Source organism: Ralstonia sp. VS2407 (assembly GCF_052950655.1).
The window spans coordinates 1-110,774 of sequence record NZ_JBRFVG010000008.1; the positions used below are offsets into that span (position 1 = coordinate 1).

The following is a 110,774-nucleotide window of genomic DNA, read 5'->3' on the forward strand; positions in this document are numbered from 1 at the left end:
ACCTGCTCACTACGCGTGACATCTGCCTCGACGGCAAACGCCTGCTCACCGATGGCCTTCGCCACCGTACAGGCCCCAACGTAGTCGCGGTCAGCCACGACAACCCGCGCGCCTTCCTTGGCGAACAGCTCCGCCGTGGCCGCGCCGATACCTGCTCCAGCGCCTGTGATCAGCGCTACTTTTCCTTCCAGTCGCATTTTTTTCTCTTTCCTTCAAATATCGTTACGGAGGCGCCGAAGAATGGCGTCCTCAATGCTCAATGCAGCCAACCAAGATGTCCGGGGGTTATCCGGGAGCGGGTTGTTCTCGAGCCGGATGTGAAGACTTCCAAAGGCGCCGATCGCCTCGACCTCGTGCACGTTCTTGTTGACGCGCGGATCCGCCAGAAGCGTCACTGTTGTTGCATCGAATCCGACTCCGGCCAAAGCCACTGCGGCCGTAACATTGGCGTTTTTGGGATAGCGCGCCGCAGACTCAGCAGCCGTGCCTTCGAAGATCGTTGTCGGTTCTGAAATGGAGCTCAAGTCGAACTCACTTTCCGCCGGCGAACCAATCCACGCCTTCGGCGGCTTGCGACCTATGTAGCGAACGCTCTCTAGGCCCGCTGCACGTGCAGCGCTGATTGCATCAAGGCCCCCAATGGCGCCCGAGACAAGGGTCAGCTTTGACTTGCCAGCAATTTGCGCATCGTGCAGCTTCTCCCGAACGGCCGGATATGACATAGCGCCGAGCGACGCGACGATAGCGTCTACGCCATTGCGCAAGCATTCGGTGACCACGCACTCGACCGCGTCGTGCCCGGCGCATTCAACGACAACAGTCGGCTGCCACGCTAGCAATGACTTCGTATCGCGGAAGACGTCACTGTCGAGTTCGTAGTTGACCGACGCCATGTCAGCATGCGGATCCAAGCCGGCGATTGCTATGTTGGCGTAGGGACCTGAGCGAAGAGAGCTGATAACACGGCGGCCCATTGCACCCAGACCAATCAGCGCGATGCGCTCAGTCGGTGGTGTGTACAACGGCGGGTCTTCCGCTGCTGCAGGATCAAAAGGTGTTTTTGCTACGGTCTTGTTCATTTGAGCCCCAAAAACATACTGACGAGCTTGCAAAAGGACTCAGGTACGACCTGCGGAAAAAAATGACCGCCGGCGATGTCTACCAAAAGTGAGTCAGCGATTCGAGCCGCCAGGTCACGGCTGTGGTGGAACGGGACAATGAAGTCGTCTTTTGCACCCATCACCAGGGTTGGGGCATCGATTTGTCCCAAATCATCTGCGCGGTTGTACTCGAGAAGCATGTTTAGACGCTTCACGACAGTCGGTGTGTCGGCCGGTCCGCCATCCTTGAAATTAGGAGGAAGGGGGCCCGCCAAGTGGCTGCTGTACCACTCGCTGTCATAGCCGCCCAGCAGGGAAAGCGCTGCGTAAGCGCCTGGCCCCACCTTTTCTAGCAGGAAGCGCCGGAACGCAAATAGATCCCGGAAGCGAGCATCGGGTTGTGCCCAACCTCCACTTAAAACGAGTCGATTGACGCGAGATCTATAGTCAAGGGCCAGTGTCTGCCCAACGACGCTTCCAGTTGAGTGACCTACGATATGAGCCGAGCTGACGTGCAGCGTATCCAGCAACTCGATAACGGACGCTGCGATGTTGGGAATGGTCTGCACATCGCTCGGCGCACTCCGGCCCAAGCCTGGATGATCAAACGTGACGACACGAGCCGATGTAGCAAGCAGTGGGATGACAGGGGCCCAGAAGCTGCCGAGCCCCCCGAGTCCCGAGATCAGGACAATCGTGGGGCCGGCGCCGGCCACGTCATAATGAACGCGCGACATGGGAGTGTTCAGACTTGCTTCGATCCGCTTTGTGCGAAGACCGTGCGAGCCTCAATTTCCGCCACGTTTTCCGGCCGGTCGAAGGGCTCGGGAGCCTTTTCGCCAGGCGTACGTGGACGACCGATGTCTCGGAAAAAATCTTCCAGACCCGAGGGCATAAAGAACCATGCCCAGTGCAGATCAGTGTCGCCGTCGTTGATGAAGGTATGCGTGCGCAGCTTTCCAAGAAATAGCGTCGTGCCTCCTTCGAGGCGATACTCGACGCCATCGAGTAGTGCTTTCCCGCTGCCCGAGATGAAGTGCAGGACTTCCTCGTTCGCGTCGTGCGAGTGCTTACGCACGACGCCGCCCGGCGGCAGTGTCTGGGTGCCCATGGAGAACCGGATGTCCATCGGCACCAGGTGTGGTGCTACGTGCACCGAAGCGTGGCCGTTGGCTGGCTTCGGTTGCCAGTAGCTTTCCTCGCCACTGGGGCGCACGACCATATATTTCCCCCCTTGGCGGGCGGCTTCTTCCGCTTCGTTAGTTTGCTGTTGAGCTTGTTCCGTCATTTGTCGCTCCAAAAAGTCGGACCTTCATTTCAGAGAATGTTCCGACACTAGTAATCGTTTACATATGCTGAGGCAATGAGCTCAGCTGAGTCGAGTTGCTGTCCGTGTGGACAGGCATGAGGAAAGATTCTTTTGTGTAGGAAAGGATGGTAGTGAAGTTGTTTAGGAATGTAAAGGATTTCATTTTTCGAGGTTTGCCACTATGATCTGGATCAAGGGGCGGCAGGTCTTGCATGTAAACGAGCCTGTCCTGGCCCTAGGGTTCACCCGGATATGACCGTCCAATGCGCTTGCGGCGGCACATCTCGAGATTTCTGAAAAAAGCTGAAAAACTGAGCAATTGGGAGGAACGACATGCCTCAGGCGTTTGCCACTCGCGTAGAGCACGATCTGCTGGGAGACCTAGCTGTGCCCGCCGACGCTTACTACGGCGTCCATACCGTGCGTGCGATGAATAATTTCGCAATCAGCGAGACATCAATCTCGCGCTATCCGCAACTGATCCGGGCGCTGGCCGAGATTAAGGCGGCTGCCGCAATGGCAAATTCGGATTTGGGATTGCTCAGTAGGCAGAAGGCGGAGTGGATCTCGGCGGCGTGCAGACAACTGCAGGGCGGCGCGCTTCTCGACCAGTTCCCTCTTGACGTGATTCAAGGGGGGGCGGGTACCTCCACGAACATGAATGCGAATGAAGTGATCGCAAATCTTGCTCTTGAGATCGCCGGCCACGCGAAAGGTGAATATCGGTATCTGCATCCGAATGAGGATGTCAACATGAGCCAAAGCACCAATGATGTGTACCCGACGGCCATCAAGGTGGCGCTGCAGCGTCTGATTGAAGACTTGGTTGGCAGCATGGCTGACCTCCGGCGCGCATTCGACCGCAAGGCGACGGAGTTCGCCGATGTGTTGAAGATGGGGCGCACCCAGCTGCAAGATGCCGTGCCTATGACGCTGGGCCAGGAGTTTCGATCCTATGCAGTCATGCTGGCGGAGGACGAGGCCAGGCTGACGGAGGCAGGCGCCCTGTTGCGCGAAATCAATCTCGGCGCGACGGCAATCGGGACAGGTATCAATGCCCACCCCGATTACGCCGCGGCCGTGGTGCATCACCTGAATGACATCACCGGTCTGAACTTTGTCACAGCGTCTAACTTGATTGAGGCGACCCAAGACGTTGGGGCGTTCGTTCAACTGTCGGGCGTGCTTAAGCGCGTCGCAGTGAAGTTGTCCAAGGTCTGCAACGACCTGCGGTTGTTGTCATCGGGACCGCGTGCTGGCCTCGGCGAGATTAACCTACCGCCCATGCAGGCCGGATCCAGCATCATGCCGGGCAAAGTGAATCCGGTGATCCCCGAAGTGATGAATCAAATTGCGTTCGAAGTGATTGGGAACGACGTGACCATCACGTTCGCCGCTGAGGGGGGGCAGCTTCAACTGAATGCGTTTGAGCCGATCATTGCGCACAGTCTTTTCAAGAGCTTGCTGCATATGAGTGCTGGCTGTCGTGTCCTAACGGAAAAGTGTGTGGAGGGCATTACAGCAAACCGCGATCACCTTCTCGAGGGAGTGAAGCACTCGATTGGGATCGTGACTGCACTGAACCCTTACATCGGCTATGCGAACGCGACTGAGGTTGCGCGTGCCGCGCTGGAGTCTGGCCGGGGTGTAGCCGACATCGTCATAGAGCGGGGCCTGATGAGCGAGGCCGCCTTGCTGGAAGTGTTGCGACCCGAAGTTTTGACAGAGCCGTCTTCGCAACCCAGAACGTTAGGGCCAGTTTTCAAACAACAGTGAGTTATTTGAACTTCGTGACTAAGGCCGCCTGAAGGTCACCATGGCCCCAACATCATCGGCCCCGGATGAATGGCGCATTGCTCCAGCGCCGCTCCGAGGGCGCAGACCGTTACTGAGGGGCGGCCATATCTCTATTGTTTCGATGGCAACGGCAATTGCTTTTCACCTCTGCAGGAGCTTACGTGGCTAGCGGACCAGTGCCTGTGCGTTCTAATCCTCCTCCTCGAGATGGGTGGGTGACAATCGCTGAGACGCGTGAGGGCAAATTTGACGGCTATGTTTCGCTACCTGAGAGAGGATGGGGACCGGGCCTCATCCTGCTCCAAGAGATTTGGGGTGTGAACGACCATATCAAGGCAATTGCGGATGACTATGCTGCTGAGGGATACGTCGTGCTGGCGCCCGACATATATTGGCGGGACGGACTTCACACGGCGCTGTCTTACGATCCAGAGGGCACTGCAATCGCCCGGAAACAGCACGGACGATTGGACTTTGACAAAGCAAGCGATGACCTGGCTAAGTGCGCGAGCTTCCTAGTCGGCTCTTCCATAGTGATTGGCGGAATTGCTTCGCTAGGGTTCTGCCTAGGCGGCAGGCTTTCTTTTCTTGCTTCGCATGTTGATGGCATTTCTGCGTCCGTTTCGTATTACGGCAGTGGCTTGGGAGGCAATCCCGAGATGCTGCAGCGGTCGCGCGCCCCGATGTTGTTCCATTTCGCAGAAAACGACCACCTCATCCCACTAAGTGAGTTGGGTTCCTGGATCCCACAGCTTGCTCGCGGTGGTTCGATGGGCCTCTATATCTACAAGGGGCTTCGCCATGGCTTTAACTGTCCTTTCAGAGACAGCTATGCGGCCACGGAGGCTGGCTTAGCTAGAAGTCGGACGCTTACCTATCTTCGGCAGCATATCGGATAGGGTTGTCCACGATTATCACTAAAGCATCCATGAACGTCGGAATCTCGTGTAACGCGCTGGGCTACAGCGGTGGCAGCGAACGCTATGCTATGGACCTGGTGCGCGGTTTTCACGAGCGCGCCATCCGTCCTGTGTTCTTCGCCAAGATGGTGGACAAGGCGCTGCCGGAGTACGGGCAGGTCAAGGCCGTCGCACTGCCCACGCGCAAGCTGCCGGGCAAGTTCAATGACCATGCATTCGGTTGGCTCGTGCGCCATCTGGCCAAGCGCGAGCATGTCGATCTGATGATCGGCTGCAACAGAACCGGAGCGTCGGACATTGCCATCTGCGGCGGCACGCACATCGGCTATCTCAAGAGCTTTCCGAAAACGCCTGCCTTCTGGGATCGCCAGCAGATCGAACTGGAGCGCCGCGACTACGTGCGTTCGCACGTGATCGTTGCTCATTCGAAGCTGATGGCGCAGGAGGTGATCAACTACTACGACATCCCCGAGGCCAAGGTGAAGACTGTGTACCCGCCGGTCAGCGACACCAAATTCTCGCCAGTGGCTGAGGCTGAACGCCAGCGATTGCGCGACGAGCTCGGCTTCGCCAAGAATCGCATCACATTCGTCTTTCCTTCGTCGAGTCACAAGCGCAAGGGCTATCCGCTGCTAGAGGCGTTTTTCTCGAAGACGGATTTGCCTGTGCAGCTGGCGGTGATCGGGCGACCGGTGTCGTCGTCCTCGCCCAACATCCGCTACCTGGGATACCGCAAGGACATCGAGAACGTCTACCGCGCGGCGGATTACACGATTCTCGCCTCGCATTACGAAGCGTTTGGGTTGATTGGGGTGGAATCAGTATTGTGCGGGACGCCCGCCGTGCTGGCGAGCAACATCGCCTGCACCGAGGTCATTTCCGGCGACGGCGCGCCCACATTCGACGTGAACGATCCCGCCACGCTGGCTCAAACGATCCATGCCGCAGTGGCCCGTGCGCAAGCAGGTCATGGGCGTTTGTCGAACCCGAATGACCATCTGCGCTACGACCCTGGTATCGCAGCACACATTGATGCGTTGCTCGCACTCGCCCCTGGCGGGTGACTTCCAACGGGACCTAGAAATACAGCACGCGAGCGCTACAACGAAGCTCCGCCACACATCACGATCTGCTGACCGGTGATGGCGCCGCCGTATTCGCCCGCCAGGAACGTCGCCATGGCGGCTACTTCTTCGGGCGCGATGAACCGGCCAATGGGCGGCATGCGCGGCGGTGTGTGCGCGCGTGCAGGGTCGCGCAGGAACGGTGTATCCGTCGCGCCCGGTGCGATCACGTTGACGGTGATGCCGCGCGGTGCCAGCTCCGCTGCCCACGAGCGCGCCATGCCCACGAGCGCCGCCTTGGTGGCTGCGTACTGGCTGCGCGTCGGAGCACCGTTGGCCGTGCGGCTGCCGATCAAGAGAATGCGGCCGCCAGCTGGCATGCGCGGCACAAGTTTGTCTGCGAGGAAGGCCGCGGCATCAACATGCACGCGCCACATCGCTGCACCATCCGCGGCGGAAAGCTCGCCCAATGGCGCTGTGCGCATGAAGCCGGCGGCATGCACGAGTGCGTCGACCGCGCCCAAGCGGTCACATACCTTGCTTAACTGCTCGAAGTCGGTCACATCCACGTGTGCGATTTCCAAGCCCTCGACCGGCTCGGCAGGGGCCGTTCGACACAGGCCCGTCACGCGCCAGCCGTCGGCCAGCAGACGCACTGCGATGGCACGGCCAATGCCAGACGAGGCTCCCGTCACCAAAGCATGGCGGGCGGTAGTGGCTTGCGGTGCGGGGTGGGTTGGCATGCTTATTCCAGCGGGGCGATTTCCACGTCGACTTCATCGCGCTCGTGGAACGGTTCCAGTTGATCGGACGCGGCACCGTTGTCGGTGATAAGCGTCCAGGGTCGTTCGATGGGCGTCCAATGCTGCTGGCTGGCGCGACCGAGCTTGTCCGCCGTGGCCAGCACGAACACCTGCGCCGACTGGCGGAGCACGCATTCCTTCAGATACGCCTGATCGGCCGACGCTTCACACAGGCCGTTGGTGGCGACCACGCCATCGGCGCTCAGGAAGGCCTTGTCAACGCTCACGCGGCTGAGCGACAACTGCGCCAGCGGTCCGAGCGTGCTCATGCTCGAGGGGCGCACGTCCCCGCCGATGAGCGTGACGGGGATGCTGCTGGCCGCCAGCGAGGTCACCACCATGAGGTTGTTCGTGACCACGTGCACGCGCTTGCCGGACAGGTGCCGTGCCAGCGCGGCGGTGGTCGTGCCGCCATCGAGGAAGACGGCGTCGCCGTCGGTGATGTGCGCCTGCGCCAGCCGGGCAATCGCTTCCTTCTGCCTGCGTGCGCTGATGCGTCGCTCTTCCAGGGGGGCTTCAGGCTCGTGCGAGCCGACGGCCGCCGCACCGCCATACGTGCGGAGGATGCGGTGATCGGAAGCGAGCGCGCGCAGGTCGCGGCGTACGGTGGCTTCCGACATGCCGAAGTGCTCGCACAGCGTTGCGACGTCGTTCATGCCGCCCAGCACGGCCTTCAACATGGCCTCGCGGCGCTTCGTAACTTTCATGTCTGCAATATCCAACCAACCCGAGATGGGGGCTCACTGTAGCAAATCGCCCGCGCGCCCCTTGCGCGGGTCAGCCGCGTACCCAGGCTTCGTCCACCGTCACGTACTTGATGCGCTGGCGGAAGTAGGTGAAGGCGATATGCAGCGCGCCATCTGCGCCTTGCACGATGGAGGGGTACGAATACTCGCGGTTGCGTTGTTCGGCGGAGTTGTTGGTCATGCAGTAGCCGTCGCCAATCTCGAGGTTGCGGCGGCGGCGCCAGGTTTGCCCGCCGTCTTCCGAGATGGCCAGCGACAGCGGTGAGCGTGGCGCGCCCCAGAATGCAGTGCCCCGCGTGGATGCCTGCTGGTCGCGCAGCTCGCCGTGGTCTTCTGCGTCTTCAATGTCGTCGTACAGCGAGGTGCGGCGGCCGGTGCTGTGCGAGGCATCGCTCTCGTTGTAGACCAGCGCCAGGTGCCCGTTGCGCAGCGCCACGAACTGGATCGACGAATTGTTGTTCGGTAGCGTTGTCGGCTGCGGTGCGCTCCAGGTGCGTCCATCTTGCGAGCGGCTGGCGTAGACAAAGTCCGCCCAGCGGCTGCGGTAGAGCGCGAGCAGGCTGCCGTCGGCCAGCGTCTGCACGTTCATGTGCACGCAGCCGATGCTGTCGGGCACGTCGTAGCGGCTCCAGTTGCGGCCCTGGTCTGCGGAGACCATGACGGCGCTGATGTCGTCGTTGCCCACCCAGCGTTCGCCGGGCTGCGTGCGGCACAGGAACACGGGGCAGGCCCACGCGCCGTCGGGCAGCACGACGATCGGCTGGCGCACGAAGGTGCCGGCCTGATCGAACAGGGTTTCGATGGGGCCCCAGCTCTGGCCGCCATCTTTGGAGATGCGCCGGCGCACGATGGCCGTGTTCTGGTGGCCGGAAAGCTGGGCGGTGTAGATCAGCCAGAGGTCGCCCGTGGGCGTGGTGAACAGCACCGGGTTCTGCTCCGATCGTGTGGAGTCTTCCGATAGCTTGATCGCAGGCTGCCATTCGGTGGTGCCAGCGGCCAGTCGCGACAGATAGATCGACACATCGGGAATGCCCTCCTGTGTGCCGCCAAACCAGACGCACAGCAGGTCGCCGTTGGGCAGCGCATGCAGGTTGGCGGCGTGGTTCTGCACGCAGGGCGTGGGCATGAAGGCTTCGCGGCGCTCGGCGTCGGTGTAGGCGGCGCGCACGCTGGCGTCGAAGGCGGCGTAGGCCGGAAGGGTTGCAGTCATGTCGTGTCTCAATTCAATGCTCGGTGTCTGGGGGATCAATGCGCCGCGTTATGGGGCTTAATGCTGGCGACCGGTGCGCTCGCTTGCGCGGGCGCCGTGGTGCGAAAGAACAGCTTCTCCAACACCAGCACCACGGCCGGCGTGGCGAGCGCGATGTACATGTTGTCGATGCCGAACGGGTTACCCAGCAGGTACCAGATGGTGGTCGTGACAGCGGCCAGGATCAGGCCCAGGACCACGCCACGGCGGCTATTGAAGAACGGCAGGTAGATGCCGATGAGCGCCACGACCGAAACAGACAGCCGCAGGGCCCGGGTGAAGAACGAGAGTGCCAGGATCTGCGGCACGAACAGCACGAACACCAGCGGCAGTACACCCACCGCCAGCGAAATCCAGCGCGTGGCGCGCAGTTCCTGCTCGGGCGTGGGGCGATAGCGCGGCACATAGAAGTCGGCCACGATGAGCGAGGCAATCGCCAGCGCCACCGTGCAAACACTCACGAAGATCGATGCCACCAGCGACGTCGTTACCACACCGGCCAGCAGGGGGTGCATGTGCTGCAGGAACACCGGCAGCGCGTAAAGGCTCTTGATGCCCGGGAACAGGTACTTGGCAGCCACCCCGATGAAGCCCAGCGCAATCGAGATCGGCACGCACAGCACCGCGGCCATCACCGAAGCCGAACGCGCGGATTCCGGGCTCTTGGTGGACGAGATGGCCTGCACGATGAACTGCGTGGAGAAGATCGCCCCGGCCGAGCCGATGATCCACGCGCCGATGGTGCCACCTGAGAGCGCGCCCTTCCACGTGAAGTAGTGCTCGGGCATGGTCTGCACCATGGGCGCGATGCCGCCCGAGAGCTTCCACGCCACGGCGACGATGATGCCGATGCCCACCACCTTGACCGCGCTGTGCACGATGGTCAGGTAGGCCACGCTCTTGAGCCCGCCCCACACGAAGTAGATCGTGCTGATGATTGCCGTGATGAGCGCCGCCGTCGGCAGGTTGATGTGCATGACGGTGGAGATGGCCGCTGCGCCGCTCACGTAGTTGCCCACGTTCACCAGCAGCAGCGAGTAGATCATGATGGCCGACACCACCAGCTTGGCCGCGTTGCCGTATTTCTTGGCAATGAAGCCCGAGATGGTGAACTGGCCCGATGCGTACAGCCGCTTGGCCATGAACAGGCCGAAGAACAGGAAGCCGATCGACGCGGAGATCACCGACCACGATGCGGCAATGCCCACGCTGAACGCTTCTTGCGACGTGCCCACCGTCGACTTCGCACCGATGTACTCCGACATCAGCAGCACCGCCACCACCACGGCCGGCATCGAGCGCCCGGCCACCATGAACTGTTCGGAATTGCGGCTGCGCAGCCGGATACTGGCCACGCTGGTCACCACGATATAGACCACGACCATGGCGATGATCATGGTGGTGTCCCAAGTCGAAAACGAAGTCATCTTTGTCTCCTGATTTTGAGCGGATGGCTCTGGCCAGCCCAGCGTGTCTCCGTCGGGTCTGGCCGTGCGCGGGGGCGCGCTACATCGATTCTTGCTGCGTGAGTACGGCGGCGTCAGGCCGCGCGCACGGCTTGCGGGTCGTCGTGCCGGGTGGCGAGTTCGCAGGCCTGGCGGAAGGCTTCGAGCATGCTGCGTTCATCGGCGATGCCCTTGCCGGCAATGTCAAAGGCCGTGCCGTGGTCAACCGAGGTGCGGATCACCGGCAGGCCCACGGTGACGTTCACACCGGCCTCCAGCCCCATCACCTTGACCGGACCGTGGCCCTGATCGTGGTACATCGCCACCACCACATCGAAGTCGCCACGGCCGGCGCGGAAGAACAGCGTATCGGCCGGCAACGGACCTTCCACGCGCCAACCGCGCGCCTGCAGCAGCTGCACGGCCGGGATGATCTTTTCCTCTTCCTCGCCTTGGCCGAACAGGCCGTTCTCACCCGCATGCGGGTTGATGCCGCATACGCCGATGCGCGGGTTGTCGATGCCGGCGCGCACCAGCGTGGCGTGCGCACGTTCAATGGTGCGCTGAACCAGGCCCGGCTCGATGCGGCGGATGGCATCGAGCAGGCCGATATGCGTCGTCACGTGGATCACGCGCAGGTTGGGTGCCACCAGCATCATCGAGACCTCGTCGATGCCGGTCAGGTGCGCCAGCATTTCGGTGTGGCCCGGGAAGATGTGGCCGCCGGCGTGCAGCGCCTCCTTGTTCAACGGCGCGGTGCAGATGGCGTCCAGCTCACCGGCGGAAGTCAGTTCGACGGTCCGGGCGATGTATTGATACGCCGCATCGCCGGCAATGGGCGAGAGCTTGCCGTAGGGCAGGTCGGCGGGGATCAGGCCGAGGTCGATGCAGTCCACCACGCCGTAGCGGAAGGCGGCATCGGCGGGGCGTTCAATCGAGCGCACTTCCAGCGAGACACCTGCGCGTCGGGCGGCATCGCGCAGGCGAGCGGTGTCACCGATCACCAGTGGCCGGCATTGCTCATACACCGCGCGGTGCGTGAGCGCCTTCATGATGATCTCGGGGCCGACACCGGCGGCATCGCCCATGGTGATGCCGATGACAGGACGATAGGTCATTGCGTGAGTTCCTTTGGGTGGGGTGCCGGCTGCGGTTTCGATCAACCGTCGCCAGGCGGCATGCAGGGAGCTGGGTGTGCCGAAGCCACCCGCCTTGGTGACGACCGGCAGCACGCGGCCGACGCCAGTGAGTCGGGCATGCAGCAGCGGCATGCCGGATTCGATCTCATCGCTCAGGTGCAGCGCATCGATGCCGGCGGTCGACAGCACGGCGCGCGCGGTCTCGCCGCCGGTGGCGATGAGGCCGCCGGCATGCGGCAGCGCGGGCGCCAGCAACGTGGCGAGGCGGCGGCAGAAGTGCAGGCCGTCGGCGCTGTTGCCGCGTTTGGTCTGGCTGAGCGTGACCAGCACGTCGCGGCCTTCGCACAGCGCATCGATGACGGTCTGGGTGATGTCCGCCTGCGGTGTGTCGAGCGTTTCCACGGGCAGCTCCAGCGACAGCAGGCGGGCACCGGCAGCGGCCTTCAATTCCGACGCCTGTGCGTGGGACACGCTGGACATGCTGCCCACCACCGTCAGCACCGGCCCGGCGATTGCGGTTGCCGCATCGCCTTCGACAGCGGCGTTGGCGCTGCCGAGCCCCGCCGCGCGAATCAGCGCGGGCGCCAGACCGGCGGAGCCGACCCAGAACACATGCGCCAGCCGTACGGAGGCCTCGGCGATGTGCGCGAGGTCGTCATCGGTCTGGGCATCGCACACCACGGCTTGCACGCCGTCTGCTTGCAGTGCGGCCAGGCGACCGGCCAGCGCGGCGGCACCGGCGCGGATGTCGCCAAGCGTCAGCACAGCGGTCTGCAGGCCCTGGCGCATCAGCATGTCTCGCAGATCGGCACGGCCGCCGATGCTTTCGTTGCGCCACACCTCGGTGTCTTCCACAGGCACGCCGTGCAGCCACTGGCGGCCGTCGCGGGTGGTGCGTCCGGCCGCAGGAAACGCGGGCGCGACGATGGCCAGACCTGCCAGCGGTGCGAGTGCGGCCACCTCGGCGGCGACGTTGCCGCGCAGTGTCGAGTCGATCTTCTTGTAGAGCCGCGTGGCGGGGCCGGCCAGCGCGTGCCATGCCGCCACCTGCCTGGCCGCCGCGTCGAGGGCGTTGGCGCGCCGCGTGTCGGTGTCCAGTGCCAGGACGTCGGCGCCGGTCGGTTGCCTGACATCGGCGCGCAGCATGACCGCGCTGCGCAGTCCGGCGCGTACGCCGGCTACCGCGCAGTCGGCGGCACCCGACAGATCGTCAGCCAGGATCAGCAGCTTCGGCGCGGATTTGGCGGTGGTATTCACGGCAGCAGGCGCTGGTAGATGGCCTTGATGTCCGCATGGCTCAGCGGCTTGGGGTTGTTGCCCAGCAGGCGCTTGACCTTGGACGCGGCTTCGGCCAGCGCGTCCAGGTGCGATTCGGACACCCCGAACTGGCGCAGGTCTTGCGGGATCTGCACGACTTCAGTCCACTCGGTCAGGCGTTCGATGAGGGCATCGGCGGCAGTCTCGTCGTCAACATCATGGCGGCTGATGTCAAGTGCGCGCGCCACGTTGGCCAGGCGCGCGACGATGGCGTCCTTGTTGAAGGCCATCACGTGCGGCAGCAGCATCGCGTTGGCCACGCCGTGCGTCACGCCGAACATGCCACCCAGCGGGTAAGCCAGCGCATGCACGGCTGCAGTGCCGGCAGCAGTGAGTGCCAGGCCGCCGTACATCGAGCCCAGCATCATCGCCTCGCGCGCCTTGACCGATCGGCCGTTCTGATACGCCTCGACAATGTTCGCGCCGATGAGCCGCATCGACTCCATCGCAAACATGTCGCTCACCGGATTGGCCTTGGTCGAGATATACGACTCCAGCGAATGCACGAACGCGTCGATGCCCGTGGCGGCGGTGATCGGCTTGGGCAGGTCGAAGGTCAGCTCCGCATCCAGAATCACCACTTGCGGCAGCAGGTGCCGACTGACGATGCCCACCTTCAGCTCTTCATCCGGCAGCGTGACGATGGCATTGGGTGTGACTTCCGAGCCGGTGCCTGCGGTGGTCGGCACCAGCACGAGCGGGATGCCCGGGCGCTTGATCAAGTCAATGCCGAGCCATTCGCGCAGCGGCTGGTCGTTGGTCAGGCGCACGGCAAACAGCTTGGCTGCATCGAGCACGCTGCCGCCACCGATCGACAGGATGGCGTCGGGTGCGAACGGCGCGATCTGCTCGCGGAAGACGGTCTCGACGTTTTCAATGGTCGGCTCGGGCTCGACGCCGCGCACAATGCGCGCTTCCACATCACGTGCGGCGAGCGCTTCCACCACGCGGCCGATCACACCGTTCTGCTCCATCACCGGTTGCGTGATGAGCGCGATGCGTTTGACGGGGACGTCCAGCAGCGCGAGCTTCTCGGGCAGCAGCGCCAGGCTGCCGGCGCCGTGGACGATGTGCTTGACGGTCTGGAAGTGATAGGTCTGGGACATGATGTTTGGTGGTGGGGGCGCGGGCAACGAGGCTCAGGCAACGTTCAGCGCAGCGCGGTAGATGGTGAGGGCTTCGGCCAGGCGTTCACGGGTCTTGGCGTCGAGCGGCTTGGCTGGGGAACGCGCCGGGCCGGCGGGCATGCCGAGCATCTCGGCGGCGGTCTTGAGCACGACGGGCATGGTGCCGAGCGCAAAGGCATCACGCAGCGCACGCAGTGATTCCTGTGCGGCGCGCGCGGCCGGAACGTTGCCGGCCTGGAATTGATTCCAGATCGACATCACCACGTGCGGCACGGCGTTGGTGGTAGCGGCCACGGCGCCGTCGCCGCCGGCAATCAGCGTCCACAGGATCATCGAATCGGTGCCCGTGAACACGGCAAAGTCGTCGCGGCGCAGGTTGATCAGCTGCAGCAGGCGGTCGAAATCGCCGCCGCTGTCCTTGATGGCCCGGATGTTCGGGATGTCCGCCAGCCGGCGCACGGTGTCGATGGTCAGGGTCACGCCAGCTTTGGCCGGAATCGTGTACAGCAGGATCGGCAGCGACGTAGCGCGCGCGATCTGCTCGTAATGTGCAATCAGTTCTGGCTGCGTGGCGCCGTTGAAGTACGGCGTGATGACGGATACGGCATCCACACCCACGTCTTGCATCTTGTGATTGAGCGCGACCACGTCACGCGTGGCATAGGCGCCCGTGCCGGCTACCACGGGCACGCGACCGCGCGCCTGATCGACGGTAATGCGGGCAATGCGCAGCTTCTCTTCTTCGCTGAGTGCGATGAACTCGCCATTGGTGCCAAGCACGAAGAGCCCGTGGACGCCTGCATCGATCAGCCGGTCGACCAGCACGCGCAGTCCGTTTTCATCCACGTCTTCGGTCGGGGTCATCGGGGTGATCAGGGCGGGGATGATCCCTTTGAACGACGCGGTCATGTTGCACATCCTTGTGTGGTGGGCCGATGGCCCGTGGGTCAGCATCCTGGATGACCGAGGCGCGCATGTGTGGCGGCTGCATCGATCGGTTCAGTCATTGTAATTTATAAAATGATCGAATCGATCAATGTTTACCCTGGTGTTATCCGATCGATCGAGGGTTGCGCGCAATGGCGATACGAAGCAATTCTGTGCCGAATGGCTGTTGATAGGGGTATGTCAATTGAAAGTGATTTTTAAACCACTCTGATAGAGAGGCTTCGCTTTTTGATCGATTCGATCCAAAGTCGCGTTGGAATGTATCTTAAGCGCGGGGCAAAATGGCCGGCAGATACGGGCGGCTGACGTTCGGTCAGGCTTTGCCGATGCACTGGCGCTCTAGTTTGGCTTCTCGCAGTGGGATGGCGTGTCCGCCTCATCGCCGGCTTGACGTTACGCAGTTCCCCTACAGCCGTGGGCACGAGTATCCCTGTGCTCATGCTGCGGTGCGGCAAAGTTCGGCATAGCGGCGCCAAGCTATGCACTTGGTGATTGTTGATTAATTTCGGATACACCCCGCCCAGCAAGGCTTTCCGGACAATTGCCACAGCCCATATCCCAAACTAATCGAACGCTGTATCCGGAACTAATCGACCGCTTCAGCCCGGCGCTTCCGGCCGGCACAACTTGTCCACAGTAGCGCGCACACTGCTTGCAGAACCCATCGCAAGCGCTTGACGCACAAGGGTTTGTTGCACGATGTAACAGCCCCTGTCGATGTGGATAACTTGCGCTGCACGCACACGTTTTACGTGATCTGCACGTTTGCACAAACCCGTCAAGCCCTTTTGTGACTTGGGTCTTCGCCGTTTGGGCAGGTTATGCACAGAACATGTGGATAAGTCTGTGGGAAACATCATCCGACCCGCGTGGTGACGGGTTTTGATCGGCGCTGCTCGCGAATGTGGCAAGGGCTTGTCGGAAGACGCCGGTCTGCACATTGCAACGATTGATTACAACTTGAAACAGCATATTGAGCGCCCGTTGGCCAGACTTCCGATACGCGATGGCTTGATCGCGACCGACGCATTCAAGGAGAAGAACATGGTTCGGGTACTGACGATTCTGCTGGCCGGTGCCACGCTGCTGACTGCAACCGGCTGTGCCGACATGACGGCACGTCAACGCAATACCGCCATTGGCGCGGGTGTGGGCGGGTTGGCCGGCGCTGCGCTGATTGGCGGCCCCGGTGCTACGCTGGGCGGCGCCGCGCTGGGCGGCCTGGTGGGCAACGTATCGACGCGTTGATTTCGGTTCGACCCGGGCGTCGACCTGAAAAGAAACGGACCCGAGGCTAAACCTTTGGTCCGTTTTTTTATGCCTGCGCGCGGCTTCGGGTGCGCAGCAACTCTTCCAGTGCAGACACTTCAAGGGGCCGCCCAAACAGGAAGCCCTGCACCTCGTCGCATGCATGCGCGGACAAGAACGCCGATTGCTCGGGGGTTTCCACACCTTCGGCCGTGACCGTCATGTTCAGCGCGCGGGCCATTGCGATGATGGTCTTGGTGAGTGCCACGCAGTCGGCCACCCCAGGTACGCCGCTGATGAACGATCGATCGATCTTGATGTTGTGGATCGGCAAGCTGCGCAGATACGACAGCGACGAGAACCCGATGCCGAAATCATCGAGCGAGATGCGCACGCCCCGCGCGGCCAGGCTCATCAGCAGACGCTGTGTCGATTGCCTGTCGGCCAGCAGCACGCTTTCGGTCAATTCAAGCTCCAGCCGGCCCGGCGCCATGCCCGAGGCCTTGAGTGCCTCGTCTACGTCGCGCTCGATCACGCCGGCATCGCACTGCCGTGCGGACACGTTGACCGCCATGCGACCCGTGAAGCCGAACTTTCGCGCCCATGCCTCGCCTTGCGCGCAGGCCTGCATGAGCGCCCAGCGGCCGAGCTCGAGGATGTAGCCCGACTCCTCCGCCACGTCGATGAACTCGCTGGGTGACACCGCGCCCAACTCGGGGTCCGACCACCGCATCAGCGCCTCAACCGCCACCAGTTCACCCGAGTCGAGTGCGTACTTGGGTTGATACACCAGCCGCACCTGACCACGCCCCAGGGCACGCCGCATGCGCTCGTTGAGCGTGAAGCGGCGCAGCATCTGGGTTTCCAGCGTGCGCGAATACCGGGTGATGCGGTTACGGCCGTTTTCCTTGGCGCGGTACATGGCGGCTTCAGCGTGACTGACCAGCGTGGCCGCGTCACCGCCGTCTTCGGGGTAGGCCGCCACGCCAATGCTGGCGGACAGATGCACCTCGCGCTCGCCGCCGGTGAAGGGGCGGGCCAGCGCGTCGAGCACCTGTTGGGCGAGTGTGTCGGCGGCCTTCGGGTCATCGATGGCCACGCAGAACTGATCGCCCCCCAATCGTGCCAGCAACGCGCGTTGGCCCGCCTGACTGCGGATGCGCTGCGCCGCCATGTTGAGCACCTGGTTGCCCACGTGGTGCCCCATCGCCTCGTTCACGGTCTTGAAGTGGTCCAGCCCGATATACAGCAGTGCGGATTCCCCGGTCGACGGCAGTGCCAGCCGCGCATCGAGCCGCTCGATGAATGCCGCGCGATTGGGCAGGCCGGTAAGCGAATCCTTGGTCTCCAGCAGGCGCAACTGCTCGTAGGCGGAACGCTCGGCCGTGATGTCGGTAAAGATGAGCAGCACCGCGTGCGGTGACGCGCTGTCCGGCGAGAACATCGGCAGCACCGACTCACGCAGCCACACGATCTGCCCATTGCCGGCCGGCACACCCACGACGACGTTGCTGATCGCGCGTCCCGTGCGGGCCGCCAGTGTGGACGGCCATGCCGCGCGGGGCAGGATGGCGCCGTCTTCGCCCAGCATCATGTCGTTCAGTGCCACACGCGGGCGGCCTTTCCATGACGCGCCCGACATGCGAAGGATCTCGGCCGCGCTGCGGTTGTACGACAGCACGCGGCCATCGGTGGACAGCGTCAGCACGCCCTCGCTCAGATGGTTGACGACCAGCCGGTACTGGTCGCGCAACTCGCGGGACTGGCGATATTCATTCTCCAGGCGCAGCAGCTTGACCAACGCGGCGATGTAGCGGCCGCACACTGCGCGCAACGTTGCGTCGTCGGTCGGGTTGGCCGTGGGGAAGAAGAGGCAGAGCAGATCATCGGCGACGGCCATGCCGCCATGCTGGGCCGGGATGCGGCATAGCCATGTCGGCTGCGCGGTCTCCAGCACGCGCACGAGCGCATCGCGCACAGCCGTGGGCGCATTGGTTTCGCGAATCAGCTCGATGGGCGCCAGCTCATTGAGCAGCGGCGCGATGCGGGCGAGTTCGATATCGAATTCACCGTGCGCTGTGGGAGGCTGGTGCGCTGCACGATCGTCGCGCAACGCCAGCTTCGCACGCGCGCGCTGCGTGCCATAGAGCCGTGCGCGCCCGGAGACGACACGCACCACTACGCACAGCGTCGAGGGCAACGCTGCCTCCAGCGCCCGCAACGCAGCATGCAGCCGCTCGCCCAGCGACGCGGAGGACGGCAGCGTGGAAAGCAGATGATCGAGATGCTCGTGCGGCAGCGCTGCGCCAATCGCTTCGGCGCTGAGCACGCGTTCGCCGGCCTTGCCGGGCAGTTGCGCATCGAGCGGCAGCGGCAATCCGTGCACCACCACCTGCTGTGCCGGCAGCCCGTCAAAGCGGGTTGGCGTGACCGTCAGTCGAACGCTGACCACCTCGTTGGAGTCGCCTGCGCAAAGGGCGGAGACAAGTTGCGCTGCCGACGTGGCCCCAGCATCGGGCGGGCTTGCATCGGTGTCGCCTCCGGCATGGGTCTCGAGCCACGCAGGCACGTCCTGGAAGAAGCGCGAAAAGGGCTCGCCGAGCAGTTGGTCGGACGAAAGCGCCCGCACCATGCAAACGCCGGCTGCATTGGCAAAGACGATGCGGCCTTCGAGCACCACATAGAGCGGAACCGGAAGGCTTTGCGCCGACAACGGGTAGGAAATTTCGTCTGGCATCCCACGCTCCAACCTGAGGTATTGCCCAATATCTCACTCAGCATGGACCTCGGGCGACGCTGGCCACGAGAACGCCGGCTACTGGAAGCCGGGGGCAATGCTCTTCATCATGCGCAAAAGTCGTGCGCGGCGCAAAGTCTAGTTTGTGGTCGATACAACACATTCTGAGCGCGCTTTGTCGACCTCGCTGTGGCTCTTTTGGGTTACGGGTTTCAAAACGGTTTGCTGCGGCTCGGTCGGGGGTGCCGGTTCTATTTCGGTATCCGCGCCATTCCCATGTTCTGGCGCGGCGAAATGCTGATCGATCCAGCGATGCGTCAGTGCTCCCCCGATTGCACACATCAAAACGGATGTTCCCATTGTCAGGATGAAGTAAGCGCTGATTCGTTCGGCTGAACGTTCGGGAAAGAAAAACGTCGCGGCGACAAACAGGGAGCCGACCAGCGCGCCAAAGACCAAAAGCAGATAGTAAAAACGACGTGGCAAGAGCGAATTCATCGTTGTCTCATCCAACTGCAACCTGGAAGGTGGTGCTTTGAATCGTTTTACGGCCACGCCAAATGGGCATGCCTTGGCGAGCGCCATCGCGGTGCAATGGCACACCTGGACGGCGACTTGCATATGAATTGATATTGCGTTTGCTGTACTGCTGCGATGCTGCGGATTGCCGCTTGCGGCAAAAGCCGGAATTGCGGGACCCGGCGGCGCTTGCTATGGTGGTGGCACTGAAATGCAGCGCGATACCAGTTTGTGGCCTTGCATGATCGCGTACGCTAATCCGATACGTCAATCCGACTTTCCGGTTGAAACTGAGCATCCGGTGTGTCGCGAGTTGATTCCCGGCTTAGCGGCGCGGTTTGAAGGGGCAGGATCAAAAACGTTGAAATTTGATTTCAGTTATGAATACAATTGATCTAATATCTGATCCACACCAGACTTCACACCAGAATTTATTGGGAGCGCATATGGCGACATACAAGGAATTGATTGCACAAAAGGCCAAACTGGAAGAGCAGATCGAAACTGCGCGTGCCAAGGAGCTGGAAGCGGTGATCCAGCAAGTGCGCCAGACGGTTGCCGAATATGGCCTGACGGCTGAAGACCTGGGCCTGGCTCAGCGTCGCGGCCGCCGTGCCGGTGCGAAGGCGCCGGTGCCGGCCAAGTATCGTGACCCGAAGACGGGCGCAACGTGGTCCGGCCGCGGCCGTGCTCCGGCCTGGATCGGCAAGAACCGCGATAAATTCCTGATCGCCTGATCTGCCAGGCCCTGCCTGGCGCGCACGCAAGCGCGCAATGCAAATGGCCCACCTGTCCGGTGGGCCATTTGCATTGCTGCGCCCGATGATCGTTCCTGTATAACGACGGCATGACGCCACGCCTGCCCAAATACCTCGAACTGGCCGACCGCATTCGGCTCGACATCCTGCACGGAACGCTGCCGGCGGGCAGCATCGCGCCCAGCGAGAACGAAGTCGCCCAGCGCTATGGCGTCTCGCGCTTGACGGCGCGCCGCACGCTGAATGAGCTGGCGGCTCGAGGGCTGCTCAGGCGCTCGCGGGGGCAGCGCAGCGTGGTGCTCGATCGAGTGGGGCCGCATCGGCCGGTGCTGTATGCGCCGGGCCAGTCAGATGCGGCGCTCGAATACGTGCCGGGCGCGGTCTATACGGTCAGTGCTTTTCGACTGGAGGCGGCCGACGAGATCGTGGCCGCCGCGCTCGACCTGGCGGCGGGCGCGCAGGTGGCGTTTGTCGAGCGGCGCGCCCAGGTAGACGGGCAGCCCATCATGCTGCTGCGCACGTGGCTGACGACGCGGCTGGCGGCGATGCTGGAGGCGCGCGACTTTGAAGATCGCCTGTTCGTGCAGGTCTTCCAGCGCGCCAACCTGACTATCGCGCGCTCGCGCGAGGCGCCGCTTGCCTGTGTGGCCGATGCACACCAGGCCGCCCAGCTCGGCGTGCAAGCGGGTGTGCCGCTCGTGCGCGTGCGCCGCATCGGCTACAGCGTGGCCGACGTGCCGATCTCCCTCACGTACTGCGATTTTTCCCCCGAGCGCTACACACGCGAAGTCGACATCCGCGTGCTCCAAAACGACTGAAAGCGCACTGCGCCAGACCGGTGCAGAAACGGCGCCACACACCCCGCGATGGGGACTTGTCCGCCTAAAGTATTCAAGCTAGTCTGCGCCCCTTCCCCAGAAAACGTATTTATTTGTGAAGCGACGCTTTGCCGACAACGTATTGGCACGGCAGTTGCATTCACGGCCCCATCTCAGCGGCGGCGGGTTGAGCCACCCGCCGCCTCAACGCTGATTCAGTCGATTCAACACACCGGAACCACAAGAGGGAGAAATCAACAATGCAACTCAAGCGACGTTTTTCGCTGGCCGCACTGGCAGCCGCGGCGGCCCTGACTGCAGGCGCGGCGCAGGCCCAATCGTCTGTGACGCTGTATGGCCAGGTGGATGCCTGGGCGGGCGCCACCAAGAACCTGGGCCAGGACCGCGCCTGGGGTGTCAACTCGGGCGGCATGTCGACGTCGTACTGGGGCATGAAGGGCAGCGAAGACCTGGGCAACGGCCTGAAGGCCATCTTCACGCTGGAAGCGTTCTTCCGCCCCGACACGGGCAAGTCCGGCCGCTTTGATGGCGACCACTTCTTCGCACGTAATTCGTTTGTCGGTCTGCAGTCGAACAGCTGGGGCTCGATCAAGCTCGGCCGTAACACCCCGCCGTACTTCGTTTCGACGATCCTGTTTAACCCGTTCATCGATTCGTACACGTTCTCGCCGATGGTGTTCCACACCTACCTCGGCAACGGCCGTACGGGCGCCGCAGGTATCTCGGGCCTGGTGGGCGATTCGGGCTGGGACAACTCGATCATGTACTCCACGCCGGACATGGGCGGCCTGACAGCCAACCTGATCTACGGCGCGGGCGAGCAAGCCGGCCACAACGGTCAGAACAAGTGGGGCGGCAGCCTGCTGTACTTCCGTGGCAACTTTGCAGCCACGGCGGCGTTCCAGCAGGTGCGCTACGACGGCGCGCCTGGCGACCTGAACAGCCTGGTGGCTGGCTTTGCGCGCCAGACGGCGGGGCAGTTGGGTGCCACGTACGACTTTGGCGTGGTCAAACTGTACGGCCAATACCAATACATCAAGAACACGATCAGTACCGGCGACGCCAAGAGCAACGGCGGTCAGCTGGGCGTGTCGATTCCGGTGGGCCCGGGCGCCGTGCTGGCATCGTATGCCTACACGAAGACCTCGGGTGCGGCTGACGTGAAGCGCAACACGTGGGCGGTGGGCTACGACTATTCGCTGTCCAAGCGCACCGATGTGTATGCGGCTTACTTCCGCGACAAGGTGTCGGATCTCTCGACGGCTGACACCTTCGGTGTAGGCATCCGCGCAAAGTTCTAAGCCTTCGCGTTCTGCTTTTCCTTGTCACCGCCCGCGTCTCGACAGCGTGGGCGGGCATTTTCAACGGCGTCCGGATTCCGGGCGCCGTTTTTTGTTATGCGCAAAAGCCGAAATGGCGGCGGTGTCAGCCGGTGCGCGCCAGGCGCAACGGCGGCGATAGCGGCGCCGGGGCCTCGGCTCCAATGTTCGGCTGATTCAGCAGCATGGCGCCGCGCTGCGTGGCCACGAACACAGCCTCGGTACGGCTGCGCACTTCCAGCCGGCGATACAGCGCGTTGATATGCGCCTTGGTTGTCGCCTCGGAAATACTCAGCATGCGGCTGATGGTTTTGACCGGATGCCCGCGCGAGAGCAAGACGAGAATTTCATATTGACGCTGCGTCAGGCCGAGTAACGCGCCATCGTCATTACCGTTGGCCGAACCTGACCCAATCGCTTCAGGCCGTGTCAGCACGATCGACGCCGGCACATAACGGCCGCCCGCGAGCACCAATTCCAATGCCGCTGCAATCAATTTGCCGGAATAGCTTTTCAGCAGATAGGCCGACACATTCAATTGCATCAGCGTGCGCACGTGCGCAGCGGAATCGGTTTCGCCCAGTACGGCGACATGTCGGGGATGCGGCTGTTGCAGCAGCCGGGAGAGCGCTGGCAGATCGTCGATGCCAGGCAAGGGCAGGCCGATCAGGGCCAGTTCGGCGTCCGCATGCGCCGCGAGGTTTTCAAAGAGAGCTTCGTCCGGCTCGACGCTGACCACTTCGGTGATGGCCGGCAAGGATTGCAACACATGGGTCGCGCCGGCACGCACCAAAGGGTGTGCCTCCACTACGATTGATTTCACTGCGCCGCCTGTCTGGTTATGGTTTGTTTGCCCATTTCCGGAATCAGCTCGTTGCCGCGTCTATTTGGACCAGCCGGTCGAAAATCAACACGGGCGTGCGTGTGGAAATGCTTCTGACGTGCGGTCTCGGTATATTTCCCCGTTCAACCGGCAGTCACCGCAGTGCGGTGCCACCGGGCCGAAACCTTGGCACGCCATTCAGGCGCAAATCCTTCCGGTTTTTCTTGTTTATGTCGCCAGGCGCGGAGGATTAACCCCGCCAAAATCGCAGAATAAATCCCCAGCATGCTTGTTGCACCCATCAATGGGATGTAAACCTTTTTGTTTACCCCGATCGGTGGTGTGCTAGACCCCTCTATACATAGCAGGATCAGGCAGCAGCAGCTAGCCCCACTTCACGCCCATTGACGTAAGCGTAAAGCGGGGCTTTTGTACCCAAAAAACGTGTTGTGGTGGCTTATTGCGCGACGACCGAGAAGCGTGGCATCGACAGCGGTTGTTTGCCGTCGCGGCCGTAGGGTGTACCGCCGCCGTTGTTGGCAGCATGCAGGACAGACAGCGCGTTCTGCGTGGCACGCAGGCGCAGGTCGATCAGGGTGCCGTTGTCGATGTTGCGCTGGCGCAGCAGGCGGGCCAGGGCCAGGTTCTCGTCGAACAGGCGGCTGGCAGTCTCATCGGTGCGCAGGTATTTGACCAGCCCGTACGGATCGGCGCCGCCGTGCTGGGCCCACCAAAGGCGGCGGTCCCGGTCGGCTTCGCCCAGCGCGGCGAGCTGTTTCTGCTTGGTCTGGGTGATGCGCTCGAGTTCGACCATGTCGCCATCGCGCAACGCCTGCGCTTCGGCATCCAGGGTGAGGGTGGCTGCGCGCAGCAGTTCCTGCTCGTCGGCAAGGGTGCGGATCAGCAGTGTGTTGTCCATGGTGACTACCTCAGGCTCAGGCTTGGAAGCTTGGGCAGCCGCCGGCTGGCACACCGCCCCGCCGCGATCGGTCGAGAGTCGGAAACCCTCGGACCGGCGGCGTCAGAAAATACAGGGGACGGACGACGGGAAACCCCCGTCAGACCTTCTTGGAGCGCGTGGAGAGCAGCGATTGCGCGTCGGAAAGCGCCGCATCGGCGATCTTGCCGGCGTCCATCTTGAGCGTGCCGTTCTGGATGGCACTGCGGATCTGCTCGACGCGTGCGGCGTCGAAGTCGCCGCTGCCCACTTGGCGCGAGACTTGTTGGACCGACAGCGACGGTGCATCGCCGGTGTGGCGCGTGGTGCCCGAAGCCGTCGTAGCGGCCGGGGACGAACCGGTCGCGCGCGTCGACCCGGACGCAGCGTCCTTGGTCGGCGCAACGGCCGGCGTGTTGTTCACGATATGGTTGATTTTCACGGGTGTCTCCGAAGAGCGCGTTCATCCTATCACCCATATCGGCCAACCCCGGCCCAAACTTTAGCGGCAGGTATCGATCAAGCATCACAGTCGAAAAGTGATCTGCCGTTATCAATCTGATCTTAGAACTGGATTGCCACGACGCCGGCAGACTGCGCGATGCCGGAGACGACATTGCCGTTGGCCGTGCGCACCTGCGCCACCTGCCCCACGGCGGCCTGGTTCAAGGCTCGGCCGTCGCTGCTGACCTGGAAGCCGCCGCCCTCGGCGATGAGCTTGACGGTCTGGCCGGCTTGCACGGCAATTGGCAGGCGCAGGCTTTCGGCGCGCAGCGGCTGATTGGTGGCCACGCTCGTGAGCAGTACACGCCCCACCACATCGGCCGGCTGTTGCACGACCGAGGCCGGCAGCATCGACAGGTCGCCCGTGCGGGCTTCCAGATCGCCCATATCGAGCGTCTTGCCCGGCGAGAGCTGGTGCGAGGCGACGTAATACGTCCCCGTAATCTGAATCGTGGCCGGTACCCAAGCCGCCCAGGCGTGCGGCGAGCGGCAGCGCACGCCCACTTGTATACGGCCGCGCAGGCGGTTGGCCGCCGGCAGCATCAGGTCGATCTGGTCGCAGGGCTGGTTGGCCACGCGGGCATCTACCGGGCCGACCTCGACCGACGCACGTGGCGCTCCCGTCTCATTTGTGCCGCCCAGGATGTCCAGTTGCGACTGCAGTTGCTGCTGAATCTGCATCTGAATGGCGTTCGGCCCCTGGATGGTGGTGGGCTGCATGGGCTGCTGTACGGCTTGGGCCGGCGGATACCCGACGCGCACCATGCCCTGTGCGTGCGCCAGGATCGGGTGCACGACGCTGGCCAGCAGGCCCAGCGCCAGGATCAACAGCAGCTTGCGCTGGCGCCCAGCCAGCGGCGTGGCCGTGGCGGCAGGTTGGGTCGGGTGGTGCGCGCTGCGTGCAAACCGCGTGGACATGGAGAGCCCCTTCATCAAAAGTCCGGTGAAGTTTAGCCACGCGTGCGCGAGCGCCAAATGCGGAAATGTCGGCCAATCCCCCCCTTATTCGGACGAATGGTCTTGCACACCCGCCCCTAGACTTTGCAACGTGGTGAAGTCCCTGGCGTTGTGCGGTTCCTGGCCGTACAGCCTGCCCCGGGGGAGGGTTTCCCGGCCAATCTCTGGATTCGCAGACAGGTCTTTTCCACTGAGGTTGCATGACGGCAACTCAGCATGACAAGCGGTTCAGCGGTTTTGGAGACGGCATCGGCGGTTTTGAAGGGGCCGCTGATGCCGAGTTCTCCAGCCGAAGGGAACGCGCAACACACAAACGCAAGACAGAACGCAACCCCGGCGGGTGGCAGCAATCACCAGGACGCCACACGCAAGGAATGACAGACATGGTCGACAAGCTGGATCAGTTGTTCGGTTTTCAGGAGCAGGCGCTGCACTTGCGCTCGCAGCGTCACCAGATCCTGGCCTCGAACATCGCCAACGCCGATACGCCCAACTACAAGGCGCGCGACTTCGATTTTCAGTCGGCGCTGCAGAAGGCGGTCGGCCAGCAAAGCGGAAACAGCCTGCCGATGACGGCAACGGCTTCAGGCCACCTGACGGTGGATGGCGCACCGGCCGGCGATGTGTCGCTGATGCAGGCGTCGCTGTCGCAGCAAACCAAGGCGCTGCAGGGTGAAGTGCAGTACCGCACGTCGCAGCAGCCGTCCATCGACGGCAACACGGTGGACATGGATGGCGAGCGCATGCGCTTTGCCGATAACACTGTGCGCTACGAGGCCGATCTGAGCATCGTGACGCAGAAGATCAAGTCGATGCTGGCGGCCATTCAGAACAGCTAGCGCGCGATGTAGCAACAGCAGCAAGAGCATCAAGAGCAGCAGACAGGCATTAAGACGACCGCGCAGCAGTCACGCGCGGCGAAAGAGGGGCGGGAACTGTGTGGCGCTCCGGGCCGGCAAAGATTGGTCCGGAGCAAGCCGCCATACAGAACAACCGGATCGGTCCGGCAGCCATGCCGGCAACAGTATTTGAAGACATCGGAATCAACATGTCGCTATTCAAGGTGATGGATGTAGCTGGCAGCGCGCTCACCGCGCAGTCCAAGCGCATGAACGTGGTCGCCTCCAACCTGGCCAACGCCGAAAGCGTGACGGGCCCGGACGGCAAGGCGTACCGCGCCAAGCAGGTGGTGTTCTCGCCCGTGCAGGAGTCTGACGACTACGCCACGGGCGTGTCGGTCGACCGCGTGGTCGAAGACACCGTCACCCCCATGAAGCGCATGCACCAGCCGGGCAACCCGCTGGCCGATGCCGACGGCTACGTGACCATGCCGAACGTCGATGTGGTGGACGAAATGGTCAACATGATTTCTGCGTCGCGCTCGTACCAGGCCAACGTGGAAGTCGCCAACACCACCAAGACGATGGCCTCCAAGGCTCTGACCCTGGGCCAGTAAGCGGCACATTCCTAGCGAGACACGAACATGACCGTCAGCTCAACCAGCAGCACCACCGGCACATCGAGCACGACCTCCGGCAACCAGCTTGCCATCACCAGCGGCACCGATCTGCAGAACACGTTCATGCAGTTGCTGGTCGCGCAGTTGCAGAACCAGGATCCGCTCAACCCGATGGACAACTCGCAGATGACCTCGCAGCTTGCGCAGATCAACACTGTGAACGGTATCCAGCAACTGAACACCACCATGTCGAGCATGGCGACGCAGAGCGCGGCCACGCAGGCTTCGTCACTGATCGGCCGTACCGTGCAGGTGCCGTCGTCCAACCTGACGCTGGCTTCCGGCACGGCCAACTTCGGCATCTCGGTACCCAACGGCGCCGACGATGTGGTCGTGACCATCAAGGATGCCAACGGCAACACCGTGCGTTCGGTCGATCTGGGCCAGATGTCCGCCGGCAGCGGCAACTACACCTGGAACGGCAAGAACGACAGCGGCACCACGGTGGCCGACGGCTCTTACTCCATCTCGGTTTCTGCCACGCTTGGCGGCAAGATCACAACGGCCAACGCCACCGGCGCCGACAAGGTAACGGGCGTGACCATCACCAACGGAACGACGCAGCTGCAACTGGCCTCGGGCAACACGGCCAAGCTGTCGGACGTCACCACCATTCAGTAACGGGTCGAACCCGCTTTTTTATCTACGGGAGAACATTATGGGATTCCAGCAAGGCCTCAGCGGTCTCGACGCCGCCTCTGCAAACCTAGACGTGATCGGCAGCAACGTGGCAAACGCCAACACTGTCGGCTACAAGAAATCGACCGCCGAGTTTGGCGACGTGTACGCACGCTCGCTGGTGGGTGCGTCCGACAACCAGATCGGCCAGGGCGTGAGCGTGACCAAGGTGTCGCAGTCGTTCACGCAGGGCAACGTGACCAACACCGGCAACCCGCTGGACATCGCCATCAACGGCACGGGCTTCTACCGCATGGTCGACCCGTCCAGCGGCCAGGTGTCGTACACGCGTAACGGCCAGTTCCAGACCGACAAGAACGGCTTCATCATCTCGGCCACCGGCCAGAACCTGACCGGCTACGGCGTGGATTCCACCGGCAAGGTCAACACCGCCGTGCTGACCAACCTGAAGATTCCCGTCAACGACCTGGCGCCGCTGGCCACCACCAACACGGCGTTCGGCGTGAACCTGGACGCCGCCGCCACGGCGCCGACCACCACGCCGTTCTCGCCCACCAACTCGGCCACGTTCAACCACTCCGTTTCGGAACAGGTGTACGACGGCACGGGCACGGCCCACATGCTGACCAATTACTACGTGCGCACCGCTTCGGGCTGGGATGTGTACTCGCAAGTTGACGGCAACAACCCGACCGGCGGCAACCCGGTGACGTCGCTCACGTTCAACAGCAGCGGCCAGCTCACCTCGACGCCAAGCAAGATCGCCACGGCCTTCCCCGGGATGAGCATCGCGAGCATGGATTTCACGGGCACCACGCAGTACGGCGGCGGCTACAACGACACCGCTCCGGGCGTGACCCAAGACGGTTACGCCACCGGCCGCCTGGCCAGCTACTCGGTCGGTACCGATGGCACTGTCACCGCGCGCTACTCCAACGGCCGCACGGCAACGCTGGGCCAGGTCGCCATGGCCAATTTCAAGGCACCGGAAGGCCTGCAGAACATCGGTGGCAACCAGTGGGTGGAAACGTCCAACTCGGGCGCCCCCAACCTGGGTACGCCGGGCATGGGTTCGTTCGGCCTGCTGCAGTCGTCGGCGGTGGAGCAATCCAACGTGGACCTGTCTGCCGAGCTGGTCAACATGATCATTGCCCAGCGCTCGTATCAGGCCAACGCGCAGACCATCAAGACGCAGGACACCATCCTGCAGACCCTGGTGACGATGTAATCGTCGTTGCCCGAAGCTGACTGACCGCACACCAAGGACACTCGCATGGACCGCTCGATCTACGTGTCGATGACTGGCGTAAAGCACCTGTTCGACCAACAGGCTGCCAGCGCCAACAACCTCGCCAACGCCAGCACTACCGGCTTCAAGGCGCAGATCGATGCGTTCCATACGGTGGGTGTGCAAGGCGATGGCTCGCCCACGCGCAGCTACGTGATGGCCTCGGCCATCGGGACGGACCTCGCGCCCGGCCCGATCGAGACCACCGGCCGCAGCCTGGACGTGGCCATCGACGGGCAAGGCTTCTTTGCCGTGCAGACGCCTGATGGCAGCGAGGCTTACACCCGCGCCGGTACGTTCCAGCTCGGTCCTGACGGCACGATCCAGACGCTCTCCGGCCAGCCCGTGCTGGGTGATGGCGGCCCGATCACGCTGCCGCCCGATACCACGGTGCAGTTTGCCAAGGACGGTACGGTCAACGCGATCAGCGCCGACAGCCGTACGCCGCCCGTGTCGCTGGGCCGCCTGAAGCTGGTGAGCATCGACCCGTCGAACATCGACCGCGGCGCCGACGGCTTGTTCCGCCAGCGCGACGGCCAGGACGCCGACGTGGATGAAAAAGTTCGTGTGACCGGCGGGGCGCTGGAAGGCAGCAACGTCAACCTGACCGACTCGCTGGTCAACATGATCGAAATCTCGCGCCAACTGGAAATGCAGATGAAGTCGCTGCACACGAGCGACACGAACGCCCAGTCGGCCAATGAACTGCTGCGCCACGCCTGAACGGCCGGCGCATTGAATTGAATCAACCAAGGACTCGAACATGATTCGCTCCCTGTGGATTTCCAAGACCGGGATGGACGCCCAGCAATCGCAGCTGGATGTCATCTCGAACAACCTGGCGAACGTCAACACGACGGGCTTCAAGCGCTCGCGCGCCGTGTTCGAAGACTTGCTGTACCAGAACGTGCGCGAGCCGGGTGCGCAGTCGTCGCAACAGACCACGCTGCCTTCGGGCATGCAGATCGGTACCGGTACGCGCATCGTCGCCACCGAGCGTCTGCACACGCAGGGCAACCTGCAGCAGACCGGCAACTCGACCGACGTGGCCATCAACGGCAACGGCTTCTTCCAGGTGCAGATGCCCGACGGCACGCTGGCCTACACGCGTGACGGCAGCTTCCAGATCAACGCGCAGGGCCAGCTTGTGACCTCGAGCGGTTACCCGGTCCAGCCGGCCGTGACGGTGCCGCAGAACGCCACCAGCCTGACCATCGGCAAGGACGGCGTCGTGACGGTCACCACGCCGGGCACGGTCAACAACACGCAGGTGGGCACGTTCCAACTGGCCAACTTCATCAACCCGGCCGGCCTGCGCAGCATGGGCGAAAACCTGTACGCCGAAACCGAAGCGTCGGGCACGGCCAACCTGGCCAACCCGGGCTCGAACGGCGTGGGCGCGCTCAATCAGAACTACGTTGAAACGTCCAACGTGAACGTGGTGGAAGAAATGGTCAACATGATCCAGACGCAGCGTGCGTACGAGATCAACAGCAAGTCGGTCCAGACGTCGGACCAGATGCTGGAGAAGCTGTCTCAGCTTTGAGCTGACGGCGCAGTTTTTGAGGATGTAGTGCGATGCATACCCCCCCGGTTTACTCGCTCCAGAATGGCAAGCACAGCGGCCGCGCTGTGCCGGCTGCTCGAGTCGTTCGATTGGCCGTGCTTGGCACGGCCGCCTTGCTCGCTACGGCGTGCGGCATGCTGCCGCCGCCGGCCCCGATCGTGCAGGGTCCGACAACCGCGCGCCCACCGATGCCGGTGATGGCGCCGCGCCAGAACGGGGCGATCTACCAGGAAGTGGCATCGGGCAGCGGTGGTTTCCGCGGCATGTTCGAAGACCGCCGCGCACACATGGTGGGTGACACGATCACCATCGTGATCACCGAGAACACGGCGGCCAGCAAGCAGACCTCCGGCAGCGTCAACCGCACGGGCAGCATGAGCGCTTCGGTGCCGACCTTCGCCGGCATGAACGCGGGCGTGCTCTCTCTGCTGGGTGTGTCGGCCAGCGACGCCAACAAGTTCGACAGCAAGGGCGCCAACGGTGCACAGAACAACTTCACGGCCACGATTACGGTGACGGTGGTGGAAGTGCTGGGCAACGGCAACCTGGTGGTGAGCGGCGAGAAGCAGATGGCCGTGGGCCAGGGCACCGAGTCGATCAAGTTCTCCGGCGTGGTCAACCCGACCACCGTCAACAATCAAAACACCGTGTTGTCCACCCAGGTGGCGGACGCACGCATGGAATACCGCGGCACGGGCTACGTGGCCGAGTCGCAGCAGATGGGCTGGCTGTCGCGGTTCTTCCTGACCGTGTCACCGTTCTGAGGGATCTGCCATGACTTTGCATCGCATCATCGGCGCGGCCCTGGTGGCACTGAGCGCAATTTCGGCGGTTGTTCCGAGCACGGCACACGCTGACCGCATCAAGGATCTGACCACCGTTGCCGGCGTGCGCGACAACGCGCTGATCGGCTACGGCCTGGTCGTGGGCCTGGACGGTAGCGGCGACCAGACCACGCAAACCCCGTTCACGGTCCAGAGCTTCAACAACATGCTCACGCAGTTCGGCATCAATGTGCCGGCCGGCGCGAGCATCCAGCTCAAGAACACCGCCGCCGTGGTGGTGACGGCCACGCTGCCCGCCTTTGTGCGGCCGGGCCAGACCATCGACGTGACGGTATCGTCCATCGGTAACGCCAAGAGCCTGCGTGGCGGCACGCTGCTGCTCACGCCCCTCAAGGGCGTGGACGGCCAGCTCTACGCATTGGCACAGGGCAACGTGGTGATTGGCGGCGCAGGCGCATCGGCCAACGGCAGCAAGGTGCAGATCAACCAGCTTGGCGCCGGCCGCATCGCCAATGGCGCCACGGTGGAGCGCGCCGTGCAGGCCACGGTGGGCGAGGCCGGCAGCATCCAGCTCGATACCGGCACGACGGATTTCGGCACCGTGCAGAACATCGTTACCGCCATCAACAAGCAGTTCGGCACGGATACGGCGCAAGCCGCGGACGGCCGCACGATCAACGTGCGGGCACCGGCCCTGGCGTCGGACCGCGTCGGCTTCCTGGCCAAGCTGCAGAACATTGACGTGACGCCGGCGTTGGCCGCCGCGCGTGTGGTGATCAACGCCCGTACGGGCTCGGTGGTGATGAACCAGCTCGTCAAGCTCGAGCCCTGCGCGGTGGCGCATGGCAGCCTGTCGGTCACCATCAGCACCGACCCGGTCGTGAGCCAGCCGGCGCCGTTCTCGCAAGGGCAGACGGTGGCGGCGGCGCGCTCGAGCATCGAGGTCAAGCAGCAAGGGGGCAGCCTCATCAGCGTGAAGGGCGGTACCAACCTTGCGGACGTGGTTAAGGCCATCAACGCGATCGGTGCCAACCCGCAAGACCTGATCTCGATCCTGCAGGCGATGAAGGCGGCCAACGCGCTGCGCGCCGATCTGGAAATCATCTGACGCTGGGGAGGCCACGATGAACCAAACCGACCTCACCAGCCGCCTGGCGCTCGATTCCAAGGGTTTCGAGTCGCTCAAGCAAACGGCGCGTACCGATCCGACCGGCGCCGCCAAGACCGTCGCCAAGCAGTTCGACGCGATCTTCGTGAACATGATGCTCAAGCAGATGCGCGATGCATCGCCGCAGAACGGGCCGCTCGATTCGTCGTCGACCAAGATGTACACGTCGATGCTCGATCAGCAGCTTTCGCAGACCATGGCCTCGCGCGGCGTGGGCGTTGCAGACCAGCTTCTGAAGCAGATGCTGCGTCAGGCCACGCATGTGAACCCGGATGCAGGCGGCAAGGTGAACACCGCCCTGTCGAACACAACGGCCACCAATACCGCGCTGCCGGGTGCTGCTGGTGCCGCCGGTGCCACGAGCGATGCCGCCAAGGCCATCGCGCGTTCGTCGCTCAACAGCATGGCGGCCGCCGTGGCGCCGGGCACGGAAGACGACGGCTCGGGCATCAGCACCGTGCCGCGCCCCGGCCTGGAAGAACGCGTGCAACGTGCACTGGCCGCCCTGCGCAAGCAGGCAGATGCGCAGGCACAGACCCCGAGCGCACCGCCCGAGGTTGACCTGTCGACGGTGGCGTCCGAGCCGCGCGGCGAGCGCATGACCAGCTTCTATAACAAGCTGATCGGCCACGCATCGCAGGCCGCGCAGGAAACCGGCATTCCGGCCAACTTCATGATCGGGCATGCGGCGCTGGAGTCCGGCTGGGGCCGTCGCGAGATCAAGGCACGCGACGGCACGAATACGCACAACCTGTTCGGCATCAAGGCCGGCAGCTCGTGGGCCGGCAAGACTGCCACGGTGACCACCACCGAATACATCGGCGGCGTCGCCCACAAGGTGCAGGAGAAGTTCCGCGCGTACAGCTCGTACGCCGAGGCCTTCAAGGACTACGCCAACCTGCTGGCCAACAACCCGCGCTACAGCAACGTCGTGGCAGCCGGCAACGGCAACGATGCGGCGTCGTTCGCCAAGGGGCTGCAGCGCGCCGGCTACGCCACCGACCCGAACTACGCCCACAAGATCATGGCGGTGCTCAAGCAGATCGTTTGAGTGATTTAAAAAGCATATTTTGGCGACGACGGCCGGCTCAAGTTTCCGCTTGTCCGGCCGATGTTGTTTCTAGAGCTTATTTCGGCGGCTTCGTGCTGCCCGCACCGAGACAACTATGAGCAGCTCCCTTCTGAATATTGGCGCGTCGGGCCTGCGGGTGGCCGATATCAACCTGCAGGTGACCGGCAACAACATCGCCAACGCCAGCACGCCCGGTTATTCGCGCCAGGAAGCCGTGCAGACGGAAAACATTCCGCTGTACGCCGGCGTGGGCTATCTCGGCCAGGGCGCCAACGTCACGACCGTCAAGCGCATCTATGACCAGTTTCTGACCGCGCAGGTGCAAAGCGGCCAGGCCTCGACCAGTGCGGCCGACCAGCTCAACAGCCTGGTGTCGGGCCTGAGCAAGTACATGTCGGACAGCAACAGCGGCCTGACTTCGTCGCTCACCAGCTTCTTCAATGCCGCCGATGGCCTGGCCTCCAAGCCGTCGGACACCACCGCGCGCCAGGTTTTCCTGAACGCTGCGGCCGGCCTGCAAAGCCGCTTCAATTCGATTGCCGGCCAGCTGAGTTCGCTCAACAGCCAGGTCAATACGCAGGTGCAGACGCAGATCAGCTCCGTCAATGGCACCGCGCAGCAGATCGCCTCGTTGAATGACCAGATTTCCAAGGCCGAAGCGTCGACCGGCCAGCCGGCCAATGATTTGCGTGATCAGCGCGACCAGCTTGTCCAGACGCTCAATCAGTCGATCAAGGCCAGCGTGGTGCAGACCGGCGACGGCCAGTTCAACATCTACGTGGGCAACGGCCAGGCGCTGGTGCAGGGCAACCAGAGCTACCAGCTGACGGCGGTGCCGTCGCAGTACGACCCGACGCAACTGTCGGTGGGCTACAAGAGCCCCGGCGGTACGGTCAACATCGACGACAGCCAGCTCGGCGGCGGTGCGCTGGGCGGCCTGATGGACTTCCGCAACAACACGCTCATTCCGGCGCAGAACAGCCTGGGCCGCCTGGCCACGGCCGTGACGGCCGACGTGAATGCGCAGAACAAGCTGGGCATGGACGCCAACGGCAAAATGGGCACGGACCTCTTCTCCGTGGCCAGCCCCAGCGTCGCGCCCAGCACGAACAACACCGGCAGCGGCACGCTCACGGCCAGCATCACCAACGCCAATGCGGGGCAGGGCTACGACTACCAGGTCAAGTATCAGGGCGGCGCCTACACCGTTTCGCACTATCCGGACGGCTCCGGGTCCGTGACGGTGTCGAGCTGGCCGACCACGATCGACGGCGTCACGCTGAACCTGTCGGGCACGATGAACAGCGGTGACTCCTTCCTGGTGCGCCCGACCGCCAACGCGGCCGCCACCATGCAGACGCTCACCACCGACTACCACAACGTGGCGGCGGCCTCGCCCGTGGTGCTCAACCAGGGCAGCAACAACACGGGCAGCGCCGCGGTGTCGTCGTTGGGCGTGGACAGCACGTATGCCGGCTCGCCGCTCACGTCGCCGATCAACCTGACGTACAGCTCGGCCGTCGGCGGCTCGCTGTCGGGGTTCCCGGGCAGTGTCACTGTCACGGTGGGTGGTACGTCGACCACGTACACGGGCGGTACGGCGCCGTACACGCAGGGCGCGACGTACGCTTTCAACGGCGTGCAGATGACGCTTTCGGGCTCGCCCGGCAACGGCGACACGTTCACCATTTCGGCCAACACCGCCAACAGCACCGACAACGGCAACGCCAGCGCGCTGGCCAAGCTGCGCAACAGCAACCTGCTGGACGGCGGCACGACGTCGATCGGCTCGGCGTGGAACAACCTCGTCACTCAGGTGGGTGTGCAGGCCAACCGCGCCAGCACCAACCTGACCTCGCAGAAGGCGCTGCTGGCCAGCTCCACGCAACAGCAGCAGTCGGTGTCGGGGGTGAATCTCGATGACGAGGCGATGAACCTGATGAAGTACCAGCAGGCCTACCAGGCCTCCGCCAAGGTGATGCAGACGGCCAATTCGCTGTTCGACAGCCTCCTGTCGATTGCCGGCGGCTGATCGGGGCAACTGAAGAAAACGCCCCGCCTGCCGATAACGTCCTAAAGCCCTTCGTCCGGACCGATCATGCGAGTCAGTACCGCCCAATTCTTTGCAGCGTCTTCCGCTTCGATGCAGAACACGCAATCGAACCTGCTCACGCTGCAGCAGCAGATTGCGAGCGGCATCGCGCTCAACAGCGCGGGCGACAACCCCAGCGCGTTCGGCCAGATGGCGCAACTGCAGCAAACGCAGGACGCCAACGATCAGTACCAAGCCAATCGCGACACCACCGACGCGCGTCTGACCAGCGTGTCTTCGGCGCTCACCAACCTGGTGACCACGCTGCAGCAAGGCAAACAGACATTGGTGGGGGCCAACACCTCGCTGATGACGGATTCGCAGCGCATTGGCGTGCTGGCGCAGGTCAAGCAGCAGTACCAGCAGCTGCTGTCGACGGCCAACCAGCGCGATGCGTCAGGCGTGGCCCTGTTTGGCGGTGCCAACGGCACGGCTGATCCTTTCACCAGCACCAGCGGTTCCGTGCAGTACGTTGGCAGTGGTCAGCCGCCCACGGTGCAGGTATCCCAGAACATCTCGATGCCGAATTCGGTGTCGGGCGATTCGGTGTTCGTGCGCATCCCCAACTCGGATACGTCCAACCCGAACACCAACCAGAGCATCTTCAAGACGTACGAGAACCTGATCACGGCGCTGTCGACCCCGATCAACGCCGCCACCCAGGCCACCGACGTCGCGAACCTGCAAAAGGCCGTGCAGACGGCGCAGGGCAATCTGGACAACGCTTATCAGGTCGCCCTGCAAGCGCAGGTGACGGTGGGCACGCAGCAAGCGCAGATCACAACGCTCAACAGCAGCGGCTCGAACTACGGCGAGCAGTTGAAGGAGCAGATCTCGAAGCTGCAATCGGTGGATTACACCACCGCCATCTCGCAGTTCTCTCAGCAGCAGGTGTCGCTGCAGGCCGCGCAGAAGACGTTCACGGCCATGCAGGGCATGTCGCTGTTCCAGTACATCAATCCTTGATGCGGCGCGGGCAGACGGTGGGGTGGCGCGGCGTATCATGTCGGCTCACCTACCGTCAGGACTGGTCATGCCCATCCAGTATCTTCGCCGCCTGACCAGCCCGGAACGCTCAGAGGACGCCAATCGGCGCCTCGGTCAGTCGCTGGCCTTCGTGGCGGGCGCCGCCAACGCAGGCGGATTCCTCGCCGTCAAGCAATACACCTCGCACATGTCTGGCATCGTCTCGACGATGGCCGACGCGCTCGTGCTGGGCGATATCGTCCTCGTGCTCGCCGGATTCGCTTCGCTGCTGGCATTCCTTTGTGGTGCCGCCTGCACGGCGGTGCTCGTCAACTGGGGCCGCCGGCGCAGCACGCAGAGCGAATTCGCGTTGCCGCTCATGCTCGAAGCCGCGCTGCTGTTGCTGTTCGGCTTGATGGGCACATCGCTGGGGCAATACCGGGTCGTGTTCGTGCCGGCCACCGTGGCGCTGCTGTGCTTCCTGATGGGGCTGCAGAACGCCATCATCACCAAGATTTCGAAAGCCGAGATCCGTACCACGCACGTGACCGGCCTGGCCACCGACATCGGCATCGAAGTCGGCAAGGCGCTCTACTGGAACCACGGGCACCGCAACCTGCCGGCCGTCGTGGCCAATCGGCCCAAGCTGCGACTGCTGGCGTCGTTGCTGGGGATGTTCTTCGTGGGCGGCGTGGCAGGCGCGTTGGGCTTCAAGTATCTGGGTTATGCCGCCACGATTCCGCTGGCGTCCATCCTGATGCTGCTGGCCGTTGTGCCGGTGGTGGATGATTTGTTGGCGCGCAGGCGGTAAGCGGGCCAGGGCTGCATCGGCCCGCGCGCGGCGCCTCCGTCAGGTCATTTCCCGCCGGCATACCTCGTGCAGCGTATTCAGACGCCGCTCTGGATTGACCACAAACGGATTCGTTTCGTCCCAGGCGTAGCCCGCCAGGATGGCGCTGATCATGCGGCGGATGCCCGGCGAATGGCGCGGGTGGAAAATGATGTCCTGTAACTCGCCCGAGTACCACCGATCAACGAAAGCGCGGAACGTATCGACGCCTTTGCGCAGCGGCTTGTCGTAATCGGCAAGCCAATCGACGGTTTCGCCGTTGAGTTGGCGTACGAGGACGCGCGTCGCCAGGTCCGCCGAGCGCAATGCAATCGTTACGCCTGACGAGAACACCGGGTCCAGGAACTCGCCAGCATTGCCCAGCAACGCATAGCCCGGCCCGTAGAGACGCTCCACGTTGGCGGCGTAGCCCCCAATCTGGCGCACGGGCATGAGAAACGGCGCATCGCCGATCAGCGCTGCGATATTGGGTTCGGCCCGGATCAGTTTGCGCAAGGTCGCTTCGCGCTCTGCCTCCGGCACATCGAGGAAGCTCGCTTCGGCTACGCAGCCGACTGAAGAGCGACCGTTGGCCAGCGGAATCATCCAATACCAGACATCGCGCCGCTCCGGGTGAACGGCGATGCAGATCTTGTCGCGATCGGTGCTGCCGGCAGGCAAGGCGTCACGCACGTGCGTGAAGAGCGCTGCACGCGTTGGCATGCGGGTCGGCGCTTCAAGATTCAGCAGGCGTGGTAACACGCGGCCAAAGCCGCTTGCGTCCAGTACGAAGCGGGCATGAACGGCGTAAGCGACCCCGGCTTCGTCTTCCACTTCCAGCACAGGTGCGTCGCCAGGATGCATGGAGCGTACGGTGTGGCCAAAGCGAACCTCCGCGCCCTGCTCGGCCGCACACCGGATCAGCGTCTGGTCAAACACCGCGCGTTCGACCTGATACGTCGTGCCCCAGCCCGCTGAATGCTTGTCTCGGAAATCGAAGGAGGCGTGCTTGTCCTGATGTACGAAATACGCCCCGTTCTTGTACTGGAATCCTGCTTCCACAACGGCCTGCAGCATGCCTGCCGCTTCAAGGTAGGCCATGCTTTGAGGCAGCAAGCTTTCTCCAATGGAGAAGCGCGGGAATTGCTGGCGTTCGAGCACCAGCACGTTGTGGCCCGCCTTTCGCAGCAAGGCCGCAGCAACAGCACCGGAGGGGCCGGCGCCGATGATGGCGACGTCGACGTGTGTTGCTTCAGCGGTCATCAGATCATGCCTCCGTTTACGCCGATCACTTGTCGCGTCACATACGACGCTGCATCCGACATCAGGAAGGCGACCACGGAAGCCACCTCTGCGGGTTGGCCGACACGTTGCATCGGCACGGCTTGCAGGGCTTGGTCGATGTGTTCCATGTGGGCCAGCATGTCGGTTTCAATCAGGCCTGGTGCCACACAGTTGACGGTGATCTTGCGCGACGCCAGTTCGACGGCCAGCGCCTTGGTTGCGCCGATCAGCCCGGCCTTGGCAGCGCTGTAGTTCACCTGCCCGCGATTGCCCATCACCCCAGAGACAGATGCGATGGTGACGATGCGCCCTCCCTTGCGTGCACGCACCATCGGCATGGTGAGCGGATGGACGACGTTGTAGAAGCCATCCAGGCCGGTCTCGAGAACGATGTCCCAGTCTTCGTCGGTCAGGGCAGGGAAGGCGGCGTCGCGGGTGACGCCGGCACACAGGACGATGCCGTAGTAGGCGCCGTGGGCTTCCACGTCGGCGTCAAGCTCGGTGCGGCATGCGGCGCGGTCGCGCACGTCGAATTGCAACACGCGAGCGCTGCCGTTTTTGGCTTGGATGTCGGCAACGATGGCTTCGGCCTCGGCACGGCCGCTGCGGCAATGCACGGACACGTCAAACCCGTCGGAGGCCAATTGGTAGGCGATGGCGCGGCCAATGCCGCGGCTGGCACCCGTCACAAGAACGCGGCGGCTCATGTGGTGAGACTCCCTTGAAGATCGGTCGGCGGAATACCGCGATCATCGCACGCGCGGCAGGTATTGCTGCTGGCGCGCGGTGCCTATCGAGGCAGCGTACTGAACTCGCTGAACGCCCGCCCACCCAAGTCCAGCGCATCCATCACAGACCGCTCCACCACCGGCGCCAGCGACGTCATCATCACCATGACGAGCATCAGCCCCACCACCAGCGTGGCGGCGATGCCGACCGCAAACGGGTTGAGCGCCTGTGCCGTGCGCGAGAGCACGGCAAAGCCAAGGTTGACGATCATCATGATCGCGATGATGGGCAGGGCGATGCGCAGGGCCAGCGCAAAGACGATCGTGCCGCCGCCGGCCAGCGTTTGCCAGCCCGGGTTGCCCAGCGGCGCCGCCGAGACGGGCAGGGCGGTAAAGCTGTCGAACAGGGCGTGCAGCAGTACGAGATGGCCGTCGCCGGCAATGAACGCCGTGACGGCCGTGAGGCTGAGGAAGCGGCCAAGCAGCATGCTGCTCTCGGTTTGCGTCGGGTCGAGCAGGGACGCAAAGCCCAGGCCCATCTGCACCGACATCACCTCGCCGGCACCGCTGATGGCCGAGAATACGAGCTGCACGCAAAAGCCCAGCGCCAGCCCGATCAACACCTGCACCAGCGTGATCCACAGCCCTTCGTACGAGCCCACCGACACGCCTGCGGGCACCGGCAGCATGGGCGCCAGCGCCACCGTGATGACCACGCCGAATGCCACCTTGATCGACGTCGGGATCTCGGTATTGGCAAACGGGGGCGCAATGGCGATGAACGCGAGCACGCGCACCAGCGGCCACCAGTACATGGCGATCCAGCCGTTGAGCTGCGTGGCGGTGAATTGGATCATCGGTGTCGGTGCCCTGCGCGCTACGTCGCGTTAGTTGACGTAGTTGGGGATATTGGTCAGCACGCCGCGCGTGTAGTCGACGATCACGGCGACGATCCACGGGCCAGCGAGCACCATCGTGGCAGCCACGGCCAGCAGCTTGGGGATGAACGACAGCGTCTGCTCGTTGAGCTGCGTGGCGGCCTGGAACACGGCCACCAGCAGACCGACGACGAGCGACACCAGCAACATCGGCGCGCCCACCATCATGGCGACCTGCATGGCCTGACGGGCCATGTCCAGAACGTATTCGGGTGTCATGTCGGTTTCCTATCGGCGCTTATTGCACAAAGCTCTGCGCCAGCGAGCCCAGCAGCAGGTGCCAGCCATCCACCAGCACGAACAGCATGATCTTGAACGGAAGCGAGAAGATCGACGGCGTGACCATCATCATCCCCATCGACATCAGCACGGCCGCCACCACGATGTCGATTACCAGGAACGGAATGAAGATGGCAAACCCGATCTGGAACGCGCTTTTCAGCTCGCTCGTGACGAAGGCCGGGATGAGCGCACGCATGGGCGTTTGCTCGGGCGAGGCAATGGCCGGCATGTTGCCCATCTTGACGAACAGGGCGAGGTCCGGCTCGCGCGTCTGCTTGAGCATGAACTGGCGCAGCGGCGTGGCGGCGGTGTCCATGGCCTGCTCGACGGTGATCTTGTTGTCACGCAGCGGCACGTAGGCGTCGGTGTAGACCTTGTCGAGCACCGGCGACATGACGAAGAACGTGAGGAACAGCGCCAGCCCGATCAGCACCTGGTTGGGCGGCGTGGTTTGTGTGCCTAGCGCATGGCGCAGCAGCGACAGCACGATGATGATGCGCGTGAAGCTGCTCATCATCAGGATGATGGCCGGCAGAAACCCGAGCGACGTCAGGAAGACCAGCGTCTGGACGGGCAGCGAATAGCTTTGGCCGCCGGCGGTGCCCGTGAGCAGCGGCAGACCGGGTTGCGACTGGGCGAACACGGCGGGCGCGGCGCCCAGCAGCGCCAGGGCAATCAGGCAGCGGAAGAAGGTGCGCGCGTTCATTCCGACTTTCCCGTCAGGTGACGCTTGAGCTGGATGGACAGCGCGTCGGCAAAGCGGGGCGGCTTGCCGGAGCCGGAAGTGCCGTCGCCGGACGGGTCGTCCGGCGTGGAAGCGACTTCGGCAGGGCGCGGCAGCGTGTGGAGCGTCTGCACGTGCTGCTGCGTGACGCCCAGCACGAGCCATGTGCCTTCCACATCGACGACGACGACCTTCTCGCGGGCGCCCAGCATTTGCTGTGCGACCACGGTGATCACCTGACTGCGGCGCCGGCCTAAACCGCCGGGGCCCATGCCCGCGCGCTGCTGCAGACGGCGCAGCAGCCAGCCGGCCGCCACGATCATCGCCAACACTACAAACAGCCCGCCTAGGGTGCGGGCCCAATCAACTGCATGGTTCATTTCAACACCTTGCCCGGGGGGAGCACTGGTTGCTGTCAGGGTGCCGATGGACGGCGCGCGTGTATGGCTTATCGGTTCAACTTACGGATCCGCTCCGACGGCGTAATGATGTCGGTGAGGCGGATACCGAACTTCTCGTTGACCACCACCACTTCACCTTGGGCGATCAAGTAGCCGTTGACAAGTACATCCATCGGTTCACCGGCCAGTGCGTCGAGTTCCACCACTGAACCTTGCGCAAGCTGCAGCAGGTTCTTGATGGGCACCTTGGTGCGGCCCAGCTCCACCGTCAACTGCACGGGGATGTCCAGGATCATGTCGATGTCATTGCGCTGGGCACCGCCCAGGCCGTCGGCCGTCAGGGGCTTGAACACCGGGCTGGATTCGGCGGCGGCGGGCGCGGCGGCTGGCGGGTTTGCCGCAGCACGCTGCGCGGCTTCCAGGGCCATGGCCTCTTCCATCGTCATCTCGACATCGATGTCGTCGGCGTTGGCTTCGGGGTTCATGGTCGGTTCAGTTGTCATCGTCAGACTCCGTGGCAGCGTCGCTGCCGCTCATATTCAGCATGCGGTTGACCCGCAGCGCGTATTGGCCGTTGAACGTGCCGTAGTTGCATTCCATGACGGGCACGCCGTCTACCTTGGCGGTCACGCTGTCATCCAGCTCCAGCGGAATGACGTCGCCCACCTTCATGTTCAGGATGTCGGATACCTGCACCTTGGCCGTGGCGAGGTCGGCAATCAGCTCCACCTCGGCGGTCTGCACCTGTTGCGACAGCAGCCGCAGCCAGCGCTTGTCCACTTCCAGCGCTTCGCCCTGGATGGCCGATGTGAGCCGGTCGCGGATCGGCTCGATCATCGTGTAGGGCATGCAGATGTGCACGTCGCCGCCGTTGTTGCCCAGCTCGATGCTGAAGCTGGTGGTGACCACCACTTCATTGGGCGTGGCCACGTTGGCGAACTCGGTGTGCATTTCCATGCGCAGGAATTCGAAATCGATCGGGTAGACCGGCTGCCACGCCTTGGCGTAGTGCTCGAACACGAGCTGCAGCATGCGCTGGATGATGCGCTGCTCCACATCGGTAAAGTCCCGGCCTTCCACGCGCATGTGGAAGCGGCCGTCGCCACCGAACAGGTTGTCGACCACCAGGAAGATCAGGTTGGGGTCGAATACGAACAGCGCCGTGCCGCGCAGCGGCTTGACGTGCACAAGGTTGAGCGAGGTCGGCACCACCAGGTTGCGGATGAACTCGCTGTACTTCTGCACCTTCACCGGCCCGACGGAGATTTCCGCGTTGCGCCGCATGAAGTTGAACAGCCCGATGCGCCAGTTGCGCGCGAACCGCTCGTTGATGATTTCCAGCGTGGGCATGCGCCCACGGACGATGCGCTCCTGCGAGCCCAGGTTGTACGAGCGTATGCCCGAGGGATCGGCGGCTTCGACGGGGTCGTCGTCCGCGTCATCGGACACGCCTTTCAGGAGCGCGTCGATTTCCTCCTGGGAAAGAAACTCTTCCTTGAGCATGTCACTGAATCACAAAGTTGGTGAACAAGACGTCTGCCACGGGCGATTCCTTGCCGACAGCCTTGAAGACGTGTTCGCATAGTTCAACGATTTCCTTGGCCAGCTTGACCTTGCCGTCCGCCGGATACAGCTCGGTAGGGGTCTTGCTGGCCAGGAGCATCAGGACCTTGCTGCGCAGCTCGGGCGTATAGGTCTTGATCTCTTCTTCGGCATGCTTGTCGAAGCTCTTGAACGTGATGCCGATCTGCAGGTAACGGTCGTTGCCTTCTTCGGGCTGCAGGTTGACGGTCAGGGTTTCCATGGCCACGAACACCGGCTCTTTGGGCTTGGGCGGTGCGGCGGGGCCGGATGCGGCGTGATTGCCGCCTCCGAGGAAGAACCAGGCGGCACCGCCGCCCATGCCGACGAGCAAGAGCACGATCAGGATGATCAGCAGCAGCTTGGTGGAGCCGCCCTTTGCTGGGGCGGGGGCGGTAGTGGCGGCAGCGGCTTCGGCCATGGGGATCACTCGGGGACTAAGGGGGGGTGGGCTTTCCCGGCTCGCGTCGCGCAACACACCGTAAAAAACAACGCACGGCACAGAGTCGGGTTCTCGGATGGCATTCTTCCCCACCTCTGTCCAGCTCATTCCAGCAAGAAACGCGGTCAATCCTGCTTATCTCGGGCGTTTGCGACGTGCGGTGCAAAGCCGTACGATTTTATAAGTGACTCAGAGTGCACTTTATGTGGGGGGTTACGTTGCCCCGGGCGCCTGACCGGTACCCCTGTTCGCCTCTTGCACCGCAAAAGTGACGTTGGTCCGAAAGATTTGCCCGCGCTTGCCGTTGTAAGGAAAGAACAGGCCGGCATGGTCCGGCCCTGCATACCTGCATTGTTTTGCCGGAAGCCGCCTTGAATTCCTTGCCCTTTTCCACCCGTATTGACCTGGCGCTTGTCGATGCCGATGGCTTGCCGGCCGACTGTCCTGCGCGCGGCGAGCCGCCGGGCTTCTGCCCGAAGCTGGATCTGCTGTCGATGGTCAACGCGCTGACAGAGGGCATCCTCGTGTGTGGGTCGGACCGCCGCGTCACCTACGCCAATCCGAGCGCCGCGCGGCTGCTGGGTTTGCCGGTGGAGGCCCTGGTGGGGCGTTTGCTGCCCACGGTCGTCAATGCCGCGGTGGACGAGTTTGACGCGTCCATCCACGAGGCCGACTGGCCCGATCAAGAGGTGATCGCCGAAGGGCAGCCGCAGCTGAACCAGATTTTCGGGATGCACTGCGTGGATGGCCGCACGGTGTGGGTTTCGAGCAACTGGACGCCGCTGTATGCCGATGGCGGTCATTCGATGACGGCCTCTCCGCGGGCTTCGGAGGTCGGTGCAACGCCATATTCGGTGCTGGTGTCGCTGGTCGACATCACGCAGATCCGCGAAGCGCAGCAGCGCATCCGGCATCTGGCCACGCACGACACGCTGACGGGGTTGCTGAACCGCTCCGCGCTGGAAGATCGCCTGGAGCACGCTTTGGCGATTGCCCGCCGTAACCGCTCGCGCGTCTCGGTCATGTTCCTCGACCTCGATCGTTTCAAGAACGTCAACGACACGCTGGGCCACCAGTTTGGCGACATGCTGTTGCGCGAAGTGGCGGCCCGCCTGCAGGCCTGCGCGCGCGAAGCCGACACCGTGGCGCGCCTGGGCGGTGACGAATTTGTCGTCATGCTTGAAGCGCTTGATGGCCTGGGCACGCGGCGCGTGGCCGAACGCATTCTCTCGGCCATCAGCGCGCCGTTCCATATCGAGGGGCAGGAGCTGTACCTGGGTGTGTCGATCGGGATTGCCGTGGCGCCGCACGACGGCGACGACCCAAACACGCTGCTGCGCAAGGCCGATGCCGCCATGTACCTGGCAAAGGAGCGCGGCCGCAACAACTTCCAAACCTTTACGAGCGACCTGGACGATCGCGTCTCGCGCCGCTTCCGCATTGAATCGGGCCTGCGGCGTGCGAGCGACCGCAACGAGTTCTACGCCGACTACCAGCCGCGCGTGGATGTGCGCAGCGGCCGCATCGTCGGCGTGGAAGCGCTCATCCGCTGGAATTCGGCCGATTTCGGCCGCATGATGCCCGGCCAGTTCATTCAGGACGCCGAAGAAACCGGCCTGATTGTCGAGATCGACCGCTGGATTCTGCGCGCCGCCTGCGATCAGCTTGCACGCTGGCGCCGCATCGGGCTGCCGGACTTGCGCATGTCGATCAACCTCTCGGGCCAGGCATTCAGCTCGGGGCAGTTGAGTGCGATGGTGCGTGGTGCGCTATCGACCAGCGGCTTGCCTGGTAACGCGGTGGAACTGGAGATGACCGAAGGCATTCTGATTCGCGACGATCCGTCATTGCATGCGCTGCTGACCGAGCTGCGCGCGATGGGCGTATCGCTGGCGCTGGACGATTTCGGTACCGGATATTCATCGCTGTCGTACCTGCACCGCTTCCCGATCGATACGTTGAAGATCGACCGTTCGTTCGTGCAAGACCTGCCGCACGTGGCCGAACGCGCGGCCATCACGCGGGCCATCATCATGATGGCGCAGGCCATGGGCATGAAGACCGTGGCCGAAGGCGTGGAGACCACCGGCCAGCTTGAATTCCTGCGGGAAGTCGGCTGCGACGAGTTCCAGGGCTATCTGCTCACGCGGCCACTGGAGCCGACGGCGGTGCAGGATCTCGTGCGCGAGAACGCGCGCCGCTACGGCGAGCGTGTTCCCCGGTTTCTATAAATATCGAGTCCATTCAGCGTGCCCCGGAAGGCGTAGCGAGCGCCCCGAGGTTGGCGTGAGAAGCGCAGCCGTACACGTGTACGGCGAGCATCGCAAGGCCAAGATCGGGGTGCGCAGTAGCTTTACGGGGCACCCTAGAGTTGGAGGCCGTTGCTGACTACGTACATGGTCAGCTCGGCGTTGTTGCGCAGCTTCATTTTCGAGAGCACGCGCCCCCGGTACACGCTGACCGTCTTGACGCTGATCTGCAGTGCCTCGGCAATCTCGCCCAGCGTGCGGCCGGAGCCCAGCATGCGCAGGGTCTGGAATTCGCGGTCGGAGAGGATGTCGTGGCGGGGCTTGTCCCAGTCGACGTTCAGGTTGTCCGCCAGGACTTCCACAAGGTCCGACGGCAGGTATTTTTTGCCCTTCGAGATGGCGTTGACGGCCGCCAGCAACTGCGGCTGGCTGGCGTCCATCGGCAGATAGCCGGCGGCGCCCGCCTTGAGCGCCCGCACGGCAAGCAGCGCTTCGGGGTGGCGGCCCAGTGCCAGCACGGCCAAGCGAGCATGCTGCTGGCGCACGGTCTTGATGGTCTGGAATTCGTCCCCGGTGGCCGATTCCACCGAGAAAAGCATGACGTCCCACTCGCGCTGGGCGAGCAGGTCGTTATTGGCATCGCGCAGGTCCGGCACAGCCTCGATCTGCCGGGCCAGGCGCGAATCCTTGAGGATCTGGCGCAGGCCGACACGGGCGATATCGTGCGGTTCGACGATCAGGACATTGAGCATGGTGGGTGTTGCGGGTCAAACGCGGGCTCGCTTCGAGCTCTTCTTTCCACCGGCAGGCTGTTGGGCCGAACTGGCGGGCTTGCAACTCCCCATCTGTGCACTGTGTGGCGCTCTATATAGAGAAGGATGCTGGCGCCTATGGACTGGTCGATCGAGTATAGCCGAGGGCCTGCAGGCCAAGAAGCAGGCTCACCGCCTCTTTTGGAGGGGTGCCTAAAGTCAGGCGCCCGCAAGCCCAAACCGCCGCCGACGCACAAATTTGTCAAGGCGACCCTAAACTTTCCTCAGAGGCCACCGATAACCTGAGTACAACGCAGACCTGATCCCCTTCAAGTTGCAGGTCACGTTGCCCGGCCTAGCCGGAATTAGCAAACACGGGCAACAAACCATCGGGAAACTTAGGAGCCGTCATGTCCCTCAGCCTCAATACCAACATCTCGTCCCTGCAAACGCAGCAAGCTCTGTCGCAATCGCAGTCCGCTCTGCAAACGTCGCTGCAACGTCTGTCGACCGGCCTGCGCGTGAACAGCGCCAAGGACGATGCCGCCGCTTACGCTGTGTCGTCGAGCCTGACCACCACGCTGAACTCGCAAACCCAAGGTATCCAGAACGCCAACAACGCTCAGTCGTACCTGCAAACGGCTGACTCGTACCTGGGCCAGGTTGAAAACAACCTGCAGCGTATGCGCCAACTGGCTGTGGAAGCCAACAACGGCGGTCTGTCGACCACCGACCAGGCCAACCTGGACAAGGAATACCAACAGCTGGCCACCGCCAACAAGAACATCGAAACGAACGCCAACTACAACGGCGCCAAGCTGTTCGATGGTTCGGTGACTTCGACCACGTTCCAGTACGGCCAAAGCGCATCGACCGACGTCGCCACCGTCACCAACGCCAACCTGGCCAGCTTCGGTACGCTGTCGAGCACGAGCGTGACCTCGACTGCCAACGCAACGGCAGCTCAGGCGGCCATCGATACCGATCTGGCCAACCTGAAGTCGGCACGTGCCAGCCTGGGTGCACAGCAAAGCGGTCTGAGCTCGACCATCAACACGCTGACCTCGTCGAACACCGCCCTGTCGGCTGCCAAGTCGGCCATGATCGATACCGACTATGCGTCGGAAACGTCGAACATGACCCGCCAGAACATCCTGCAGCAAGCGGGTACGGCGATGCTGGCGCAAGCCAACTCGGCACCGAACAGCATCCTGAGCCTGCTGAAGGGTTAATCAGTAAGTTGGATGCAGCCTCGCCGCCTCGCGGTTGGGCCAAGGGCCGGCGCTCCTCGGGGCGCCGGCCTTTTTTCTTTTGTCGGATACCCCACTTTTTCGTGGGTGGCGCCTGCATAACCTGCCCTAAAGAAGCTGCGGCCAGTGCCGTTGTGTAGAGAGACTTCCGCCGGCGCAGATGCTTATCGGACCCGATCATGGCGACTACCACTACCACCTCCTCAACCAGCAGCTACGTTCCGCCGATCTCCATTCCCGGTATCGGGACGAGCATCGATGTCAATTCGCTGGTGTCCAGCCTCATGAAGGTGGAAAGCCAGCCGCTGACGCAACTGCAGACACAGCAAAGCTCGTACCAGACGCAGCTGTCGGCCGTTGGTTCGCTCAAGAGTGCGCTATCGACCTTCCAGACCGCGTTGTCAAACCTGACGAGCGCGTCGAACTACAGCGCGATGAAGGCCAGCGGCTACGACACGTCGATGCTGAGTGCGTCGGTGACGGGCTCGGCGCCTGCAGGTTCCTACGCGGTCAATGTCACGCAGCTTGCGCAATCGCAGGTGCTCGCGGCGCAGGGGCAGACCTCCACCACGACGGCCATCGGCAGCGGCGCATCGACCACGATTTCGTTCTCGTTCGGCTCGGTGTCGGGCGGTTCGTTTTCCGGTGGCAAGTACACCGGTTCGACGTTCACGCAGAACGGCAATCTGGCGGGTGGCTCGATCACGATCGATTCTTCCAACAACACGCTGGCGGGCATCCGTGACGCGATCAACTCGGCCAACCTGGGTGTGTCGGCCAGCATCGTGAACGACGGCAGCGGCAGCCCGTACCGTCTGGTGCTGACGTCGACTGCGGGCGGCTCCAGCTCGGAGATGAAGATTTCGGTGTCGGGCGACTCGACGCTGCAATCGCTGCTCTCGCAAGACCCAGCTGGCACGCAGAACATGACCGAGGTGACCACGGGCCAGAACGCCCTGGCCACCATCAACGGCATTGCCGTGCAGAGCCCGACCAACACGTTGTCGAACGTGGTGGACGGTACGTCCTTCACGCTCTCCAAGACGGGCAGCACCAACGTGACGGTGGGCAACGACCCGACCGCCACCACCACCGCCGTCACCAACTTCGTGAACGGCTACAACGCGCTGCGCACGCAACTGAATTCGCTCACCAAGATCGACACCGCCAACAGCGCCAACAACGGCCCGCTGGCGGGCGATGTGAGCACCAAGACGCTCATCAACCAGATTACCGACGTGCTGGGCCAGGCGGTCGGCAACGGCAATTACCAGTCGCTGGGCAGCGTGGGTGTGACGATGAATTCCGACGGCACGCTGTCGGTTGACAACACCAAGCTGTCGGCAGCGGTTGCAAAGTCGCCCAGCCAGGTGGCGGGCTTGTTTGCCGGTACCGGCACGGCCACCGATTCGCTCGTCAGCGTGCCGACGTTTTCGGATTCCACGCAGGCCGGCACCTACGCCGTCAACGTGACGCAGTTGGCCACGCAGGGCACGCTCACGGGTTCTGCCGCCGCCAACACGACCATCACGGCGGGTGTGAATGACACGCTCGCGTTCAACATCAGCGGCATGTCCGTCAACGTGACGTTGGCGGCCGGCAGCTACACCGCAGCGACCCTGGCTGCGCAGATCCAGAGCCAGATCAACGCATCGACCACGCTGCAGAGCGCCAAGGTCACTGCGTCGGTGTCGGCTGACGCCAGCGGCGTGCTGAGCGTGACCGATAGCCAGTTCGGCTCGGTGTCGGCGGTGTCGGTATCAGGCGCGGGGGCTTCATCGCTCTTCGGCGCGAGCCCGACGGCCACCAACGGTCTGGATGTGCAGGGCACCATCAACGGCGTTGCTGCCACCAGTTCGGGGCAGAACCTGTATGGGGTCAGCGGTTCGGCCACCGACGGCTTGACGGTGCAGGTGGCCGGCGGCCCGCTGGGCGCCCGTGGCACGGTCACGGTGCAGCGCGGTTACGCCGCCCAGCTCAATACGGTGATGACGAGCCTGCTGTCGTCCAGCGGCATGGTGCAGAACGAGACGGACGCGATCAACAGTTCGCTCACTTCGCTTGCCAGCCAGATCACCGCCATGCAGACGCGGCTGGATAACAAGCAGGCGCTGTACTACACGCAGTTCAACGCGTTGTCGGCAGCGGTGGCGAGCATGACGAACACCAGTAATTACCTGACGACGCAGCTCGCGGCCATTGCGAAGCAAACTTCGAGCAGCAACTAAGCCAGGTTCAGGTTTAGAGCACAACCCAAAACAAAACAGACTACAGCGAGGACCTTTTCCATGTACGCTGCACGCCGTGCCATCGGTGCCTATGCGCAAGTCGGCATCGAGACGTCCGTGGTAGACGCCAATCCGCACCGCCTCATCGCCATGCTGTTCGAAGGCGCGCGCGCCGCCATCAACCTGGCCGGCGCCGCCATCCAGCGCGGCGACGTGCTGGCCAAGGTGCGGGCGTTCGACAAGGCCATCTCGATCATCGGCCAGGGCCTGCAGGCCAGCCTCGATCACCAGCGCGGCGGCGACATCGCTGTGCAACTGAACACGCTGTACGACTACATGCTGCGCCGCCTGCTGGTGGCCAACGGCAACAACGATCTGACAATCCTCGCAGAGGTGGACGCCTTGCTGGTCCCGCTGCAGGATGCGTGGCTCGCCATCGGCCAGACCGGCCAACCGGCTGCCGCCGCGGCGAACAGCCATCTGAGCGTTGTGAGCTGATTGCCGGTCGTTTGTAGGAACGCGACCTTTGACTGAATTCGGCCCAACTGGAGCCAATATGCACCGCAACATCCCGATCAAGGACAGCGAAAGTCTGTTCACCTGCTACGAAGCCATCGCACGCCTGACCGCCGAAATGGTCAGCGCGGCCGAAGTGGGTAACTGGGAAGTCGTCAGTACGCTGGAACGCGAGAGCGCCGCCTATGTGGATGCGCTGCGCCGTTCCGAGCCGCATCCGCAGCTCTCGCGTGCAGACGTGGAGCGCAAGCGCACGCTGCTCGTGCGCATTCTGGAAGATGACGCCCGCGTGCGCGCCATGGTGTATCCGCGCCTGGACCGCCTGCAAAAGCGCATCGACACGGCGCGCCGCGCCACCACCGCAAGCAACGCTTACGGCAGCATGGCGCGTTATTGAGACGAAGCGTTCTGCAGCTGTTTTGACAGCGTCAGATAGTGCTCGGACTTGCGTGCGAGCGCGTGACTCTGCATCTGGTACACGATCGCCAGTTGCTGGGCAGCGAGGAAGCTGCCCCGGCCGACGACGCTGCCGTCCATCTCCGGTTGATCGCCGATCTCAAGGCAACGGTTGAAGACCTGCTCTGCCAACGGTAGCCACCGGGCGCCTGCCTCATCAGGCTGCTTGGCCGCCGCATCCAGCAACACCAATCCCAGCGCAAAGCACAGATCAGGAAAGTCCGGCCACGTCTGGATGGCGACATCGCCTTGCGCGAGCGCCTCTTCAACGCGGTCGGCCTTGCCGAGGCTGTACACATAGCGCAGCGCGAGGTTGCGGCGGTAGGGCGCGTCAGGCGGCGCCAGGCTGAAGGCGCGTGCGTAGTACGTTGCGGCCTTTGCGTAGTCTTCATGGTGCAGCTCGGTTTCCTTGCCGAGCTGATACAGCACGTATGGGTCGTCCGGCCGGTGCGCGAGTTCATCGAGCAGCAGTTGCGTATTGCGCTCGCCTTTCTTCTGCATCTTGGCTGCGGTATAGCCGTCGTGGCGGACCACGATCGGCACGCGCGCCGCTGGCAATGACGACACCGGCTGCTCGTGAATGCGCCCCGTATAGTGCACGCCACGCGGCAGCACGCGCGGGATCCACGCAATCAGTTGGCTGGCGGCTTCGGCCGCATCCGTATCGTTCTTGACGCACACCACGCCCACGGACGGCTCTCGGCCGCTGAGTGTGCGCAGGTGCTCGCCGCCACTCTCCAGCCATTCGTCAGCGTCGAGGACGAGATTCCAGTCGGCATTGGCAGCCTGCAGAGCGGTGTTGCGCGCGGCCGAGAAATCGTTCGTCCAGGCCATGTGGCTGACGAGCGCGCCGCACGACTGGGCAATGGCTACGGTGTCGTCGGTCGAGCCCGTATCCAGCACCACCATGCGATCGACAAACGGCTTGGCGCTGAGCAGGCAGCGCGCAATGCTGGCGGCTTCATTGCGGGCGATGACAACCAGCGCCACATCGGCGGAAGCGGACGGTGCGCTCATTCGCGGTCGTCCGCCGTAGCCAGTGCGTCGAGCAGCTTGCGCAGCACGTTGCGCGTGGCGCCAATCTCGTCCAATTCCAGCGGAATCTTGCAAACCAGCGCTTCGGGCACTTTGGCCGCCCGCTCGCGCAGTGCGCGGCCGGCGTCGGTCAATTCGATGACGACGCGGCGCTGATCCTCGGGATCGCGCGTGCGGGTGACGAGGCCTTGTTCTTCCAGGCGCTTGAGCAACGGGGTCAGCGTGCCCGTATCGAGGTACAGCGTGCGGCCGAGGTCACCTACGGCGCACGGCGCCTGCTGCCAGCACGCCAGCATCACGAGGTATTGCGGATAGGTCAGGCCCAGCTCATCCAGCAGCGGCCGGTAGAGGCGCGTCAGCAGATGGCCGGCGGCATACAAAGGAAAGCAGAGCTGCTGATCGAGCGCCAGCACGTCGTTCACGGAAAACTCCCGGGGGGACGGTCTGGCGCCCGAGCGGCGAGTGCCGCATCGGCCCTGAAAAGGCTAAGCGAGGCTCAGCGCGTGACCGTGTTCAATTGGACGTCAATATTGCCACGGACGGCATGCGAATAGGGGCATACACCATGTGCGGCAGCCACAAGCGCCTCCGCCGTCGCCTGGTCAACGCCGCTCAGGGTGGCCGCCAGCGACACCGTCAACGCAAACCCGCCGTCTTCGCGCGGGCCGATGCCGACCGTGGCCGTGACCGATGTCGACGCCAGCTTGATCTGCTTGGCACGTGCAACATGCAGCACTGCGTTTTCAAAGCAGGCGGCATAACCGGCGGCAAACAGTTGCTCAGGGTTGGTGGCGGCACCGCCGGCGCCGCCGAGTTCGCGCGGCAGCGACAGGGGCAGGTCAAGCGTGCCGTCGGCGCTGCGAACATGGCCGGCACGGCCGCCTTCAGCGGTGACTTGCGTCTGGTAAAGCGTCTTCATGGTCGGGTCCTCTTGCTGGGAAACCCGGTCGGCGACATGTCGGCCGGGAGATCGATGTCAGAAATCGATGATGCAATTATATTGTGTGCAATATAAATCGCAAGGGCGACCGCAAACCCTTTTCCCGAACGTGGAAAAAGGGGGAGGGGAGAGTGATCTTAGATCGACATGCTCATGATGCTTTGATAGGCCGAGACCAGCTTGTTGCGCACCTGTACGGCCGTCTGCATGTCGATGTTGGCCTTCTGCAGCGAGAGCATCACGTCGTGCAGGTCGACGTCGTTGTTGCCCATTTCAAAGCTGCGGGAAATGGATTCGGCCTTCTGCTGTGAAGCGTCGACGCGGTCCAGCGACGACTTCAGCACGGAGCCGAAGTCGACGCTGGGTTTGCCGGTTTCGCCGCTGGCTGTGCTGCCGCCGACAGTGGACGGCGCCAGCACGCTGTTCATCAGCGAGACCACGGAATGGGCGTTGGAGAGATCCATGTGGGTGTGACCAGTGACTCAGGGGAATTTGGCGAGCGTTTCGAGTTCCGACACGAAACGGACTTCGCGGCCGGCAGGCACCGCAATGTCCATCGGGATCGGCGTGACGACGATGGTGTGATGCGGAATGGCGTCATCGTCGTCGAGCACCAGGAACTCCGTGTCGGCAAAGCCGTGCGCGTGGTGGAAGACCTGCAGCGGCGCGCGGCGCAGCGTGGCGTACTTGGGCGGCTCGGGCTTGAACGGGTCGAGCTTGGTCACGTATTCGAACGCCGCGTTGACACGGTACAGGTCATACGGTGCGGGCAGATCGGACACTTCACCCAGCGCGCGGACGCGGTTCGCGATGTAGTAGTTGTCGATCCAGTTGCCGCCTTCATGCGTGCGCAGGCGCAGCGCAACCTTCATGCGTGCCAGCACGAACTGGTTGATGGCGTTCAGCCATTCGGGGCGCTCGGCGGCCGGCAGCGTGTGCGAGAACTTGCCGAACAGATATTCGAGACCACCGCGATAGCGGTCCCACGCGTGTTTCACTTCTTCGTTGCCGGCCTGGGCGCGGGTCTCGTCGGCAAAGTAGCGCGAGACCGAACGATAGAACGGCGTCTTGCTGAAGTACACCGCGCTGGAGCCGAGCATTTCGGCCGCGTGCACGAAGGCGTAGAACGCAGGTTCCGGCGCGCTGAAGTAGATGCGGTCCATCACCTCGCGGCGCGCCAGGTAGATCTCCGGAAAGAGGTGGTGCGACAACACCAGTGCCAGCAGCTTGGCGTAGTCGTGCTGCTCGATCAGGTAGTTGTCGTCCTGGCGATAGAACGCGGTGACGTCCTGCCGCGTCGGCAAGTCGTGAATGAACCACGGCGCAAAGATGACATCCACGCCCGGGTTGCGCTCGAAGATGTCGATGTTGTTGTTGATTTCGGCCAGGATCGGGAGGTCGTCATCGGCGTGGTAGAGCACGTACTTGCCCTGCGCGCTGCGATAGAGCTGGTTCAGGTTTTCTGCCGAGCCGAGGTTCGACGGGCGGCGGAAATACCGGATGTTCAGCTTGTCCTGGTAGCGGCCCACGACCTCTTCGGTGGCGTCGGTCGAGCAGTTGTCGCCGATCAGCAATTCGTAGCTGAACTTCAGCTCGCCGATCTGCGAGACGAGTTCTGCAAGCAGATTCTCGAGATAGCGGGCGCGGTTGTAGGTCGGGATGCAGACGCTCAGCGCAACCTGCTGGATGACCGCGTCGTGCTTCACGGGCGCGATGTCCTGCAGCGCTTCGGTTTGGATTGCTTCGATCTCACTCATTGGATGAACTCGCGCCAGTTGAGGGTCTGAGGGCACATGTACTGCTTGCCGGCCGGGCCGTGGTTGGCAATCAGGTCCAGGCTGCTGACAAAGGGGGTGAATGCGCCATGCAACTGCGGATACGGCCGCATGGCGTAGTTCATGTATTCGACGGTGACGCCTTGCTGCTCGAACTCGGCGTGGGCCAGGTAGTTCCTGGCGCCGTGTCCGGTGATGTAGGTGTCGCCTTGCAGCTTCTTCACGATGGCGAGTACGCGGTCGCTGTTGCGGCCGGGAATGTCCAGCTCAGGCGAATCGACAAACTTGCTGTCCAGGTCGATGCCCAGGTAGCGGCACACCGCGCGCATGGACGCCAGTGCCAGCGCGCCCATGTTGGCGTAGTCGGCCTCGTACACGGAGCGGACGAGCGCCAACATCTCGCTTGCATGCGGCGCGGCCTCGTAGGCCTGCTCCAGCATGCGCAAATGCTGCGCACGCCAGTCGACATTGGCAGCGGGTTTGACTTCATCAATGCGCGCACCGAGGTGGAACTTCTCCAGCGGCACCGTCATCCATCGCGTACCGGCCGGCTCCTTGATCTGCACCCGGTTGGTGAAGCTGCCCTTGGAGAACTGCACGTCGGCGTAATTGACGAGCACGTCGGCCAGCATGATCTGCTCGAGCAGACCCACCCAAGGGAACAGCATCGGTTGTGTGATGACGACCTTCATGACGACAGCATCCGTTCCATCAGGACAACGTCATGCCAACGGTTGTCTTGCAGGTAGTGGCCGGCCAACGTGCCGATGGTGCGGAAGTCGAGCTTCTCGTACAGCGCGATGGCGCGTGTGTTTTCAGCCAGCACTTCCAGCGTGATCTTGCGCAGGCACAGCGTTTCGCTGGCGTAGGCAAACGCGGCTTCGCACGCGGCACGCCCATGGCCCTTGCCTTGCGCAGACGACGCCAGGCAGATGCCCAGCGAAGCGTGTCGGTTGACCGCATCGATGTGGTTCAACTGCAGGTAGCCCAGGACGCTGTCATCCGCCTGGCTGGCAATGACAAAGAGCACCAGGTCGCTCTGCTTCGATTTCGCGATCAGCCAGTCGCGCACGCTCGCGGCGGAGTTGGGTCGCGGGCGCGTCATGAGCTGCAACTGCGTCGGCACATCGTTGCGCAGCGGCAGCAGTTGGGCGATGTCGCTCTCGCGCCATTCCCGAAGAACGAGTGAACCGCGCGCGATCATGGCTGGAAGCGGAAATAGCGGAAGCGGTTCGGATACGCGGCTTCCACGGTGTGCCGCACTTCATCGGCAATGACCGGGTTCACGGCCAGGTACACCACTTCAACTTCGTCAGGAATGCTGTCGAGCGCCACCACCGGCTTGCCGGCCAGGGACGACCCTTGCAGGTACGGGTTCTGATCGACAAACGCGCGCAGGGCATGCGGCTGTTGCAGATTGCTGGCGGTGTAGGCGCCGTAGAAACCCGCGCCGTAAATGACGGCGGGCGCGCTGCCATGCTGCGTTTCAAAGTCCGTCAGGTGGCTGGAGGCTTGCTGCCAGAAGTTGGCCAGCTTGTTGGCTGCGCTCTGCGTGTCGGCCAATGCTTGTGCGTCCAGCACCGGCGCGACTTTGCTGTCGCCAGGCCGGCGCGCGGCGGTCACGACGAACGCGCCACGGTGGCTGTGCGCATCGGCCTCGAGCAGATCAAACCCGTGGTTGGCAAGCAGCGTCTGCAGCGACGTGTGCGTGAAATGGTTGACGTGATCCGCCACCAGAAAGTCCACCGAGTTGGTGAACGTGTTTGGCACGATGGCGTACAGGCGGCCGCCGTCGCGCAGCAGGCTGTGAATGTTGCGCAGCGCGGTCGTCAGGTCGGGGATGTGTTCGAGCGAGAAGAACGAGCTGACGACATCGAACGAACGCTGCCATGCCGGCGGGATCGTGTACGTGGCCCATTGTTCGGGGCTCAGGAATTTTTCCCAGAAACCGACGTAGCGGTCGCTGATATCGAACAGGTGGACGTTTACGTCGGGGCGCTGCTGTTTCAGCAGGCGCATGGTGGCGCTTTTTGCGCAGCCGAAGTCGACCACCCGAGCGCCTTCCGGCAGGGCCAGCTTGCGTTGGAACGTGGCGACCTGGTGGTCGGCACGGAAGATCTTCTGGCCGTTCTCAACCGCGTAGATCTGGTCTTCTTCCTCGCTGCCCACGAGGATGTCGTACTCGGTGTCGTAGAAGCTGCCGTTGTCACACAGCTCGGCGGTCTGGATATGGCCGCACGCGGCACAGCAGAAGACTTCCAGCGTGCCGTCCATGGCACGGCGCAGCGAAGACAGCGAGCTTTGCGGCGCAGCGCGGTAAATCGGTTCGGCCAGCGGTTGCTGGCAGACATTGCAGGGCAGTGCACCTTGGGTCATGGTCAGGCTTCCACGGAGAGTTCTGGGTGGACGGTACGGAAGTCGACGCCGTTGGCGTACGAGCCCTTCCAGCCGTGCGAGCGCCCGGTCGGCTCGCAGAAATTGAAGTAGCGGAACTGCATCGACCAGCGCGATCGCTGGCTCGTGTTGTGGCCCGAGGCATGCAGCACCAGGAAGTCGACCATCACCAGATCGCCGGGCTTGGTGAGCGGCTGCACGTGCGGATAGCGCGCGAGATAGCTCGCCTCGTCCTTGATCAGCAATGCGTAGGCGCCTTGCTTGCCAGCGTTGTCCGGGTCGGCGCTGAAGACGGGCAGCGGTCCTTCGACGTGCGAGCCCGGGCAGAACTCCACGGGCCCGATCTCGGGCGTGATTTCGACGAGCGGGCTCCAGAACACCACGCCGTCCAGGCTGCGCAACTGGGCCGGATACTCCTGATGCCAGTTGGCGCGAAATTTCTCTTCGCGCGGGTTGTCGATGCGGATGCCGGAGCCGGCGTGCGCAATGCCCGGCAGCGCGCCGGGGCGCACGCTCCGTACGAGCTGCTCATGGCGCTCGTCGCCCAGCAGGCGGACAAACGCGGGGATCTGCTTCACGGCGTCGTACACCTCGGCGCCGTATTTGCGATTGGCCTTGATGACGGCCTGATAACCGTCGTCGAACCGCTCCGGCGCAAACGGCGCGCGCTCGATGTCGAGACTGTATTTGTCGATCACCAGACCGATGATGTCGTAGATGGCGCGCTGAATCGGCTCCACCTGCGACGGCGCGTAGAAGTCGCGCAGGATCAGCAGGCCGTCGCGCTGGAAGGTCTCGACCTGATCGGGGCTCAGGATGCCAGGCATGTCAGCGTCTCCTGATGGGCCTTCACGAGATCGAGCACCACGTTGCATACCGTCTCGATGTTCTCGCTCGACATATCGTGATACGAGGGCAGGTTGATGGCGCGCTCGGCAATCGCGTAGCTGTGGGGTGCGTTGTGGCGCCCGGTGGCCTCGGAGGTGCCGAACAGCTCCGTCTGGCTTAGCGGATAGAAGAACACGCGGGCATCGATGCCGCAGCGCGAGAACGCGGCCAGCAGCCCGTCGCGCGTAATGCCCAGCGCTTCGTCAAACACGACGGTGGGCATCCAGTAGCTGTTGAGCGTGCCGGGTGCCTCGGGGTTGAGCGCCAAGCCGGCAACGCCGCCAAGGTGCGCCTGATATTCGGCAAAGATCTCGCGCTTGCGCGCAACCAGCGCGTCGATACGCTCAAGCTGTGCGCAGCCGATGGCGGCCTGCACGTTGGAAATGCGGTACTTGAAGCCGATGAAGTCGGACCAGAACTGCTTGCCGCCCGGCACGCGGCCATGGTTGTTCAGCGTCATCACGCGGTCGTACAGCGCACGGTCGTTGGTGACGAACATGCCGCCTTCGCCCGTCGTCATGGTCTTGGTGCCATGGAACGAGAACGTGCCGAAGATGCCTTGCGCACCCGTTGCATGCCCGTGCCAGCGCGAGCCCACAGCCTCGGCGGCGTCTTCGATGACGGGTATGCCGTGGCGCTTGCCGATGTCGAGCAGGCGGTCCATCTCGCACAGGTTGCCATAGAGGTGCGTGGCGATGATCGCCTTCGTGCGCGGCGTGATGGCCGCTTCCACGAGCGCCGGGTCCAGGCACCACGTGTCCGGCAGGATGTCGACAAACACGGGCGTTGCGCCCACGTAGGTGATGGGCGACGCCGTGGCGATCCAGTTCGTGTCGGCCAGGATCACCTCATCGCCGGCACCGATGCCGAGCGCGGCCAGGCCCATGTGCATGGCACCGGTGCAGCTTGAGGTCGCAATGGCGTACTGCGTGCCGACAAACTCGGCAAACTGCTTTTCGAAGCGGTTGATGTAGGCGTAGCACTGGTCGCCCCAGCCGTTGCGTGCGGCGTCGGTGGCGTATTCGACTTCCAGCTCGGTGATCGACGGCTTGGAGTACAGAATTTTCTGGGTCATGGCTGTTCCTGCAGTTCAGGATTCTGGGCACGCAACGTGATGCCCGCAAACGCGTCGGTCAGCGGCGGATGGTTGCGGTCCCGGTCGGAGCATTCGGTAATGTCGAGCGGCCAGTCAATGCCCAGGCGGCTGTCGGTCGGGTTAAGGCCGTCTTCAGCGGCTTGCGCGTACGGCGTCGAGGTCAGATACAGCAGCTCGCAATCGTCTTCCAGCGCCTGGAAGCCGTGGGCAAAGCCGCGCGGCACCAGCAGGCTGTTGTGGCGTTCGGCGGATAACTCCACCGCATGCCATTGCAGGAACGTTGGTGAGCCAGCACGCAGGTCAACGGCCACGTCGAACACGCGACCGCGCACGCAACTCACCAGCTTGATCTCGGCATGTGGCGGGTATTGAAAATGCAGCCCACGCACGGTGCCGCGCTTGGCGGAATACGAGTGATTGATTTGCGCGATCGGGCTGTCAAAGCCGGCGGCGGCAAGTTCATCTGCGCAGAAGAAGCGCGTGAAGTAACCGCGATGGTCACCGATGACCTTGCGGCTGATTTCAACCACGCCGTCCAGCGGTGTCGGTTGGATGCTGAAGCGGCTCATGCGGCGCTCCTGGGTGTGGCAGCAGATGCGGCAGCGGTGAAGCGGTCGATCTGTTGGTCGCACAGCGCGCGCGCATCCGCGGTTTTTTCATGCAGATGCCGGTACCACGCGGCGGTTTGTTCCAGCGCGGTCTCGAACGGCCACGCCGTCTGCCAGCCTAGTTGCTGGCGTGCCCGGCTGGCGTCGAGATGCAGCATGCCGGCCTCGTGCTTGCCGGTGGCGGCATTGGCGTCCAGTTGCCAGATCAGTGCGGGCCAATGTTGCTGCAAGCCTTGCAAGACCTGTTCGACCGTGCGCGTGGCGGCGCTGTCTGGGCCGAAGTTCCAGGCGGTTGCGCACGCGGCGTCGCCGGCCAACAGCCGTTGCGCGAGCACCAGGTACCCATGCAGGCAATCCAGAACGTGCTGCCACGGCCGCGTGGCGTGCGGTGAGCGGATCACCAGCGGCGTACCGGCACGCATCGCGCGCTCGGCGTCGGGGATGAGCCGGTCTTCCGACCAGTCGCCGCCGCCGATGACATTGCCAGCGCGGCCGGTGGCCAGCAACGGGCCGTTGGCGAAGAAGGCGCGCCGGTAGCTTGCGGCCACGAGTTCGGCGCAGGCCTTGGATGCGCTGTACGGATCATGGCCGCCGAGTGCATCTGTCTCGCGGTAGCCCCAGGCCCACTCGCGGTTGTCGTAGCACTTGTCGGTGGTGGCGACCACGATGGCGGACAGGTTCGTGCAGCCGCGCGCGGCCTCCAGCACGTTCACGGTGCCCATTACGTTGGTGGCGTAGGTGCCGACTGGGTCGTTGTACGACGCGCGCACCAGCGGTTGCGCGGCCAGGTGAAAGACGACGTCGGGTCGCGCCGCGGTCATGGCGGCACGCAAGGCATCCGCGTCACGGATATCGCCGAGCGTATGGCCGGCCAAGGCGGATTCCACCTCGGCCAGCGTAAAGAGATTCGGGTGCGTTTCGGGCGCCAGGCTGTAGCCGGTCACATCGGCGCCAAGCTGGCGCAGCCACAGTGCCAGCCAGCTACCCTTGAAGCCGGTGTGCCCGGTCAGGAAGACGCGCTTGCCGGCCCACGCACGCGGGTCGAGCGTCACCACTTTTTCCACGGTGCACTCCCCGTTTGCCAAAGGGCTTCCAGACTGTTCTTGTCGCGCAGCGTGTCCATCGGCTGCCAGAAACCGTGGTGCTCGAACGTGTTCAGTTCGCCCATTTCGGCCAGGCGTGCCATTGGCGCGCCTTCCCACGGGGTGTCTTCGCTCGCGATGTATTCAATGACGGACGGATTGAGCACGAAGAAGCCGCCGTTGATCCAACTGCCGCCGTCGCCGGGCGGCTTTTCGGTAAAGCCGGTCACGCGGGCGCCGTCGCGCTGGAGCATGCCGTAGCGGCCCGGCGGCTGCACGGCCGTCACGGTCGCCATCTTGCCGTGTTCGCGGTGGAAGGCGATCTTGCTCGTGATGTCGATGTCGGACACGCCGTCGCCGTAGGTGAAGCAGAACGGCTCGTTCGGGTCCAGGTAGGCGGCCACGCGCTTGAGGCGCCCGCCGGTCTGCGATTGCTCGCCCGTGTCGACCAGCGTGACGCGCCAGGGCTCGGCATGGCGCTCGTGCACGGTCACTTCGTTCTTCGACATATCGAACGTCACGTCCGACATGTGCAGGAAGTAGTTGGCGAAGTACTCCTTGATGACGTAGCCCTTGTAGCCGAGGCAGATGATGAAGTCGTTGATGCCGTGGGCGGCATAGATCTTCATGATGTGCCACAGGATCGGGCGGCCACCAATTTCGATCATCGGCTTGGGCCGCAGGTGCGATTCCTCGCTGATGCGTGTGCCGAGGCCCCCGGCCAGGATCACTGTCTTCATGATTGCGTACTCATGCGGCGGCGACTGCGCTGCGTTCCTGCATCTGCCGCGCGAGGTCGGAATATTGGTTCGACTTGATGGCCAGTGTGTCGGCCAGGGCGCGGTAGGTCAGCGCCAGGTACTTTGCGGCGGCAAAGCTGCCGCGCCCGAACACGGCAGCGTCCAGCTTGGGCTGCTCGCCAATCTCCAGGCACTTCAGGAAGGCGTTCTCCGCCATCGGCAGCCATTGCTTTTCGGCCTCGGCGGGGTGCTTGGCGGCGGCTTCAAACATCAGGTGGCCGAGCAGGTAGAAGTAGTCGGGCGAGCCCGACCATTCGTCCATCCACTCGCCGGCCAGGGTGATGGCCTCGTCGAGTTGTCCGGTCTGGCTCAGGCACGCCAGCAGGCAGATACACAGGTCGTGCCGATAGGGCGACTGCTTGGGTGCCGTCGCCACGGCGCGGCGGTAATACTCGGCGGCCTGGGCTGCATCGCCCTGGTTGATCTGGAAATCCTTGCCGAGCTGGTAAAGCACGTACGGATCGTCCGGACGCGCGGCCAGCTCCAGCTGCAGCAGGGTGTGGTTGCGCCCGCGCTTCTTGTCGAGCTTGACGTCTAGGTAGCCGTCGTGGCCAATCACCAGCGGCAGGCGAACCCGTTGCAGGTCGGCATCGGGTTGCTCGTGGATGCGGCCCTTGTAGCGCACGCCGCGCGGCAGCAGGCGCGCAATCCAGCTGTTGGATTGCTCCACCTTGCCCGAGACTTCAAACCCGCTGCGGATGCACACCACGCCCAGCAACGGGCCGAAGGTGCAGGCGTCGCGCAGCTCGTCCGTGCCGGCCTCGATCCATTCGTCGGCGTCCAGCACGAGGTTCCAGTCCGCATTGGCGGCGGCCAGCGCGGCGTTGCGGGCGGCGGAAAAGTCATCCACCCACGTGAAATGGTGCACCTGCGCGCCGCACGCCTTGGCAATCGCCACGGTGTCGTCGGTCGAGCCGGTGTCCAGCACGATCATGCGGTCGACGTGCGGCTTGGCGCTCATCAGGCAGCGCTCGATGCACGCGGCCTCGTCGCGGGCGATGACAACCAGCGCAAGAGTGCTCTTGGCGAGCTTGGCGCGGTGTTTGGCGTGTTTGGACATGCGGCGCGAAAAAAGAAAGCGTGAAAAGTGACGTCAGATCGACATGCTCATGATGCTCTGGTACGCCGAGACAAACTTGTTGCGCACCTGCACCGCGGTCTGCATGTCGATGTTGGCCTTTTGCAGCGAGAGCATCACGTCGTGCAGGTCGACGTCGTTGTTGCCCATTTCGAAGCTGCGCGAGATGGATTCGGCCTTCTGCTGCGATGCATCGACCCGGTCCAGCGACGACTTGAGCACCGCGCCGAAGTCGACGCTGACCTTGGCGTCATCGCCCGAACCGACGCCCGCCCCAATGCCACCCACCGTCTTCGACGGCGCCAGCACGCTGTTCATCAGCGAAACCACTGAATTGGCGTTCGTAATATCCATGTGAAGACAACTCCTCTTTGCTTGTATTGCTTGCGGCGCCGCCGTTTAGCTGCCTGGGCCGGCTTTCTGGGGTGTTTCCCGTCCCGGCCGGTTGGTCGCTATGGCGCCACGGTGATGCAAAGGTAGCCGCCAGGCCGCCGTTCCCAAGCGCCCAAAAGAACGGGAAAAGGCCCTCTTCTTGCCGATTTGCTTGCGCGCCCACTGCCGATAATGGCAACCACGGAGCCATGCCCAGACATTGGGTGAGCGCTCAAGCAACGTAGTCAGTCAGGAGATTTGGGATGCCAACGACAGCCGATTCGGTTGCTGTCGCCGACACGCTCGGTACGGTGGATATGCCGGCGGTGGGCCAGGGCGCGATGACGCGCCAGAAAGCGGGAGGTGCAGGTGCGCTGGGCGCCCTGGGCCCGCTCGGCCGTCTGTCGCCGCGCCTGCTGATGATGATCGGCGGTGCCGCTCTGGTGGCCGTCATTGCCGCCGCGATGCTGTGGAGCCGCGCTCCGGACTATCGCGTCCTGTACAGCAATGTGTCCGACAGCGATGGCGGGGCGATCATCGCTGCGCTGCAACAAATGAACGTGCCGTACCGCTTTGCCGAAGGCGGCACCGCCATCATGGTGCCCGAGGCGAGCGTGCATGAAGCCCGTCTGAAGCTTGCTTCGCAAGGCCTGCCCAAGGGCGGCCAGGCCGGCTTCGAGCTGATGGAGAACCAGAAATTCGGCACCAGCCAGTTTGCCGAACAAGTCAATTACCAGCGCGCCCTGGAAGGCGAGCTGGCCCGCACCATCCAGGCCATGCAGGAGGTGCAATCCGCCCGCGTGCATCTGGCCATGACCAAGCCGTCGGTGTTCGTGCGCGAACAGGCCAAGCCCAGCGCCTCGGTGCTGCTCAAGCTGTATCCGGGCCGCATGATCGACCGCTCGCAGGTGCAGGCGATTGGCCACCTGGTGTCGAGCAGCGTGCCGAACCTGCCGCTGGCCAATGTGACGGTGGTCGACCAGTCCGGCCGCCTGCTGTCGTCGTCGTTCCAGGACACCGCCTCGGGCCTCGACCCGACGCAGCTGAGCTACGTGCGCGATGTCGAGCAGGGCTATATCAAGCGCATCGAAGCCATCCTTGGCCCCGTGGTGGGCGAAGACAACGTGCGCGCGCAGGTGACGGCCGACGTCGATCTGGACAACACCGAGCAGATGGCCGAGACCTACCGTCCCAACCAGGACCCGGCCAACGCCGCCGTGCGCAGCACGCACACCGCAGAAGCCACGCAGAACAAGGCCGACGCCCAGGGTGGCGTGCCCGGCGCGCTGTCCAACCAACCGCCGACCGCGCCGCGCATGCTGCCGACCGCACCGGCGCCGGCCTCGGCGTCGCAACCGGCTGCAACGGGCCCGAACGGCCAACCGCAACAAGCAGCGGCTGCCAACACGAGCGGCACCGCAACCAGCGGCAATTCGTCGAGCACCCGCGATACGACGACCAACTACGAAGTCGACAAGACCGTGCGCCGCACCCGCGCCGCAGTGGGCACCGTGCGCCGCCTGTCGGTGGCCGTGGTCGTCAACTACCGTGGCGACGGCAAGACCTGGAAGCCGTTGTCGGAAGCCGAGATGGCCAACCTCAACGCGCTGGTCAAGGATGCCGTGGGCTTTGACGCCAAGCGCGGCGACTCCGTGAACGTGGTCAACAGCCAGTTCTCGGGCACGCTGCCGATGGCCAAGGACGACCTGCCGCTGTGGAAGCAGCCGGAGATGATCCAGTACGCCATCCAGGCCGCCAAGTATCTGGCGCTGGCGATCGGCTTCCTCATCCTGGTGTTTGCGGTGATCCGTCCGGCGATCCGCTCGATGGGCAAGAAGGACGACGCGGCCACGCCCACCTTCGTCGGCCGCGAAGGCGAAGATCCGAACGCGCCGATCATCACCGGTGCCGCGGCTTCGGCCGGGCCGGAGCTGGAAGGCCCCGGGGCTGCCGGCGCCAATTCCGAAGAGCTGCCGGACGCGCTGCCGCAACTCAAGAACAACGACTTCGAGAAGAAGCTCGAGACCATGCGCCGCGTGGCGCAGAGCAACCCGCGCGCCGTCGCGGCCGTCATCAAACAATGGGTGAGTAACGAATGAGCGCCGAAGGACTCCAACGCAGCGCCATCCTCATGATGTCGCTGGGCGAAAGCGAAGCCGCCGAAGTGCTCAAGCACCTGGGCCCGCGCGAAGTGCAGAAGCTGGGCGCGACCATGGCCGCGCTGAAGAACGTCTCGCGCGAGCGTGTGCTCGACGCCTTTGACGCGTTCTTTGTGGAAGCCGAAGACCTGCCGCTGGACGTGGATTCGAACGAGTACATCCGCACCGTCTTCCGCAAGGCACTGGGCGATGACCGCGCCGCCAACATCATCGACCGCATCCTGTCGGGCGGTGACACCAGCGGCATCGAAGGCCTGAAGTGGATGGATGCATCGTCGGTGGCGGAACTGATCCGCAACGAGCACCCGCAGATCATCGCCACGATCCTGGTCCACCTGGACCGCGATCAGGCTTCGGAGATCCTGACCTATTTCACCGAGCGCCTGCGCAACGACACCATCCTGCGTATCGCCACGCTCGACGGCATTCAGCCCAGCGCCCTGCGCGAGCTGAACGACGTGCTGACCAAGCTGCTGCAAGGCAACGACCACCGCAAGAAGAACGCGATGGGCGGCGTGCTCACGGCAGCGGAAATCCTCAACCTGGTGCCGAGCGCCGTGGAAAGCTCCGTCATCGAAGGCGTGCGCTCGCGCGATCCGGAACTGGCCGACGCCATCGTCGAGAAGATGTTCGTGTTCGACAACCTGATCGATCTGGATGGCCGTGCGCTGCAGACGCTGCTGCGCGAGATCAGCCAGGACGTTCTGGTGGTGGCCCTCAAGGGCGCCAAGCAGGAGTTTCGCGACAAGGTGTTCGCCAACATGTCGCAGCGTGCCGGCACGATGCTCAAGGAAGAGCTGGAAGTGCTGGGGCCCGTCAAGGTGTCGGAAGTCGAAGCGCAGCAGAAGGAAATCCTGGTCGTTGCGCGCCGCCTGGCCGACGAAGGCGAGATCACCATCGGCCGCAAGGCGGAGGACGCCTATGTCTGACCGCGCTGGCCGCTTTGCTTTGATGGGGCGCTGAGATGCCGCGTCCGCCGATCATCCCGCGCGACACGCTGCTCGAATACCAGGCGTGGGAGCCGACCGACTTCCGGCGTCAGGCCGCAGAGGCTGCTGCTGCAGCCGCGCCGCCGCCTCCGCCGCCTGAGCCCGAAGAGCCGCCCATTTCCGAAGAGGAATGGCAGGCCGCGCTGGACGCCGAGCTTGCCACCGCCCGCGACGAAGGCCGCCGCGATGGTTTCGCGCAAGGCTTTCAGGATGGCTTTGAGCAAGGCCGCCGCCAGGGCGAGGAAGATTCCAAGCACATCGCCACGCTCATGCAGTCCGTGCGCGAGGCGATCGACCAACTGAACGGCAGTGTTGCCGAAGAGCTGGTGGATCTGGCGCTGCAACTGGCGCAGCAGTTTCTGCGCGGCGCGCTGCATGCGCAGCCCGAACGCATCCTGCCGATGATTCGCGAAGTACTGGGCGATGCGCCGACCGCACCGGCACCGGCCATGCTGCGCGTGCACGCCGATGATGCCGAATTGATCCGTCAGACGCTGGGCACCGAGCTGGCCGCGGCCGGCTGGACGCTCATCGTCGATGCCGCCATCGAGCGCGGCGGCTGCCGTGTGCAGACCCGCTTTGGCGAAACCGATGCCACGCTGCAAACCCGCTGGGCCGAACTGACCCGCGCGCTGGGCCGCGATACCGCATGGCTTGCCAGCGAACGCTCTGAAGCCGAACGCGTGGCGGGAGGAGCACTCCATGTCGCCTGAGACCGTGCAGCCCGCCGCCAACAACCCGAACGTGCGCGTTTGGCAAACCCACCTGCAGCAGACCGCGCAGCGCGCGCGTCTGGCGCGGCCGGTGGTGACGTGCGGCAAGCTCACGCGCGTGGCCGGCTTGGTCATGGAAGCCGTTGGCCTGAAGCTGCCGGTGGGCAGCGCCTGCCGCGTAGAACTCCCGCACGGCCGCCACGTGCTGGCCGAAGTGGTGGGCTTTGCCGAAGAGCGTGCCTTCCTGATGCCGCAAACGGATCTGGTGGGCGTGGTGCCCGGCGCGCGCGTGTTCCCGCTGGAGCCGCAACGCCTGCCGGTGTCGAGCGAAGACGGCGCCGACCCGACGATTTCGCACAGCAAGTTCTTGCCCGTGGGCCCGCGCCTGCTGGGCCGTGTGGTGGACGCCAACGGCGAGCCGCTCGATGGCAAGGGGCCGCTGGGCGCGCACGAAGACCTGGCCTGGGGCACGTTGAACCCCGCACCCCTGAACCCGCTCAAGCGCAAGCCGATCGAGCATGTGCTGGACGTGGGCGTGCGTGCCATCAATGGTCTGCTGACTGTTGGCCAAGGCCAGCGTCTGGGCCTGTTTGCCGGCTCCGGCGTGGGCAAGAGCGTGCTGCTGGGCATGATGGCCCGCTACACGCAGGCCGACGTGGTGGTGGTGGGCCTGATCGGCGAGCGCGGCCGCGAAGTAAAGGAATTCATCGACGAGATTCTTGGCGACGAAGGCTTGGCACGTTCGGCCGTGGTGGCTGCGCCTGCCGACACCTCGCCGCTGATGCGCCTGCAGGGTGCCGCTTACGCCCACACCATTGCCGAATACTTCCGCGACCGCGGCTGCAACGTGCTGCTGATCGTCGATTCGCTCACGCGTTATGCGATGGCGCAGCGCGAGATCGCCCTGGCCATCGGCGAGCCGCCGGCCACCAAGGGCTATCCGCCCTCGGCGTTTGCCAAGCTGCCCGCGCTGGTTGAGCGTGCCGGCAACGGCATGGTGGATGCCAACGGCCGCGGCGGCTCCATCACCGCGTTCTACACGGTGCTGGCCGAAGGCGATGACCAGCAGGACCCGATTGCCGATGCGGCGCGCGCCATTCTGGACGGCCACTTCGTGCTCTCGCGCAAGCTGGCGGAGCAGGGCCACTACCCGGCCATCGATATCGAACAGTCGATCAGCCGCGTGATGTCGGCCATCGTGCCGCGCGAGCAGCTCGACACGGCGCGCCGCTTCAAGCAGCTCTACGCCCGCTATCAGCGCAACCGCGACCTGATTGCCGTAGGCGCCTACGCACGTGGCAGCGACCCGGTGACCGACCAGGCCATCGCGCGCTACCCCGACATGGAAGCATTCCTGCAGCAAGGCATGTTCGAGAACGAAAGCCGCGAGCACACGCTGCAGAAGATGCAGGGAGTGCTGGCGTGATGTGCCCGCTTGACACTGTGAAGCCGCAAGCGTTGCGCAAACCGGAGGCTAAAGCTGCCGGGTTTGCGTCCGATGGGTTGATGTAACGGGAAGCTGGAGGGTCGACCGATGACCACCATGAACAAGCCGTTCCGCCTCGAAACCGTGCTGGAACTGGCCCAGAAGGACACCGAGAAAGCCACGCAGGAAGTCGGCCGCCTGATGAACACGCGCGAGGCTGCCACGCAAAAGCTGGCGCTGCTGTCCGACTACCGCAACAACTACCACCAGCAGATGCTGAGCAGCGCCGAAGGCGGCATGGACGTGACGCGCCTGCGCAACTACGCGGCTTTTATCGACCGCCTGGGCAATGCCGTGCACCAGCAGAAGGGCACCATCAATGCGCTGGAGCAGCAGCTCGCAATGAGCCGTGCCAACTGGCTGGAAAAGCAGCGCCGCGAACAGTCGTTCGACATCCTGCGCCAGCGCCACATTGAAGAGCAGCGCCTGGACGAAGAACGCCGAGCCCAGCGCGACAACGACGAACACGCCGCCAAGGTGATCCGCATGCGTGCGGCGCAGGGCGGCAATTGAAGACGAACGCGAACACGCAGTCGCAAGATGGAGTCAACGTGGGCTTGAGTGCCACCCCCAATACCGCCGCCAAGGACCTGGGCGCCATGCTGTCGGCCGGCAATACTGCCGCCGCTGACAAGACGCAGGCCTCCTCGTCGGGCACTGATACCTTCGGCAACCTGTTGTCCGACCGCCTGGCTCAGGACGCCGCGCGCCGTCGCGCCGATGCGCAATCCGCCGCTGACGATGCCAGCCGCCGTGCCGATATCGCCCGCAAGGATGTCGCACGCACCGGCGCCGCGCGCAACGATCAGGATGCGAAACCGGCCGATGCCAATACGCCGGCGCAGGCCATCACCACGCCGGCCAGCAGCACCGCCGATACGGCCAACGCCAAGCCGGCGCAGCCTGCCAACGCCAAGGATCTCGATACCGCTGCGCAACAGGCGGTGGTCGATCCGGCTGCACAACTGGCTGCGCAGATCGAGGCCGCTCGCCAGGCTGCGCAGCAGGCCGCTGCCGCGCAACAGCCGCTTGCCCAGCCCGCAGGCCAATCGAATACCAGCGCCGATGCCGACGCGACGACGCAGGTTGCTGGCAAATCGTCCACAAATGACGCCGCCGCACTGGCCGCCGCAACTGCGGCTGCCAACGGGGCGCAGGGCGCCGCAGATCCGGCCGCGACGGCACAGGTCGGCCAAGCCGGACTGCCTGCCGCCAAGGACGCCAAAGCCAACGCCGCAAACACGCCGACGCCGCCTGCCACCGCACTGCCTGACAGCGGCACGCTGGCCCAGGCCATGGCCCGCACGCGCGCCGTTGCCGACAACACGCCGGCCACCGTGCGCCAACTCGGCAGCACGTCGCCTGCAAAAGGCGCCGATGTCGACCGGGGCCTGCCGCGTCGCAGCGATTTGAGCGCACACAACGCCATCGCGCAAACGCCTGCCGCCGCCGTGACCGATGCCACCAGCCACGCCAGCAATGGCGGTAACACGGGCAATTCGGATAACGCCGGCACGCAAGCCAATGCGCAGGGCAACGGTGCGCAGGTCCAGGGCGTGCTGTCGCGCGCCAATGGCGACGCGGGCATGGCCGCACCGACCTTTGCGGTGGGCGGCGCCAACGCAGGCGCGGCGGCAGGGGCATCGATCACGCCACAGCAAGTGCACACGCTGCCCACCTTTGGCGATGCCGCATGGCCGCAAAGCATGGCCAGCCAGCTTGCCTTCATGCAGGTACATCGCCAATCGTCAGCCGAGCTGCAGTTGAACCCGGCCGAGCTGGGGGGCATGCACGTCAAGCTGGAGGTGGACAACGGCGCCGTCAACGCGAGCTTTGTCTGCCAGCACCAAGCCGTGGCCGAACTCGTGCAGGACGCCATGCCGCGCCTGCGCGACGCCATGCAGCAAGGCGGGATGCAGCTTGCGCAAACGTCTGTCAGCACGGGCGACTTCAGCCAGCAGCAGAGTGCATCGCAAGGCTCGTCCGCGCAAAACCAAGGTGGCGGTTCAGGCAACGGTGGCAGCGGCAGCCGGTATGGCAGCAGCGGCTCGCAAGACCGCGCCGATACGCTGCCGGTGGCGCCGCGCCGGGTTTCCAGCCACGAAGGCGTGATCGATACATTCGCCTGACGATTGCGGACGGCGCCTAAAGTTTGAGGTCAGCCGGCCGTTAGTACGCACGAGTGCCATGCAAAAATGGCCAGCCGCAAGGCAACGAAAGAAGGACGGGAAATAACAATGCGAGCACGCCGCGCACAGGTTTGGCGCGGCAGCGTTGCAAATGAATAACAAGGGGGTCAAGTCCGACTGGCGAAGAAGGGATCAAACGGGGATCATTTCGCCACATCCGTCTTCGGGCGGATGCACACGGACCGATGCGGGGTGTCCGAGCCGGGGGGCTGGCGCACCGCATGTTTGCCGTACTTACGGGAGAGCGCACCGCGAGGTGCGCTTTTTGTTTTTGTGCGCCAGCGGGAAAGCCTCAGGCGCCCGCTTCCGCCGTTGCCAATGTGGCGGGCGTGACCGACACCACGTGCTCCACACCATAGCCGCGCGCCACCCATGCATCGATCCCGCCATGCAGCGGACGCACGCGCTTGAAGCCGCGCCCCATCAGCGTGCGCGCCAGCATCACGGCAGACGCCTCGTTGGGGCAGGCGCAGTAGATGATGATCTCGCGGTCGGGGCCATCGATCTCGATCGCGCGGTGGCTGGCGGACATGTCGTACAGCATTGCCCCCGGAATGCGCTGCGGCTGCTGCATGCGCGAGCTGTCGGCGCGCACGTCGATGATGACGGGTGCAGCGCCCGATTCGATCAGTGCGTGCAGCTCATCGGGCGAGATGCGCGCCATCTCCAGCATCTTGCGAAAGCGCCAACGCTGCAGCCAACGTGCAGCCACATACACCGCCGCCAGCAACGCGATCAGCAGTATGGCGCGCGTGCCGAGCTGGTCGAGCTGGCGCAGCGCCTGGTCGATGCTGTCATGCGCCACGCGGCCCAGCATCAGCCAGAGCGTTGCCCAAACTGCCGAGCCCACCAGGTTGTACAGCGCAAACGTGCTGAACGGCGTGCGCATCGTTCCCAGTAGCGCAGAGGACACGGTCGACAAACCCGGAACGAATTTCGCAATGAGCAGCATCGGCGCGCCCCAGCGCTCGAACTGTGTGCGCGTGCGCCGCACGCACGAATCGGGCGACAGGGACACACGGCACAGCAGTGCCATGACGTGCCGGCCATAGCGCTTGCCTGCGAAGTACCACAGGCCGTCGCCCAGCAGCGCGCCGGACACGGCGGCGGGCGCCAGCTCCATCAGGTAGAGCGGTCCATGGAACGTAAGCGCACCGGCCACCAGCAGCGTTGGCACGGCCGGCAGCGGCGCACCGGCTTGCGTCAGCAGCACATTGAGGAATACGGCAAACGCGCCGTATTCGGCGATCAGGGGAAACAGGTCATGCATGGCAGGAAGGGCGCGGCGGGCGGGGGCGAAAGCGTCTGCCAAGTTACCGCATTCCGGCGCCGCCCGATAGCCATGTCACCAGAATGCGCTCGGCGATCTGCGGTTCGGGTGAAATTGGCGTGACAATGAGCACTTCATACCGCTTCTGAATCCTGCCGCCATGTCTTCTGCAATGCCCATCGACGCTGCCGCTTCCGAGCACGAATCTGGTGCCATCGCTATTCGCGCAGCTACCGTAGCGGATTTGCCGACCATCGTCGGCATCTACGCACATCATGTGCGTACTGGCACCGCCAGCTTTGAGATCGACGCTCCCGATCTGGCCGAGATGACGCGCCGCTTTCACGCATTGCAGGATGCCGGCATGCCCTACGTTGTGGCCGAAGCGGGTGGCGCGTTGCTCGGCTACGCGTATGCCGGCCCGCATCGTGCGCGGCCTGCGTATCGCCATACGGTGGAAGATTCCATCTACCTTGACACCGCCGCGCAGGGGCGTGGCGTGGGGACATTGCTGCTGGAGGCGCTGATACGCGAATGCCAGGCGCGGGGTTTCAAGCAGATGGTGGCCGTGGTGGGCGGCGGCCGTGAGAACCCGGGGTCAGCCAAGTTGCACGCGCGCTGCGGGTTTCGCGAGGTGGGCGTGCTGGAGGCGGTGGGCTACAAGTTTGGACGCTGGCTGGATTGTCTGCTGATGCAGCGGGCCCTGTGAGGTGAGAGCGACAGTTGAACCAATCAAAGAGGTTTAGCGGATAGCCAGAGCAGTCGAGGAGACCAGCGTGGCCTCCCCCGAAACGCATCACAGTTCTGATGTCAATTCAGAGGCTATTGGTCATTGCGCTCAATCGATGATGTCGGCGCAGGCGTCGGTGGGCGCGGCCGCCACATGCCCCACCAACGGCACCATCTTCAGGCCCGCCGATGCCACGCGGCATGGCGCGGCCACCACGCCGCAGCCCGAAAGGAGTGCAGCACCAAGCAGGGACACTGCGAGCAGAAGGCGTTTCATCGTCGGTGGGTTTGAAAGAGAATGCCGCGCAGTGTGACACAGAGTCATTCGCCAACCTGTGCGCGTTTTTTGTATCGGGAAATGACAATCTGTGCGGGTCTCGAAACCATGATGCGATGCGTCAGAGCGCAACAATAAAACCCGTTCGAGAGTCGCACAACGCTGGCTTTTGACGGAAAAGTCACATTCTGTATTTGCGCAAATTATCCCGCCAGCCTTTGGTACAGGCCGCAAAACCACTGTTGATGCGGGTTTTCCCGTAATTTCACATATCGCAACAATAAATTGTCTGTCGCGACATTTATTGTCTGAACAGGCTCGCCTACGATGACTCCATCGAATGCGGCGCCGCAGCGAAAAAGAAGATCCAGGAAATGCCCGGATCACCTGCCCGACGCGCTGCGCCCATCTGGAGAAGACATCATGAAAGCCCAACGTACCCTGATTGCTGCCCTGATCGCCCTGGCAAGTGTGCCGGCCCTGGCAGCAGCCAAGTTTGACGTGTACACGCAAGGTGCCACGCAAGTCAGCCAACGTTTCGACGTGTATTCGGATGGCGCCAAGGCTAGCGACAAGTTCGATCCGTACACGCAAGGCGCAAAGGCCGGTAGCAAGTTTGATCCGTACACCGAAGGCGCACTGGCTCGTGACGGCAAGTTCGATACGTACACCGAGGGTGCCAAGGCCGGTAGCAAGTTCGATCCGTACACCGAAGGCGCACTGGCTCGTGCCGGCAAGTTTGATACGTACACCGAAGGAGCCAAGGCTGGCAGCAAGTTCGACCCGTACACCGAAGGTGCACTGGCCCGTACCGGCAAGTTCGATACCTACACCGAAGGTGCCAAGGCCGGTAGCAAGTTCGAGCCGTACACCGAAGGCGCCGTGGCCTGAGCCTGGTTCGTCCCGCAAAAGCGCCCGTACACAGCGGGCGTTTTTGTTTGCGTCACCGGGAAGCGCGATGATTGCGAACCGAGTTGCCATTGCGGCGTCTTACTCTCATCGCAACCAGGAAGCCATGATGATTCGTTTCCGTCGTCCGACCCGCTCCCTCCTGTGCCCTACGCTGGCCGCGGCTGCCATGCTGGCTGGCTGTGCGACCGTCACGCCGGGCCCATTCCAGATCACCGTGCGTGATGCCGATGACACGGTGCTGGAGCAATTCCAGTTCCAGGCCGGCTCGCAGGGGTCGCTTGAGACCGCCATGATCGGCATGTGCCGCGTGTATCCGGAAGCCACCGTCATCGCAGAGCAGCTCTCAACGCACGAGCGCCTGCAGGAGCGCTGCAAGCGCTCGTTTGCTTCAATGCTCTCTCTGTCCTGATGCTGCGCTGAAGCGGCTACCATGTCGCCTCATCGGCTGGCGGTGCCGGCCTTGTGTGAACACCCCCATCACGCACCTGAGGCGCACGTGAACCCGCAAGACAAGTCCTCCGAGATCTCCCAGGTTTCCCGCTTTGCAGCGACACGGCCGCGGCTGCTGTCGGCGTTTGCGCTGGGCGCTGTAGCGGTCGCTGTTGTGCCAGCGCATGGGTGGCTTGCGCGTCTGCTGCTCGGCTGGGACATCGCCGTGTGGGTGTACCTCATCCTGATCACGTTGATGATGCTGGGCGCAGATCCACGCCGCATCCGCGCCGTCGCCCGCCGCGAAGACGAGCGTGCCTCGGCCGTGCTGGCAGTGGTCTGCTTGGGCGTGGTGGCCAGCATGGTGGCCATTGCGTTTGAACTCGCGACGGCCAAGTCGGCGGGGCATGCGCAGTCGTCGCACTACCTGTTCACCGGTATCACGGTGCTGGGCGCGTGGCTCATGGTGCCGATGATGTTCACGGTGCACTACGCGCATCTGTATTACCGTGCGCCACACGAGCCGCCATTGCGGTTTCCCGACGACCAGATCGAGCCCGATTACTGGGATTTCCTCTACTTCTCCTTTACGATCGCGGTCGCCAGCCAGACGGCCGATATCAGCATTCGTTCGCGTGCGATGCGGCGGGCGGTGCTGGGGCAATCGCTGCTGTCGTTCTTTTTCAACACGAGCATCCTCGCGCTCTCCATCAACATTGCCGCCGGCCTGTTTTCATGACGATGCTGCCTCCCGAGCTTCCCTCCAGCGCACCCGCTCGCTCCATCAACGCTGTCAGCTACGTGCTGGTGGCGGCGATGATTGCTGCCGTGCTGTGGCTGCACCTCTTGCCGGCCGCCATTGCCGGCTTTCTTGTCTATGCATTGGCGCGCAAGCTGGAGGCGCGCTTGCGCGAGCGCAGCAGGCTGTCCCAGCGCGCGAAGTCGATTGCCGTGATCTGCGTGTCCGTCATTGCCGCCCTTATTCTGGCTGGCCTCGGCACCGGGATCGGCCGCCTGGTCGAGCACGGGCATGGGTTGGAAGGGATGCTCACGCACATTGCCGACGTGCTCGACAACGTTCGGGAATCGTTGCCGGCAGCGGTGGTCAATTACGTTCCGCAATCGGTGACCGAGCTGCGTGTGCAGCTTGTGCAGATGATCAAGGAGCATGGCCATCAGGTGTCGACTCTCGGTATCGACGGGTTGCGTGCCAGCGCATTGATGCTGGTCGGGCTGATCCTGGGGGCGATGGTGGCGTGGTCGGATACGCTTGACCCCGAGCACCACAAGCCGCTGGCCGCAGCACTGGTGAACCGGCTGAGCCGGTTGACCGATGCGTTCGAAGCCGTGGTGTTTGCCCAGGTGAAAATCTCCGCGCTCAACACGGCGCTCGCCGCCATCTACCTGTTGGGTGCGCTGCCGCTGTTCGGCCAGCACGTGCCGTATTCCAAATCGCTGATCCTGCTGACCTTCGTGGCGGGCCTGATTCCGGTGGCGGGCAATCTCATCTCCAACACGGCCATCGTGGTGATGAGTGTGACCGCATCGTTGGAGCTGGCGGTGGCATCGCTCATCTTTCTGGTGGTGGTGCACAAGCTGGAATACTTCGTGAACGCGCGCATCATCGGCAGCCGCATCGATGCGCGCGCGTGGGAGCTGATCCTCGCGCTGATCGTGATGGAGGCGTTGTTTGGTTTGGGTGGCGTGATTGCCGCGCCGGTGGTGTACGCCTATATGAAGCGCGAGCTGACGGACGCCGAGCTGATCGGCTGAGGCATCTGTCTCTTGGGTTGAGGTGCGGGGTGACCCGCCAGCGCCCCCGCGCTGACGGCATCGGCAGAAAAGAGCGCGCCCTACGGGACGAGGGGCGCGCAATAACTCGCTGACCGAGAGACGTCAGCGAGCCGAGGGTCGGTACGCGGGAACGAAGCGGGCGGCGGGCGCGTGGCGTTGCCGGTGACATCCACGGCTTCGGACGTGACGAAGCAGCAGACGACCCGGTCGTCGAGCAGGGCCTGATAGAAAAGGTCTCCCATCGCGCGGCATAGCGTTCCCGTTAGCAGGATCATCATGGCTCCCCTCCCATGTTGGCCGATGTGCGGCATCTCGATGCTGGTCATCGGTTCGGTTTGCGGATCGTTGTGCGTGTGAAATTGCTTACGCAGCGGGTTCCGTCAGGCTGTCGGCACTGGCGCCTTGCGCTTGCTTCTGGCGTCGTTCTGCAGTCCATGCTGGCGAGTATAGAAAGCGTCTCCTGAGCGGCCATGCTCCGAACGGAGTAGCCCCGGGCGAGAAAACGGCTAACACGTTAGCTACCTGCCAGGGCAAGCTGGGCAAGGGTTTGCGGGAAGGTGCCCCATGTTTTGGTGAAACCGGCGCCGCGCGGGCTGACGCTTCTGCCCCGACAGTAATTTGTCCGGTTTGCGTTAAGCGTTGTCGAATTTGCGGTAACACGCCTGCACCGTTTAGGCGCAAGATTGAGCGCTTCCTTGCCTCATCCTCGTGACCTCAAACCATCATGCAAACCACCGCAAACGGCACGGCCGCTGCATCGGCAGCCCCCGCCGCGCAGGCCGACAAGACCGGCTTTGGCGTGATCGGCGCCATCAGCTTCGCGCACTTCCTCAACGACATGATGCAGTCGTTGATCCTGGCGATCTATCCGCTGCTCAAGGGCAACTTCCACCTCGATTTTTCGCAGATCGGGCTGATCACGCTCACGTACCAGATCACGGCGTCGCTCCTGCAGCCGATGGTCGGGCTGTATACCGACAAGCATCCGAAGCCGTATTCGCTGTCGGTGGGCATGGGCTTTACGCTGGTGGGGCTGGTGCTGCTGTCGGTGGCGCCCAACTTTGGCACGGTGCTGCTGGCGGCGGCGCTGGTGGGCACCGGCTCGTCGATCTTCCATCCGGAATCGTCGCGCGTGGCGCGTATGGCCTCGGGTGGCCGTCATGGGCTGGCGCAATCGCTGTTCCAGGTGGGCGGCAATGTGGGCAGCGCGATGGGGCCGCTGCTCGCGGCAATCATCATCATGCCGTATGGGCAGCACAGCCTGGCATGGTTTTCGATTGCTGCGCTGATCGCTATCTTCGTGCTTTACCACGTAGGCGGCTGGTACAAGCGTGAACGTGCCGCGGGCCATGGTCGCAAGGCGGGTGGCCGGGCGCATGCCGCGGTCAAGCTGTCGGGCAAGCAGGTGGCGTTTGCGATGACGCTGCTGGTTGTGCTGCTGTTCTCCAAGTACTTCTACCTGGCGAGCCTGAACAGCTATTACACGTTTTTCCTGATCACCAAGTTCCACCTGTCGGCGCAGACGTCGCAGCTGTTCCTGTTCCTCTTCCTGTTCTCGGTGGCGGTGGGCACGATCGTGGGCGGGCCGATTGGTGACCGGGTGGGCCGCAAGGTCGTGATCTGGGTGTCGATCCTTGGCGTGGCGCCCTTTACGCTGCTGCTGCCGTACGCCAACCTGTTCTGGACCGCCGTGCTGACGGTGATCATCGGGCTGGTGCTGGCCTCGGCGTTCTCGGCCATCCTCGTGTATGCGCAGGAGCTGATTCCCGGCAAGGTCGGGATGGTGTCGGGCCTGTTCTTCGGGTTTGCGTTCGGCCTGGGTGGCATTGGCGCCGCGGTGCTCGGCAAGCTGGCCGATGCGACCGACATCTACAACGTCTACCACCTCTGTTCGTTCCTGCCGCTTATCGGCTTGTTGACGGTGTTCCTGCCGGATATCGAGCGCAAGCGCCAGCAGGCGGCGTAACGCGACCCACACCGCATACAGATGCAGCGCGGCGGACGTCCCCTCCCGGAAGGTCCGCCGCTTTGCTTTCTGCCTTTGGGCGTTACTTCTCGACGGCGTGGGTCGGGCCCGGCCACACGCCCGTCATCTCGATCTCGCGCCGGCCGGTCAGCCACTGGCCGAGCGGGCTGGGCCAGCGGAACGAATAGTTGTCGCTGTTCACGACGCCCTGGAACTTCACGTCGACCTGGATATCGGTGGCGTTGAGCGGGATGTTCGCGACCGTCTTGGAGATACCGCCGCTGAGCGAGAACTCATCGCTGCGCGGGCCCTGCGGCGTGTTGTAGCGCAGCTTGATATGCGTGACGTAGGTGCAGCCCGGCTTGTTGTTGAAGTAGATCTCGAAGCCGCCCAGGCGCGTGATCCAGTTCGGGATCAGCAGGTTGCCGTCGAACGACGCAAGCGTGTAGGCGACCGGAATGGGCGCCGGCGCCTGCTTGCCCGGCTCGAAAGGCCACAGGTGCTGGTCGACGCTCTTGGTCTGGTTGACCGACACGAACGATCCCTTACCCGTCGCGCTACCGAGCATGTCATGCACGGCACCCGCCGAGCCCGTGATCGAGAACGACGAGTTGTTGTCTTGCGACCCCACGTTCAGCCCGCTGTTGGCCAGGATCACGCTGGTTACCACACCGAAGCCCTGCGCAATGTTGCCGCCCGAGCCCATGCTCACGGACTGCGCCTGCTCGGCCAGCCACTTGATCGTGTCGGGCCGCGTGAGCTGCGTGAGGTCGTTGATGTACGACTCCGAGGCAATGCCGAACTCCGAGGCAATCGACCCGACGGACGAGAACTCCCATTTCACTTCGACGCCCGCGTTGATCTTTGTGCCGCTCTCAGGATCGGTGGCCGAGCCATCGAGTTTGACGTTGGTCTCGGTGCGGTGGACGTTGTTGGTCGACAGCTTCCATTGATTCGGTACGGTGCGCGTGTTGATGGCCACGCCCGGGGTTTCCGGCTTGACGGGCGTGAAGTCGCCGGTGTCGGGCGACACAAAACCCACGGCGCCGGGTTTGATGGTGGGCGCGAGCGTCCAGTTGCCCCAGTAAGCTGCGCGGCCGTTGCGGATGAGGTCGGTGAAGGCGCGATTCCATTGCATGGTTGCACTCCAGGTGTGAGGTTGTGCTGCGAGTCAGGTTTGCGCGGTGGCCTTCATCGCCGCGTGGCGACGGGCAGGGCGCGAGGGCACTGTCTCAAACGGGCTGGCGCCTGTTAATGCAGCAGAAGACCTGGGACGGACGGCATGGGTGCAGGCATGGGCGGGCCGCCGTGCATGACATCACGCAAGCCGCGCGAGCCCCAGTGCCAATCCCAACCCGATCAGGATCACGCCAATCACACGGTCCACGATGCGCTGCCGTGCCAGCAGCGAACGTCGCAACGCACCTGACGCAAACACCATTGCCACCAATGCAAACCACGCCGCATGCGCTGCTGACATGAACACGCCGTAGCCGAACTGCGCGACCAGCGGTGTGCCCGCGTGAACGACCTGCGTGTACGTGCTGACCACGAACAGCGTTGTTTTTGGGTTGAGCGCATTGGTAAGAAAGCCCATGCGCAGTGCGGCGAGGGTCGATAGCGTCGGCGTGCCGACGCCGTGGGCGCTTGCCTCACCGCTGGGCAACGCCTTGGCCGACAGCGTCCTCCAGCCAATCCACACCAGGTACGCCGCGCCCACCAGCTTGATGCCCTGCAGAAGCGCTGGCGCATGCGCAATGAGCAGCCCCACGCCGAACATCGTGTAGAACACGTGCACCTGCACGCCCAGCGCAATGCCCAGTGCGCATAGCACGCCTGCGCGCCGTCCATGCAGCAGGCTGTTGCGCGTGACCATGGCAAAGTCCGCGCCCGGACTGATGACGGCCAGGATGGTGATGACGGCAACAGCAAGGAGTTCGGTCATGTCGGGCGCAATCGCAAAGTGAGGATGCGCCGATTCTGGAGGGCTCCGCCATCGCTGAAAATCGATTTATGATGCCGTTTTTCAGTGAGAAAAACTGACAGATGGCGCTGCCTCCGCTGAATACCCTGCGTGTATTTGAAGCCGCCGCCAGACATGGCAGCTTCGTGCGCGCGGCGCAGGAATTGCACGTGACACATGGGGCTGTCAGCCGCCAGATACGGCAGTTGGAAGCATCTTTGGGGGTGGAGCTGTTCGAGCGGCGCAACCGGGCAGTCTTTTTGACGCCGTCGGGCGAACAGTTGCGGCTGGCTGCTACCGATGCGTTCTCTATTCTCACGGATAGCATCGACCGGATTGCCCGTCGGGCCACGTCTTCAGCGCTGGTCGTGTCGTGCGAGCCGACGCTTGCGATGCGTTGGCTGATCCCGCGGCTGTCGCGTTTTCAGGCGCGGCATCCGGCAATCCAGGTGCATCTGTTTGCCGCAGGCGGCCCAATCGATTTCGTTCGCACCGGAGTGGACGTGGCAGTGCGCCGCGATGACTTTGCATGGCCCGCACACGTGCATGCGGCGGCCATTTGCGATGAGTGGATCGGTCCGGTGCACGCTCGCCAAGCGGATCCCGCCGCGCGCCGACGGCTGCTACACACGGCCACGCGCCCCGATGCTTGGCAGGCGTGGTGGAGGGCCAGCAGCACGGCGCGACCGCGCGGCCGATTGCCCGAGGCGCGCTACGAACATTTCTATCTGAGCTTGCAGGCGGCCCTGGCGGGGCAGGGCACCGCCATCGCATCAAAGCTGATGGCCATTGATGATCTGAAAGATGGGCGGCTGATTGCGCCCGAAGGGTTCCGGCGTGATGGCTCGCGCTATTACCTGCTGGCCGATGCGCCTATTGCGGCCGATAGCGCGGCCGGCGCGTGGCTGGCCTGGTTGCGCGAAGAAACGGCTGCCACGCTTGCTGATTAACGCACGCCAGCCTTACGCCGCCGCGTGCCCGCCGCCCAGGATGCTCCGAATGGTAGCCAGATAGGCCTCGCCAACGGCCCGGTTGAGCGGTCGCGCACGCGGTGTCGCCCGCTTGCGCGGCGGCGGCGTCAGGCCCAGGGTACGGCAGACTTCCGACGCATACGGCCGCCCGCGAACATCCATGCGCAACACGACTTCGTTCAGTGCCTGTTCACCCAGGCGCTCGCGCAGCCAGAGCACCGTCTGGCGGTCGTACTCGTTTTCGATGCGGATCAGGTCGTCCATGGTGAATGCTGTATAAATTTACAGTTACTGTAAATATATACAGGTACACACAGATTTCAAGGACGATGTTGCGGCCGCGCCGCACTAGCGTGACAGGCGGCTCAGCCGATGCGGTAAGCGCCCCATTGTCAGACCGTCATGCCGCCATCGACGACGATGCACTCGCCGTTGGTGTAGCTCGCTGCATCTGACACGAGGTAAAGCACCGTGCCGGCCATCTCGCGCGGCTCGGCGTGGCGGCGCAGCGGGATCTCGCTGATCCAGCGGTCGTACGTAGCCTTGTCTTCGAACAGGGCGCCCGCGAACTTGGTCTTGGTCAGCCCCGGCAGCAGCGCGTTCACGCGAATGCCGAAGGGCCCGCATTCCTTGGCGAACGCGCGCGTCATGTGGGCCACGGCGGCCTTGGTGATGGAGTAGATGCCCTGCTTGTCGCCCGGGTGCAGCGCGTTGACCGACGCCGTATTGACGATCGCGCCGCCGCCCTGCGCCTTCATCATCTTGCCGGCTTCGACCGACATGAAGAAGTAGCCGCGGATGTTCACCTCCACGGTCTTCTCGTAGGCCGCCAGATCCGTGTCGAGGATGTGGCCGAAGTGCGGGTTTGCCGCCGCGTTGTTGATGAGAATGTCTAGCCGGCCGTGCGTGCGGCGGATGGTGTCGAACGCCGCCGCAATGTCTTCCATGCGGCCAACGTGGCAGGCGAGGGCTTCAGCTTTGCCGCCGGCTTCGCGGATGCGTTCGGCCACGACCTCGCAGTCGCCCAGCTTGCGGCTCGACACGATCACGTGCGCGCCTTGTTCTGCCAGCAGCTTGGCAATCTCTTCGCCAATGCCGCGGCTGGCGCCGGTGACCAGGGCGATCTTTTCGGTCAGGTCGAACAGGTTCGTGCTCATGGTGTGCTCCTCCAATGGTTTTGTGTTTTGGTCGGCCGCCAGGGCGATCAACCGTATGTCTGGAAAGCGCGTCGCGCCGGATCGTCCAGATGCGGGATGCCGTTGAAGGTGGCGAGCTGAAACGATTCGGCGTTGAAGAAATATTGCGAGACGCTGCTGTTGCGGATCTGCAGGTTCAGCGCAATGGCGCTGGTGGGCGGTGCGGCTAGCACCTGCTGTGCGGTCACGGCGATGGGGCCGCCAGAACTGATCGCCAGCACACGCTGCCCGCCGCCGGCCTGGATCGCAGCGCGTGCCTCGGCCACGCGCTGCTGGAAGGCGGCCCACGTCTCGGGCAGCGGTCCGCGGATCTTGTCGTCCGACCACAGGTGCAGCACCTGCTTGAGCGCCCGGTAGTGATCGCGCATCGAGCCCGAAGCCAGTTGCGTCAGCTCTGGAAAATCTTCGCCGAGCGCGGCAAACAGCCCCTGGAAGTCGTATTCGTTCAGCCCGGCATGCTGCTCAACCGCCATGCCCGAAGTGCCCATGCCGCGCAGGATGCCGTCGACGGTCTGCTCATGTCGGCGCAAGGTGCCACAGATGACGCGATCAAAAACGATGTCATGTCGCGCGAAATATTCACCAAGCCAGAGGCTCTGCTGCTCGCCGCGTTCGGAGAGCCGGTCGTAATCTGCCGCGCCAAACGAGGCTTGTCCGTGCCGTACGAGATAAAGCTCCGCCATCGTCTGCTCGCCAAATCAAAGAGGATCAGATTAGCGGCGCACGCATTATTTGTGAAATTTATTCTTTGAATGACCGGTAATGCATGCGATGAATAGTCCGGGCCGCATGCCCCAGGTCATTCCTTCGCTGCTGATGCCAAGCCCGAGCCCCCAAGCTGTTGTCCGGGGGGGGCACCAACGTCCGCGTTGCTTTGCTGCCTGTGCGGGCGCTACGAAGGCAACGGCGAAAGCATGCCAAGCCACGCCACAAGCGCCAGGATCAGCGTGGCAAGACAGGTTTCCGCCAGCAGGCTGGTGCGCAGCGTCTTGATAGCGCCCGTGTAGTCGCCCGTGCGGATGGCGGCTGCAAGCCGGGGGCTCAGTCGATAGCGATTGCCTGCAGCCAGCGCGAGCATCAACGCAAACAGCGTGAGCTTGCCAAGCAGCAACCATCCATACGGCATGGTGAAGAGTGGATCGAACGTTGGGCCGGCGACAAACACGTAGTTGACGACGCCCGTGGCGACCAACATCCCAACGATGCACGAACCGATGGTCGCGAAGCCGCTTGCGGCACGGCCGAGTGTTTGCACCGAATCTGACGTGCTGGCCTTCGCGGCCGACGACAGCAACACGAAAGCGACCAGCGCACCCACCCACATGCCAGCCGCCAGCAGATGTGCGATGTCGGCAGCGAGATGGAACATGCCGCGCGCGCCGTCGTCCATGGCGCCGTGCCCGGCCCAGGCAAGCGTGGCGAGTGCGATGGCGCCCGAAGCAGCAAACCCCGCTCGTTGGCGGCGGGTATTTCCGCGCCATGCGATTCCCACGACCAGACCGGCGGCAAGCACCACCACGCGCACCAGCCATGCCGCGCCGACTGCCGTGCCGGTCAGGATCATGTCGAAGACATGGCGGGTCAGCTCGCTGTAGCGCGTGGCTCCGGTCATCGCTTCGGCCATGGCCACCACATCCCAGATCGACAGCACGATGCCGGCCAACACCGATGCTTCGGTCACCCTGCCGTACAACCGCGAGATGGCCGACGGCCGATCGGTTGGGTGCAGCGCGTAAAGGCTGAAGAGCGATACGCCAAAGAGCACCATCAAATCCAGATACAGCGCAAAGCGCAGGGTGACGGCCAGCCAGTCCTCCGGCATCGCGTTACTTCACCTGGAACGTGAGGTTGCCGGCCACGCGGTGGGTGTCTGCGGCCACGACATGCCAGTCGACGCGGTAGGCCCCTGGCGCCAGGGGCTGCGTGGGGGATACGGTCAGCGTGCGCCCGTCGCTGCCGGTGGCAACCTTGGTGGCCACAGTTGTGGGGCCGGATGCTGCCGTCATGACCAGTGTTGCGTCGCAGAACTGCGCGACCAGTTTTTCCGAGAAATGGAGCGCAATCTGGGCCGGCGCAGGTCCCGTCGATTTGTCGGCAGGATTGGCCGAGAGCAGCTTCGGATGGGCCAGCGCCAGCGTGGTGACGAGGGCGGCACCCACGGCCACGCACGCTTGGGCAAGTCGGGAAGTTCTGGGCATAGACATGCGGGTTTCCTGCGAAGTTGTGAGATGGCGGTTAGCGTAACGCATTGTTTTCCGCTGGGGTTGCCCGCCTGCCCATGTGCGCGTGGGAGCGCAAGGTCAAAGTAGATGTAAACGACCACATCCTGCGCCCCGCATTGCCAGGCCGATGTGCTATCGTCGCCGCCACGAAAAATTCACACATTCCGGGTATGCACGACGTCGTTATCAGCGGCACGGGCCTGTGGGTCGCGCCCGAGGTCATCACCAACGAGGAGCTGGTCGCCTCCTACAACGCATACGCACAGCTCTACAACGCGCAGCACGCCGCAGCGATTGCTGCGGGCGAGCTGGCGCCGCTGGCGGAATCGTCGGCGGAGTTCATCGAGAAGGCGTCGGGTATTCGGCAGCGCTACGTGATCGACAAGGCCGGCGTGCTGGACCCGACGCGCATGCGCCCGCATCTGACGCCGCGCCCGGACGATGCGCTGTCGCTGCAAGCCGAGATTGGCGTGGCGGCTGCGCGCGATGCATTGGCTGCTGCCGGCCGCGATGCCGCAGACGTCGACATGCTGCTGTGCGCGACGTCCAACTTCCAGCGGCCATATCCGGCACTGGGCGTGGAGATTCAGAACGGCATTGGCGCGGGCGGTTATGCGTTCGACATGAACGTCGCGTGCTCGTCGGCCACCTTCGGGCTGGAGCAGGCCATCAATGCCGTGCGCAGCGGCACGGCGCGCGCCGCGTTGGTGGTGAGCCCGGAAATCACCTCTGGCCACCTCGATTGGAAAGACCGCGATTGCCACTTCATCTTCGGTGACGTGTGCACGGCCGTGCTGGTCGAGCGCGCCGAAGACACGCGCTCCACCGACGCCTGGCGCGTGCTCGGCACCAAATGCGCGACGAGCTTTTCCAACAATATCCGCAACAACGCCGGCTACCTCTCGCGCAGCGAAGACCGCAACCCGGACGACCGCGATCAGCTTTTCCGCCAGGAAGGCCGCAAGGTCTTCAAGGAAGTCTGCCCGATGGCCGCCGAACACATTGCCGGCCATCTGCAGCAACTGGGCCACGCCCCGGCCGACGTGCGCCGCTTCTGGTTGCATCAGGCCAACCTGGCGATGAACCAGCTGATCGGCAAGCGCCTGCTTGGGCACGATGCATCGGCCGACGAGGCGCCAGTCATTCTGGATGAGTTCGCCAACACCGCATCAGCAGGTTCCATCATTGCGTTCCACCGTCATCGTGCCGACCTGAAGTCGGGCGACCTGGGCATGATCTGCTCGTTTGGCGCGGGCTATTCGATCGGCAGCGTGGCAGTGCAGAAGCTGTAATCACCCGCATCGAATCGCCGGTGAAGCTCAGCTTTGAGCAGGCAGCGTCGCCCCGAAAAAGTCCAGCGCCCGGCGCACGGCCTGGGCATGCACCGCATCGCGATCCACGCTGGGGTTGTCCTTGCACAGCAGCGGCACGTGGGGTGCGGCGCCGGGCAGGCACGTATCCATGAACGTGTAGTGCGACGCGCCCGGCACCAGCAGCAGATCGGCCTTGGGCAGCATCTTGGCGACGCGTCGCACGTTGGTGTCAACGGGCACGGTGACATCCGCGGTGGTAATCGTGTTCAGTGCGGGGCTTCATGCGGCAAAGCATAGTCGCCCCGCAGGCGCTGTGCGGTGCAGCGATTGCGCAAAATGCGCGTGGGGAGAAGGGCGTTCCGCTACCGTCCGCCCGTGGCCCGCAAGGTGGAGGCGAAGGTCCGCAGCGCCTTCTTTGCCGTCGGATCGGCGAGCCGCGAATGCAGCACCACGCTGCGCGACGGAAGCGGCGGCAGACCAAGCGCATCGCCCACATCGATGGTGCCGGTGGGTGCGACGCGTCGGCTGAGTGCCGCCACTGCAAGGCCGGCCGCCACCGCCGCGCCGATGGTGGCGACGCCGCCGCCGATAAACACCTCTTGCCAGGCGATGCCCGCGGCGTCCAATGCCGTCGTTGCCATCTGCCGTATGCGGCATGTTTCGGTCTGATTTGCCAGGCGGACCGGTTCGCCCGCGCGGTGCTCGAAATCCGGTGCGGCCATCCAGCCGAACGGCTCTTCCATGAGGACTTCGCCGTCGGTGCGCCGGTTGTCGTGGCGCAGCACGATGGCGGCATCCAGCACGCCGGCTTCGAACATCTCCAGGATTTCCCAGGAACTGGCGATGCGGATCTCCAGTGTGAGCGTCGGTTCGGCCCGGCCCATCTGTCGCAACAGGCGCGGCAGTTCCGCGCCGACGATGTGGTGGCTCATCCCGACCGACAAGCGTCGCCGTTCCACCCCAAACGAGCCCAGCGCGCCTTCGTGCGCAGCCACCAGGTCGCGCGCTGCCGCGAGAAACGCCGCGCCATCCTGCGACAGCCGCACCAGGCGCGGCGTGCGCTCCAGAAGCCGGCGGCCCAGCGCATCTTCCAGCCGTTTGATCTTCAGGCTCACGGCGGATTGCGTGGAATCCATGGCCTGCGCCGCGCGCGTGAAGCTCTTCAGATCGGCGGTCAGCACGAAGGCCTGGACGGCCTCCAGATCGAGCATCTTCATGGTTCAATCATTTTGAAATCGAATGATTGAAATAGCTTAGGATGCCTTTTTTCAATGATCAACGTGGGGCATTCTGTGGTCACTGCAAACCAAGGAGTGGACCATGCCTCTCGTCCAAGTGTCGCTGCGGCGCGGCAAGCCTGCCGCTTATCACCAGGCCCTCTTCGACGGCGTCTATCGCGCCATGCGCGAGACGTTCAACGTGCCGGAAGACGACCGCTTCATGACGCTGACCGAGCACGACGCCAGCACCTTCAGCGTCAGCCCGACGTACTTCGGCATCGCGCGCAGCGACGACGTGGTGATCATCCAGATCACCGCGAACAACACGCGCAACCTGCAGCAGAAGCAGGCGCTCTATCGCCGCATCGTCGAGTTGCTGAGCGACAAGCCCGGCGTGCGGCCCGAAGACGTATTCATCAATCTGGTGGAGGTGCTGCCCGAGAACTGGTCGTTCGGTAACGGTCTCGCGCAGTACGCGAAATGACGCCGCGCCAGGCGCTGCTGGCGCACCTGGGCGGTGTGTTGTGGGCGGCAGTGTTGATTGTCGGCGCGGCGGTCACGTTGGCGGCGCTCGCGCGCGACGTATTGCACAGGCTCAGTCCTTGAGCGAGTTGCCCAGCATGTCGAGCAGGAACTGCGTGCCGCGCTCGCGCGATCCGGAATCGTCGTAGCCATCCAGGAAGGCGCCTTGCTCGGTCATCACGAGGTGCGTGCCGCCGGAGCCGTCCTTGGGCTCGCGCAATTCCAACGTGGCGAGCGAGGCGGAGATCTTGCGGTCGTCCAGATGCATCACGTACGAATAGACGACGCGTTCGTTTGGGATGACGTCGTGATACAGCGCCTCGAAGCTGGAGACGACACCGCTGACCCACCGGCCCTTGACGACTTCGCGGCCGCCGGGCGTGGCGTCCATCTCACGCACGAGCAGCGTGTAGCCGTTGCCGCCGGCAAACCACTTGGCCTTGGCGGCCGGGTCGGTCAACGCCTTGAACACGCGCGAGCGCGGTGCATCGTACGTGCGCTCCACCGTGAAGGTGGCATGCACGACCGAGCGCTGGATGCCATCGGCCACCGGCACGCTTGCGGCTTCGCGCTCCAGCTTGTCGAGCGTCTGCTTCCAGCCTTCGGACGCGCCCTTGATCATCATCTCGGCAATCGGGGCGAGCGGCGTGTGGGTTTGCGTGACTTCCATGCGTGTGCCCCCGCACTCTTCGGCAAACGTGACGACGGTGTGGGCGTTCATCAGCGGGCGGTTGTCGCCGTCTACAACGTTCATGTCGATGACCAGGCGCGCGTTAGGCACGATCTCAAGAAAGTGGCCGCGCGACCAGTGGTCTTGCCCCTCGGGCGAGCGCATGCAGACGTCAAATTTGCCGCCCACGCGAAACTCGACCGTCGCTTCGGGCACCGTGAAGTGCGTCGGGCAGAACCATCGCTTGATGTGCTCGGCGGTGCTCCAGGCCTTGAACACCCAGTCGCGCGATACGGGAAAAGTGCGCGAGATCACGAGGGGGCGCAGGGTCGTGCCGGCGGGACTGTCAATGGTCGTCGTCATGCAAGTCTCCTTCAGTTTTCAGAGTTTCCAGATAGGCGCCGAGGCGGTCGAAGTGCTGTTCCCACTCCAGGCGTCGTTGGTTGATCCACTGCTCTGCGAGGCTCAGCGCCTCGGGTTCGATACGGCAAGTCCGCACGCGGCCCACCTTTTCCGATCGCACGAGACCGGAGTGCTCTAGCACCGCCAGGTGCTGCATCACCGCAGGCAGCGAGATATCGAGAGGTTGGGCAAGTTCGCTCACCGACGCCGGCCCACGCACGAGCTGGACCAGCATCGCGCGCCGGTTGCCGTCGGCCAGTGCCTGGAAGGCGAGATCGAGAGAAGTGTCATGGTTAAGCATGTGGTTAACTATAGCGACTCTGAATAGTTAAGCAAGTACTTTATCTTTCCGTGTTTGACACACCGATTTACTTCGCATACAAAGTAAAACACTTCGCATACGAACTAAATCGACGCCATGGACAGCACGCCGCAAACGATTCTCGCCACCGACGGCTACCCGCTGGGCGCCATGCTCTGGACGGCTGCCAGCACGCCGCAGGGCGTGGTGGTCATGCATCCGGCCACGGGCGTGCCGCAGCGCATCTATCAAGCGTTTGCCAAATTTCTGGCCGAGCGCGGCTTTCACACGATTACGTACGACTACCGCGGCATCGGCGCATCCCGGCCCAAGAGCCTGCGGCGTTTTGCGGCCCGCATGCGCGATTGGGCGCTGCTCGACGCAGCAGGCGTGATGCGATGGGCGAAGGCGCGTTATCCGGAACTGCCGCAACTGGCGGTGGGGCACTCGGTCGGCGGCCACGCCATCGGCCTGTGCTGCGCCGACTGGGATGTCGCGGGCGTGGTGCAAGTGGCCTGCCACACAGGCAATTCGCGCTTCATCCGCCAACGCGGCGAACGCTGGCGCGTGGAGCTGATCCTGCGCGGTATTGGCCCGTTGATGGCGCGGCTGATCGGCTACGTGCCCGGCAAGCGGCTCGGCTTGGGCGAAGACCTGCCGGGCGGCGTCGCCATCGAATGGGGCGCATGGGCCGGCATGCAGCGCTATTTTTTCGATGACCCCACGCTCGGCGCCATCGAGCGCTTCAACCGCGTGACGCATCCCGTGCTGGTCTACGGCTTTGACGACGACCCGTGGGCCACGCCCGCCGCCATCAACGCGTTGACGATGCACTTCACGAACACGTGGGTCGAGCGGCGGCAGATCACGCCTGCACAGGCCGGCGGCGCGGTGGGGCACATGGGCTTCTTCCGCGCGCAGTTCGCTACCACGCTGTGGCCGGGGTTGGTCGATTGGCTGCGCGAGCGTGCCGCCGCCACACGCAACGAAGCGGAGGCTGCATGACGGCACCCGACCGCCGCCTTGTGTATCTGATCAGCGTCGGGCAGCGCCGCTTGCAGCGCTGGATTCAATCGCGCACCGGCGAGGGCGTGACCGCCGCGCAATCCGGCCTGCTGTTCTTCCTGGAAAAGAACGACGGCGCGTTGATGCGCGAAGCCGGCGCCGCGTTGGACCTCGGCCCCTCCGCCATGAGCGGCCTGGTTGATCGCTCAGTCGACGCGGGCCTCATCGAGCGCCGCGCCGATGCCAAGGATGGCCGCGCCTGGCAGCTCTGGATCACGCCCGCCGGCCGCGACGCCTTGGCCGAAACACGCACCGGCCTGGCCGAACTGAACGCGCGGCTGACCGAAGGTTTTACCGACGCCGAGATCGACGTTGTCGCACGCTGGCTGGCCAGTCTGCAAACCAAGTTCCCCACCGGAGACGAGCAATGAGTGAACACATCCAGAGCCACAACGCCGACGGCGTTTTGACGCTCACCCTGGCACGCGCCGACAAGAAGAACGCCATCACCGATGCGATGTACGGCGCGCTGGCCGATGCGCTGAGCGCCGCCGAACGCGACAACACTGTGCGCGTAGTGTTGCTGCGCGCCGAAGGCGACATGTTCTCCGCCGGCAACGACATCGGCGAATTCGCATCGATTGCCATGACTGGCGGCAAAGGCGGTGGTGAACGCAACGTCATCCGCTTCCTGCATGCACTGGCGCGGGCCACGCGTCCGCTGGTGGCTGCGGTGCAAGGTCGCGCGGTCGGCATCGGCACGACCATGCTGCTGCATTGCGACTTCGTGCTGTTGGCGGACAACGCGCAGCTTTCCACGCCGTTCGTCAATCTGGCGCTGGTGCCCGAAGCGGCATCGAGCCTGCTGATGCCCGCCCGACTGGGCCACGTGCGCGCGTTCGAGATGTTCGCGCTGGGCGATGCGGTGAGCGCGGAATCGGCGCTCGCGTGGGGTTTGGCGAATCGGGTGGTGCCGCTGTACCAGCTTGGCACCGAGGCACAGGCCATTGCGGCGCGATTGGCGCGCCAGCCGCTGGGCGCCCTGACCGAAACCAAGCGCCTGATGCGCGATGCTGAACTGCTCAAGCAGCAGATGGATGCGGAGAGCGCCTGCTTTGCGCAGCGGCTGCAGTCTCCGGAGGCGCATGAAGCCTTCCGGGCGTTTGTCGATCGACGGCCGCCCAATTTCAACGCCGTGGCGCATTGAGCGCGGCGGTGTCTCCTTCGGCGGCCCTGGTCCGGCCGCCTTTTTTCATTCAGACAGCCAAGCGCCCTTGCGCGGCCGCCACGGAAATCGTCGCTTCCATGCCGGCGGTAAAACGCAGGTAATCGGCCTCCATGCCATCGGAAAAGATCACGCCGTTCTCCGGCATGCGTGAGCGCAGCTTGAGCGGTTGGTCCGCATCCACATGCCCGAACACGAGCGTGGCCTGCGATGCGCGGCTCGGAAACGGCTCGCGCACGGCGAATGTCAGTTGCGGGGTGTCCCACGGTTCAGGTTCGTAGCGAAAGCCATCTCCGCCGGCATGCATGGCGCGTGCGACGCCTATCGAGCCGGTCACGATGCTCTTCAACCACGCCGTCGAGCCCAGTCCTGTGGCGACGATGATGCCCGACGACGATTGCGCTTCACGCCGCTCACCCAGCTCGATTTCATACAGCGCAGACGCATGCGTGCGCGGTCCGATAAAGAGGTCGTTGACGGCGCGCAGCACCTGCCCGTCGGACAGGCGCGCTTCGGCCATCGTCACGGCTTTGGTGGGGCGCTTGTCGCGCGCCACGTCGGCCAGCACGGTGCCGAAATCTTTCGGCTCGAAGGGCAGCAGTACGCCGTCCCAGCGGCTGGGCTCCGGGTTCAGGCCGATCAGCGGCTGGCCGTCGAGATATTTCATCGAGTTGGCGACCAGCCCGTCTTGCCCGAGTGCCACGACGATATCGTCCGGCGCAAAGATGAAGTTGGGCAGGTAGCCGCGATCCACCACCTGATAGCGGCCCCAGGTTTCCAGCGCGCGCACGGTAATTTCGAGGCTGCGCGCGTAGGCGGCGTTCTCGGCCAGGTAGTCGGAAAAATCGGCGCCCAGGTGTTCCAGATAGAACTTCGCCTGCGCCAGCGTGTGGTGGCGCGCCACCAGCTCTTCAAGCCGGGTGCGGCGCGTCACCAGCACAACCTTGCGGCCTTCGTTGCTCATGATGCGACCCGTGCGGTGGCGTTGGGCGGGGTGGTGTTCATCAGCCCTTGCAGCAGGTCCGGCGACACGTTCAATTGGCCGATGCGTTCTGCACGTTCGGCAATGCCGCCAAAGGCCTGGGCGATGAGCTGGCCGGGTTGCATGCCGGCCGCAGCCAGCGCGTTGACGATGCGCGGGTCGGCCTTTTCCAGCGCCTGCATGACGGCGGCCACGCGGTAGGCCTCGGCTTCGGCCAGCGTGCGGCTGTTCTCGGCCTGGCCGGCCACGAAGGCCTTGCGCTGGCCTTCGAGTTCCACATCGGCGGCCATCTGTTCGTTGCGCAGGGCGTTCTCCTTGCGCATCAGCGTGGCCTTGGCTTCCATCTGCGTCTCGCGGATCTGGCGCTTCTTCTGCTCAACCGCAATGTCGGTGTCCAGCTCGTTCTGACGGATGGCGCGTTCGTTTTCCACGGCCGACATGCGGCGCAAATAGACAGCGTCATCCGCGGCCTTGAGGTTGGATTCGCGCGCTTCGGCTTCCAGTGCGCGGGCGATGTCAGGCGTCGGCTTGACCGCCATGACCGACACGCCCAGGATCTCCAGCCCCAATGCGGCAATTTCAGGCTGCGCAGCCAACTCGGCTTGCGCGGTGCGTGCGATGGCCGCCGATGCGCGCAGCGCGGCCTTCAGCTCCATGGCCTGCACGGCCTGCTGCACGATCACTTCCACCTGCTGCGCTACACGGTCACCCAAGCGGGTCGGGTCTTCGGACACGTAGCTCTGGCCATTCTTGGCCAGCGAGAAATCCATCATCGCGGCGGTGCGGCGCGGGTCGCTGATACGGTACGTCACCTGGCCTTGCACGGTCACGCTCTGGAAGTCGGCCGTCACCAGCTCAAGGATGAACGGGCGGTCCTGGCTGGCCACCGGCACGGCCACCAGTGTGGTCGTCGGGCCGTAATAGAAGAACGACAGGCCCGAGCCTTCGCGCACGACCTTGCCGGCGCGGAACTGCATGAGGTGAACGGTGGGCTGCGACTTGATGAAGCGGATGCCGAACATGATGACCTCCTTGTTTTGTAAGTTGTACAGTGCAACTTGTATGGGTTGGACAATACAACTTACTATTGGGGCCGTCAAGACATTTGTGATCTGCCATGGCCACCCGAACTTCCGCGAAGTCCTTCCCGTTGCCATTCACCACCGTGGATGTCGTCATCTTTACGGTGCTGGACGACGTGTTGCGCGTGCTGCTCGTGCAGCGTCCCAATGCGGAAGGGGAGCCTTTTCCGGGCGCGTGGGCGTTGCCGGGCGGATTTGTCGATACGGCCGTCGATGCCACGCTGGAAGATTGCGCGCGCCGCAAGCTGCTGGAGAAGACCGGCGTGGGCAGCCCGTATCTGGAGCAGTTGGGCAGCTGGGGCAGCGCCACGCGTGACCCGCGCGGCTGGTCTGCCACGCATGTCTACTTTGCGTTGATACCGGCGCAGGGTGTGGCGCTTGCCAAGGGCGCCAATGCGGCTGAGGTGGCGTGGTTTGCGGTGGACGATGTACTGCGCGCGCCAGAACTGGCCTTCGACCATGCAGAGATTTTGCGCACCGCCGTAGAGCGTTTGCGCAGCAAGGTCGAATACACATCGTTGCCGGCGTTTCTGCTGGCCGAGCCGTTCTCGCTGCCGCAGTTGCAGCGCATGTACGAGATCGTGCTCGGCCGTCCGGTCGACAAAAGCGGCTTCCGCACCCGCATGCTGGCTGCCAACTTTTTGGAAGAAGCGGGCGTGGCGGAAGGGGATTCGTACCGCCCTGCCAAGGGCTACCGGCTGATTGACCGGAGCCAGCCGGTCGTTTTTCCTCGCACCTTCAGCCCGCGCGGGGGCGATTCAAACGGTTGAGGGGCCGGGGCGGACCGCAGTTCGGGGAGATAGCGCGTTGTCAACGCATGCTACGGCTGCTCGTCGTCTTCCAGCGAAAACCGTTGCGCGGCACGCGTGCCGTTGCGGGCCGTTTCATCGACCACGCCCCGCATGACGACGTGCTGGCCGGGCTGCGTCGCTATGGTCGGTTGGCCCTGGTTGGGCCGGCTGTCGATCCCGGCGATGGGCGCTGCCGGGTCCGGCTCGGGGCGGCTATTGTCGAGCGACGCGTTTGAATAGATGACGTTGTCTTGCCATTGTGATGGGCTCTTCGCCGCCTCCAGGCCCTTGCCGTCTGTGTCGATGGTGTTGTCAGATGCTTCGGCGCCTGCGGCGTCGACGGAGCGGATGCGACGGGAGGCGCGCGCAAGCGGGTCGTCGCGCGGCGAGTCGGGTGGTGGCTCCGTCAGCTTGGCGCCCTCCGGACGGTGAGTCACCGGCTCTTCGGGTTGGGGTTGCGCTTGGTTGTGCTCGGCGTTGTGCATGATCAGGCTCCTGCGCCGCTGCATGCGGCATGAACCTCGACAGCGCCGCAACGCGCGTGCCCGGCCCCGGCGCTTCAGGCCCGCTTGCGCGAAGGCCGGCGCCCTGCCTCCTGCAGGAACGCCACCGCACGCGGCTCCGTCGCATAGGCGCTGTTGATGCGCACCCATGGCGATACCTCCAGGTTCGGGCGAAAGTAGTGCCCTGGCGCCAGCGTCACACCGTGCTTTTCGGCAGTAGCCGCCAGATCGCGCGAGTCCTCCACATGCGGCACCCGCGCCCACAGGAAGTTGCCGCCCGACGGATGGTGAAACACCTCCCAGCCCGCATCCGCCAACACATCGAGCGACGCGATGACGGAGTCACCCGCGCGCTGGCGAAGCCGCTCCACATATTTGCGATAGGCGCCGCGCTCCAGCAGTGTGCTCACCACGGCCTCGGCAAAGCGCGAGCCGCCCACGCTGGTGAGCATCTTCACGTTGGTCAGGTCATGCACCAGCTCGCGCTTGGCAATCAGGTAACCCACCGGCAGCGACGCCGACACCGTCTTGGAAAACCCGCCCACGTAGATCACATGATCGAGCTGGTCCAGCGTCGCCAGCCGCGCGGTCGGATCGGCCTGCAGGTCGGCAAAGATGTCGTCTTCCAGAAAGGTGAAGCCGTGGCGACGCGCCAGCTCCAGCAGCCGAAACGCGACCGGCGGCGACACGACCGAGCCGGTGGGATTCTGCAGCACGCTGTTGATGAAGAACAGCTTGGGTCGGTGCTCGCGCAGCCTCGCTTCGGTGACTTCCACGTCGGGCCCGTCGCTGCGGCGCGGAATGCCGACCAGCTTCACCCCGTGCAACCGCAGTAGGCCAAACACGGTGTAGTAGCCCGGGTCTTCCACAAACACCGTGTCGCCGGGCTTGAGGAGGTGGCGCATCACCAAGTCGATCGCCTGGCTCGTGCCGGCGGTGATGAGCACATTGGGTTGATTGGCCTGGATGCCGAGCTGGCGTGCTCGCATCATGACCTGATGGCGCAGCGCGGTGTTGCCGAGCGGTGACGAGTAGTCGATGACGGCGTGCGTGTCGGTGCGGGAGACCTGGCGGATGGCCTGCGTCAGGCCTTCCACATCGCGCCAGTCGGCCGGCACGAACCCGCCGCCGAGCTTGAGCATGCCGTCGGGGTAACTGAACTGCTCGAAGATGTGCTTGGACTCGGCCTCCGCCCGGCGCGGGTCCGACCAGCCGCGTCCGTCGCGCCCGGTCAGGTTGCTCTCCGCCACGTAGAAACCGGAGCCGTGGCGCGAGTCCAGCAGGCCCAGCGACACCAGCCGGTCATACGCCTCGATCACGGGGAATCGGCTGATGCCGTAGTCCGCCGCCAGTTGCCGGATCGACGGCAGCTTGGCGCCGGGGCGCACGTCATTGCCGCCGATCCATGCCTGCACGCCGGCCACGATCTGGTCGGAGATGGGGACGCGGGTGGCGGGGTCGATCTGGAGTTTCATGGCGCGGACGGCAGTAGAGCGTGAAAGCTACGAGACAGTTGGCAAAGACTGTTCACAACTGTTCAGCGCATTGTAATCCTGGGAAACCCAGCCCCCGGGCAAGTGGCGAATGCACCGAGTTGCAGTGATACTTGCGTTCCTGGTTCAACAACTGCGCATACCGAAAGAGAGGGGAGACGAATGAAGGCTTCGTTCAAGCGACGTCATGGGATGGCAGGCCGCGTTGTCGGCCGCTTGTTGTTGGCGGTTGCAGTCGTCCTGCTGGCACTGGCGGCAGCCGTCGCCGTCAACACGTGGCGGCACAGCTCGCGCCAACTTGATGTGCCCGCCGTTACGCCGGTTGCGGTGGATGGCCCGGCGGCCGCCGCGCACCTGGCCGAAGCCGTGCGCGCACGCACCGTGTCGAGCGCGACCGATGCGCAACTGAATGCCGACCAGTTCCGCCAGTTGCACGCCATGCTCGAGGCGCGTTATCCAAAGGCGCATGCCGTGCTGCAGCGTGAGCAAGTGGGCGACTTCGCGTTGCTCTACACCTGGAAGGGCTCCGACCCAGCGCTCAAGCCCATCATGCTGATGGCGCACCAGGACGTCGTGCCCATCGCCCCCGGTACGGAAGGCGACTGGGCCCAGCCACCTTTTGACGGCGTGGTGAAGGACGGCATGGTCTGGGGCCGCGGCGCGTGGGACGACAAGGGCAACCTGATCTCGCAGATGGAAGCCATCGAGCTGCTGGCGGCTAGCGGCTTCAAGCCGCGCCGCACCATCCACCTGGCCTTTGGCGCCGACGAGGAAGTGGGCGGCGAGCGTGGTGCCAAGCAGATCGCCGCGCTGCTCAAATCGCGCGGCGAGCGTCTCGACTTCGTGATCGACGAAGGGCTGCTGATTACCGAGGGCGTGCTGCCGGGGCTCACCAAACCGGCTGCGCTGATCGGCGTGGCAGAGAAGGGTTTTCTCTCCGTGCAACTCAAGGTCGGGGCCACGCCGGGGCATTCGTCGATGCCGCCGCCGCACGGGCAGAGCGCCATCGCCATGATGAGCGCCACGCTCAAGCGGTTGGATGACGATCAATTGCCCGCCGGCATTCGCGGCGTTGCGCAGGAGATGTTTGCAACGCTGGCGCCCGAGATGCAGGGTTTCAGCCGCGTGGCGCTGTCCAACCTGTGGCTGTTCGGGCCGCTGGTGCAGAAGCAACTGGAAGCATCGGGCAGCTCCAACGCCATGCTGCGTACCACCACCGCGCTGACCATCGTGCAGGCTGGCAACAAAGACAACGTGCTGCCCGGCCGCGCCGAGGCCACGGTCAACTTCCGCCTGCTGCCCGGCGACACCATCGCCTCCGTCACCGCGCACGTGGAAGACGCCGCCAAGGCGGCCGCGCCCAAAGGCAAGTTCGAGCTGACCCGGCTGCCGGGTTCCAGCGAAGCGTCGCCGGTGTCGCCAATGCAGTCGGCGTCGTATCAGTTGATCAACAAGACGGTGCGCGAGCTGTTCCCGGGCACGGTCGTGGCGCCCGGGCTGATGATTGGGGCGACGGATTCGCGCCACATGATCGAGATTGCCGACCATGTGTATCGGTTTTCGCCGGTGCGCGCCAAGCCGGAAGACCTGCCGCGCTTTCATGGCACCAACGAGCGGATCACCGAGGCCAACCTGGTGGAGCTGATCCGGTTCTACCACCGGTTGGTGCAGCAGGCGGCCGGGGCTTGATATCAGTGGGTCAGTGGGTGTTGGCCAGCAGCGCGTCGATGTGCGCGTCGTTGGTGGCTTCGGGGCGGCGCAGTTGCGTGCTGCGGCTGCCGCCCACTGAGATGGCCGTGTCGCCGTGCACGGTCACGCGGCGCACCAGGCGCGGCTGGTTGCCGTAATCGTTGATGGCGTAGTGCTGCGTGGCGCGGTTGTCCCAGATGGCGACGTCATGCTGGCGCCATTGCCAACGCACGGTGTTGTCGAGCCGGGTCACGCGGTTCTGCAGCAACTCAAACAGCCGCGTCGACTCGCTGCCCGACAGCCCGGTGAAGCGTTTGACGAAGTGCCCGAGCAGCAGGGCGCGTTCGCTGGTCTCGGGGTGCACGTGCACCACCGGGTGCGAGGCTTCATATACCGCGGCGGTAAATACATCGCGGTGATGGCGCAGACGTGCGCTGTCGATCTGCGTGCGCTCGGCGCCGTAGTCGTAATCGTTGGTGTGCACGGCCCAGAGCTGCTCGGCAAGCTGTTTGAGCGGGTCGGGCAACTGTTCATAGGCGCGGGCGGTGTTGGCCCAGACCGTGTCGCCGCCGAAAGCCGGAATCGTCACCGCGCGCAGGATCGACACCTTCGGAAACGCATCGAGAAACGTCACGTCGGTGTGCCACGAGTCGGCACGGCCGCCACCCTTTGACGCGTCCAGTTCAAACAGTTGCGTGCCGGTAGGCGCCGGCACGGTCGGGTGGGCGACGATGCGGCCAAAGCGCTTGCCGAAGGCCTGGTGCCGGTCATCGTCCAGATGCTGCTGGTCGCGAAAGAACAACACCTTGTACTTGAGCAGCGCCGCATACAGGCTCGCGAACGTGTCTTCTGCCAACTCCGCGCCGAGCTTGAGGTCGAGCACCTCCCCGCCGATATGTCCGGCCACCCGGCGTACGCGCAGGGTGCCGAACGTGGTGTCGATGGCGGCGTTGTGATCGTCTGGCATGGCGGCTCCGGCAAAAGATGGCGATGGACCATGCTAATGAGCCCGCGCCCCGCCGAGAACGAACGGTTTGACATATCCAAATGCAGTTCTGTCGGTCATGCCGATGAACTGTTCGCGAAAGATGCTGAACAGTTCAGCCAAACTGTTCGCAACTGTTCATGTCATCGGTTTGATCTGCCGCGCAAGATGGAACCGTGCCGATCCGCAGTCCCCATAAAAATCCACCACGAACCCCGGCACAGGAGTCTCAACCATGCGCGAAATCAGAATCTTCGAACTGGACCGGCCGGGCGTGCCGGTGAGCTGGCGGTCGGCACGGGCCCAAACCATCGCCGCACAAGCCGGGCTGTTGTGGGTCACGCAAGAGCATCAGCGCCAGGACATCTGGCTCAAGCCCGGCCAGTCGATCGACGTGCCGGCGGGCGTGCGCTTCTGGCTCTCCGGTGAGCCGGTCGACGGTACGCCGGCGCGCTTTGCCGTGACCGAAGATATCAACGCCCCGCGCCGCCTGCTGCGTTTTATCGGCTTGCTGGTGGTGGCTGCGTATCGGCAGATTCTGCGTGACGACGGGCAGGATGCCGCGCGTACGCCGTCGGCACAGCGGATCGGCACCTAAGCCTCGCGTCAAGCCGGAAACACGAGCCGGAATTCGGTCCGCCCACCCGGCGGGCTGCTGGCCTGCACGCTACCGCCGTGCAGGTCCATGATGGTCTTGACGATGGCCAGTCCCAACCCGGTCGACTGGCTTGATTGCGCCCCAGACTGCGCCCGCGAGGGGTCGCCCCGGTAGAACCGCTCGAATAGCAGCGGCAGGGCGGTGGGCGGAATGCCCGGTCCTGGGTTGTGCACGGCGATTGCGATGCCCTGCGGCGCTATCTCGATCGTCACGTCGATGCGCTCGCCGGTAGGGGTGTGACGCAGCGCGTTATCGAGCAGGTTGTTGATCGCCCGGCGCAGCAACGTGGCGTCTGCGTGCAGCCGCGCATCGCCGTGCACATCGATGGCGATATCACGATCGGCGGCCACCGCCTCGAAGTAGTCGACCAGCACCTGCACCTCGTGCCGCGCATCCAGGGGCGCGATGGACAGCGCCACGCGTGCGTGGTCGGCGCGCGCCAGGAACAGCATGTCTTCGATCATGTGCGACAGGCGCGCGTATTCCTCCAGGTTGGATTCGAGCACGCTGCGGTATTCCTCGACCGTGCGCGGGTGTGCGATTGTGACTTCCGTCTGGCCCACCAGGTTGGCCAGCGGCGTGCGGAAGTCATGCGCCAGGTCCGCAGAGAACTGCGACAGCCGCGCAAAGCCGTCCTGCAGGCGCGTGAGCATGGCGTTGAGCGATGCCAGCAGGTCCGCCAATTCGCGCGGCGCGCCCTGCAGCGTGAGACGCGTGTCGAGCTGGCTCGGCACCACGGCCGCGGCCTGATTGCCGATGCGTGCCAACCCGCGCAGCGTGCCCCGCACGAGCAGCAGGCTCAGCAATGCCACCGCGGCCACGCCGCCAAGCACGGCAAACACGATGTGGCGCTGATACTGGGTCAGCAACGCTGCACGGCTGTCGCCATCCTGCGCCACCAGCACGACGACTTTTGCGGTGTTCTGCCCCAGCCATGCCTCCGCGGCCACGGCGCGTGATGTCATGCCAGTCATCGACGTCCAAGTCTGTACGGAAGACTCCGACGGCGGCACCGCAGCCGCAACCACGTGCGGCATCTTCACCTGTTCCCCCTCGGGGTTCACTTCCACCAGGGTGCGGCCTTCGGGCGTGGCAATGCGCAGGATCAATCCATCGTGGCCCGACACCACATCGGTATAGCGGTGCGCGGTGCGCGCCAGATCGTCGGCGTTGAGCGCCTCACTGGCCAGGTGGCGCAGTTGCGTGATCTTGCCGAGCAGCATCGCATCGTCAGCCACGCGCAGTTGCGCGTTGAGTGCGAAGTACAGATACGTGCCGGCTGCCGTGAGCGTGACCGACGCCACCACCACAAACGCCAGTACGAGCCGGCCGGCAAGGGATGCAGGCCAGCGCATCAACGGCCCACCGCGTCCAGCACGTAGCCCATGCCGCGCAACGTGTGGATCAGTTTGTGCTCAAACGGATCGTCCACCTTGGCGCGCAGCCGCCGGATCGACACATCCACCACGTTGGTGTTGCTGTCGAAGTTCACGTCCCACACCTGCGAGGCGATCAGCGAGCGCGAGAGAACCTCGCCCGCGCGGCGCGCCAGCAGATGCAGCAGCGCGTATTCCTTGGCGGTCAGGTCGATGCGCTGGCCGGCGCGTGTCACCCGGCGCTTGATCGTGTCGATCGTCAGGTCGGCAATTTCGAGGATCTCGCTTTCACGCAGCGGGCCGCGCCGCAGGATGGTGCGCACGCGCGCCACCAGCTCGGCAAAGGCGAAGGGTTTGACGAGGTAGTCGTCCGCGCCCAGCTCCAGGCCCTTCAGGCGGTCGGCCAGTTCATCGCGCGCGGTCAGGCACAGCACCGGCGTGCTCTTGCGGCGGCGCAGTTCCTGCAGCACCTGCCAGCCGTCCATGCCGGGCAGCATGACGTCGAGCACGATCAGGTCGTAGTCATGCTCCATGGCCTGGAACAGGCCATCGGGGCCCGTGCGGGCGAGGTCGGCCACAAAGCCGGATTCCGTCAGGCCCTTGAGCAGGTAATCGCCCGCTTTGGGCTCGTCTTCAACAATGAGCAGTCGCATGATGAAAAATGGCGCGCGCTTGATGCATCCGCCAGTGCCGCCACGATATGCCAAAACCCCCGACGGGGGCACAAAGATGACAAGTTTGTCATCTTCGAGTCATGCCCGCGTGGTGCACCGCTCCCTAGACTGGCCCCACTGACATCGCCCCCTTCCTGTTTGCTGATGTCAGGCCTTTTGAAGGAGATTCTCATGGCGATTCGATTCCAACGTGTGCTGTCCCTGGCTGCTCTGGCCGCAATGCTGGCAACCGGCACCGCCGTTGCCGCGCAAGACAACCAGTCTGCCTGCTGCGCTCCGCAGATCAAGTCGATGGCCGCGCCGCTGGCCAAGGCCGGCGCGCGTGACCCGTACACCGATGGCGCCAAGTCCGGTACCCGCGACCCCTACACCGATGGCGGCAAAACCGGCGCCCGCGATCCGTACACGGACGGTGCAGCACAAACGGTGCTCGAGGCCCGCGTTGGCGCCCGCGATCCTTACACCGATGGCGGCTTGAGCAGCCCGCGCAGCCCGGATCCATACACCGACGGCGCGATTGCGTAATGCGTTGTTTCCAGACCGCCGGGGCGGCTCTCATCTGCCTTTTGGCTGCCCCGTTGGCCACCGCAGCGGTGCCTGACCCCGTCGCTCCGGTGGCCCTTTCTATGCCAGGCGGGCCTGCGGCTGCGTCATCCGAATGCGTGACGCTGCAGCAAGCCGTTGAACGCGCGGTGCAGTCGCATCCGGCGCTGGCCGCTGCCGGGTATGAGGTGGCCGCCAGCGAGGGCGCACTCGACCAGGCCCGCCGGCTGCGCAATCCCGAAGCCGCCTTCACGACAGAAGACGTCCGGCGCGACCGCGCCACGATGACGGCGCAACTGAATATCCCTTTGGAACTGGGCGGCAAGCGCGGTGCCCGCGCGCGCGCCGCACAAATCACCCGGGACGCCACGGCGCAAGATGCCGCCGTGCTGCAGGCCGAGTTGCGTGCGGATGTCACGCGGGCCTTCTTCGACCTGGTGATCGCGCAGGAGCGCCTGGCGCTCGCGCAGGCGTCGGATGGGTTGGCCGCTCAGGCCGAATCCGCGGCCGCGCGGCGCGTGCAAGCGGGGAAAGTCTCGCCGGTGGAGCAGACCAAGGCTGGCGTGGCCCGCGCCAGTGCCGCCATCGAACTGCGTGACGCGAATGCCGAACTGTTGGTCGCTCAACGTGCATTGGCGGCCTTCTGGGGCACGCCTTTTGCCGCGCCTGAAGCCGACGGAAGTGCGGAGACGCTCCCCGTCGTGCCGCCCGAAGCGCGACAAGCCACCGGTGCACTGGAAAATACGCCTCGTGCCGTCCGTGCCCGTCTGGAGATTGACCGCCGCCAGGCACTTGCCAACGTGGAGCGCAGCAAACGCGTGCCCGACGTGACGCTCACGGTGGGCGCCAAGCGCGACAGCGCCGCGAACAACAACATGGCGGTGCTCGGCATTGCCGTGCCTTTGCCGCTGTTTGATCGCAACCAGGGCAGCCAGCTCGAAGCACAGCGGCTGGCCGACAAGGCGTTTGAAGACTACCGCGCCCTGCAGCTTGAACAGAACGCCACGCTCGCGCAGGACGTGGCACGGCTCGACGCAGCGCGCGCCGCCGTGCAGTCGCTGCGGCAAGACGTGTTGCCAGGTGCGCAGCGCGCGTATGACGCCGCACGCATCGGCTTTGATGCGGGCAAGTTCAATTTTCTCGATGTGCTGGACGCCCAGCGCACGCTGTTCCAGGCGCGTGCGCAATACCTGGCCGCGCTGTCGCGCGCGCATCAGGCGGCCGCCGGTATCGATCGCATCCTCGGCCGGTAGTGCGGCCGCTCTCTTTCCGCTGACATGACACTTCCACCGCAACAACGGCGCGCCATCGCGCTCATCGTCGTGCTTGGCGCGCTGGCCGCTGCCGGGCTCTGGTTCGGTATGGGCGCGCGCCAGGCTGCGACGCCCGAGGCCGAGGCGGCACCTGCACCCGCCACCACCGAGCAGGCTGAGGCACCCCACGCCGAAACGCTTGCCATGACGGCTGAAGCCATCGCCAATGCGAAGATCGGCGTGGAAAGCGCAGGCGCCGCCGAGCTGCGAACGGAGGTTGTCCTGCCCGGTGAAATTCGCCTGAACGAAGACCGAACCGCCCACGTGGTCCCCCGTGTGGCGGGCGTGGCGGAGAAGGTGGCGGTGGAGCTAGGCCAACCGGTGGCGCGCGGCCAACTGCTGGCCGTGCTGTCCAGCCCCGCGCTGTCGGATCAACGCAGCGAACTGCAGGCGGCCCAGCAACGCCTTGCGCTCGCGCAGGAAACACACGCACGCGAAAAGCGCCTCTGGGAGCAGGGCATCGCTGCCGAACAGGATTACCAGCAGGCGCGTACATCGCTGCAGGAAGCGCGCATTGCCGCGGACAACGCCCGCCAGAAGCTGACGGCCATTGGTGCCGCGCCGGCGGGCTCGGCGTTGAATCGCTTCGAGCTGCGTGCGCCGTTTGATGGCGTGGTGGTCGCCAAGCACTTGTCGCAGGGCGAAGCGGTGCAGGCGGAAACAGCCGTCTTTACGGTGGTGGACCTGCGCACCGTCTGGGCGGATTTCTCCGTGACTGCCAAGGATCTGGAGGCGGTCACCGCCAACGCGTCGGCTACTGTGCGTGCCACGGTCACCGGTACCGCCGTGCAAGGCAAGGTCGCTTACGTTGGCGCATTGCTTGGCGAGCAGACCCGCACCGCGCCCGCCCGCGTCACGCTCGACAACCCCAAGCTCGCATGGCGCCCGGGCATGTTCGTCAACGTATCCGTTGAATCGGGGCGCGTGCAGGTGCCCGTGGCCGTGCGTGCCGATGCCGTGCAGACCGTCGATGACAAGCCGTCGGTGTTCGTGCCCGTGCCGACCGGCTTTGAGGTACGCCCCGTCAAGACAGGCCGCACTGACGGCAGCTGGACGGAAATCCTGGAGGGCCTTCCCGCCGGCACGCGCTACGCTGCGGCCAACAGCTACGTGCTGAAGGCCGAAGCCGGCAAGTCCGCCGACCACGGCCACTGAAAGGAGGCGCCATGTTTGAACGCCTCTTGCGCACCGTCATCGCGCAGCGCTGGCTGGTGCTGATGGCCGTGCTGGCGACCGCCGCGTTCGGCGCCTACAGCTATACACGCCTGTCGATCGACGCGGTGCCCGACATCACCAACGTGCAGGTGCAGATCAACACGCCGGCACCGGGCTATTCGCCGCTGGAAACCGAACAACGCATCACGTATGCGCTGGAAACCGCCATGGCCGGCTTGCCGAAGCTGGAGCAGACGCGCTCGCTCTCGCGCTACGGCCTGTCGCAGGTGACGGTGATCTTCAAGGAAGGCACCGACATCTACTTCGCGCGCCAGTTGGTGAGCGAACGTCTGCAGGCCGCAAAGGAACAGTTGCCCGATGGTATTTCGCCAAGCATGGGGCCCGTCTCCACGGGCCTGGGCGAAATCTACCTGTGGACCGTGGAGGCCGACGCCAACGCGCGCAAGCCCGACGGCACCGCCTACACCCCCGCAGATTTGCGCGAGTTGCAGGACTGGGTGATCCGCCCGCAGATCCGCAACGTGCCGGGCGTGACGGAAGTCAACACCATCGGCGGCTTTGCAAAAGAATTCCTGGTGGCAACGAGCCCCGAACGCCTGGCCTCGTACAAGCTCACACTGGCCGATGTGGTGGCCGCGCTGGAGCGCAACAACGCCAACATCGGCGCCGGCTATATCGAGCGCAAGGGCGAGCAATACCTTGTGCGCGCGCCCGGCCAGCTGCGTGACGCGGCCGATATCGGTAACGTGATGCTCGTCAGCCCCAACGGCACGCCGGTGCGCTTGCGTGACGTCGCCACCATCGAAAGCGGCAGCGAGTTGCGCACCGGCGCCGCCACCAGCAATGGGCGCGAGGTGGTGCTCGGCACGGCATTCCTGTTGATGGGTGAGAACAGCCGCACCGTTTCGCAGGCCGTGGACAAGCGCATGCAGGAGATCCGCAAGACGCTGCCACCGGGCATTCGGGTGGAGTCGGTGTACGACCGCACGGTACTCGTCGACAAGGCCATCGCCACGGTCAAGAAGAACCTGCTGGAAGGCGCCATTTTGGTGATGGCGGTGCTGTTCCTCTTCCTGGGCAACCTACGTGCAGCCGTGCTGACCGCGCTGGTGATTCCCCTGTCGATGCTGATGACGTTCAGCGGCATGGTGTCGGCCAAGGTGAGCGCCAATCTGATGAGTCTGGGCGCGCTGGACTTCGGCATCATCGTCGACGGTGCCGTGGTGATCGTCGAGAACTGCGTGCGGCGCCTTGCGCATGCGCAGGAGGCACGTGGTCGACCGCTCACGCGCGCCGAGCGCTTTGAAGAGGTGTTCGAAGCCGCCCGCGAGGCACGCCGCCCGTTGCTGTATGGGCAGCTCATCATCATGGTGGTGTACCTGCCGATCTTTGCGCTCTCGGGTGTGGAGGGCAAGATGTTCCATCCGATGGCGATCACGGTGGTGCTGGCACTGGCTGCGGCCATGATCCTCTCCATCACGTTTGTGCCCGCTGCCGTGGCGTTGTTCATTGGCGAACGCGTGGCTGAGAAAGAGAACCGCCTGATGGGCTGGGCGCGCCTTGTGTATGCGCCGCTGCTCGAACGCGTGCTGGCCGCGCCCGCTGTGGTGCTGACGTTTGCAGCGGTGGCGGTGCTGGTCTCGCTCGTGGCTGCCACGCGCCTGGGCGCAGAGTTTGTTCCCAACCTGAACGAAGGCGATCTTTCCATTCAGGCCATGCGCGTGCCGGGCACGGGCCTGGCGCAATCGCTGGATATGCAGATGCAGATCGAGCGCACGCTCAAGGCGAAGTTTCCCGAGATCGAGCGTGTGTTCGCGCGCACAGGCACCGCAGAAGTCGCGACCGACGTGATGCCGCCCAGCATCTCCGACGGCTACATCATGCTCAAGCCCGAGCGCGACTGGCCGGCCGGCGCCGATGGCGAACGCCGCAACCGGGATCAGTTGCTCGCCGACATTCGTGCCACGGTGGAAGCACTGCCCGGCAATGCGTACGAGTTCTCGCAGCCGATTCAGCTGCGCTTCAACGAGCTGATCTCGGGCGTGCGCAGCGACGTGGCTGTCAAGCTTTTCGGCGATGACATGGGCGTGCTTGAGGCGCAGGCCAGGATCATTGCCGCGCAGCTCGGCAAGCTGGCCGGCGCCACCGAGGTGAAGATCGAGCAGACCGGCGGACTGCCTTTCCTGAACGTCGACATTGATCGCGACAAGGCTGCACGCTACGGCCTCTCCATCGGTGCGATTCAGGACACGGTGTCCGCTGCCATTGGGGGTAAGGATGCGGGCACGGTATTCCAGGGCGACCGTCGTTTCGGCATCGTCGTGCGCCTGCCGGAAACCGCACGCAGTGATCCGGCAGCACTGGGCCGCCTGCCGCTGGCGTTGCCCAACGGGCAGGGTTACGTGCCACTGTCGGATGTGGCCACGCTCAACGAAATCACGGGCCCCAACCAGGTCAGCCGCGAAGACGGCAAGCGCCGCATCGTCGTCAGCGCCAACGTGCGCGGGCGCGACATCGCCTCGTTCGTCGAAGAAGCGCAGGCGGTGCTCGATGCGCAGGTGCGCCTGCCGGCCGGTTACTGGATGGCGTGGGGCGGGCAGTTCGAGCAGTTGCAGTCGGCTACCGAGCGCCTGCAGATCGTGGTGCCGCTGGCGCTGGCCATGGTGCTCACGCTGCTGTTCATGATGTTCGGCAACCTGAAGGACGGTTTGCTGGTGTTCTCCGGTATTCCGTTCGCGCTGTCGGGCGGCATTCTGGCGCTGGCGTTGCGCGGTATTCCGCTGTCGATTTCAGCGGCGGTGGGCTTCATCGCGCTGTCGGGCGTGGCGGTGCTCAACGGGCTGGTGATGCTGAGCTTTATCCGCAGCCTGCGAGAGAACGGCAAGTCGGTCGACGAGGCCGTGCGTGAGGGCGCCCTCACACGCTTGCGCCCGGTGTTGATGACCGCGCTGGTGGCGTCGCTCGGCTTCGTGCCGATGGCGCTGGCAACCGGTACGGGCGCGGAGGTGCAGCGTCCGCTGGCCACGGTGGTGATCGGAGGGATTCTGTCGTCGACGGCGCTGACGCTGCTGGTGTTGCCGGTGCTGTATCGGCTGGCTTATCGACGGGAGGGCGGACGAGAAGGCGCCACGGCGCAGGCGGATTCGGCAGTGCCGTCCGCTGCGCCGTGACGGGGGCGCTTATTCCGCTTGCAGTGCGGCGATGATCTTCTCGGCGTGGGCCTTCAGCTTGTCGGTGTCGGCCTGCACGCGGGCGTGGGGTTGCAGCGGGGTATCGCTGTAGCGCGGCAGCACGTGAAAGTGCACATGCGGCACCGTCTGCCCGGCAGCGCTGCCGTTGAGCTGGAAGACCGCGATGCCCGGGGGCGTGAACGCAGCACGCACGGCGCGCGCCAGCTTGCGCGTGGTGCGGATGGCGGCCGATGCAGCATCATCCGACAGGTCGAACAGCTCTGCCGCGCCTTCCTTGGGCAGCACCAGCACGTGGCCGTCGGCCTGCGGCATGATGTCCATGAAAGCGATGGTGTGGTCGTCTTCGTACACCTTGATGCACGGCAGCTCGCCGCGCAGGATCTTGGCGAAAATGTTCTGGTTGTCGTAAGTCGCGTCAGGCATGGGTGTCTCCAGTAAGCGGGAAATGCACGGGAAAGCGCTGCGCGAAAGTATATAGGCGACCGGCGGCGAGGCGCGTGGCGCCGGTTTGGCGCAGATCAAGCCGGGCTGTCGTCCACCGACAGCGGCGCAGCCACGTGTTCCAGGGGTTTGCGTTCGGCCGCCGTCCCCCAGCAAGCCTGCACAACGGCAGCCAGCAGCATCAGCACGGCACCGAATGCGTAGCCGCCGAACACGGCATCGCGCGAGTGCGTATCGATCAGCCAGCCGAACAGCGCGGGCCCGGCCACGCCGCCAAGCCCCGTGCCCACGGCATAGAACAGCGCAATGGCCAGCGCGCGCACCTCAAGCGGAAAGGTTTCGCTCACTGTCAGATATGCCGAGCTGGCAGCGGTCGATGCAAAGAAGAACACCACGGTCCACGCGATGGTCTGCGTGGTGCCATCAAGCACACCGGCCTTGAACAGCGCGCCGCTTGCCAGCAACAGCACGCCGCTGATTGCGTAGGTCGCTGCAATCATCGTGCGCCGGCCCACCACGTCAAACAATCGCCCGAGCAGCAGCGGCCCGAGAAAATTGCCCAGTGCGAACGGCAGCAGGTATGTGCCGACCTTCGTTGCGGGCACGTCATAAAAATCCGTCAGCACCAGCGCGTAGGTGAAGAAAATCGCGTTGTAGAAAAACGCCTGTGCCGCCATCAGCGCGAGGCCCACCAGCGCGCGTTGCCGGTGCAGCATGAACAGCACGCGTGCGACTTCCATCAAGCGTGGATGGCCGCGGCGGCGCATGCGCAATGCAGGCAGCGGCGCGGTATCGAAGCGATGGCCGCGTGCGGCAATTTCGCTTTCGATGTCCTGCACGATGGTCTGTGCTTCTTCGTGCCGGCCGCGCGTGATGAGCCAGCGCGGGCTTTCCGGAATCCAGAAACGCATCACCAGGATGATGAGCCCCAGCAGGGCGCCGATGAAGAAGCACAGCCGCCAGCCGGTATCGATGCTCATGTGCGCCGGATCCAGCAGCCACAACGATGCACCTGCGCCCAACGCGGCACCGATCCAGAACGTGCCGTTGATGGCGAGGTCAGTCCAGCCGCGCACGCGTGCCGGCGTCAGCTCCTGGATGGTCGAGTTGATGGCCGCGTATTCACCGCCGATGCCTGCGCCTGTGAGCACCCGAAACACGACCAGGCTGGCAAAGCTCCATGAGAACGCCGTGGCCAGCGTGGCCAGGATGTAGACGCCCAACGTGATGAAGAACAGCTTGCGACGGCCGAGTCGGTCCGTCATCCAGCCGAACAGCAGCGCACCGAACACCGCCCCCACCAGGTATGCGCTGCTGGCAATGCCGACCTGCGCGTTGGTGAGATGCAGGGCAGGGCTTTGCTTGAGTGCGCCCGCCACAGCACCGGCCAGTGTCACCTCCAGGCCGTCGAGCAGCCACGTAATGCCCAGCGCAATGACCACGCGCGTGTGAAAGCGGCTCCACGGCAGGCGATCGAGCCGGCTGGGAAGGTCGGATGTGTGAAAGGCTGGCGATTCGGGCATCGCGGCGCACTCGGAGGGGAATGCGCCCCATGCAGCACGAATTATTCCTGCGACGGGGCGGACGAACCTTCAGAGGGTGCACCCGCGAGCAGCGTGTCTTCAAAGAAGCGGCGGCGCGCGTCCTTGTCGGGCTTGCTGCCCTGGTGCCAGAGCGTGGCCTCCGATAGCTGGTAGGCGTAGAGCATGAAGGCGCGCGTCTTGGCGTCCTTGCGCGCAAAGCCGATCGCCTGGAAATGCTGGACGTAGTAGTCCATGCGATGCTCGTCCACCGCTTCGACGGCTTCTTGCGCCATCGGGTCGCGCCGCGCCCAGGCACGGATGGCGAATTCGATCATGGCTGTGCGGCGGGCGCTGCGTCCGCGAAACGGCAGCGCGAGCAGATCGCGCACCAGGCCCTGCACCGACGGGTTTTGCCGCTCCAGCTTGGGGCCCACGCGCGTGCGCTCGCTCCAGTCCTGCAATACCTGGTGCAGCAGATCGTCGCGGTTCTTGAAGTGCCAGTAGAAGCTGCCGCGCGTCACGTCCAGCTGCTTGGCAAGCACGTCCACGCGCACGGCATCGATGCTCTTTGTCACAAGCAGATCGGTAGCGGCGCGCACCCAGTCGTCAGGCGTGAGCTGTGTACGCGGCGCGGCGGGGGAGGCGGAATCGGCATCGACTTCGACGGCTTCGTCGTGTTCGTCGATCTGCAGGGATGGCTTTGGCATGAAGGCGGATTCTAGCCCCGCTGGCGGGGCTGTCCAGCGCTTAAAGCGTGCTGAGGCCCCCAGGTTTGCGCGGGTTGACACGGCAACAAACGCCCTCCTACCATGCACATACGTTTGTGTATGGAAGGATCGAGCTACCGCAAGCCTTGGTTTGCGGGTTAGTGTAAGAACCATGCTCGACGATGCCTTCTGCACGGCGTCAAACGATAAGACATCAGGAGACATTTGCATGAAGGCATTCCGACTCGCGCTGTGCGCGGCGGCAGCAGTTGGCACATTCGCAGGCGCATTTTGC

General features: G+C 64.1%; 116 protein-coding genes (1 of these 116 running past the window's edge). 51 read left to right on the forward strand and 65 right to left on the reverse strand.

From position 1 onward, the window contains the following. The 4 genes from ACU8YE_RS14490 to ACU8YE_RS14505 all read right to left on the reverse strand — a co-directional run. A partial coding sequence (locus ACU8YE_RS14490) for an SDR family NAD(P)-dependent oxidoreductase (protein WP_446929000.1) occupies positions 1-197 on the reverse strand: 197 nt, incomplete at its 3' end. 15 nt (positions 198-212) lie between these two features. After that, positions 213-1,079: an aspartate dehydrogenase gene (locus ACU8YE_RS14495; protein WP_446929001.1), complete on the reverse strand. Its 867-nt coding sequence runs from the start codon at positions 1,077-1,079 to the stop codon at positions 213-215. Next, the gene (locus tag ACU8YE_RS14500) at positions 1,076-1,837 is read right to left on the reverse strand and encodes an alpha/beta fold hydrolase (RefSeq protein ID WP_446929002.1); all 762 of its coding nucleotides are present in this window, start codon (positions 1,835-1,837) and stop codon (positions 1,076-1,078) included. Before ACU8YE_RS14500 ends, ACU8YE_RS14495 begins: the two co-directional genes overlap by 4 nt. Before the next feature lie 8 nt (positions 1,838-1,845). Further along, positions 1,846-2,388 (reverse strand): cupin domain-containing protein, encoded by a 543-nt coding sequence (locus ACU8YE_RS14505; RefSeq protein ID WP_446929003.1) that lies wholly within the window; start codon positions 2,386-2,388, stop codon positions 1,846-1,848. 354 nt (positions 2,389-2,742) lie between these two features. Between ACU8YE_RS14505 and aspA the strand changes: the two genes are divergently transcribed. From aspA to ACU8YE_RS14520, 3 genes are all read left to right on the forward strand, one after another. After that, positions 2,743-4,185, forward strand: a complete 1,443-nt coding sequence (aspA, locus tag ACU8YE_RS14510) for an aspartate ammonia-lyase (protein WP_446929004.1) — start codon at positions 2,743-2,745, stop codon at positions 4,183-4,185. Between the two features lie 236 nt (positions 4,186-4,421). Beyond that, entirely contained in the window at positions 4,422-5,105 is a 684-nt protein-coding gene (locus ACU8YE_RS14515; RefSeq protein WP_446929005.1) for a dienelactone hydrolase family protein, read from the forward strand. A 29-nt stretch (positions 5,106-5,134) separates the two neighbouring features. Continuing rightward, positions 5,135-6,190 carry a glycosyltransferase gene (locus ACU8YE_RS14520; RefSeq protein WP_446929006.1) on the forward strand — a complete coding sequence of 352 codons (1,056 nt, stop codon included), beginning with the start codon at positions 5,135-5,137 and terminating at the stop codon, positions 6,188-6,190. A gap of 35 nt (positions 6,191-6,225) precedes the next feature. On the opposite strand, the gene ACU8YE_RS14525 is transcribed toward ACU8YE_RS14520, so the two are convergent. The 7 genes from ACU8YE_RS14525 to dapA form a co-directional block, all read right to left on the reverse strand. Further along, positions 6,226-6,933, reverse strand: coding sequence for an SDR family NAD(P)-dependent oxidoreductase (locus tag ACU8YE_RS14525; RefSeq protein ID WP_446929007.1), 708 nt, complete (start codon positions 6,931-6,933; stop codon positions 6,226-6,228). A 2-nt stretch (positions 6,934-6,935) separates the two neighbouring features. After that, the gene (locus ACU8YE_RS14530) at positions 6,936-7,700 is read right to left on the reverse strand and encodes a DeoR/GlpR family DNA-binding transcription regulator (RefSeq protein WP_446929008.1); all 765 of its coding nucleotides are present in this window, start codon (positions 7,698-7,700) and stop codon (positions 6,936-6,938) included. Between the two features lie 70 nt (positions 7,701-7,770). Then, positions 7,771-8,949 (reverse strand): sialidase family protein, encoded by a 1,179-nt coding sequence (locus tag ACU8YE_RS14535; protein ID WP_446929009.1) that lies wholly within the window; start codon positions 8,947-8,949, stop codon positions 7,771-7,773. 35 nt (positions 8,950-8,984) lie between these two features. Next, on the reverse strand, positions 8,985-10,415 hold the full coding sequence (locus ACU8YE_RS14540) for a sodium:solute symporter family protein (RefSeq protein ID WP_446929010.1): 1,431 nt from the start codon (positions 10,413-10,415) through the stop codon (positions 8,985-8,987). 113 nt (positions 10,416-10,528) lie between these two features. Next, entirely contained in the window at positions 10,529-12,829 is a 2,301-nt protein-coding gene (gene pdxA / locus ACU8YE_RS14545; RefSeq protein ID WP_446929011.1) for a 4-hydroxythreonine-4-phosphate dehydrogenase PdxA, read from the reverse strand. Next, positions 12,826-13,995 (reverse strand): iron-containing alcohol dehydrogenase, encoded by a 1,170-nt coding sequence (locus tag ACU8YE_RS14550; protein WP_446929012.1) that lies wholly within the window; start codon positions 13,993-13,995, stop codon positions 12,826-12,828. The genes pdxA and ACU8YE_RS14550 overlap by 4 nt, the downstream gene beginning before the upstream one ends. 33 nt (positions 13,996-14,028) lie before the next feature. After that, the gene (gene dapA / locus ACU8YE_RS14555) at positions 14,029-14,925 is read right to left on the reverse strand and encodes a 4-hydroxy-tetrahydrodipicolinate synthase (RefSeq protein ID WP_446929013.1); all 897 of its coding nucleotides are present in this window, start codon (positions 14,923-14,925) and stop codon (positions 14,029-14,031) included. Between the two features lie 1,083 nt (positions 14,926-16,008). Between dapA and ACU8YE_RS14560 the strand changes: the two genes are divergently transcribed. Next, positions 16,009-16,212, forward strand: a complete 204-nt coding sequence (locus ACU8YE_RS14560; protein WP_009277078.1) for a hypothetical protein — start codon at positions 16,009-16,011, stop codon at positions 16,210-16,212. Positions 16,213-16,279: 67 nt separating this feature from the next. Here the strand turns inward: ACU8YE_RS14560 and ACU8YE_RS14565 are convergent, their stop codons facing one another. Then, positions 16,280-18,949: an EAL domain-containing protein gene (locus ACU8YE_RS14565; RefSeq protein WP_446929014.1), complete on the reverse strand. Its 2,670-nt coding sequence runs from the start codon at positions 18,947-18,949 to the stop codon at positions 16,280-16,282. A gap of 138 nt (positions 18,950-19,087) precedes the next feature. Continuing rightward, positions 19,088-19,570 (reverse strand): hypothetical protein, encoded by a 483-nt coding sequence (locus ACU8YE_RS14570; protein ID WP_446929015.1) that lies wholly within the window; start codon positions 19,568-19,570, stop codon positions 19,088-19,090. A gap of 344 nt (positions 19,571-19,914) precedes the next feature. On the opposite strand from ACU8YE_RS14570, the gene ACU8YE_RS14575 reads away from it, so the two are divergent. From ACU8YE_RS14575 to ACU8YE_RS14585, 3 genes are all read left to right on the forward strand, one after another. After that, positions 19,915-20,205: an H-NS histone family protein gene (locus ACU8YE_RS14575; RefSeq protein WP_009240021.1), complete on the forward strand. Its 291-nt coding sequence runs from the start codon at positions 19,915-19,917 to the stop codon at positions 20,203-20,205. A gap of 110 nt (positions 20,206-20,315) precedes the next feature. Next, a complete protein-coding gene (locus ACU8YE_RS14580) occupies positions 20,316-21,044 on the forward strand; it encodes a GntR family transcriptional regulator (RefSeq protein ID WP_446929016.1) in 729 nt (242 codons plus the stop codon). Between the two features lie 260 nt (positions 21,045-21,304). Next, a complete protein-coding gene (locus tag ACU8YE_RS14585; RefSeq protein ID WP_045203518.1) occupies positions 21,305-22,366 on the forward strand; it encodes a porin in 1,062 nt (353 codons plus the stop codon). A gap of 124 nt (positions 22,367-22,490) precedes the next feature. On the opposite strand, the gene ACU8YE_RS14590 is transcribed toward ACU8YE_RS14585, so the two are convergent. From ACU8YE_RS14590 to flgA, 4 genes are all read right to left on the reverse strand, one after another. Next, on the reverse strand, positions 22,491-23,207 hold the full coding sequence (locus tag ACU8YE_RS14590) for a LuxR C-terminal-related transcriptional regulator (protein WP_260803315.1): 717 nt from the start codon (positions 23,205-23,207) through the stop codon (positions 22,491-22,493). A 457-nt stretch (positions 23,208-23,664) separates the two neighbouring features. Continuing rightward, positions 23,665-24,126, reverse strand: a complete 462-nt coding sequence (locus tag ACU8YE_RS14595; protein ID WP_004631399.1) for a flagella synthesis protein FlgN — start codon at positions 24,124-24,126, stop codon at positions 23,665-23,667. A 139-nt stretch (positions 24,127-24,265) separates the two neighbouring features. Then, complete coding sequence (flgM, locus tag ACU8YE_RS14600; protein WP_092971051.1) at positions 24,266-24,586, reverse strand: flagellar biosynthesis anti-sigma factor FlgM; 321 nt, start codon at positions 24,584-24,586, stop codon at positions 24,266-24,268. 122 nt (positions 24,587-24,708) lie between these two features. Continuing rightward, positions 24,709-25,566 carry a flagellar basal body P-ring formation chaperone FlgA gene (flgA, locus tag ACU8YE_RS14605; RefSeq protein ID WP_316871892.1) on the reverse strand — a complete coding sequence of 286 codons (858 nt, stop codon included), beginning with the start codon at positions 25,564-25,566 and terminating at the stop codon, positions 24,709-24,711. 422 nt (positions 25,567-25,988) lie between these two features. On the opposite strand from flgA, the gene flgB reads away from it, so the two are divergent. From flgB to ACU8YE_RS14665, 12 genes are all read left to right on the forward strand, one after another. Beyond that, on the forward strand, positions 25,989-26,444 hold the full coding sequence (flgB, locus tag ACU8YE_RS14610) for a flagellar basal body rod protein FlgB (protein WP_024977565.1): 456 nt from the start codon (positions 25,989-25,991) through the stop codon (positions 26,442-26,444). A 209-nt stretch (positions 26,445-26,653) separates the two neighbouring features. Further along, a complete protein-coding gene (flgC, locus tag ACU8YE_RS14615) occupies positions 26,654-27,061 on the forward strand; it encodes a flagellar basal body rod protein FlgC (RefSeq protein WP_024977566.1) in 408 nt (135 codons plus the stop codon). Positions 27,062-27,088: 27 nt separating this feature from the next. Beyond that, positions 27,089-27,745: a flagellar hook assembly protein FlgD gene (locus ACU8YE_RS14620; protein ID WP_260803313.1), complete on the forward strand. Its 657-nt coding sequence runs from the start codon at positions 27,089-27,091 to the stop codon at positions 27,743-27,745. 37 nt (positions 27,746-27,782) lie between these two features. After that, on the forward strand, positions 27,783-28,991 hold the full coding sequence (flgE, locus tag ACU8YE_RS14625) for a flagellar hook protein FlgE (RefSeq protein WP_232039026.1): 1,209 nt from the start codon (positions 27,783-27,785) through the stop codon (positions 28,989-28,991). A gap of 45 nt (positions 28,992-29,036) precedes the next feature. Continuing rightward, the gene (flgF, locus tag ACU8YE_RS14630; protein ID WP_232039027.1) at positions 29,037-29,774 is read left to right on the forward strand and encodes a flagellar basal-body rod protein FlgF; all 738 of its coding nucleotides are present in this window, start codon (positions 29,037-29,039) and stop codon (positions 29,772-29,774) included. Positions 29,775-29,814: 40 nt separating this feature from the next. Further along, the gene (flgG, locus tag ACU8YE_RS14635; protein ID WP_009240010.1) at positions 29,815-30,597 is read left to right on the forward strand and encodes a flagellar basal-body rod protein FlgG; all 783 of its coding nucleotides are present in this window, start codon (positions 29,815-29,817) and stop codon (positions 30,595-30,597) included. A 32-nt stretch (positions 30,598-30,629) separates the two neighbouring features. After that, the gene (locus ACU8YE_RS14640; RefSeq protein ID WP_260803312.1) at positions 30,630-31,382 is read left to right on the forward strand and encodes a flagellar basal body L-ring protein FlgH; all 753 of its coding nucleotides are present in this window, start codon (positions 30,630-30,632) and stop codon (positions 31,380-31,382) included. Between the two features lie 10 nt (positions 31,383-31,392). After that, positions 31,393-32,511, forward strand: coding sequence for a flagellar basal body P-ring protein FlgI (locus ACU8YE_RS14645; RefSeq protein ID WP_232039029.1), 1,119 nt, complete (start codon positions 31,393-31,395; stop codon positions 32,509-32,511). Positions 32,512-32,527: 16 nt separating this feature from the next. Further along, positions 32,528-33,622 carry a flagellar assembly peptidoglycan hydrolase FlgJ gene (gene flgJ / locus ACU8YE_RS14650; protein ID WP_414562778.1) on the forward strand — a complete coding sequence of 365 codons (1,095 nt, stop codon included), beginning with the start codon at positions 32,528-32,530 and terminating at the stop codon, positions 33,620-33,622. Between the two features lie 115 nt (positions 33,623-33,737). After that, positions 33,738-35,675 (forward strand): flagellar hook-associated protein FlgK, encoded by a 1,938-nt coding sequence (gene flgK, locus ACU8YE_RS14655; RefSeq protein ID WP_232039031.1) that lies wholly within the window; start codon positions 33,738-33,740, stop codon positions 35,673-35,675. A 66-nt stretch (positions 35,676-35,741) separates the two neighbouring features. Continuing rightward, positions 35,742-36,701: a flagellar hook-associated protein FlgL gene (gene flgL, locus ACU8YE_RS14660; protein ID WP_414562774.1), complete on the forward strand. Its 960-nt coding sequence runs from the start codon at positions 35,742-35,744 to the stop codon at positions 36,699-36,701. A 67-nt stretch (positions 36,702-36,768) separates the two neighbouring features. Then, positions 36,769-37,512 (forward strand): YoaK family protein, encoded by a 744-nt coding sequence (locus ACU8YE_RS14665; RefSeq protein ID WP_232039033.1) that lies wholly within the window; start codon positions 36,769-36,771, stop codon positions 37,510-37,512. Between the two features lie 39 nt (positions 37,513-37,551). On the opposite strand, the gene ACU8YE_RS14670 is transcribed toward ACU8YE_RS14665, so the two are convergent. The 9 genes from ACU8YE_RS14670 to fliL all read right to left on the reverse strand — a co-directional run bounded on the left by ACU8YE_RS14670 (position 37,552) and on the right by fliL (position 43,889). After that, complete coding sequence (locus ACU8YE_RS14670; protein WP_446929017.1) at positions 37,552-38,793, reverse strand: NAD(P)/FAD-dependent oxidoreductase; 1,242 nt, start codon at positions 38,791-38,793, stop codon at positions 37,552-37,554. Next, positions 38,793-39,521 carry a 3-ketoacyl-ACP reductase FabG2 gene (locus ACU8YE_RS14675; RefSeq protein ID WP_446929018.1) on the reverse strand — a complete coding sequence of 243 codons (729 nt, stop codon included), beginning with the start codon at positions 39,519-39,521 and terminating at the stop codon, positions 38,793-38,795. Before ACU8YE_RS14675 ends, ACU8YE_RS14670 begins: the two co-directional genes overlap by 1 nt. 83 nt (positions 39,522-39,604) lie before the next feature. After that, positions 39,605-40,399: a flagellar biosynthetic protein FliR gene (gene fliR, locus ACU8YE_RS14680; RefSeq protein WP_232039036.1), complete on the reverse strand. Its 795-nt coding sequence runs from the start codon at positions 40,397-40,399 to the stop codon at positions 39,605-39,607. Positions 40,400-40,429: 30 nt separating this feature from the next. Beyond that, positions 40,430-40,699 (reverse strand): flagellar biosynthesis protein FliQ, encoded by a 270-nt coding sequence (gene fliQ / locus ACU8YE_RS14685; RefSeq protein ID WP_004631435.1) that lies wholly within the window; start codon positions 40,697-40,699, stop codon positions 40,430-40,432. A 19-nt stretch (positions 40,700-40,718) separates the two neighbouring features. Beyond that, complete coding sequence (gene fliP, locus ACU8YE_RS14690) at positions 40,719-41,468, reverse strand: flagellar type III secretion system pore protein FliP (RefSeq protein ID WP_232039037.1); 750 nt, start codon at positions 41,466-41,468, stop codon at positions 40,719-40,721. Beyond that, complete coding sequence (fliO, locus tag ACU8YE_RS14695) at positions 41,465-41,866, reverse strand: flagellar biosynthetic protein FliO (protein ID WP_232039038.1); 402 nt, start codon at positions 41,864-41,866, stop codon at positions 41,465-41,467. The genes fliP and fliO overlap by 4 nt, the downstream gene beginning before the upstream one ends. Positions 41,867-41,934: 68 nt before the next feature. Next, on the reverse strand, positions 41,935-42,390 hold the full coding sequence (fliN, locus tag ACU8YE_RS14700) for a flagellar motor switch protein FliN (RefSeq protein ID WP_004631438.1): 456 nt from the start codon (positions 42,388-42,390) through the stop codon (positions 41,935-41,937). Beyond that, positions 42,380-43,390 carry a flagellar motor switch protein FliM gene (fliM, locus tag ACU8YE_RS14705; RefSeq protein ID WP_232039039.1) on the reverse strand — a complete coding sequence of 337 codons (1,011 nt, stop codon included), beginning with the start codon at positions 43,388-43,390 and terminating at the stop codon, positions 42,380-42,382. Before fliM ends, fliN begins: the two co-directional genes overlap by 11 nt. A gap of 1 nt (position 43,391) precedes the next feature. Continuing rightward, positions 43,392-43,889 (reverse strand): flagellar basal body-associated protein FliL, encoded by a 498-nt coding sequence (fliL, locus tag ACU8YE_RS14710; protein WP_024542098.1) that lies wholly within the window; start codon positions 43,887-43,889, stop codon positions 43,392-43,394. 515 nt (positions 43,890-44,404) lie between these two features. Here fliL and ACU8YE_RS14715 point away from each other — a divergent pair. Beyond that, positions 44,405-46,141: a sensor domain-containing protein gene (locus tag ACU8YE_RS14715; RefSeq protein WP_232040234.1), complete on the forward strand. Its 1,737-nt coding sequence runs from the start codon at positions 44,405-44,407 to the stop codon at positions 46,139-46,141. 134 nt (positions 46,142-46,275) lie between these two features. Here ACU8YE_RS14715 and ACU8YE_RS14720 read toward each other — a convergent pair whose 3' ends face one another. Then, a complete protein-coding gene (locus tag ACU8YE_RS14720) occupies positions 46,276-46,911 on the reverse strand; it encodes a LuxR C-terminal-related transcriptional regulator (protein WP_024977602.1) in 636 nt (211 codons plus the stop codon). Positions 46,912-47,321: 410 nt separating this feature from the next. Between ACU8YE_RS14720 and ACU8YE_RS14725 the strand changes: the two genes are divergently transcribed. The 4 genes from ACU8YE_RS14725 (at position 47,322) to ACU8YE_RS14740 (ending at position 51,302) form a co-directional block, all read left to right on the forward strand. Further along, positions 47,322-48,143 carry a flagellin N-terminal helical domain-containing protein gene (locus tag ACU8YE_RS14725; RefSeq protein ID WP_316871885.1) on the forward strand — a complete coding sequence of 274 codons (822 nt, stop codon included), beginning with the start codon at positions 47,322-47,324 and terminating at the stop codon, positions 48,141-48,143. A gap of 197 nt (positions 48,144-48,340) precedes the next feature. Beyond that, the gene (gene fliD / locus ACU8YE_RS14730) at positions 48,341-50,389 is read left to right on the forward strand and encodes a flagellar filament capping protein FliD (protein WP_440839747.1); all 2,049 of its coding nucleotides are present in this window, start codon (positions 48,341-48,343) and stop codon (positions 50,387-50,389) included. Between the two features lie 60 nt (positions 50,390-50,449). Then, a complete protein-coding gene (gene fliS / locus ACU8YE_RS14735) occupies positions 50,450-50,887 on the forward strand; it encodes a flagellar export chaperone FliS (protein WP_232039042.1) in 438 nt (145 codons plus the stop codon). A gap of 58 nt (positions 50,888-50,945) precedes the next feature. Beyond that, positions 50,946-51,302 carry a flagellar protein FliT gene (locus ACU8YE_RS14740; protein WP_027679883.1) on the forward strand — a complete coding sequence of 119 codons (357 nt, stop codon included), beginning with the start codon at positions 50,946-50,948 and terminating at the stop codon, positions 51,300-51,302. Here the strand turns inward: ACU8YE_RS14740 and ACU8YE_RS14745 are convergent. The 15 genes from ACU8YE_RS14745 to fliE (ACU8YE_RS14815) form a co-directional block, all read right to left on the reverse strand. Next, entirely contained in the window at positions 51,296-52,378 is a 1,083-nt protein-coding gene (locus ACU8YE_RS14745; protein ID WP_446929019.1) for a glycosyltransferase, read from the reverse strand. The two genes, ACU8YE_RS14740 and ACU8YE_RS14745, sit on opposite strands and share 7 nt — an antisense overlap. After that, a complete protein-coding gene (locus tag ACU8YE_RS14750) occupies positions 52,375-52,818 on the reverse strand; it encodes a MarR family winged helix-turn-helix transcriptional regulator (protein WP_232039044.1) in 444 nt (147 codons plus the stop codon). Before ACU8YE_RS14750 ends, ACU8YE_RS14745 begins: the two co-directional genes overlap by 4 nt. Positions 52,819-52,892: 74 nt before the next feature. Next, positions 52,893-53,315 (reverse strand): organic hydroperoxide resistance protein, encoded by a 423-nt coding sequence (locus ACU8YE_RS14755; RefSeq protein ID WP_232039045.1) that lies wholly within the window; start codon positions 53,313-53,315, stop codon positions 52,893-52,895. 158 nt (positions 53,316-53,473) lie between these two features. After that, the gene (gene fliE, locus ACU8YE_RS14760; RefSeq protein ID WP_027679887.1) at positions 53,474-53,800 is read right to left on the reverse strand and encodes a flagellar hook-basal body complex protein FliE; all 327 of its coding nucleotides are present in this window, start codon (positions 53,798-53,800) and stop codon (positions 53,474-53,476) included. Positions 53,801-53,818: 18 nt separating this feature from the next. Further along, positions 53,819-55,093, reverse strand: coding sequence for a glycosyltransferase family 2 protein (locus ACU8YE_RS14765; protein WP_012430701.1), 1,275 nt, complete (start codon positions 55,091-55,093; stop codon positions 53,819-53,821). Next, positions 55,090-55,803 (reverse strand): WbqC family protein, encoded by a 714-nt coding sequence (locus ACU8YE_RS14770; protein ID WP_446929020.1) that lies wholly within the window; start codon positions 55,801-55,803, stop codon positions 55,090-55,092. The genes ACU8YE_RS14765 and ACU8YE_RS14770 overlap by 4 nt, the downstream gene beginning before the upstream one ends. Then, entirely contained in the window at positions 55,800-56,315 is a 516-nt protein-coding gene (locus tag ACU8YE_RS14775; RefSeq protein ID WP_232039049.1) for a GNAT family N-acetyltransferase, read from the reverse strand. Before ACU8YE_RS14775 ends, ACU8YE_RS14770 begins: the two co-directional genes overlap by 4 nt. After that, on the reverse strand, positions 56,312-57,487 hold the full coding sequence (locus tag ACU8YE_RS14780) for a class I SAM-dependent methyltransferase (protein WP_322018607.1): 1,176 nt from the start codon (positions 57,485-57,487) through the stop codon (positions 56,312-56,314). The genes ACU8YE_RS14775 and ACU8YE_RS14780 overlap by 4 nt, the downstream gene beginning before the upstream one ends. 2 nt (positions 57,488-57,489) lie before the next feature. Then, positions 57,490-58,332, reverse strand: a complete 843-nt coding sequence (locus ACU8YE_RS14785; RefSeq protein WP_446929021.1) for a phytanoyl-CoA dioxygenase family protein — start codon at positions 58,330-58,332, stop codon at positions 57,490-57,492. Continuing rightward, a complete protein-coding gene (locus ACU8YE_RS14790; protein ID WP_446929022.1) occupies positions 58,317-59,468 on the reverse strand; it encodes a DegT/DnrJ/EryC1/StrS family aminotransferase in 1,152 nt (383 codons plus the stop codon). Before ACU8YE_RS14790 ends, ACU8YE_RS14785 begins: the two co-directional genes overlap by 16 nt. Next, on the reverse strand, positions 59,465-60,058 hold the full coding sequence (rfbC, locus tag ACU8YE_RS14795; protein ID WP_446929023.1) for a dTDP-4-dehydrorhamnose 3,5-epimerase: 594 nt from the start codon (positions 60,056-60,058) through the stop codon (positions 59,465-59,467). The genes ACU8YE_RS14790 and rfbC overlap by 4 nt, the downstream gene beginning before the upstream one ends. Beyond that, complete coding sequence (rfbG, locus tag ACU8YE_RS14800; RefSeq protein ID WP_440818088.1) at positions 60,055-61,161, reverse strand: CDP-glucose 4,6-dehydratase; 1,107 nt, start codon at positions 61,159-61,161, stop codon at positions 60,055-60,057. The genes rfbC and rfbG overlap by 4 nt, the downstream gene beginning before the upstream one ends. Continuing rightward, complete coding sequence (rfbF, locus tag ACU8YE_RS14805) at positions 61,146-61,919, reverse strand: glucose-1-phosphate cytidylyltransferase (RefSeq protein WP_446929024.1); 774 nt, start codon at positions 61,917-61,919, stop codon at positions 61,146-61,148. The genes rfbG and rfbF overlap by 16 nt, the downstream gene beginning before the upstream one ends. Positions 61,920-61,929: 10 nt before the next feature. Beyond that, positions 61,930-63,039, reverse strand: coding sequence for a glycosyltransferase family 2 protein (locus ACU8YE_RS14810; RefSeq protein WP_232039055.1), 1,110 nt, complete (start codon positions 63,037-63,039; stop codon positions 61,930-61,932). Positions 63,040-63,072: 33 nt separating this feature from the next. Further along, the gene (gene fliE / locus ACU8YE_RS14815) at positions 63,073-63,411 is read right to left on the reverse strand and encodes a flagellar hook-basal body complex protein FliE (protein ID WP_414562719.1); all 339 of its coding nucleotides are present in this window, start codon (positions 63,409-63,411) and stop codon (positions 63,073-63,075) included. Between the two features lie 281 nt (positions 63,412-63,692). Here fliE (ACU8YE_RS14815) and fliF point away from each other — a divergent pair, with 281 nt between their 5' ends. The 6 genes from fliF to ACU8YE_RS14845 all read left to right on the forward strand — a co-directional run bounded on the left by fliF (position 63,693) and on the right by ACU8YE_RS14845 (position 70,905). Further along, entirely contained in the window at positions 63,693-65,528 is a 1,836-nt protein-coding gene (gene fliF, locus ACU8YE_RS14820; protein WP_446929025.1) for a flagellar basal-body MS-ring/collar protein FliF, read from the forward strand. Beyond that, positions 65,525-66,517 (forward strand): flagellar motor switch protein FliG, encoded by a 993-nt coding sequence (fliG, locus tag ACU8YE_RS14825; protein WP_027679900.1) that lies wholly within the window; start codon positions 65,525-65,527, stop codon positions 66,515-66,517. Before fliF ends, fliG begins: the two co-directional genes overlap by 4 nt. A 35-nt stretch (positions 66,518-66,552) precedes the next feature. Then, positions 66,553-67,290, forward strand: coding sequence for a flagellar assembly protein FliH (fliH, locus tag ACU8YE_RS14830; RefSeq protein ID WP_260803292.1), 738 nt, complete (start codon positions 66,553-66,555; stop codon positions 67,288-67,290). Beyond that, complete coding sequence (fliI, locus tag ACU8YE_RS14835) at positions 67,280-68,716, forward strand: flagellar protein export ATPase FliI (protein WP_232039059.1); 1,437 nt, start codon at positions 67,280-67,282, stop codon at positions 68,714-68,716. The genes fliH and fliI overlap by 11 nt, the downstream gene beginning before the upstream one ends. 108 nt (positions 68,717-68,824) lie before the next feature. Next, positions 68,825-69,289 carry a flagellar export protein FliJ gene (fliJ, locus tag ACU8YE_RS14840; RefSeq protein WP_065855816.1) on the forward strand — a complete coding sequence of 155 codons (465 nt, stop codon included), beginning with the start codon at positions 68,825-68,827 and terminating at the stop codon, positions 69,287-69,289. A gap of 38 nt (positions 69,290-69,327) precedes the next feature. After that, on the forward strand, positions 69,328-70,905 hold the full coding sequence (locus ACU8YE_RS14845; RefSeq protein ID WP_446929104.1) for a flagellar hook-length control protein FliK: 1,578 nt from the start codon (positions 69,328-69,330) through the stop codon (positions 70,903-70,905). A gap of 352 nt (positions 70,906-71,257) precedes the next feature. Here ACU8YE_RS14845 and ACU8YE_RS14850 read toward each other — a convergent pair whose 3' ends face one another. Next, positions 71,258-72,235, reverse strand: coding sequence for a DedA family protein/thiosulfate sulfurtransferase GlpE (locus tag ACU8YE_RS14850; RefSeq protein WP_446929105.1), 978 nt, complete (start codon positions 72,233-72,235; stop codon positions 71,258-71,260). Between the two features lie 172 nt (positions 72,236-72,407). On the opposite strand from ACU8YE_RS14850, the gene ACU8YE_RS14855 reads away from it, so the two are divergent. Continuing rightward, the gene (locus tag ACU8YE_RS14855) at positions 72,408-72,944 is read left to right on the forward strand and encodes an N-acetyltransferase family protein (RefSeq protein WP_446929106.1); all 537 of its coding nucleotides are present in this window, start codon (positions 72,408-72,410) and stop codon (positions 72,942-72,944) included. A 129-nt stretch (positions 72,945-73,073) separates the two neighbouring features. Here ACU8YE_RS14855 and ACU8YE_RS14860 read toward each other — a convergent pair whose 3' ends face one another. After that, positions 73,074-73,241, reverse strand: a complete 168-nt coding sequence (locus tag ACU8YE_RS14860) for a DUF6726 family protein (RefSeq protein WP_232039061.1) — start codon at positions 73,239-73,241, stop codon at positions 73,074-73,076. Positions 73,242-73,664: 423 nt separating this feature from the next. On the opposite strand from ACU8YE_RS14860, the gene ACU8YE_RS14865 reads away from it, so the two are divergent. The 5 genes from ACU8YE_RS14865 to ACU8YE_RS14885 all read left to right on the forward strand — a co-directional run bounded on the left by ACU8YE_RS14865 (position 73,665) and on the right by ACU8YE_RS14885 (position 78,342). Next, the gene (locus ACU8YE_RS14865) at positions 73,665-74,132 is read left to right on the forward strand and encodes a hypothetical protein (protein WP_446929026.1); all 468 of its coding nucleotides are present in this window, start codon (positions 73,665-73,667) and stop codon (positions 74,130-74,132) included. Positions 74,133-74,259: 127 nt separating this feature from the next. Beyond that, positions 74,260-74,562 carry a hypothetical protein gene (locus ACU8YE_RS14870; protein WP_316871906.1) on the forward strand — a complete coding sequence of 101 codons (303 nt, stop codon included), beginning with the start codon at positions 74,260-74,262 and terminating at the stop codon, positions 74,560-74,562. 87 nt (positions 74,563-74,649) lie between these two features. Next, a complete protein-coding gene (locus ACU8YE_RS14875; protein ID WP_446929107.1) occupies positions 74,650-75,321 on the forward strand; it encodes a DUF1345 domain-containing protein in 672 nt (223 codons plus the stop codon). Then, complete coding sequence (locus ACU8YE_RS14880; RefSeq protein WP_260803267.1) at positions 75,318-76,355, forward strand: AI-2E family transporter; 1,038 nt, start codon at positions 75,318-75,320, stop codon at positions 76,353-76,355. The genes ACU8YE_RS14875 and ACU8YE_RS14880 overlap by 4 nt, the downstream gene beginning before the upstream one ends. A gap of 745 nt (positions 76,356-77,100) precedes the next feature. Next, positions 77,101-78,342, forward strand: coding sequence for an MFS transporter (locus tag ACU8YE_RS14885; RefSeq protein WP_232039066.1), 1,242 nt, complete (start codon positions 77,101-77,103; stop codon positions 78,340-78,342). A gap of 82 nt (positions 78,343-78,424) precedes the next feature. Here ACU8YE_RS14885 and ACU8YE_RS14890 read toward each other — a convergent pair whose 3' ends face one another. Both ACU8YE_RS14890 and ACU8YE_RS14895 read right to left on the reverse strand, forming a co-directional pair. Continuing rightward, entirely contained in the window at positions 78,425-79,480 is a 1,056-nt protein-coding gene (locus ACU8YE_RS14890; RefSeq protein ID WP_446929027.1) for a hypothetical protein, read from the reverse strand. A gap of 180 nt (positions 79,481-79,660) precedes the next feature. After that, a complete protein-coding gene (locus ACU8YE_RS14895) occupies positions 79,661-80,287 on the reverse strand; it encodes a LysE family transporter (RefSeq protein WP_446929028.1) in 627 nt (208 codons plus the stop codon). 101 nt (positions 80,288-80,388) lie between these two features. Between ACU8YE_RS14895 and ACU8YE_RS14900 the strand changes: the two genes are divergently transcribed. Continuing rightward, a complete protein-coding gene (locus ACU8YE_RS14900) occupies positions 80,389-81,255 on the forward strand; it encodes a LysR family transcriptional regulator (protein WP_446929029.1) in 867 nt (288 codons plus the stop codon). Positions 81,256-81,267: 12 nt separating this feature from the next. Here the strand turns inward: ACU8YE_RS14900 and ACU8YE_RS14905 are convergent, their stop codons facing one another. The 5 genes from ACU8YE_RS14905 to copC form a co-directional block, all read right to left on the reverse strand. Further along, positions 81,268-81,540, reverse strand: a complete 273-nt coding sequence (locus tag ACU8YE_RS14905) for a hypothetical protein (protein ID WP_446929030.1) — start codon at positions 81,538-81,540, stop codon at positions 81,268-81,270. A gap of 128 nt (positions 81,541-81,668) precedes the next feature. Then, positions 81,669-82,433, reverse strand: a complete 765-nt coding sequence (locus tag ACU8YE_RS14910; protein WP_446929031.1) for an SDR family oxidoreductase — start codon at positions 82,431-82,433, stop codon at positions 81,669-81,671. A gap of 47 nt (positions 82,434-82,480) precedes the next feature. Then, positions 82,481-83,155, reverse strand: coding sequence for a histidine phosphatase family protein (locus tag ACU8YE_RS14915; protein ID WP_446929032.1), 675 nt, complete (start codon positions 83,153-83,155; stop codon positions 82,481-82,483). 209 nt (positions 83,156-83,364) lie between these two features. Next, positions 83,365-84,294 (reverse strand): copper homeostasis membrane protein CopD, encoded by a 930-nt coding sequence (gene copD / locus ACU8YE_RS14920; protein WP_446929033.1) that lies wholly within the window; start codon positions 84,292-84,294, stop codon positions 83,365-83,367. A gap of 4 nt (positions 84,295-84,298) precedes the next feature. Further along, a complete protein-coding gene (gene copC / locus ACU8YE_RS14925) occupies positions 84,299-84,676 on the reverse strand; it encodes a copper homeostasis periplasmic binding protein CopC (protein ID WP_446929034.1) in 378 nt (125 codons plus the stop codon). A 188-nt stretch (positions 84,677-84,864) separates the two neighbouring features. On the opposite strand from copC, the gene ACU8YE_RS14930 reads away from it, so the two are divergent. Further along, entirely contained in the window at positions 84,865-85,986 is a 1,122-nt protein-coding gene (locus tag ACU8YE_RS14930) for a beta-ketoacyl-ACP synthase III (protein WP_446929035.1), read from the forward strand. 27 nt (positions 85,987-86,013) lie between these two features. On the opposite strand, the gene ACU8YE_RS14935 is transcribed toward ACU8YE_RS14930, so the two are convergent. Both ACU8YE_RS14935 and ACU8YE_RS14940 read right to left on the reverse strand, forming a co-directional pair. Further along, positions 86,014-86,247 carry a hypothetical protein gene (locus ACU8YE_RS14935; protein WP_446929036.1) on the reverse strand — a complete coding sequence of 78 codons (234 nt, stop codon included), beginning with the start codon at positions 86,245-86,247 and terminating at the stop codon, positions 86,014-86,016. A gap of 122 nt (positions 86,248-86,369) precedes the next feature. Continuing rightward, positions 86,370-87,224, reverse strand: coding sequence for a LysR family transcriptional regulator (locus ACU8YE_RS14940; RefSeq protein WP_446929037.1), 855 nt, complete (start codon positions 87,222-87,224; stop codon positions 86,370-86,372). A 103-nt stretch (positions 87,225-87,327) separates the two neighbouring features. Between ACU8YE_RS14940 and ACU8YE_RS14945 the strand changes: the two genes are divergently transcribed. Next, entirely contained in the window at positions 87,328-87,711 is a 384-nt protein-coding gene (locus ACU8YE_RS14945) for a tautomerase family protein (RefSeq protein ID WP_440077908.1), read from the forward strand. Beyond that, on the forward strand, positions 87,708-87,833 hold the full coding sequence (locus ACU8YE_RS14950) for a hypothetical protein (protein ID WP_269076832.1): 126 nt from the start codon (positions 87,708-87,710) through the stop codon (positions 87,831-87,833). Before ACU8YE_RS14945 ends, ACU8YE_RS14950 begins: the two co-directional genes overlap by 4 nt. Here the strand turns inward: ACU8YE_RS14950 and ACU8YE_RS14955 are convergent. Together ACU8YE_RS14955 and ACU8YE_RS14960 are read right to left on the reverse strand one after the other, a co-directional pair. Continuing rightward, positions 87,823-88,782: an SRPBCC family protein gene (locus tag ACU8YE_RS14955; protein WP_232039079.1), complete on the reverse strand. Its 960-nt coding sequence runs from the start codon at positions 88,780-88,782 to the stop codon at positions 87,823-87,825. The two genes, ACU8YE_RS14950 and ACU8YE_RS14955, sit on opposite strands and share 11 nt — an antisense overlap. Next, entirely contained in the window at positions 88,766-89,122 is a 357-nt protein-coding gene (locus ACU8YE_RS14960; protein ID WP_232039080.1) for an ArsR/SmtB family transcription factor, read from the reverse strand. Before ACU8YE_RS14960 ends, ACU8YE_RS14955 begins: the two co-directional genes overlap by 17 nt. A gap of 117 nt (positions 89,123-89,239) precedes the next feature. On the opposite strand from ACU8YE_RS14960, the gene ACU8YE_RS14965 reads away from it, so the two are divergent. The 3 genes from ACU8YE_RS14965 to ACU8YE_RS14975 are packed head-to-tail and all read left to right on the forward strand — an operon-like array spanning position 89,240 to position 91,334. Next, positions 89,240-90,127: an alpha/beta hydrolase family protein gene (locus ACU8YE_RS14965; RefSeq protein WP_446929038.1), complete on the forward strand. Its 888-nt coding sequence runs from the start codon at positions 89,240-89,242 to the stop codon at positions 90,125-90,127. Further along, positions 90,124-90,558 (forward strand): MarR family winged helix-turn-helix transcriptional regulator, encoded by a 435-nt coding sequence (locus tag ACU8YE_RS14970; RefSeq protein WP_232039082.1) that lies wholly within the window; start codon positions 90,124-90,126, stop codon positions 90,556-90,558. The genes ACU8YE_RS14965 and ACU8YE_RS14970 overlap by 4 nt, the downstream gene beginning before the upstream one ends. Beyond that, the gene (locus ACU8YE_RS14975) at positions 90,555-91,334 is read left to right on the forward strand and encodes an enoyl-CoA hydratase (protein WP_322018569.1); all 780 of its coding nucleotides are present in this window, start codon (positions 90,555-90,557) and stop codon (positions 91,332-91,334) included. The genes ACU8YE_RS14970 and ACU8YE_RS14975 overlap by 4 nt, the downstream gene beginning before the upstream one ends. Positions 91,335-91,383: 49 nt before the next feature. Here the strand turns inward: ACU8YE_RS14975 and ACU8YE_RS14980 are convergent, their stop codons facing one another. Beyond that, on the reverse strand, positions 91,384-92,316 hold the full coding sequence (locus tag ACU8YE_RS14980; protein WP_446929039.1) for a sugar kinase: 933 nt from the start codon (positions 92,314-92,316) through the stop codon (positions 91,384-91,386). Further along, positions 92,313-93,356 carry an SPFH domain-containing protein gene (locus ACU8YE_RS14985; RefSeq protein WP_260773646.1) on the reverse strand — a complete coding sequence of 348 codons (1,044 nt, stop codon included), beginning with the start codon at positions 93,354-93,356 and terminating at the stop codon, positions 92,313-92,315. The genes ACU8YE_RS14980 and ACU8YE_RS14985 overlap by 4 nt, the downstream gene beginning before the upstream one ends. A 95-nt stretch (positions 93,357-93,451) precedes the next feature. Between ACU8YE_RS14985 and ACU8YE_RS14990 the strand changes: the two genes are divergently transcribed. Beyond that, positions 93,452-94,186 (forward strand): NUDIX hydrolase, encoded by a 735-nt coding sequence (locus ACU8YE_RS14990; RefSeq protein WP_446929040.1) that lies wholly within the window; start codon positions 93,452-93,454, stop codon positions 94,184-94,186. Positions 94,187-94,236: 50 nt separating this feature from the next. On the opposite strand, the gene ACU8YE_RS14995 is transcribed toward ACU8YE_RS14990, so the two are convergent. Continuing rightward, positions 94,237-94,692, reverse strand: a complete 456-nt coding sequence (locus ACU8YE_RS14995) for a DUF3005 domain-containing protein (protein ID WP_446929041.1) — start codon at positions 94,690-94,692, stop codon at positions 94,237-94,239. 74 nt (positions 94,693-94,766) lie between these two features. Then, complete coding sequence (locus tag ACU8YE_RS15000; protein WP_446929042.1) at positions 94,767-96,185, reverse strand: aminotransferase-like domain-containing protein; 1,419 nt, start codon at positions 96,183-96,185, stop codon at positions 94,767-94,769. A 180-nt stretch (positions 96,186-96,365) separates the two neighbouring features. Between ACU8YE_RS15000 and ACU8YE_RS15005 the strand changes: the two genes are divergently transcribed. Further along, a complete protein-coding gene (locus tag ACU8YE_RS15005; protein ID WP_446929043.1) occupies positions 96,366-97,892 on the forward strand; it encodes a M20 family peptidase in 1,527 nt (508 codons plus the stop codon). Positions 97,893-97,902: 10 nt separating this feature from the next. Here the strand turns inward: ACU8YE_RS15005 and ACU8YE_RS15010 are convergent, their stop codons facing one another. Then, positions 97,903-98,859 carry a TauD/TfdA dioxygenase family protein gene (locus ACU8YE_RS15010; RefSeq protein WP_446929044.1) on the reverse strand — a complete coding sequence of 319 codons (957 nt, stop codon included), beginning with the start codon at positions 98,857-98,859 and terminating at the stop codon, positions 97,903-97,905. A gap of 253 nt (positions 98,860-99,112) precedes the next feature. Here ACU8YE_RS15010 and ACU8YE_RS15015 point away from each other — a divergent pair, with 253 nt between their 5' ends. Beyond that, on the forward strand, positions 99,113-99,475 hold the full coding sequence (locus ACU8YE_RS15015; protein ID WP_045203446.1) for a DUF2917 domain-containing protein: 363 nt from the start codon (positions 99,113-99,115) through the stop codon (positions 99,473-99,475). Between the two features lie 8 nt (positions 99,476-99,483). Here ACU8YE_RS15015 and ACU8YE_RS15020 read toward each other — a convergent pair whose 3' ends face one another. Beyond that, on the reverse strand, positions 99,484-100,893 hold the full coding sequence (locus ACU8YE_RS15020; protein ID WP_343621321.1) for a heavy metal sensor histidine kinase: 1,410 nt from the start codon (positions 100,891-100,893) through the stop codon (positions 99,484-99,486). Further along, positions 100,890-101,564 carry a heavy metal response regulator transcription factor gene (locus ACU8YE_RS15025; protein WP_232039092.1) on the reverse strand — a complete coding sequence of 225 codons (675 nt, stop codon included), beginning with the start codon at positions 101,562-101,564 and terminating at the stop codon, positions 100,890-100,892. The genes ACU8YE_RS15020 and ACU8YE_RS15025 overlap by 4 nt, the downstream gene beginning before the upstream one ends. 192 nt (positions 101,565-101,756) lie before the next feature. On the opposite strand from ACU8YE_RS15025, the gene ACU8YE_RS15030 reads away from it, so the two are divergent. Genes ACU8YE_RS15030 through ACU8YE_RS15045 form a run of 4 tightly spaced genes read left to right on the forward strand, consistent with a single transcriptional unit; the run spans position 101,757 to position 107,787 of the window. Next, complete coding sequence (locus ACU8YE_RS15030) at positions 101,757-102,110, forward strand: hypothetical protein (RefSeq protein WP_446929045.1); 354 nt, start codon at positions 101,757-101,759, stop codon at positions 102,108-102,110. After that, a complete protein-coding gene (locus ACU8YE_RS15035; RefSeq protein ID WP_446929046.1) occupies positions 102,110-103,381 on the forward strand; it encodes a TolC family protein in 1,272 nt (423 codons plus the stop codon). Before ACU8YE_RS15030 ends, ACU8YE_RS15035 begins: the two co-directional genes overlap by 1 nt. Positions 103,382-103,405: 24 nt before the next feature. Beyond that, complete coding sequence (locus ACU8YE_RS15040) at positions 103,406-104,596, forward strand: efflux RND transporter periplasmic adaptor subunit (protein ID WP_446929047.1); 1,191 nt, start codon at positions 103,406-103,408, stop codon at positions 104,594-104,596. A gap of 11 nt (positions 104,597-104,607) precedes the next feature. After that, positions 104,608-107,787, forward strand: coding sequence for an efflux RND transporter permease subunit (locus ACU8YE_RS15045; protein ID WP_446929048.1), 3,180 nt, complete (start codon positions 104,608-104,610; stop codon positions 107,785-107,787). A 9-nt stretch (positions 107,788-107,796) separates the two neighbouring features. Here the strand turns inward: ACU8YE_RS15045 and ACU8YE_RS15050 are convergent, their stop codons facing one another. From ACU8YE_RS15050 to ACU8YE_RS15060, 3 genes are all read right to left on the reverse strand, one after another. Then, positions 107,797-108,231, reverse strand: a complete 435-nt coding sequence (locus tag ACU8YE_RS15050) for an HIT family protein (RefSeq protein WP_446929049.1) — start codon at positions 108,229-108,231, stop codon at positions 107,797-107,799. A 95-nt stretch (positions 108,232-108,326) separates the two neighbouring features. After that, entirely contained in the window at positions 108,327-109,772 is a 1,446-nt protein-coding gene (locus ACU8YE_RS15055; RefSeq protein WP_446929050.1) for an MFS transporter, read from the reverse strand. 41 nt (positions 109,773-109,813) lie between these two features. Beyond that, complete coding sequence (locus tag ACU8YE_RS15060; RefSeq protein ID WP_232039098.1) at positions 109,814-110,479, reverse strand: TetR/AcrR family transcriptional regulator; 666 nt, start codon at positions 110,477-110,479, stop codon at positions 109,814-109,816. A gap of 229 nt (positions 110,480-110,708) precedes the next feature. Here ACU8YE_RS15060 and ACU8YE_RS15065 point away from each other — a divergent pair, with 229 nt between their 5' ends. Beyond that, on the forward strand, positions 110,709-110,774 hold the beginning of the coding sequence (locus ACU8YE_RS15065; protein WP_433868247.1) for a branched-chain amino acid ABC transporter substrate-binding protein. It continues 1,191 nt past the right edge of the window; only the first 66 of its 1,257 coding nucleotides appear in the window; the start codon lies at positions 110,709-110,711; the stop codon falls past the right edge of the window.

Bases quoted from the DNA above. Each gene is read 5' to 3' on its own strand.
- ACU8YE_RS15030 (WP_446929045.1), top strand. From the start codon at position 101,757: ATGGCGATTCGATTCCAACGTGTGCTGTCCCTGGCTGCTCTGGCCGCA.
- fliS (WP_232039042.1), top strand. From the start codon at position 50,450: ATGTACGCTGCACGCCGTGCCATCGGTGCCTATGCGCAAGTCGGCATC.
- ACU8YE_RS14665 (WP_232039033.1), top strand. From the start codon at position 36,769: ATGCCCATCCAGTATCTTCGCCGCCTGACCAGCCCGGAACGCTCAGAG.
- fliM (WP_232039039.1), bottom strand. From the start codon at position 43,390: ATGCTCAAGGAAGAGTTTCTTTCCCAGGAGGAAATCGACGCGCTCCTG.
- ACU8YE_RS14850 (WP_446929105.1), bottom strand. From the start codon at position 72,235: ATGCATGACCTGTTTCCCCTGATCGCCGAATACGGCGCGTTTGCCGTA.
- ACU8YE_RS14780 (WP_322018607.1), bottom strand. From the start codon at position 57,487: ATGACCCAAGGTGCACTGCCCTGCAATGTCTGCCAGCAACCGCTGGCC.
- fliF (WP_446929025.1), top strand. From the start codon at position 63,693: ATGCCAACGACAGCCGATTCGGTTGCTGTCGCCGACACGCTCGGTACG.
- fliN (WP_004631438.1), bottom strand. From the start codon at position 42,390: ATGACAACTGAACCGACCATGAACCCCGAAGCCAACGCCGACGACATC.
- ACU8YE_RS15000 (WP_446929042.1), bottom strand. From the start codon at position 96,185: ATGAAACTCCAGATCGACCCCGCCACCCGCGTCCCCATCTCCGACCAG.
- flgA (WP_316871892.1), bottom strand. From the start codon at position 25,566: ATGTCCACGCGGTTTGCACGCAGCGCGCACCACCCGACCCAACCTGCC.
- fliH (WP_260803292.1), top strand. From the start codon at position 66,553: ATGCCGCGTCCGCCGATCATCCCGCGCGACACGCTGCTCGAATACCAG.
- ACU8YE_RS14585 (WP_045203518.1), top strand. From the start codon at position 21,305: ATGCAACTCAAGCGACGTTTTTCGCTGGCCGCACTGGCAGCCGCGGCG.
- ACU8YE_RS15050 (WP_446929049.1), bottom strand. From the start codon at position 108,231: ATGCCTGACGCGACTTACGACAACCAGAACATTTTCGCCAAGATCCTG.
- ACU8YE_RS14950 (WP_269076832.1), top strand. From the start codon at position 87,708: ATGACGCCGCGCCAGGCGCTGCTGGCGCACCTGGGCGGTGTGTTGTGG.
- flgB (WP_024977565.1), top strand. From the start codon at position 25,989: ATGGTCGACAAGCTGGATCAGTTGTTCGGTTTTCAGGAGCAGGCGCTG.
- ACU8YE_RS14965 (WP_446929038.1), top strand. From the start codon at position 89,240: ATGGACAGCACGCCGCAAACGATTCTCGCCACCGACGGCTACCCGCTG.
- ACU8YE_RS14880 (WP_260803267.1), top strand. From the start codon at position 75,318: ATGACGATGCTGCCTCCCGAGCTTCCCTCCAGCGCACCCGCTCGCTCC.
- rfbF (WP_446929024.1), bottom strand. From the start codon at position 61,919: ATGAAGACAGTGATCCTGGCCGGGGGCCTCGGCACACGCATCAGCGAG.
- ACU8YE_RS14910 (WP_446929031.1), bottom strand. From the start codon at position 82,433: ATGAGCACGAACCTGTTCGACCTGACCGAAAAGATCGCCCTGGTCACC.
- flgF (WP_232039027.1), top strand. From the start codon at position 29,037: ATGGACCGCTCGATCTACGTGTCGATGACTGGCGTAAAGCACCTGTTC.
- ACU8YE_RS15045 (WP_446929048.1), top strand. From the start codon at position 104,608: ATGTTTGAACGCCTCTTGCGCACCGTCATCGCGCAGCGCTGGCTGGTG.
- ACU8YE_RS14675 (WP_446929018.1), bottom strand. From the start codon at position 39,521: ATGAGCCGCCGCGTTCTTGTGACGGGTGCCAGCCGCGGCATTGGCCGC.
- ACU8YE_RS14865 (WP_446929026.1), top strand. From the start codon at position 73,665: ATGAAAGCCCAACGTACCCTGATTGCTGCCCTGATCGCCCTGGCAAGT.
- ACU8YE_RS14575 (WP_009240021.1), top strand. From the start codon at position 19,915: ATGGCGACATACAAGGAATTGATTGCACAAAAGGCCAAACTGGAAGAG.
- ACU8YE_RS14755 (WP_232039045.1), bottom strand. From the start codon at position 53,315: ATGAAGACGCTTTACCAGACGCAAGTCACCGCTGAAGGCGGCCGTGCC.
- aspA (WP_446929004.1), top strand. From the start codon at position 2,743: ATGCCTCAGGCGTTTGCCACTCGCGTAGAGCACGATCTGCTGGGAGAC.
- ACU8YE_RS14670 (WP_446929017.1), bottom strand. From the start codon at position 38,793: ATGACCGCTGAAGCAACACACGTCGACGTCGCCATCATCGGCGCCGGC.
- ACU8YE_RS14640 (WP_260803312.1), top strand. From the start codon at position 30,630: ATGCATACCCCCCCGGTTTACTCGCTCCAGAATGGCAAGCACAGCGGC.
- ACU8YE_RS14645 (WP_232039029.1), top strand. From the start codon at position 31,393: ATGACTTTGCATCGCATCATCGGCGCGGCCCTGGTGGCACTGAGCGCA.
- fliE (WP_414562719.1), bottom strand. From the start codon at position 63,411: ATGGATATTACGAACGCCAATTCAGTGGTTTCGCTGATGAACAGCGTG.
- rfbC (WP_446929023.1), bottom strand. From the start codon at position 60,058: ATGAGCCGCTTCAGCATCCAACCGACACCGCTGGACGGCGTGGTTGAA.
- ACU8YE_RS14905 (WP_446929030.1), bottom strand. From the start codon at position 81,540: ATGGACGACCTGATCCGCATCGAAAACGAGTACGACCGCCAGACGGTG.
- fliQ (WP_004631435.1), bottom strand. From the start codon at position 40,699: ATGACACCCGAATACGTTCTGGACATGGCCCGTCAGGCCATGCAGGTC.
- copD (WP_446929033.1), bottom strand. From the start codon at position 84,294: ATGCCGGAGGACTGGCTGGCCGTCACCCTGCGCTTTGCGCTGTATCTG.
- ACU8YE_RS14785 (WP_446929021.1), bottom strand. From the start codon at position 58,332: ATGCCTGGCATCCTGAGCCCCGATCAGGTCGAGACCTTCCAGCGCGAC.
- ACU8YE_RS14765 (WP_012430701.1), bottom strand. From the start codon at position 55,093: ATGAGTGAGATCGAAGCAATCCAAACCGAAGCGCTGCAGGACATCGCG.
- ACU8YE_RS15010 (WP_446929044.1), bottom strand. From the start codon at position 98,859: ATGCCAGACGATCACAACGCCGCCATCGACACCACGTTCGGCACCCTG.
- ACU8YE_RS15040 (WP_446929047.1), top strand. From the start codon at position 103,406: ATGACACTTCCACCGCAACAACGGCGCGCCATCGCGCTCATCGTCGTG.
- ACU8YE_RS14620 (WP_260803313.1), top strand. From the start codon at position 27,089: ATGACCGTCAGCTCAACCAGCAGCACCACCGGCACATCGAGCACGACC.
- fliL (WP_024542098.1), bottom strand. From the start codon at position 43,889: ATGGCCGAAGCCGCTGCCGCCACTACCGCCCCCGCCCCAGCAAAGGGC.
- ACU8YE_RS14540 (WP_446929010.1), bottom strand. From the start codon at position 10,415: ATGACTTCGTTTTCGACTTGGGACACCACCATGATCATCGCCATGGTC.
- ACU8YE_RS14990 (WP_446929040.1), top strand. From the start codon at position 93,452: ATGGCCACCCGAACTTCCGCGAAGTCCTTCCCGTTGCCATTCACCACC.
- ACU8YE_RS14975 (WP_322018569.1), top strand. From the start codon at position 90,555: ATGAGTGAACACATCCAGAGCCACAACGCCGACGGCGTTTTGACGCTC.
- ACU8YE_RS14595 (WP_004631399.1), bottom strand. From the start codon at position 24,126: ATGGACAACACACTGCTGATCCGCACCCTTGCCGACGAGCAGGAACTG.
- ACU8YE_RS14985 (WP_260773646.1), bottom strand. From the start codon at position 93,356: ATGTTCGGCATCCGCTTCATCAAGTCGCAGCCCACCGTTCACCTCATG.
- ACU8YE_RS14885 (WP_232039066.1), top strand. From the start codon at position 77,101: ATGCAAACCACCGCAAACGGCACGGCCGCTGCATCGGCAGCCCCCGCC.
- ACU8YE_RS14860 (WP_232039061.1), bottom strand. From the start codon at position 73,241: ATGAAACGCCTTCTGCTCGCAGTGTCCCTGCTTGGTGCTGCACTCCTT.
- ACU8YE_RS14890 (WP_446929027.1), bottom strand. From the start codon at position 79,480: ATGCAATGGAATCGCGCCTTCACCGACCTCATCCGCAACGGCCGCGCA.
- ACU8YE_RS14580 (WP_446929016.1), top strand. From the start codon at position 20,316: ATGACGCCACGCCTGCCCAAATACCTCGAACTGGCCGACCGCATTCGG.
- flgK (WP_232039031.1), top strand. From the start codon at position 33,738: ATGAGCAGCTCCCTTCTGAATATTGGCGCGTCGGGCCTGCGGGTGGCC.
- ACU8YE_RS14915 (WP_446929032.1), bottom strand. From the start codon at position 83,155: ATGGCGGAGCTTTATCTCGTACGGCACGGACAAGCCTCGTTTGGCGCG.
- ACU8YE_RS14720 (WP_024977602.1), bottom strand. From the start codon at position 46,911: ATGCTCAATGTCCTGATCGTCGAACCGCACGATATCGCCCGTGTCGGC.
- flgJ (WP_414562778.1), top strand. From the start codon at position 32,528: ATGAACCAAACCGACCTCACCAGCCGCCTGGCGCTCGATTCCAAGGGT.
- ACU8YE_RS14855 (WP_446929106.1), top strand. From the start codon at position 72,408: ATGCCCATCGACGCTGCCGCTTCCGAGCACGAATCTGGTGCCATCGCT.
- ACU8YE_RS14525 (WP_446929007.1), bottom strand. From the start codon at position 6,933: ATGCCAACCCACCCCGCACCGCAAGCCACTACCGCCCGCCATGCTTTG.
- ACU8YE_RS14900 (WP_446929029.1), top strand. From the start codon at position 80,389: ATGGCGCTGCCTCCGCTGAATACCCTGCGTGTATTTGAAGCCGCCGCC.
- ACU8YE_RS15025 (WP_232039092.1), bottom strand. From the start codon at position 101,564: ATGCGACTGCTCATTGTTGAAGACGAGCCCAAAGCGGGCGATTACCTG.
- flgL (WP_414562774.1), top strand. From the start codon at position 35,742: ATGCGAGTCAGTACCGCCCAATTCTTTGCAGCGTCTTCCGCTTCGATG.
- fliD (WP_440839747.1), top strand. From the start codon at position 48,341: ATGGCGACTACCACTACCACCTCCTCAACCAGCAGCTACGTTCCGCCG.
- ACU8YE_RS14870 (WP_316871906.1), top strand. From the start codon at position 74,260: ATGATTCGTTTCCGTCGTCCGACCCGCTCCCTCCTGTGCCCTACGCTG.
- ACU8YE_RS14520 (WP_446929006.1), top strand. From the start codon at position 5,135: ATGAACGTCGGAATCTCGTGTAACGCGCTGGGCTACAGCGGTGGCAGC.
- flgE (WP_232039026.1), top strand. From the start codon at position 27,783: ATGGGATTCCAGCAAGGCCTCAGCGGTCTCGACGCCGCCTCTGCAAAC.
- fliE (WP_027679887.1), bottom strand. From the start codon at position 53,800: ATGGATCTCTCCAACGCCCATTCCGTGGTCTCGCTGATGAACAGCGTG.
- ACU8YE_RS14740 (WP_027679883.1), top strand. From the start codon at position 50,946: ATGCACCGCAACATCCCGATCAAGGACAGCGAAAGTCTGTTCACCTGC.
- ACU8YE_RS14810 (WP_232039055.1), bottom strand. From the start codon at position 63,039: ATGTCCAAACACGCCAAACACCGCGCCAAGCTCGCCAAGAGCACTCTT.
- flgG (WP_009240010.1), top strand. From the start codon at position 29,815: ATGATTCGCTCCCTGTGGATTTCCAAGACCGGGATGGACGCCCAGCAA.
- ACU8YE_RS14550 (WP_446929012.1), bottom strand. From the start codon at position 13,995: ATGTCCCAGACCTATCACTTCCAGACCGTCAAGCACATCGTCCACGGC.
- fliO (WP_232039038.1), bottom strand. From the start codon at position 41,866: ATGAACCATGCAGTTGATTGGGCCCGCACCCTAGGCGGGCTGTTTGTA.
- ACU8YE_RS14775 (WP_232039049.1), bottom strand. From the start codon at position 56,315: ATGATCGCGCGCGGTTCACTCGTTCTTCGGGAATGGCGCGAGAGCGAC.
- ACU8YE_RS14940 (WP_446929037.1), bottom strand. From the start codon at position 87,224: ATGAAGATGCTCGATCTGGAGGCCGTCCAGGCCTTCGTGCTGACCGCC.
- ACU8YE_RS14980 (WP_446929039.1), bottom strand. From the start codon at position 92,316: ATGAGCAACGAAGGCCGCAAGGTTGTGCTGGTGACGCGCCGCACCCGG.
- ACU8YE_RS14945 (WP_440077908.1), top strand. From the start codon at position 87,328: ATGCCTCTCGTCCAAGTGTCGCTGCGGCGCGGCAAGCCTGCCGCTTAT.
- ACU8YE_RS14955 (WP_232039079.1), bottom strand. From the start codon at position 88,782: ATGACGACGACCATTGACAGTCCCGCCGGCACGACCCTGCGCCCCCTC.
- fliI (WP_232039059.1), top strand. From the start codon at position 67,280: ATGTCGCCTGAGACCGTGCAGCCCGCCGCCAACAACCCGAACGTGCGC.
- ACU8YE_RS15015 (WP_045203446.1), top strand. From the start codon at position 99,113: ATGCGCGAAATCAGAATCTTCGAACTGGACCGGCCGGGCGTGCCGGTG.
- ACU8YE_RS14505 (WP_446929003.1), bottom strand. From the start codon at position 2,388: ATGACGGAACAAGCTCAACAGCAAACTAACGAAGCGGAAGAAGCCGCC.
- fliP (WP_232039037.1), bottom strand. From the start codon at position 41,468: ATGAACGCGCGCACCTTCTTCCGCTGCCTGATTGCCCTGGCGCTGCTG.
- ACU8YE_RS14715 (WP_232040234.1), top strand. From the start codon at position 44,405: ATGGTCAACGCGCTGACAGAGGGCATCCTCGTGTGTGGGTCGGACCGC.
- ACU8YE_RS14995 (WP_446929041.1), bottom strand. From the start codon at position 94,692: ATGCACAACGCCGAGCACAACCAAGCGCAACCCCAACCCGAAGAGCCG.
- ACU8YE_RS14725 (WP_316871885.1), top strand. From the start codon at position 47,322: ATGTCCCTCAGCCTCAATACCAACATCTCGTCCCTGCAAACGCAGCAA.
- ACU8YE_RS14530 (WP_446929008.1), bottom strand. From the start codon at position 7,700: ATGAAAGTTACGAAGCGCCGCGAGGCCATGTTGAAGGCCGTGCTGGGC.
- ACU8YE_RS15060 (WP_232039098.1), bottom strand. From the start codon at position 110,479: ATGCCAAAGCCATCCCTGCAGATCGACGAACACGACGAAGCCGTCGAA.
- fliR (WP_232039036.1), bottom strand. From the start codon at position 40,399: ATGATCCAATTCACCGCCACGCAGCTCAACGGCTGGATCGCCATGTAC.
- ACU8YE_RS14560 (WP_009277078.1), top strand. From the start codon at position 16,009: ATGGTTCGGGTACTGACGATTCTGCTGGCCGGTGCCACGCTGCTGACT.
- ACU8YE_RS15005 (WP_446929043.1), top strand. From the start codon at position 96,366: ATGAAGGCTTCGTTCAAGCGACGTCATGGGATGGCAGGCCGCGTTGTC.
- ACU8YE_RS14535 (WP_446929009.1), bottom strand. From the start codon at position 8,949: ATGACTGCAACCCTTCCGGCCTACGCCGCCTTCGACGCCAGCGTGCGC.
- ACU8YE_RS14745 (WP_446929019.1), bottom strand. From the start codon at position 52,378: ATGAGCGCACCGTCCGCTTCCGCCGATGTGGCGCTGGTTGTCATCGCC.
- ACU8YE_RS14570 (WP_446929015.1), bottom strand. From the start codon at position 19,570: ATGCAAGTCGCCGTCCAGGTGTGCCATTGCACCGCGATGGCGCTCGCC.
- ACU8YE_RS14970 (WP_232039082.1), top strand. From the start codon at position 90,124: ATGACGGCACCCGACCGCCGCCTTGTGTATCTGATCAGCGTCGGGCAG.
- ACU8YE_RS14495 (WP_446929001.1), bottom strand. From the start codon at position 1,079: ATGAACAAGACCGTAGCAAAAACACCTTTTGATCCTGCAGCAGCGGAA.
- ACU8YE_RS14895 (WP_446929028.1), bottom strand. From the start codon at position 80,287: ATGACCGAACTCCTTGCTGTTGCCGTCATCACCATCCTGGCCGTCATC.
- ACU8YE_RS14790 (WP_446929022.1), bottom strand. From the start codon at position 59,468: ATGACCCAGAAAATTCTGTACTCCAAGCCGTCGATCACCGAGCTGGAA.
- ACU8YE_RS15055 (WP_446929050.1), bottom strand. From the start codon at position 109,772: ATGCCCGAATCGCCAGCCTTTCACACATCCGACCTTCCCAGCCGGCTC.
- ACU8YE_RS14930 (WP_446929035.1), top strand. From the start codon at position 84,865: ATGCACGACGTCGTTATCAGCGGCACGGGCCTGTGGGTCGCGCCCGAG.
- flgC (WP_024977566.1), top strand. From the start codon at position 26,654: ATGTCGCTATTCAAGGTGATGGATGTAGCTGGCAGCGCGCTCACCGCG.
- ACU8YE_RS14565 (WP_446929014.1), bottom strand. From the start codon at position 18,949: ATGCCAGACGAAATTTCCTACCCGTTGTCGGCGCAAAGCCTTCCGGTT.
- dapA (WP_446929013.1), bottom strand. From the start codon at position 14,925: ATGACCGCGTCGTTCAAAGGGATCATCCCCGCCCTGATCACCCCGATG.
- ACU8YE_RS14500 (WP_446929002.1), bottom strand. From the start codon at position 1,837: ATGTCGCGCGTTCATTATGACGTGGCCGGCGCCGGCCCCACGATTGTC.
- ACU8YE_RS14960 (WP_232039080.1), bottom strand. From the start codon at position 89,122: ATGCTTAACCATGACACTTCTCTCGATCTCGCCTTCCAGGCACTGGCC.
- ACU8YE_RS14770 (WP_446929020.1), bottom strand. From the start codon at position 55,803: ATGAAGGTCGTCATCACACAACCGATGCTGTTCCCTTGGGTGGGTCTG.
- ACU8YE_RS15035 (WP_446929046.1), top strand. From the start codon at position 102,110: ATGCGTTGTTTCCAGACCGCCGGGGCGGCTCTCATCTGCCTTTTGGCT.
- copC (WP_446929034.1), bottom strand. From the start codon at position 84,676: ATGTCTATGCCCAGAACTTCCCGACTTGCCCAAGCGTGCGTGGCCGTG.
- fliJ (WP_065855816.1), top strand. From the start codon at position 68,825: ATGACCACCATGAACAAGCCGTTCCGCCTCGAAACCGTGCTGGAACTG.
- fliG (WP_027679900.1), top strand. From the start codon at position 65,525: ATGAGCGCCGAAGGACTCCAACGCAGCGCCATCCTCATGATGTCGCTG.